The following is a 115,343-nucleotide window of genomic DNA, read 5'->3' as shown; positions in this document are numbered from 1 at the left end:
GCCCGGTGCTGGGTCGCCGCCGCGCCGGAGGAGAGCTGGTGGACCGGGTCGTCGGGGGCGACCGCCATCTCGGCCAGCTCGGTCAGCCTGGGCCAGTCGGCGGACGGCAGATCCATCAACGTCCCGAACATGACGACCGGTAGGCGGTGCACCGCGACCGCGATGTCGAACGGCTCACCGCCGAGAGCGGGCGCCAGCAGTCTCCGGGCCTCGGCCCGCACCCGTTCGCGGTGCCGGTCCGCCGTGCGGCCGACCAGCAGGCGCTGCAACGGCGCCCGCATCTCGGTGTGGCGCGGCGGGTCGGTGGCCGACAGCTGCTGCCGGCTGGCCGGGTCGGGCTGCCCGAGCAGCGTCAGCAACGTGCCGCCCTCAGAGGTGAAGGTGGCGTGATCGCGCAACACCGCAACGATGTCGTGGTACCGGGTCACGGACCAGAAACCGGATCCCTGCCCGATAGGTTGCCAGCGCACCGGGTCCCGGTGCCGCATCGCGTGCCACACCGCATGCGGGTCGCCGTTGCGGTACAGCGCCGGATCCCGCAGGTCCACCGCGTCGAGGTCGATGGCGTGCGGGTCGGTCGGGTGCGAGTGCCTCATCCTTGCGCTCCCGTCCCGGTTTCCAGCGCCGCGGCCAGCTCGGCGATGCTGGGCTGGAGGAACAGGGTCTGCGCGGAGACCTCGACGCCGGTCGCCGACGCGATGTCGACCAGTAGTTCGGCGGCGGCCAGCGAATGGCCGCCGAGTTCGAAGAAGTCGTCGTCCACGCCGACCGGCCGGACCTTCAGGCGTTCGGCCCACATGTCCGCCAGCCGCCGTTCCAGGTCGGTGCGGGGCGGGATGTACTCGGTCGACAAGTTCTTGTCGGCGCGCGCTACCGCCGGTTCCGTTGCGGGCGCGCCGGATTCGTGCTCCACGTGGGTCATGGCAGCGCCACCTCCCGATCACTCGTGCGAACCCGCACCGGCAGGTGCGTGATCCCGTTGATGAAGTTGGAGTACAGGTGGGTCACCTCGCCCGCCAGCTCGAACCGGTCGCACCGCGCGATCAGTTCTTCGAGCAGCACCGCGAGCGCCACCTGCGCCGCCGGTCCGCCGATGCAGCGGTGCGCGCCGACGCCGAAGGCGAGGTGCGGATTGGGTGTGCGCGCCGGGTCGAAGGCGTACGGGTCGGCGAAGACCTGTTCGTCCCGGTTGGCCGAACCGACCCAGGCGCAGACCAGTTCCCCTTCGTCCAGCCGGACATCGCCGATCTGCACCTCGGTGAGGGTGCGGCGCATCAGGTGGTTGGTCGGCGAGGCCCACCGCAGTGCCTCCTCCACCGCGCTCGGGATGAGGTCCGGATTCGCCCGGAGGGTGCGCCAGGCCTGCGGCTGATCGGCGAATGCGAGCACCATGTGCGAGGCGACCTGCGGTGTCGTCGTGATGGCACCCATCGCGAAGCTGTAGCAGTTGAGCAGCACCTCGTGCTCGTTCATCCGGCGGCCGCCGAAGTCGAGGTCCAGCAGCACCGAGATCAGGTCGTCCCGGCGCTGGCGGCGCCGTTGCCCGATCAGGTCGGAGAACAGGGCCATCAGTTCGTGGTGGGCGTGCCGGAGGGTGTCCTCCTCGGAGCCCGTCGCGTACTCCGGATCCGCCGGCGCGACACCGGCCATCGCCCACCTGACGATGGACGACCAGTGCCGGACGGGGATGCCGATGATCTCGCCGACCCCGGCCATCGGCAGTTGCAGCATCAGCTCGGCGAAATCGACCGGTTCGCCGTGATCGAGATGCCCGTCCAGGATCCGGCGGAGGTGACCGCGCACCCGTTCGCGGCGTTCCCGGACCAGCCGGGTCGCCATGGTGCGCATGGTGGGCAGCCGGACCGACGCGTGGTCGGGCTGATCCATCAGGTTGATCGTCTTACCGCCCGCGCTGTCCCCCCGTGCGACGGCGAGGATCGTGCCGTGCGCCGAGCTGAACCTCCGGTCGTCCATGAGGACCCGGGAAACATCGCGGTAGGTCGTCACCGACCAGAACCTGTCGCCCTCCGGGGTGTGCTGCGCCCACACCGGAGCCGTCGTCCGCAGGGCGTGCCACGACGCGTGCTGTTCGCCGTGCTGGTAACGGCCGGGGTCGTAGAGGTCGATCTTGTCCAGCGGTACCGGCGCGGTCGGCGGCGAGGCGGTCAGTTGCATCGACGTACCTCCGTGTCGATGTCGGGAATCAGGTCACTTGCGTTCTCCATCAGTCACCGCCGCGGTTTTCCGAGCACCGGCATGGACGACAGCCCGTTGACCCAGTTCGACGTCAGGTGCGTGACGGGGCCGGCCAACTCGATCTGTTCGAACTTCGAGACGAGCTCTTCGAACAAGGCCCGCAACGCGATCCGCGACAGCGGCGCGCCGATGCAGTAGTGCGGGCCGATGCCGAACCCGATGTGCTGGTTGGGCGGGCGCTGCGGATCCAGGCGGTAGGGGTCGTCGAACACCGCCTCGTCGCGATGCGCCGAGCCGACCCAGGCGCAGACCCAGTCGCCGGCGGAGATCCGGACGCCGCTGATCTCGGTGTCCCGCAACGCGCGGCGGACCAGGTGGTGCGGTGTGGCGGTCCACCGCACACCTTCCTCCACCACCGCCGTTGTCCGCTCCGGATCCTCGCGCAGCCACTCCCACCACGACGGGTGCTCGATCAGCGCGAGCAGCGTCTGGCCGGCGACGTGCGGCGTGGTGGAGTTGGCGCCGGCCATGAAGCTGTAGCAGTTGAGCAGCACGTCGCCGTCTTCCATCCGCCGCCCGTCGGGCCGCAGCTCCAGCAGCGCGCTGATCAGATCTGTGCCCGGGTGGCGGCGGCGGTGCGCGATCAGCTCGGAGAACCGCGCGAACAGCTCGTGGTGGGCGCGGCGCAGCGTGTGCGCCGTGGTGGGCCCGACGGCGAACGCGGGATCCTCCGGTGAGATCCCGGCCGCGGTCCAGAACGCGATCGGATCCCAGTGCTCCTCCGGGATGCCGATCAGTTCTCCGGTGATCGCCATCGGCAACCTGCGCATCAGGTGGGCGAAGTCCTGCTCGCCGTCGAGGCACGGTTGCACCAGGCGGCGCACCTGCTCCTGGATCCGGTCGGTCCGCCCGCGCAGGACCGAGTGGCTGAACGACCGCATCGACGCGGTGCGCAGCCCGGTGTGCTCGGGTGGATCCATCAGCGAGATGGTCCGCCCGCCCGCGGGGTCACCGGTTTCGATCGAGCCGAGCACCGTGCCCGATGCCGAGCTGAACGTGCGGTGCTCCTTGAGGACGCGTTCGCAGTCCGCGTACCTCGTCACCGACCAGAAACCCGGCTGGCCGGGCCGTTCGTGCCACCAGACCGGTGCCTGGCGGCGAAGGGTCTGCCAGGCCGCGTGCTGGCTGCCGTCGCGGTAACGCTCGGGGGCGTACAGGTCGATCTCGTCGAGCGGAACGGACTCGGCGGAATCGGGTGCGGTGATGCGCATGTGGTCCCCAAGGACTGGTTCGAAATGGCTTACGTGGCGGTGCGGAACCTCGGGCCCCGTCTCGCGGCGGGGCCGTCGGCATCAGGAAGTCGACGCGGCGGTGCTCGCCGCGTCGGACGGGGTGGCGTCGGCTTCGTACTGGGCCGCCAACTCGACCACCGTCGGATGGCTGAAGAACTGGGCGGCGGTGAACCCGACCCCGATCGCGCGGAGCCGTTCGAGCACGGCGACGCTGCGCAGCGAATCCCCGCCCAGGGCGAAGAAGTCGTCCCGCGCCCCGACCTCGTCGAGCTCCAGGGCCTCGGCCCAAGCGGTGGCGATGATCCGTTCGATCTCGCTGCCGGGCGCCACGTACGGCGGAAGTCCCTCCACGGCGGCCCGGCTGGCCCAAGCCGCGGGCAGCGATCGGCGATCCAGCTTCCCGTTGGCGTCCAGCGGCAGCGAATCCAGGACGATGAAGGTGGCCGGGACGGCGTGGCCCGGCAACCGGGCGGCGGTCCAGGCGCGCAGCTCGGAAACGGCGAGATCTGCGCCCGACGAGACGTACGCGGCAAGCCGCTTGTCGCCGTCCAGCCCCGGAACCGCCACCACCGCCGCGGCCGACACGTCCGGTGCGCTCAGCAAGACGTTCTCGATCTCGCCCAGCTCGATGCGGAATCCGCGCACCTTCACCTGCCGGTCGATGCGCCCGTGGAATTCCAGCTCGCCGTCGGGCAGTGCCCGACCGAGGTCGCCGGTGCGGTACATGCGCGCCCCGGGTACGTGGGCGAACGGATCGGGCAGGAAGCGTTCGGCGGTCAGCCCGGGCCTGTCGTGGTAGCCGCGGGAAAGCCCGCTGCCCCCGATGTACAGCTCGCCGATCTCGCCGTGCGGGACCTGTTCGAGCCGTTCGTCGAGGACGTACACCCCCACGCCGTCCAGGCCGCGTCCGAGCGGTACCCGGCTGCCCTGCAGGCCCGGCGACGGCGAGTGCAGCGTGGTGAAGACGGTGGTCTCGGTCGGCCCGTAGGCGGCGTACACCGACGTCGTGGCGGCGGCCGCCGCCACGTGGTCCGGGTTGAGCACGTCGCCGCCGGTCAGCAGGCGCCCGACCGGTTTCAGGGCGGTCAGGTCGAAGTCGGCCAGCAGGTGGAACAGCCCCGTGGTGAGGAACAACCAGTCCGGTTGCAGTTCACGCAGCTGGCGCCCGAGTTCCTCAATGGACACCTGTGCCCCGGGCAGGATCGCGACCTGCGCACCGCGGCACAGCGCGCCCCAGATCTCGAAGACCGATGCGTCGAAGGCCGTCGGCGCGAAGTGCGCCACCGTCTCGCCCTGGCCGACGGCCAGCCGGTCGTCGTTGCTCACCAGCGCGACCACGTTGCGGTGCTCGACCACCACGCCCTTCGGGGTGCCGGTCGAGCCGGAGGTGTAGATGACGTACGCGCACTGCTGCGCGGTCACCGGCACCGGAGCCGGGGCCGACGCCGGGGCCGGCTCGTCGCCGTCCAGGACGATCACCGGCACTCCTTCGGGGTGCGCGAGTTCGACCGAAGAAACGGTGACCAGCGCCTCGACGCCGGAGTCGGCGAGGATGAAGTCGAGGCGCTCCGCCGGGTATTCGGGGTCCAGCGGCACATAGCCGCAGCCCGCCTTCAACACGCCGAGGAATGCCACGATCGCCTCCGCCGAACGAGGAATCGCGACGCCGACCCGGCTCTCCAGCCCTACCCCGCTGCCCCGCAGCACGGTGGCCAACCGGTCGGCTCGTTCGTTGAGCTCGCGGTAGGTCATCGTGTCGTCGGCGTCCCGCACCGCGGGCGCGGACGGCGTAGCGGCCGCCCAGCCCTCCACCAGTTCGTGAATGGTCGGGCCGAGTTGCGGCGATCCGTCGGATGAGCTCATGGGATTACCTCCGGCGTCGTTTCGAGTGGGTTGTTCGGTACGGCATCGGCACGCGTCGACGGAGGCGGTCGCACGTCGGTCATGTCACGCGTCAGCAGGTCGACGAGGGGCGGCGGGCAGCGGGTGAACGCGAAGTGCTCGCCGTCGAGGACCTCGTAGCGGGTCTCGGCGACTTCCTCCCAGCCGCGGCACACCTCCGCAGGCGGGACGACGTCGTCGTCGGTCCAGCCGAGCACCGTCACCGGTGCCGGCAGGAAGCGCGTCGCGTCGTGCAGGTGGGGCCGGTGCAGCTCCAAGTCGACGCGCAGGACCTGGGCGGCCACCTCGACGAAGTCTTCGCGCACCGGCACTCCGAGCTTGTCGAACAACGCGCTGACCTCTGCGCCGAGGTCGGCGGTGGCCAGGTCGACGAAGTTGAGCCTGCCGTACAGCCGCTCGTGCGGTGGGCCCCAACCCGACGCGAAAATCCGTGCGGGCAGCGGCATTCCGCGATCCTGCAGCGCCAGCGTGGTGGACAGCGCCAGCGGTACGCCGCCGCAGTGGCCGAAGAAGGCGAACTCGCGGTCGGCGAAGCGGGCCAGGTACTCCACCAGCGACTCGGTGAACTCGGCGTGGGTGCGCACAGGTGGTTCCCGGAAGCGGTGCTCCCGGCCCGGCGGCTGGAGCGCGCCGAACCAGGCGTCCCCGATCTGATTCGGCCATTGCCGGTACAGGGAGGCGCCACCGCCGGCGTACGGGAAGCCGAACAGCAGGGTCTGCGCGTCCTCGGGCGGCGGCCTCAGCAGCCATGATCCGGGATCCGGCATGGTGATCTCCTCGATGTCTCCGTCTTCAGCGGCTTCCGGGGCGCGGATCAGGGCTGCCCGGGGTCGATGTCCCGGCAGATCTCGGTCAGGATCTGCCGGTGGTGGGCGTGGATGAAGAAGTGGTCACCGGGGTAGAGCCGCATGGTGAACGGGCCGTCGGCCTCCTCGCTCCACCGGGCGAGCTGCTCCGGCGTGGTCGTGGGGTCGGACCGCCCGCCGAAGGCCGAAATGCCGTAGGGCAACGGCGGTTCTTCGGTGTGCCGGTAGGTCTCGCAGACCGCGAAGTCCGCACGCAGCGCCGGGGCGATCAGGTCGATCAGCCCGGGCTCGGCCAGCACCGAATCCGGAATGCCGCCCAGCCGCCGGACTTCGGCGAGGAACTGCGCCTCCGGCAGCCGGTGGATGGCCGGCAGCTCGTCGGGGATGTTCGGTGCGCGACGACCGGAGACGAAGAGGTGGGCGGGCTGGGGCAATTCGTGCCGGCGCAGCGCCCGGGCGAGCTCGAAGCAGACGAGGGCGCCCATGCTGTGCCCGAGCAGGGCGTAGGGCAACGGCGCGCGCCCTTCCGGCGCCGGGCCGAACGCCTCGTCCCCGGCCAACTCCTCGACCAAGACGTCCACCACCGACCGGATGTCGGCCAGTGGCGGCTCGGCCAGCCGGCTTTCGCGAGCCGGCAGCCGGATCGCCCACACCTCCACCCACGGCGGCAGCGCCTGGGGAAAAGTCCGGTACGCGGCCGTTCCGGCACCCGCGTACGGCACGCACAGCAGCCGGAGCCGCGGCGACGTCCGCGCTCCGATGCGGACGAGGGCCGGTCGGGTCGTTGTCTGCGGTTCACTCATCGCGGCCTCCCACGTCCACTGGCTCTGCGGAACTCGGCGATCCGGCCGGCCGCAACACGAATGCACATCCGCCGCGCATCGCGGGGGCGGCGCGCGAACCGGTGCTCGACCATTCGCGGTGGCGGTCGTCGAACTGCGCGCGCAACGGGTGGCCCGACTGTCCGCCGGGTAGCTCGAATTCCGCGAAACCGCCCGCCCCGGGCGACAAAACGGCGCGACCGACCGCGGCGAATCCCGGAACGCACGTCCGAACGCTGTGCAGCGCCCCGGATTGCGGTCGCGCCGCGACCCCGAGCAGCGGGCCTGCCCACGGAGCAAGCCCCGCTAGCGGATGGTCCAGGCCCACCGAGTTGAGTTCGCCCCAAGTCGGCAGGCCCGCTGCTCCCCCGAGTTCGGCCACGGCTCGATCCACGCAGCGCGCGACGAAACCCGCCCAGCCGCCGGCTTCCTCCCCGGGCGGTAGCAGCGACGGGTCCTCGGCTTGGAGGATGGCGAGCAACGGCCCATCGGCCGCGCGGAACGGGTACCGGAAGTCCGGGTCGTGTTCCCGGCACACCGCCAGGTAAGCGCCGAGGACCTGCTGGGCGATGATCTCGCGCAGCCGCACGAGGACGCCGAACGCCTGGGAAGCGGCATCGGCCCGGCCGTCCCAGGACGCGAGCAGGTCTGCGACGCGGTCGCCGCGGCCGGCGAGCGCCGACACCGCGAGATCGCGGTACGGCAGGTACAACTCGGCGGCCGTGTCGTGCTGCATCGCGCGCATGGCGGCCGGATCGGGGTCCGCGGCCTCGGCCAGCAGTCGCCGCAACCGGCGGGCGCGGTGGCCGGGGTCGAGGTCGTAGCCGATCTGGAAGGTGCGCTCGGTCAGCGCCGCGTCGTTCGCCGAAACCAGGATCCCCGATGGCGGATCGACCAGGCGTGGCCGCTGCGCTCCGGTGAGGTACCCGTCCGCGGCGCCGCGGCGATCGGCCGGTCGCCGTGGAAGCAGCCCGGTCGCCAGGTGCGCCATGCGTCCCGAATCGTCCGCGACGAGCACGTTGAGCGCGATGCCCTGCGCCTGTTCGAGCAGCTCGATGCTCTCCGCGACGCTGGATGCCTGGGCCAGCCGCTGGAACTTCAGGTCGCAGCTGCGGAGATCATGACCGGTCCACCGGATGGCGATTTTCTCGCCCAGCAAGGGATTCCGGGACACGGGCATGGTGCCGACGCGGGTGACGTCGAGTTGCGCATCCGCACGGCCCCGGACTCGGATCCGTTCGGTTCCGGTGGTCGTGCCGGCCGAGCCGTCGGCGTCGGCGGCCGGGACCAGGTCGAGGACGTCGGCGCTGAGGTTCGTCACTCCCCACGCGACGTGCTCGTTGCGCCCGGTCAGCACCACCGGCAGACCGGGCGCCGCCAGGCCGCGCACTCGCTGCCCCGGCCAGCGCAGATCCACCTCGTACAGCAGGTTCGGCATGGTCAGCGGCAAGTGGAGGTCGCAGGCCAGGAGCGGGTGCCGCGCATCGGGGCCGCCCCGGACCCAGCAGTTGGATCCGGGCACCGCCCCGTCGAGCGCGACGACGTCGGGAACCGGCTCGGGCGCGCGCAGGCGCCCCAGGCCTTCCGGGATGGACGGCTCCCGCCCCGCACCCGGCAGGAAGAAATCGGCGACGTCGTCCGGGAACACCCGCCGGATCACGGCATCGGCGCGCTTCGGCTGCTCGTTCCAGGACAGCGAATGGAACAGGAACAACGCGATCAACACGCTGTCCGCTGCCGTCCACGGCTCCGGCCGGTACGAGAGGAACCGGGCCTCGAACGGCGAGCCGTGATGCCGCATCGACGCATTGACGCCCGCCGCGAAGGCCGTCAGGACGTCTCGCTCCGGTGCCTCCAGGGACGCGGTCGCCGCCTCGGCCGCCCGGGCCAGTCCCAGCGGCCGGTAGCGCTCGTCCACCGGCAACGCCGTGCGCCCCCAAACCTCCGAAAGACGCCCCTTCGCCGTTCGCCGCAGCAGGTCGAGGTGGAAGGCGCGATCCGAGCCCATCGCAAAACCCAGCGCCCGCACGGCATCCAGGAACGAGGCCCCCTCGATCCTCGTGACGCCGTTGGGCATCGCCTCCATCCGCACCTCGGCGCCGAGGCCCGGCACCTCGACGTCGCCGGGGCAACCACCACCCGAGCGGACCAGAGCGCGCACCAGCCGCAGCTCGATCGCGATGCGAGCGCGGTGCCGCCGAACTTCGGCGATGATCACGGCCGCTCCGACGGCGAGCACCACCAACGGCGCCCACAGCGGCGCGACGACGGCGCCGAGCGCAACCGCGGCCACCGTCACGAGCGCCGTCGTTCCGATCGTGCGGACCGAGGGGAGCCGCCACAGGCGCCGGTAGCGAAGGCGGTGGACCGGGCAAGGTGTCACGCGCGTTCCCCCATCGCCCGGGCGGTCGCCGTCAACGCGGTCGCGATGTCGTCGAGGAGTTCGACCGCGACCGCCCGGTCGGTGATCGCCGGTTTGTAGCGCAGGTTCAGCACCAGCGCACCGTCGTCCGGCGTCACGCCGAGGACGAATTCGCAGTTCGTCGCGGCGATCGAGGTGGTGAGGACGCCGCGGTCGGATCGGTAGGGCGAGAACTCGAGCCCGTCGTCCGGTGCGACGGCCGTGGTCTCCTCCTGGACGACGAGCATGGCCTCGTACATCGGGCCGGTCCGCTGCTCCGCGGGGTAGCGCTCCGCCAGTGCGGTCAGGACGTCCTCGAACGGAACCTCCTGGTTCTCGTACGCGCCGATGCACGCCCGCTGGACTTCGCGGCTGAGGTCGACGGGATCGGCGTCCGCGCCGACCTGCATCCGCAGCACGGCCGTGTTCGCGACCAGCCCGACGACGTCCTCCGTGCCGGGCTGGGCGCGGTTGGCCAGCATCGTGGCGACGCGGATGTCGTCCTGTCCGCTCCAGGACCGCAACGCCGTCGCGAAGGCGGTCAGCACCACCATGAATTCGGTCAGGCCGTGCCGACGGGCGGCGTCGCGCACCGGCTCGATCGCAGCGCGGTCCAGTCGGCGTTGGCAGGAAGCGGAACGGAGGCGTTCGACGAACGTGGCCTGATCCGCGGCGGCGAATCGGCTCGAAGGCCCGGCGGCGAGGGAGGTCCAGGGCGGAGTCAGTCGGTCGACCCAGTAGGTGAGTTGTCGCCTCGCCGCCGGCGATTCCGCCCACTCGGCCCGTGCCAGGGCCAGCCGCCCGCTGCCCGGTGCGGCCGGCCGATCCGCGGTTCCGGCGCCGGCCGCCAGCTCCCGGTAGGTCCGCGCGGCCTCTCCCAGCAGGAGTTCCAGCGACCAGCCGTCGCAGACCACGTGGTGGATGTTCAGGTAGATCACGTGCCGCAGGGCGCCGATGCGGTAGACGATGGCGCGCATCAGCGGCGCGCGATCCAGCGCGATGGGCTCCCGCACCGCGGCCGCCATCAGCTTCTCGCAGTCGGCGACCGGATCGGCGTGCCCGCTCAGGTCCACGACCTCGATGTCGAGGTCGGCCTGCGGCTCGACCACCTGCTCCGGGCCGTCGTCCGTGCTCACGATGCGCGTCCGGAGGGCTTCGTGGCGCCGCACCAGCGAGGCGAGCGTGCGCTTGAGCACGTCGAGGTCCAGCGGCCCCTCTGCCCGGAGCGCGCCAGGCATGCCGAACAGCGCCACTTCCGGCAACTTGCTCGCCAGCAACCACATCTGGTGCTGGGCGCGCGACAAGGGATAGCGGCGCGGCCCGTCGCCGACGGGGTCCGCGTCCGCCACAGGCGCCACGGCGTCGTCAGTGGAATTCGACGCCGCGCTGAGCGCCCGTGCGGTGCCGTTGACGGTGGGGTTCTCCATGAACGCACCCATCGACAGCTGACCGTGCTGCGCGCGGAGCATGCTCACCACCCGCATGGCCGTCAACGACGAGCCACCGACCTCGAAGAAGCTGGTGTCCGCGCCGAAGTCGGTCACGCCCAGCACTTCGGTCCACGCCTTGCGCGCGCTGCGGGCGAGACCCGGCTCGACCGGCGTGCTCTGGTCCACTGCCGACTCCGGCACCACGGCCCCGCCGTTCGCCGTTTCCCGCGCCGGCTCATCCGGTTCCGGCGTGCCCAGCTCGGACTCGAGCAACCGAGCCAGGTCGACGACTCCGGGCAGGGCCGTGCTCCGGCACGCCTTGTCCGGATCGGCGACGATCGCCGACAAGATCCGGCGGTGAGCCTCTGCGGCGAGTGCGACCGTGGAGCGCGCCACGGCCGAGGCGTCGTACTCGAGGATCATCCGGAGCTCGTGGGTCCGGACGTCGACCGTGTAGTTGGAGCCGAACGCGTAGTGGGTGGATTCGAGCTCGTAGCTGTCGAGGACCTCCAGGCTGCCGTCGCGCACGAGCCTTCGCGTCGTGTGGTAGTCGGTGAAGTTGAAGCTGGAGTCGAAGATGGGCCGCGAGCCGTGCTCCTGCTGGATCGAGGCGTGCGGGTACCAGCGATGCCGCATCATGTCCGACTCGCCGCGGTGCACCTGCCGGGCCAACTCGGCCCAGCTCTGGTCGGCCAGTTCGACGCGCACCGGGAGCTGGTTGAGGAACAGGCCCAGCATCCGGTCGGAATCCTGCTCCTCCGGGCGGCAGGCGAAGACGAGGCTGGTCACCACGTCGTCGTGGCCGGTCAACCAGGCGACGACGCGGATGTGCGCGGCGAGCAGCAGGGCCTTGAGCGGCACCCCCACCTGCGCGGCGACCGCCCGCAGTTCGTCGATCGTTCCGGGCAGGTCCTCGTGCAGCTGCCGCATGACGGGATCGCCGGACCTGCCGGGGGCGATCAGGTGGGCCTCCGGCGAAGTCCGTTCGCGCCAGAAGTCCGCATCGGCGGGGTCGGCCAGGGCTCGCTGCTCCAACGCGACGTAGTCCGCGAACCTGGTCCGCGGCCGCGGCAGCGGACGCCCCGAACCGCCGTGCAGCCGGTCGAGGTACTGGGCGTGCAGGTCCTCGAAGAAGACGTTCACCGACCAGCCGTCCAGGATGGCGTGGTTGTGGGCGAAGACCAGCTGGTAGTCGTCCGCGGACAGGGTGAGCACCACGAGCCGGAACAGCGGGACCCGCGCGAGGTCGAAGGAGCTCGCGGTCTCGGTCTCGACGACCTGCCGAATCCTGGCTTCCTGGTCCGCGGGGGCGAGATTCGCGAGGTCCTCGAACTCCACCGGGACGTCGACGGCGGTGTGCACGCGCTGCACCGGTCCGTGGGCGTGGCCGAGGTCGAAGCTGGTCCGCAGGATCGGATGCGCGTCCGTGACGGCCTGCGCCGCCGCGCGGAACGCCACCGGATCCATGGTTCCGCGCACCCGGTAGCTGAGCACGATGTGGTAGACACCCGCCCCGGGAGCGATCTCCTGGTGGTAGATCATGCCGGTCTGCATGGCCGTCATCGGGTAGGCGTCCTCGACATCGTCGGGGAACGAACCGGCGAACTCGGCGGGCAGCAGGGAGAACGGCTCGCGCTCCGCCGACGCCTCGGTGGCGTCCTGATCCCGCAGCACTGCGCGCGCCGCGAGTTCGGTGAGCACCGGGGCCTCGTAGACATCGCGGACGCTGAACGCGAGGCCCCGCTCGCGGGCGAGGCCCACGAGGTGGATCGCGTGCATGGAATCGCCGCCCTGCTCCAGGAAATCGGTGGCGGTCGAGGCGGAATCGTCGCCCAGCACCTCCCGGAACAGCTCCAGCAGGAGGGTTTCCGCGGGGCCCTGCGGTGGCGTGGAAACCCGCGGGCTCGACGTGATCGCGGCTGTCGCCGCAGAAACCACCGCGGCGCGGTCGAGCTTGCCGTTGTTGGTCAGCGGCAGCTCCGCGACGACCGCGACCGCGTGCGGGATCATGTAGCGGGGTAGGACGGCACGCGCGCCCCGGATGAGTTCGGCGGCGGAGAGGTCCGCGTCGTCCTCGGCGACGACGACCGCGACGATCCGGGTTCCGCCGTCGTCCGGTGTCGTGACGGCCGCGGCCGCGGCCACACCGGATTGACCGGCCAGCGCCTCCTCGATCTCGGACAGCTCGATGCGGAATCCGTTGACCTGCACCTGCGAATCCCGCCGGCCCAGGTACGACATGCCGGTCCCGCTCCGCCGGGCGAGGTCGCCGGAGCGGTACATCCGCGATCCCGGGATCGGGCCGAACGGGTCGGGCACGAACCGCAGGGCCGTCTCCCGGGGCCTGCCGAGGTAGCCCGCGCTCACCTGCGGGCCCCCGACGTAAATCTCCCCGACGCAGCGGTCGAACACCGACGTGCCGTTGTCGTGCAGGATGTGCAGCGAGGTGCCCGGCAGCGGGCCGCCGATGTCGGATTCCGCGGTGTGCGCGTCGTCCGGCCGGAGCCACCGCCACGACGCGTGCACGGTCGTCTCGGTGATGCCGTACATGTTGACCAGCTGGGTCCGGTCACCAAGAGCCTGGTACCACTGATCCACCAGCCTGCGATCCAGCGCTTCTCCGGCGAACAGGACGTAGCGGATGTGCTCGGCCGCGCTCGGGTTCCGCTCGATCGCCGGAAGCATCACCGACAGCGCCGAGGGCGTCTGGCTCAGCACGGTGACCCGTTCCCGTTGCAGCAGCTGGGCGAACGCCTCCGGCTCCCGCGTCGTCCACTGTGGAACCACCACCAGCCGTCCGCCGTGCAGCAGGCAGCCGAACATCTCGTACATCGAGACGTCGAAGGAACAGGCGTGGAACAGCGTCCACGTGTCGTCGGCGCCGAAGCCGTAGGCGTCGCCGGTGGCGCCCAGCAGGCTCAGGAGGTTGTGGTGGGTCACGTGCACGCCCTTGGGGCGACCGGTCGATCCCGATGTGTAGATCACGTAAGCGGTGGCCTGCGCCGGCACCGGCTCGCTCGGGGCGGCCGCCGCCCCGAGTTCGGCCAACTGCGCGACGGTGACGCGCCCACTGCCCGAATCCGGTTCCGGTGCGATGATCCGGCGCGCGTCCGCGTCGGCGAGGACGCGGTCGACGCGGGCCTGCGGCCAGGAGTCGTCGAGCACCAGGCACGCGGCGCCGCTGCCCATGACGCCGACGATGGCGGCGACGAGGTCGATGCCGCGCGGCAGCGAAATCGCCACGACGTCGCCCGCGCCGAAGCCTTCCCGGCGGAGTCCCCTGGCGATCCGGTCGACCAGACCGGCAAGCTCCCGGTAGGACAGCGTGGCGCCGTCGTGGCTGACGGCGACGGCGTCGCCGCGGGTCTGCGCCATCGCGGCGAGCCGGGCGACGAGCGACTCGTCCGCACCTGGCACCCGGTCGGCGTGCTCGCCCACCGCGCCCGCTCCGATCTCGCCGAACGGCGCCGCGGCCAGGTCCGCCGCACGGCGCTGCGGATTCGCCGCGCCCTGCGCGAGGATCCTGCGGACCATCGATGTCATGGCGGCCACGTCCTGCTCGCCGACCGCCCGCCGGTCGTACTCGACGTCGATCGCGAGGGTGTCGCCGTCGTCGCGCACCAGGAAGTTGAGGTCGTACTTGGCACCGACCTGCGCCACCTCCAGGTGGCTCGCCTCCAGACCGCGGAAGCTCGGCTCCGGCAGTTGGGTGCCCGCGTCGGTGACGATGACGTTGAACAGCGCCCGGCCCGCCGCATCGCCGCGCGCCGCGTGCTCGTCGAGCACGATCTCCGACGGCACCACGGCATTGCCCATCGCGCCGAGGACCGCGGTCCTGGTCCGCTTGACGAGGTCGGCGAAGCTCGGGCCGCCACCTAGTTCGAGCCGGACCGGGATCATGTCGAGCAGCAGGCCGACCAGCTTCTCCAGCCCGGCGCGGTCGCGGCGGGCCACCGGCATCCCGACCACCATGTCCTCGCGGCCGGTGTACCTGGACAGCATCGACGAGATGGCGGCCGAGACGACGAGGAAGGAGCTGGAGCGGCTCTCCGACACCAGCCGGCGCACGGCCGCGGTCGTGGCCGCATCGATGATCGCCGTGTACGCGCCGCCGCGGTGATCTTCCCGCAACTCCTCCCGCGGGGGCGGGAGGGGCAACGGCCCGAAAGCGGCGTCGCTGAGCCGTTCCTTCCAGTACCGCCGGGCGGTTCCGAGGTCGGCGTAGCGGAGGTGTTCCTGCTCCCACCGGGCGTAGTCGAGCATGTCGACGTCACCCGCGGACGGCTCGACGGGACTGCCGTCCAACCGGGCGTTGTAGCACTGGGCCAGGTCTTCCAGCAGCACGCCGACCGAGACGCCGTCGGCGATGACGTGGTGCAGCACCACGACGAAGACGTGATCGTCCTCGGCCAACCGGTAGCGGCACATGGACACCGGTGGCGCGGTGTCGAGCGGGAGCTTGCGATCCGCGAGTCGCGCGCATTCCCGCAGGCACTCGTCGAGCGCCGTTCCCGGCGGCTGGTGCGAGAAGTCCTGGAACACGACCGGCGTCGCGACCGCTGGCAGGACGTGCTGAACCGGCTCGCCCAGCGCAACGGGGAACACGGTGCGCAGCGACGGGTGCCTGCGGTGCACGTCTTCCAGCGCGGCCGCGAACGCGACGTCGTCGAGCTCGCCGCGCAGCCGCAGGGCCCCGCACACGTTGTAGGTGCCGTCCTCCAGGAAGTAGTTCGTCGCCCAGAGCGTCTGCTGCGCCTTGCTGAGCGGTCCCCGGCGTTCCTGGTCGTCGGCGTCGCCGCGAGCCGGCGGCCACCGCAGCTGCGCGCGCCGGTTCAGGATGTCGACGAGCTCGGCGCGGTGCTGCTTCATCTCGGCGACCAGCTCGGGCGCGAGCTGGGCACCCCGGCTGCGATACCGGATCCGGTCGTCGACGAGGGTCAGCCCGACACCGAGGTCGTCCAGCCGCCGCACGAGGTCGTGCGCGTTCACAGTTCCTCCTCGTAGATGCGGGACTCGTCGAGGTCGGGCCCGAGGGACCGGATGCGGTCCAGCTCGGCGGCGACCTCCGCCACGGTGCCCAGGTCGAAGAACACCTCCAGCTCCAAGGGAATCCCCGTCCGATCGGCGAGTTGGTAGACCACCTGTGCCGCCAACATGGAATGCCCGCCCAGCACGAAGAAGTCCTCGGTCACGTCGACCGCGTCGAGCTCCAGCAGCTCGCACCACACCTCGGCCACCAGCGCCTCGGTCGGCGTCTGCGGGCCGACCGGCGCCGGCTCCTCGGCGTCGGCGGCCCCAGTGCCCGCCTGGACTGGCTCGGCAACGGAGCCCGGCGTGTTCTCAGGCGTCCGGGTGCTCGGGACGTCCATCGCCATCACCTCCTGTCATCGATCGGTCTGGGCCCCGGGTGGGACGGCCACGTCCGGGTCCGCGGCGCCGGCCCGGAGGACCTCGCCGATCGCTTCGAGCCAGGCCGCGGCCGTCTCGCGGTCCAGTACCTCGCGCCGGTAGACCAGTTCGAGCCGGAGGCGGTCCGACTCGCCGGAAACGTCGAGCATCAGGTCGAGATCGGTCACCGGTTCCGAGATCTCGCTCGGCACCACCTCGATGGCGGGCAGCGCCACGCCCGTGCGCCACGCGCTTTGGTGCGTGACCTTCACCTGGAACAGGGGGAACCGGCCTGCCTGGCGTGGCGGGTTGACGGCGGCCACGATCTTGTGGAACGGCAGCCTGTCGTTCTCGTAGGCCCCGACGCACTGCCGCCGCGCCTGCTCCAACAGGGCACCGAAGGTCGGGGCGGCCTCCGGTGCCGCCAGTCGCACCGGGAGCTGATTCACGAACGTGCCGATGAGATCTTCGCTTCCCGGCCAGGACCGGTTGATCGAGTCGATCCCGACGACGAGATCGTCGGTGCCGGTGACATCGCGCAGCACGACGTGCAACGCCGCCATCACGGCCATGAACGGCGTGGCCCGCATTGCCCGCGCGGTCCGCAGCAGAGCGCTGGTCTCCGCCGCCGTGAGCTCGACGACGACGTGATCGGCGGTGAAGTCGGGCCGAGCCGGGCGAGGCCGGTCCAGTGGCAGGTCGATCGCCGGCGGTGCCCCGTCGAGCTGATCGGTCCAGTACCGCTCGCACTCCTCGGCCTCGGAGCTGCCCAGCCATCTGCGTTCCTCGCCGACGTAGCGCGCGAAGGTGCTGTCCGGCATCGGCACGTCCGGCTCTCCGTCGACCCACCGCTGGTAGTACGTGGCGATCTCCCGCCGCAGCACGGCCAGCGACCACCCGTCGGCCACCAGGTGGTGGATGAGGAGCGTGAGGAGGTGGTGGTCGGGCGCGATCCGCGCGAGACGGGCCCGCATCAGCGGCGGCTGCTCGGTGCGGACGGACAGCTCGGAACCGTCGACCAGATCGGAGACGAGGTCGACGTCCCCGGCGACGCGCTCCAAGGTCACCTCCGCCTTGGGCCACACGGTGCCGACCGGGATGCCGCGTTCCTGGGAGAAGACCGTGCGCAGCGGCTCGTGGCGGCTGACGATGGCGTTCAGCGCGTGCTGGAGCGCGTCGAGGTCGAGATCGCCCCGCAAGGTGAGCCCCAGGCGGATCAGTTGAGCGCCCTTGCGGGGATGCAGCTGTTCGAGGAACCACAGCCGTTCCTGGCCGGACGACAACGCTCCGGGCTCCAGTTCGGTGTGCTCCGGCCGGCTCGCCGACCGGGCATCCTTCAGCACCGAGAGCATCCGGCGCGGCGTCGGGTCGGCGAGGAACTCGCGCAATGACGCGTCGTCCGCGTGGAAGCGCTTGCGGGCCAGCGAGATGGCGTTCATCGCCGACAGCGAGTCGCCGCCCGCCGCGAAGAAGTCCTCGTCGGCGCCCACCGCGGGGACTCCCAGGACCTCGGCGATCATCGCCCGGACCGCCGCCAGCGACGTGTCCTCGTCGCTCGCCCCCGCCTCGGCCGCCCGGGCCTCCCGGTGTCCGTCGAGCGCCTGGTGGTCGACCTTCCCGGAGGTACCGGTCGGCATCCGGTCGAGGACGGTCAACTCGTGGGGCACGAGGTAGCTCGGCGCGGATGCCCGAACCAGTTCTAGGATCCGGTCCGCTGGATCGGGTTCCGCCGAGCCGGTCCGGAGCGTCACGAAGGCCCGCAGCCGCCCCGTCGAGAACACGCACGCGGCCGAGGCCACCTCGGGCACCCGGAGCAGCTCGGCTTCGACGTCGCCGAGCTCGACCCGGTGCCCGCGGACCTTGACCTGGCGATCGCGTCGCCCGTGGTAGTCGATCGTGCCGTCTGATGCGCGGCTGCCCCGGTCTCCGGTGCGGTACAGCCGGGCGCCGCGCGCCGCGGACAGGTGGTCGGGCACGAACGCCAACGCGGTGCGGACCGGATCGCCGATGTAGCCCCGCCCCACCCCGAGCCCGCCGACCAGCAGTTCGCCCTCGACTCCGGGAGGTGTCGCGTGCCCCTGCGGGTCGACGACGTGCACCGTGGTGTTGATGATCTCCCGCCCGATCGGCGGCCACGCCCGCGTCGCGCACTCCGCTTCGGTGACGACGTGGTGGGTGACGTCGTCGGAGCACTCGGTCGGGCCGTAGGCGTTCAGCAACGCGATGTCCGGGCAGCACTCGTACCAGCGTTGCGCGAGCCGGGCAGGCAACGCTTCTCCCGTGGCGATCAGGAAGCGCAACGTCCCCAACCCGGCGCGCAGCCGCTCGTCATCGGCAAGCTGGTCGAGGACGACGGCGAGGAAGGAAGGCACGATTTCCAGGACCGTGACGCCATGTCGGCGCACCCAGGCGACGAGCGCGGCGGGTTCCGCCAGGTTCACCGGCGACGCGACGGCCACCGCGCCGCCGGTCGTCAGCGCGGTCAGCGCCTGCCAGACGGAGATGTCGAACGACAACGGCGCCGTGAACCCGATGACGTCGGCTGGGCCGAGCGCGAGGTCGAGCGTCTTCGCCGCGATGTGGTTGGCCATTCCCCCGTCGGTCACCATCGCGCCCTTCGGGGTGCCGGTGGAGCCGGACGTGAAGATCACGTACGCCAAGCCGTCCGGCTCCCTGGCCGGGAACCCCGCAACGGCGTCGGTGCGCACGGCTGCCGGGGAGACCGCGACCAGTGCCCGCGCCGGCTCGGCTCCCTCGACCAGCTCGGCGGCGTATGCCTCGTGGCCCGGCTGGACGAGCAAGACGCGCGCGCTCGCGGTCGCGCACATCTGACGCGCCCGGTGTGGCGGCGTGCTGGGCTCGATGGGCACGAACGCGGCACCGGCCCGGAGGACACCGAGCACCATCGCGACGTACTGCGGTCCGCGCTCGGCGACGATCGCCACCACGACCTCGCGATCGGCGCCTCGCTCGCGCAACGCGTTGGCATAACCGGTGGATTCGGCGTCGAGCTGCGCGTAAGTCCGGCTCGACCGGTCGTCGGCGACGGCCGGCGCGTGCGGATCGGCCGCCAGCCGGGCGTCGAAGTCGGTCAGCACGCCCTGCGCTCGGGTCTTCGTCGGGCCTGGCACGGTCTCAGCTCCTCTCGGCGTGCGGCGCCGCGGTCAGCGAACGGAGTTCTTCCACCGTCCGGTCGGGGTCGGCCGCGATCGCGGCGATCGAGGCGTGCAGGCGCTCCGCCAGCTCCTCGACGTCGGCGGGGTCGTACCTGTCGGTGGCGTACCGGTAGGACACGCGGTAGCGCCCGTCTCGCTCCTCGATGTCGACCGTCAGGGGATACGGCACGGAGCCGGTGTCGACGTCGGTCAGTTCGGTGGTCAGGCCGTCGAACTCGGCCGGCGCATCCGCCGGCTGCATCACCAACATGACGTCGAACGGGGATCCGTCGCCGCCGGGTGTCGGGGCGAACAGCGGAACGAGCTCCTGGAACGGGATGTGGCTGGAGCGGTAGGCGCGCAGCGCGCCGTCCCGGGTCCGGCCGAGCGCAGCGGCGACCGAGTCGGTGAGCGCCAGGTCCACCGCGAGGACCGAGACGTTCAGCAGCGGGCCTACGACGCGCCGCCACTCGGGCCGGTCGCGTTGCGCGATCAGCGTGCCGAGCAGCACCGACTCGCGCTCGGCCGATCCACTGTGCACCAAAGTGGACAGTGCGGTCGCGAAGACCAGGTAGGGAGTCGTTCCGTTGCGCCCCGCCAGCTCTCGCACCGCGCCGGCGAGGTCCTCGTCGATCCAGCGGGAGTGCCGACCGGCGCCCGGGCTGTGCCCCGGCGCGTCCCGCGTCGGCAGGGGCGACAGCGACACCGGCCCGTCGGCGACGCCGCGCCACAGCGCCGCGACCGAGTCGCGGTCACGGTTCTCCCGCCACGCCTGCTCCTCGTGGCAGTAGTCGGCGAAGCCGTACTCGATCTCGGGTGCCGCCGACGACGTCCCGCGAACACGCCGGTTGTAGCCCTCCGCCAGATCCGACAGGAACACTGACAACGACCAGCCGTCGCAGGCGATGTGGTCGATCGTGACGCACAGGGCCCATTCCTTCTGCCTGAGCCGGGCCAGCAGCGCCCGGAATGGGATCTCGCGCCGCAGGTCCACGACCTCGTTCGCGTCGTCGGTCACCATTCGGTCGAACACCTCGTCGCCGAACTCCGCCACCGGCCCGCGCAGATCGCGCCTGGCCAGCATGAAATCGTCGGCCGAGCCGGGCGTCCACGTCAGGGGCCCGTCCTCCGCCGAGAACCGCGCGAGCAGCACCGGGTGCCGTGCCAGCACCTCGTGGAGGGCAGCGTCCAGCGCGTCCTCGTCCAGCACGCCGCGCATCCACAGCACGCCGGGCATGTTGTAGGTGGGCTGCCCGGGATCCATTTCGTGCAGGAACCAGAACCGCTGCTGGGCGGCGCTCGCAAGCGCCGGGAACCGAGCGCCGGCAGGTGCGACGCCGACTCGCCGGCCGCCCGGCGACGCCGGATCCGCGCGCCGAACGGCAGTCACGAAATCGCGCAGCCGCGGATGGGCGAACACCGCGTCGACCGCGAGCTCGACGTCGAGGGTCTGGGCGACCCGGTCGATCATGGTGAGGGCCAGCAGGGAATGCCCGCCGAGTTGGAAGAAGCTGTCCTGCCACGCCACCACGTCCCGCTCCAGCAGCGTGGCCCAGATCGACCGGACCGCCGCCGACAGCGGGTCGTCGATGTCGCCGAGCTCGTCGTCGTCGCCCCGGGGCGGGCCGCTGAATTGCAGCGCCGGGTAGTCGACCTTGCCGTTCTTGGACCGGGGCAGCCGCGGGACCTGCACGAAGATCGTGGGAATCATGTGCCGGGGCAGCATCTCCGCGAGCGCCTGCCGGAGGCGCTCGTCCTCGCCGGGCGCCAGCACTCGCGGCTCGCCGTCGCCTTCCGCGCCCGTGCCGACGTAGCCCACCAAGGAAGCACCGGTCGACCCGTGGTGGACCTTCACGGCGGCCTCGACCACGCCCTCGCAGTCGCGCAACGCCGCTTCCACCTCACCGGCCTCGATCCGCTGACCGCGGATCTTGATCTGGGTATCGGCACGACCGAGGAACTCGATGTCGCCGTCGGCCGTGGCCCGGGCGAGATCACCGGTGCGGTAGAGCCGCCCGCCCGGCACCGCCGAGAACGGGTCGGGGACGAACATCTCCGCCGTGCGCCGGGGATTTCCTCGGTACCCGCGCCCGACCGCGCCCCCGCCGACGTGCAGCACGCCGACCACGCCCGCGGGCACCGGGACCATGTTGTCGTCCAGGATGAGCACCGCCGTGTTCGCCAGCGGTCGGCCGACCGATACGGTCATCGGCGCGTCCGGCCCGGCCGCGCACAGGCCGGCCGTGACGTCGTCGGTGCACTCGGCGGGCCCGTATGCGTTGTGCATCGGGATTTCCGGCAGTTCCCGGACCCATCGCCGGAGGACGTCGCCGGTGAGCGCCTCTCCGGTGGACAGCATGACGCGCAGCGCGCCGGGCGAAGCGGCGAGACCCGCGTCGAGCAGTGCGACGATGTTGGACGGGACCAGTTCGAGCATGGTCACCCCGCCCTCCACCGTCGCGCGGAGGAGTCCGGCCGGCGATTGCGAAGCGGGCTCCGGAACGATCCGGACCCGCGCCCCGATCATCAGCGGCGTCAGCAGCTGCCAGACGGAGATGTCGAAGGACACGGGCGCCGTCTGCGCGACGCAGTCGTCGGGGCCGAGGCCGAAGTGCTCGACCATCTGCCACATGTGGTTGGTGACGCCGTAGTTGGTCGACACGGCCGCTTTCGGGATTCCCGTCGAGCCGGAGGTGTGGATGATCGTCGAAGCGCCGTGGTCCGGGCAGGCTCGCGGCGGTCGCTGCCCGCTCCTCCCGGCCGCCAGTTCCGCGAGATCGAGCGTGTCCGGCGCGTCGGTCCTGCCCGAAGCGTCGAGCGCACCCGCCAGCAGCGCACGGCCCGCCGTGCTGGCGATGGCGGCGGCCGGAGCGGTGGCGGCCACCATCGCGGCCGCCCGCCGAGGCGCCTCGCGAGGACTGATCGGCACGTAGCACCCGTCCGCCTTGTGGATCCCGACCAGCGCAACGAGGTAGTCGACCGATCGCTCTGCGCACACCACGACGTTGGCGTCGACACCGACGCCCTGCTCGCGCAGGCGTGCCGCCACGTGGTTCGCGCGCTCGTCCAGTTCGGCGTAGGTCAGCCGCACCGCCCCGTCGTCGGCGGCCAGGGCGTCTGGGCACCGGTCGGCCCACTGCTCGAACGAATCCAGGTAGTTGTCCGGACGCGCGACCTCCGGCCCGATGCTCGCCGCCAGGAGCGCGTCGACCTCGTCAGAGGTCAGCAGCGCGAGCTCGTCCACCGCGTCCCGGGGCCGTTCGCCGATCGCCGCGAGCAGCGTGCGGAACGTCGCCACGATCTGGTCCACCTGCCCACGCGTGACCCGCTCCGGGTCGTACTGGAGGTGGAAGCCGAGGGTGTCGTGCCGGACCGCGACGTTGAGGCCCACATCGGACTGCGTCGTGTAATCCGGGGCCGGGTGGCTGTGCAGGCCGCACTCGCCCATGGACAGGGTCGCGTCCGGATCGCCCATGACGACCGCGGCCGCGGATCCACCGCCCGGCAACGCGGTCGTGTAGTACGTGAACATCGCCTGGAAGATCGTCGCGGCCGCGTTCTCGCGATCCGGGTTCACCAGCCTCGTGATGTGCGACAACGGCAGGTCTCGGTGGTCCAGGGCGTCGAGGACCCGCCGCTGCGTCCGCCGGGCGAACTCGTCGAACCCGAGGGCCGGGGCGAACGACGAACGGACCGGCACGACGTTGACCAGGTAACCGACCCAGGACGCGAGCCGGCGGTCCCCCCGACCCGCCGTGGGCACCCCGACCAGGACGTCGGGCTGGCCGGTGAGGCGGTGCAGCAGGACCTGGAAGGCCGCGAGCAGGACGTTGTGCAGGGTCAGCCCCGACTCCCGGGCGAACCGCGCCAGCGACGAGGTCAGTTCCGCGTCCGCTTCGAAGGAAACGGACGCGCCCGTGCCGCGTTCGCCCGGTTCACCTGGCTCCGCGCGGGGAAGCGAGAGCTTCGGCAACTCGCCCGCGAGTTCCTCCCGCCAATGAACTTCGAGCTCGTCACCCCGCTCGTCGAGGACCGCGCGTTCCCGTGCTGCGGGTGACGCAACGCCCTCCACAATGGAGGGTGCGATGCCGTCCGCGTACGCCTGGGCGAGCTGCTCGACGATGATGGACAGGGACGACACATCGCACACGATGTGGTGCAGCGAAAGCACCAGGAGCCAGTCCCCGGACCGGCGCAGCACCGCGGCGCGCAGCAACGGGCCGTTTTCGAGTTCGAACGGCTTCGTGGCGAACTCTCGATACCATTCCGACGCCTCGTCGTCGCTCCAAGACCGGGCGTCGACGACGTCCGCTCGGATGTTCCGCCGCCGAACGATTCCCCGGGGTTCGCCGTCGACGGGCACCACCGCGAGTCGCAGGCTGGGATGGCACCGGACAACGGCGTCGAGCGCGTCGGAGAGCGCCGCCACGTCCAGCTCTCCGGTGATGCGGAAGGCTCGGGTGACGTTGTAGTCGCTGCTGTCGGGAAACGCCCTGTGCAGGAACCAAAGCGCACGCTGCGCCGCGTTCAGCTCGTACTCCGCGCCGTCGTCAGACGGCGGTGAAACCGTCGTCGCGGCCGGAACGCGGGAGCCGACGGCCGCCCTCGCCAGATCGGCGATCGACTCCGCTCGCAGCGTCAGGCTCGGGAGCAACACGACTCCGAGGGCTTCCTCGACCGCGTACTGCAACTGGACCGCCATCATCGAGTCCGCGCCCAGGGAAGCCAACGACTCGTCGCCCCGCGGCTCGGCAGGCAGGCGCAGGACCTCGTGCAGGTGCTCGCAGAGCGCTCGGGTCAGCATCTCGACCCTGGCGGGGACGTCGGCCTCGGCGAACGGGCGCTCGCCCGCCGCCAGCCGGACGGCCAGGTCCGTCTGGCTCTGCGCCGCCGGGGCGAGCGTGTCCGAGAACAGCGCGGGCAGCTCATCGGCGAGGAACCGCTGCTTCGCCGCGTGCCGCTGGACCTTCCCGCTCGAAGTCTTGGTGACGGTTCGCGGCGGGACCAGGACGACCGTGCGCGCCGCAACGCCGTGGATCCGCGTGAGGGTCGCGCGGATCTGCTCCACGATCTCGGGATAGCGTTCCGACGGCGTGTGCTCGCGGACCTCCTGACACACGACCACGGCTTCGTCCCCGTCGTGGCGCACGCCGAAGACCGCACCGCAGCCCGGTCGCACGTTCCGGTCGCACGACGATATGTCGGCTTCCAGGTCCTCGGGGTGCAGGTTGCGGCCGCGGTGCACGATGAGGTCCTTGCTCCGGCCCTCGATGTAGAGCTCGCCGCCGTGGACGAATCCGAGATCGCCGGTCCGCACGAACGGCCCAGCGTCCTCGCCCGCCACGACCGCGCCGAAGGTCGCGGCGGTGCCGTCCGGATCGCCCCAGTAACCGGCGCCGTTGCTGCCGCCCGCCACCAAGATCTCACCCATGTGGCCGTCGTCGACCGGCTGGAGCGTGGCAGGGTCGACCACGCTCACCACGGCGTGCGACGGCAACGGGTAGGAGACGAGTTCGCGAACGCCGGTTTCGGCCGCGCCGGCTTCCCTGGCGACGCCGGACTCCAGCGAATCGACGGAGAAGTGCCTGCTCCTGCTCGGTTCCGACGTCTCGGTGCTGGTCACGAGAAGGGTCGCTTCGGCCAGCCCGTAACACGGTTTGTGCGACTCCGGCCGGAATCCGGCGTCGCGGAACTTCTCGCTGAACGATCGCATCGTGCGGGGGAACACCTGGGCCGCCCCGTTGAACGCGACTCGCCAGCTCGACAGGTCCAAGCCGGCCATCTCCGCCGGGTCGACCTTGCGGGTGCACAGGTCGTAGGCGAAGTTGGGGCCACCGCTGATGTCCGCGTTCTCCGCGGAAATCGCTTCCAGCCAGCTCGCCGGTCGGCGCACGAACGACGACGGATCGAGGATGACACCGCGCGCGCCGGTGTACAGCGGCTGCAACAGGCCGCCGATCAGTCCCATGTCGTGGTGCAGCGGCAACCAGCTCACGATCGTGGAGTCCCGGGTGACTCCGAAGGATTCCCTGATCGCCGCCTCGTTGCACATCAGGCCACCGTGCGACACCACCACGCCGCGCGGCGACCTGGTCGAGCCCGACGTGTACTGCAGGAACGCGGTGTCCTCAGCGGAAATCGCCGGAAGACGACGGGATCGCCGCGCCCCGTCGGCGGCTTCACCGACGGCGTCGGCCAGGATCCAGTCGTAGGAGTCGCACAACTGCCGGATCTCCGGTGTACCGGCAGCCGCTAGATCGTGCACCAAGGACATCGAGACGATCGCGGAGACCTGGCAATCCTCCGCCACCTTCAGCACCCGCCGCTGCGCGGACTCGTCCACCGGAATCGGCACCGGAACCGCGATCACACCCGCTGCCAGGCAGCCCAGGAACGACACGGCGAACTCGGGCGCGGTCGGGAAGAGGAGCAGCGCGCGCTCCCCGGGCTGGAGCCGGCCGGCGAGCACCTCGGCCAGCTGCCGGGATCGCTCGACGAGCTCGCCGTAGGTCAGCTGAACGCGCCCGTCATCCAGGTACGCGGGGACGAACGTCAGCGCGACGCGAGACGGGTCTTCGTCGGCGTGTGCCCGCAGCCGGGCGTAGAGGTCACCGAACATGTCCTGTCCTGCCTTCCGACTCCGATTGAGGGCTCGCCGCGGGCGTCCGCGCGATGCCCCTGCCCTGCCACACCCACCGCCGCGCGCCGGAGTTCGCGCCGTGAACAGGCAGGTTTCCCGTTTCCGCCTCGATCACCCGGACGACACCGCACCGTCGGAACTGTTGGAACTGTTGGAATTCACCCCTGATCCGCCCAGACCACCTTCAGCGCGATCTCCTTCGCGCCGCAGATCAAGCGGGGATCCAGAATCTGGCTCTTCGCGTAGTCTATCGAGAACTCCTTGGTCGCACGAAGGAAATGTTCGAGCGCGATCTTGACTTCCAGGCGGGCCAGGGAGGCCCCCAGGCAGTAGTGGATTCCGTTGCCCAGCGCGAGATGCGGGTTCGGCGAGCGTTCGATGTCGAAGGTGTCGGGATCCGAGAACTGCCGCGGATCGCGGTTGGCGGCGGTGAGCCACACCGAAACCTTCTGCCCCGCAGGGATTTCGTGCCGCCCGACGGTGACCGGCTTGGTGGTCAGCCGGGCGATTCGCGTCGCCTGGCTGCGGTACCGCATGGTCTCCTCGATCGCGTTGTCGAGCAGGCTGGAGTCGGCGCGCAGCCGATCCGCGGCCGCCGGGTGCTGGTCCAAGCAGATGATCGCGTTGGCCAGCGTCTGGGTACCACCGCCTTCGCCGGTGGCGAGCAACAGCGCGGTGAGGCCGGCGATCTCGTCGTCCGTCGGAGCCGCACCGTCTATTTCGGACTCGACCAGCTTCGTGAGGAGGTCGTTGCGGGGATTCGGACGCCGGTCTTCGATCTGCTCGTGGAGGACCCGGTTCATCTCCCGGGTCAAGGTGGCGAAGATCGCCACCTTGTTCTCCTCCTCGGACGGTGCGGTGATGGACAGCAGCACCCGCAACCAGTGCCCGAACAGCTTGCGCTCACCGCTCGGAATCCCCACCATTTCAGCGATCACGGTCGACATCACGGGGAACACGTAGGCGTCCACGAACGGGACCGAGTTCTTCGCCCGGAGTTCTGCCAGGAACTTCGTCGCGACGGCGTTGATCGTCGGCGCCAACTCGTTGACGAACCGCGGCGTGAACACCTGGTTGACGAGCGCGCGCAGTTGCCGGTGTCGCGGCGGGTCCATCCACGAGAGGTTGCCGGTGCCGAAGAGCTTCAGCGCGGAGCTCTCCGGCACGTCCGTCACGGAATTCGAGAAATCGACGTGGTTGGACAGCACCTCCACCGCTTCGGCGTATCCGAACACGTGCCATTCACCGCTCTGCGGGGCGCGCTGGACGGGATCGCGCTCGCACATGTCGCGGAACCAGGTGAGGAGTTCATCCTGCTCAGCAGGAGGATTCGTCCATTCTGCCGTTCGGGTGGTCACTATCGCTGTCCCTTTCAGTTCGGCCACTGCCGCTGGGTGCCGCCCAACAGGTGCGCCATCGACCGCCGCACCAGGTCGGCGCGCATCTGCGGGGTGGTCAGGCTTTCTGCTCCGAATCCGATGTAGACGGTGTCCTCGGTGGTGATCCCGGCACCCGCGGTGATTCCGCGGTCGCGGCGTTCCCAGTTGTTCACCATCGGCGGGCTGCCCGCCGGCGGGCCGCCGATGGTCCAGCCACCGAGTCCGTCCTCGAACGACGTCTCCGCTGCGGTCGTCCCGTCGAGGGTGACCCGGACGTCATCGAGGAAGACGCCCGCCACCGGAATGCCGTCGTCGCCGATGCTGGACAGCGAGATCTCCACCTGCTTGCCCGCGTAGGCGCTCAGGTCGAGCTTCCACTCCTGCCAGCCGCCGGAGTCACCGGTCGCCGCGTGCCAGGCCCCCGACGAGCCGGTCGGCTCGCAGTTCGCTCCCTGGTAGTGCTGGACGAACGGGTGGATCGACCGCCAGCCGCCCGGGCAGCTTCCGCCGGTCGACTGGACGGTGTGCCCGCCCTTGTCCGGCAGCGTCGTCCAATCGTCCTGGCCGACCGTGCGCGCTTCGACGGCGAAGTAGTCGAAATCCGCCTCGGTTTTCATCGACACCCAGAACGACAGTTCCCCGGACGACTTGCCGGTCAGGTCGATGGTCCTGGTCAACCGCGTCCAGGCGCCGTCGGTGGGGCCGCTGTACACCTGCGACGTGCCGGAGTGCGGATCCGTCGGTCCCGGACCGTCCCATCCGAGCTGCGCGGAGCCGGCGAACTGCGGGAACTGCTCGGGCGGCAGGAACTGCGATGTGGCCAGGTAGGCGGCGGTGTGGCTGGGCCGAAGGGTGGCCGCGAAGCCGTCGAACCCGCCACCGCGCCCCGCGAGGGCGTAGGGCTTCGCCTTGCCCGGGTCGGTGCCGCCGTTGTCGAAGAAGAGGTAGGCGCCCAGGTAGTACTGCTGGAAGTCGTTGAACACCGGGATGCACTGCGGCTCGTCCGGTGCGACGCACTCACCGAGTTCAGGATGCGGTTGGTAGGTGAACGCACCGTCGTTGTTCTGGGCGTACGAGGGGTTCTTGCCGGTGTGCAGCAGCTTTCCGCCCTCGTTCAGGTAGTCCCGCACCGCCAGCTCGGTCCGCACACCGGCGCGCGAAATGGTCCCGGGTTGCTGCCCCTTGTCGCGCGGGACGACGTCGTCGCCGGTTTCCCAGATCACCGCCTTGTAATGGCTGAGCACGCCGAGCGGGTGCGGCGCGTTCCGGCCACGCGCGTCCATGTCGTAGACGTCGGCGGAGTATCCGGCCCGTTCCAGCGCCGCGACATAATCGCCGGCGTACTTGGCCTTGTCACCCTGCTGGTCCGGATCGGTGCCGGTGACGTCCTCCGCGGCCAGGACGAGCACGTCGCCGCCGATGTCATCGGCGACGGTGTAGGTGAACTCCTCGCTCCGCCCGCTCTGCGCGATGAACCACACCGTCACCTCGTCGCCGGGCTTCGCGCCGGTCACCTTTCCGCGCATCCGGTGGAAGTACGTGTCGTAGCCCTTGCCGTAGCGCTCTCCGCCCGCCCACTCCTCGGTGGGCACCGAGATGTCCGGACCCTTGTTGATCTCGTAGTGGAGTTGGACCGGGCCGAGTTCACGCTTGGCATCGACCTGGACTTCCTGGTCCGTTCCGTAGCTCACGTCGAAGCCGTCCACGACGAAGTCGGGTGCCTCGTTTCCCAGGTGGCTCACGGGGTTGGCCGGGTCCGGGGCCGACTTCGCGAGATCGAGCGCGAAGGGGAGGTTCTTCTCGAACTCCTCCTGCACCAGGCGGTCGTCGTCCGGGAACACGAAGCCACAACCGTCGCAGCCCTCTTCGAGCTCCGCGGTCCAGGCGATCGTGCCGTACGCGCCGTGGGCGTGGTCGACCGTCTCACCGTTGTTGGTGTCGGTGGAGGCATCGGGATCGAAGCCCGGCACCGCCGGGTTGGCGTAGTCCCCGGCGAGCGCCGAGTAGACCGGGTCATCGGCGGTCTTGGTGGCGATCTGCCAACGCGCCGGGCGGAGCAGCATCCCGGCGTAGGAGTGGTAGTTGATCTGGAACCTGAACTTGATCCTGCTCAGCAAGCCGTCCATCGCACGGGTCTCCGGCTCGCTGTTCGGCCCGGTGCCTCGGTACCGCTGGCTGCCGGGCGGCCGCGACGACCCCTCGTCGTCGTAGCCGAAGTTGGTGGCGAAGTTCCGGTTGAGGTCGACGCCGTCGGCGTTGGTGATCTTCCCGTCGCCGTCGTTGTCCCGCAGGTTCTTGCGCCACAACCGGTTTCCCTCGGTGAAAGTGAAGTCGTAGCCGTCGGGGTTCATCACCGGGACGAACCACAGCTCTGTGCTGTTCAGCAGCTCGGCGAACGCCTGCCGGTCCCCGACCACGCGCTTCAGCAGCCGCATGTCGACCTCGGTGGAAATCCACTCGCGGGCGTGCTGGGTGGCCGAGTACAGGACGGCCGGCCTGCTCCCGTCCGGCAGGGCGCGGGCCCCCGCCGTCACCTTCACCGCCAGGATGTCCCTTCCCTGCACGGATTTTCCGATGCTCACGAGTTTGACGAGATCCGGGTTGCGCTGAGCGATCTCGGTGAGCTGATCGGCGATGCCCCCCGGTTCCGAGTACGACCGCCAGACCTGGTAGCCGGACGCCGCCTGAGCTCCCGCCGCCACGGCCTGCGTCCGCCCCTGCGGATCCCGGACAGGTTCGGCTTCGAGGCCGAGGTTCGCCACCACGTCGAGGTCGGACCTCGTCGCCGTCAGCTCGACGCGCTCCGCATCACCCGCCGCTTCGGACCGGATGACGTCCAAGCCGAGTTCCCGGAGCTTTCCACCGGTGCCGCGCGGCGCATCGAGTCCGTACAGCTCGACCGCCTGACCCGCCGACGATTCCACTGATTGCGCCGGGATCGCGGGAACCGCGACCGCCAGCCCCAGAATCAGCGCGCTGATCAGGGATGCGCTTCGCGACAAGGTCTGCCCCTTTCGGAACCAGGGTCTGTTCAATCATTGGGCGTCAACCGCCTGCGGTACGGGATTCGGAACTGCGCCCACCTCGCCGAGATTCGCCGCACGGACGACCTCGACCTGGCGACTCGGCATTCATGATGCCGGGATTCCGCTGTCGAGAGTTTTCGCTGCCCGCATTTCTGCGGAAATCAATCTCGAAGCAGTTCTCAGGACTGGTCTTTGGAAATCGGTGGTGCGCACGAGGTCTGATTCCACCCCAGCACTGGTTCCACCCGGCGGGGGCGAGAATCCCTTTCCAGCAACACCGATCGCGAGAACGGTCGATCAGGAATGCGATCCGCTGCCGTCTCGCTCATCGGCCATCCACCGCGTCCCGGCGGGAGCCGAACGGCTCCGCTTCCGCATCACGGCGCGCACACGCGGAAACCGATGTCGTAGGAGCTGTAGTCGGGATGCGAGTAGACGCGGACCCAGGAGAGAACTCCGCGCGGGTCGCAGTTGTTGTAGAAGGAGCCACCTCGAACGACTTTCAGGTCGAACTTGCCGAGCTTGGTCGTGATGCGCTGATTCTTGTTCTCGTCGAAGGGATACCGGTGCCACCCGTTGGACATCCATTCCCAGACGTTGCCGGCGATGTCCTCCACGCCGTGCGGTCCGGCCGCGTCGGGAAACTTGCCGATGGGCGAGGTGTCCCCGACGTGCATGGTGTGGTTGCAGCTCGACGTCGTGGGCGGCTCGTCGCCCCACGGGTACAACCTGCCATCCGTCCCGCGAGCCGCCTTCTCCCATTCGGCCTCGTTGGGCAGGCGGGTGCCGGACCACTCGCAGTACGCGAGGCAATCGTGGTGGCTGACGTGCGTCACGGGATGATCGTCCTTGTCGGCGATGTCCGACTCAGGACCGTGCGGGTGCCGCCACGACGCGCCCTTGAGGTCGAACCACAGGTGGTCCTGATCCGGCGTCGTGATGTCCTCACCACCGAGCCACACCCAGCTGCTCCCTGAGCGCTCCGCAGTGGTCACGTAGGAAGTCTCCGCCACGAAACGCGCGAAGTCGGCCACCGACACCGGTTTACGCGCGATCCGGAAAGCATCCACCTCGACCGTGTGCGCCGGCGAGGCGGCCAGCGGCTTCCCGTCCGCCCTGCGTTCATCCGAGCCCATCAGGAAGGGTCCGGCCGGAATCGTCACCCACTCATGGGTTTCCAGGGTCGCGGCCGTCGCTTGCTCGCTCGTCAGCTCCGTCACAGGTCCTCCTTGGTCGTTGCGGATGACAGGGGTTTCCCCGGATCGGGATCGGGATCGACCTCGTCGATCGACCGCAGGCGTAGTACAGCTCCGGTGAGCAGCGCGGTCGCCCCGATGGTCGAGACGACTGCTCCGACGAAGATCGTGGCCGCCACGCCGACGAAGGTCGCGAGAGCGCCACCGAGCAGGTATCCGAAGGGCGTCGGCCCCTGGAACGTCATCCGCATCGTCGCGTGCACGCGGCCCTGGAGTTCGTCCGGCGTGCGCTTCTGCCGGTAGGTGAGCTGGTTGATGTCGTAGAAGGCGTTGGTGGCGCCGGTGATGATGTTGATCCCGACCAGGACCACGACGGCGAAGCCGAGCATCGCCAGCGGGGTCAGCAGCTCGATCCCCATCCCCAGCAGCACCGAGAAGGCCATGGTGCGCCCGAATCCGAGCCACCGCGTCACCCGCGGCAGCAGGATCGCCCCGACCGCGAACGAGACACCGGTGACCGCCAACACGAATCCCACCTGGCCGGGCGGCAGGTGCAGCGAGTTGTAGATGAAGACCAGGTAGACGGACTGGATGATGGCCTGGCCGAAGTCGCACATCGCATTGGTGAGCGCGACCCTGGCCAGCACGGGGCTCCGCCGCACGTACACGAGGCCTTCGCGGATCTCCGCGAACAGGACGCCGATGCGGAGGGTCGAGTTGTTCCGCCGCGGTTCCTTGACCCGCACGAGGACGACGGCGGCCGCGGAGACGAGGTAGGACACCGCATCGACCACGAGCGTCCGGGCGGGCCCGAGGAACTCGATGAGCAGACCGCCCACGCTGGGCCCGGCCGTCTGCGCGACCGAATTCGTCGCGCCGAGCCGCGAGTTCGCGGTCAGCAGGTGCTCTTTGGCGACGACGTGCGGAATGAACGACATGAACGTGATGTCGAAGAAAACGGTGAAGGTCCCGACCACGAACGCGACCGCGTAGATGATCCACATGTGGTGGAGTCCGGCCAGGTAGGTCCCCGCCAGGGTGGCGATCGCGGCGAATCTGGCGACATCGCACACGACGAGCACGGCTCGCCGGGGAAGCCGGTCCACCAACGGCCCCGCCAAGAGGGAGAACAGGGTGAACGGGACGACTTCGAGCGCTCCGACGACGCTCGCCTCGAAGGGCGTCGCGTGGTAGACCAGGATGGCCAGCGTCGGAATCGCCAGCAGTGAGATCTGGGAGCCGAGTTGGCTGGTTCCCGTGCCTATCCAGATCTTCAGGAAGTTGGTTCTGGAGCGGGCCATCAGCGCGTTCTCGCTGGTGCCGTTCGTCACGACGTGAACCTCGTATTCGACGAAACCGATGCGGATCGCGGGTCGTGCTGCCCGTCGAGGTAGTACTGCCACGCCGCGGACAGCGGGGCGCTACCGCAGTGCAGCAGGCGATCGTGGAAATTCCGGAGTTCCCACCTGCTCGTCCCCACTTCGATCCTCTTTCTCCATTCACGGATGCGCAGTTTGCCCAGGGTGTACATGGCCCCGGTGGCGTCTGCCGCCACGATCAGGACCTCTCGCGCCGCTCGCTCCGGCGACCAGTCGCACAGCGCGGCGGCCCGTTCCGCGGCTTCAGCCAGCGTCCACCGTCCTATGTGGACCGACAGGAAGACGAGCAGCCGCGTGGCCGCCTCCAGCGCGGACTTCAGCTGGGCGACCTCGACGAGTGGTCGGCCCTCGGCGAGCCCCCGCTCGATCGCGAGTTCCTCGACGTAGTGCGCCCAGCCCTCGGTGAATCCGGGGAACCACGGGATGCAGGTGCGGATCATGCTCGGTCCGCGGGAGGACGCTTCTACCTGCACGTAATGGCCCACGAAGGCTTCGTGGACCGCGATCACCTCGAGCATCGGGTCGTTCAGGTACTCCCGCCGCAGGCTCGCCCCGTGCGCGGCCGATTCGGGCGGTTCCGGGACGTAGAGGATGTGCGGTTGCCTGACCTCGTCCAGCGGGGCGGAAATGCTGAACTCGACCCGGGCGGCCCCGGCAAGCTGCGGTGCGCGTCGGACTTCGAGGGGATTCACCGTCTCCACGGAGACGATGTCCTGCCGCACCCAGAAGTCCTTCATCCGCTGCATTGTCGAGTTCAGGGATTCCAGCACCGACCCATCGGAAACCTGGTCGGCCATGAGCGCGTAGGCCTCCGGCCGCTGCCCGACGCCGAGTTTCGCGGCGGCCGAGTCCAGCGCCGAGGCGATCGCGTCGACTTCGGCGCTCGCCTCCGCCAGGAGATCGTCGACCGGATGCTCGATCCCCTCCGCAGCTTGCAGGAATTCGGCGAGTACCTCCGGCCCGAACAACGCCTTGGCCGGCGCCGTCTTCGCCACGGCCCCGGCGAAGTCCTCGCAGGCCGCGGCCGCGGCCGAAGCCGCGGCCGCGAGTCCCTCCCCCGCGAGCTCGGGGTGGTCCAGGGCCAGCCGGCCCGCGATGTCGCGAAGGTTGACGGCCTGCGCCCGCGCCTGCTCCACACCGCTCAGGCGTTCTCCCGCCGGCAGCCTGGTCGGCAGCGTTCTGGCCGCACGTTCCAGGAAATCGGGGAGCCGCACCAGGTGCCCCTCGACAGCGGCCAGCCGCTCGGCGAGCGGCGTGTGCGGATTCCTCAGGTAGACCGAGACGTTCGTCTCCGCGAGCACCTCCAGCGGACCGAGGTGGACGCGGCCGAGTCCGGCCACCCGGAAGCGCTCGTCCGCCAAGATTCCCAAGGCCGCGCCCAGGTCGGCGCGGACCTCGGGATCCGCTTGTTCCGGAAGCGAACCGAGCCGGCTCGTCGCGGCCGCTCGCAGGTGATCGAGATCGGTCGCCGAACGCCCGTCGAGAGCCGGGAGGCAACCGTCGAACTCATGCCGCCCGACCCGTCTGGCGATGTGCGGGTAGTGCTCGAAGACGTATTCCACAACATCGGACACCGACGCCGTCGCGGCACCGTCCGGTTGAGTTGACAGAGTTGACAAACAAGAGCCCCGCTTTCACACCGCCGAACAGGGACCGGACCTGGCCTAGGACTCTTCTCCGCCGGGTGTCGCGTCGGCCGAAGCGGAGTCCTCCTCCTCCCCATAGACCACGTCGTCGTCCAACTTGGCGAGCATCTCCCGCAATTCCTCGGGCGAGAGGGAGTTCAGTTCATCCGCATCTACGAGCTGCGACAGAATCATTCTTCCTCCGAGTGAGACCGGACGGCCAAACTAAAAACCATCTTTAAAAGTACTCTGCTGATGTATACGTGGGTCGGCATTTCACCCTTATCGGATGGGCAGGTGTCGTGTGTGCGATGCGCTGTTCACGAGTGCCCCTCCAACGTCAAGGGGGTTTCGCATTGCCGCCACGACAACCTCGCGCCGCCCTTGACCCGGAGCCGCTGCAGCTCCCGTGAGGGCACCTCGCGGACCAGGCCAGGGGCCCGCCCTCCGCGGGCACGACGCCGAATGGAGCGATCCACCCGCGCGAGCCGGATTCGCGAAAGAAGCAGGACGGCATGAAAAATTAGGAAAAGACCAGGTAGGACTACTGGACCGACTGCCGTTCCATCGCTTCGCGCACGCTTTTCGGACGCATGTCGGTCCAGACCTGTTCGATGTGGTTCAGGCACTCCTCCCGGGACCGCGCCGGTTCGATGGCTCGCCAGCCCGTCGGCAAGTCACGACGGGCAGGCCAGATCGAGTACTGCTCTTCGTCGTTGACCACGACGAAGTAGTCGATGGTTTCATCATCAAACATCGCAGTTACCTCCCCAGGTACCCGCCGGCAATCTAATCGGACAAACCGCCGCGGGGTCCACTATCGACTACTGCTTTTGACCAAAGTCGACTGTCGGTTGATCACGAAAACATAGCCGCGCCGTGATAGGACGTCAAGTGCTCGCCGACGCCTAGAAATGTGCTATACAGTCGCTTGGTCGGCCGCCGCCGCGCACCATACTGCAAAAGGCGCAGCAGATCTTTGAACGCGACACCAGTTCCACACCAACGGTTTCCAATGAAGCACTGCACGTTCGCCCGTGCTCACCAACAAATTCTACTAATAAGAGTTAACACTCTTAGACCATTCGTCCCACAGGAGACCTACCCATGCGGTGGAGCGATATTCACGTCAAGGCCGGTGCCGTTGCGTTGGGCCGCAGGGAGGACACCGCGACCGCCGTGGCGGACGGGCGGTACGACCCCGACTACTGCGCAGCGCACGCCTACGAGTCCGTGTGCGTGGCGAAGGACGACGAACTCGCCTTGGACCTGGCAGTCGACGCGGCACGGCGGGCGTTGTCGAGATCCGGCGTGGACTCCGCCGCCATCAAGCTGGTCGTCTACGTCAGCTCCACGCCCGGTGGGCCGGACGGCATCGTGCCCGCGTCCTACCTCCAGGGCAAGGCCGTCGGCGTGGGCACGGCCAGCGCGCTAGAAGTGCGGCAGACCTGCAACGGTGGGCTCGCCGCTCTGGAACTCGCCGCCGCGTACCTTTCCGCCGCACCCGCGGGGTGGTCGGCCTTGATCGCCACGAGCGACAAGCACCAGTTGCCGGGCGCCGAGCGCTACCGCTCCGATCCGGGGAACCTGGACGCCGACGGTGCCGCCGCCTTGGTCCTCTCGCGAGGCAGCGGCGTGGCCAGAATCCTTTCCACAGTGGTCCTCGGGGACGGGCGGTTCAGCGACGTGGTCCTCGACGGCCCGCAGAACTACGCGAACCGGCAGGAGTTCCTCGCGGAACAACGCCGACGGCTGCAACCGATGTTGGCCTCCGCGTCCGCGCTGCAGCGGGAGAGCGTCGCCACCGCGCTGGCGGAAGCGGGAGTGCTCAGCGCCGAGATCAACCGGTGGGTGTTCGCGAACGTGGGCCGCATGATGGTCGACCAGGAGTTCCGCAAGGAATTCGGCATCGAGGAGTCGAGAACGACCTGGGATTGGGGCCGGACGGTCGGGCACACCGGCACGGCCGATCAGTTCGCCGGCCTGACGCATCTGCTGGAGACCGGTGCGGTGCACGTCGGTGACCGGGTCGCCCTGTGCGGCAACGGTGTCGGTTTCAGCCACGGCTGTGCGGTCGTGGACATCGTCGACGAGCCGGAATGGTCAGCCGATGGGCAGGACTGACTCCGCCCCCGGCGCTGGAACGCGCCGCGGCGGACCCGCTGCGGTCCTGGCCGCACCGAGCGCGTTCGCCGAGCGCTCACCACCGCAGCACCGAGCCGGCGATCCACGCTGTCCTCGCGGTCAACTCCGCTGATGCAAAGCCGAACAGGAGGAGCATGACAACCACGGCCCCGTTCTCGCCCGTCGACGTCCGCCCGCAGCTGTCTCCCGCGGAGTTCTACGCCGAGTACGCGAACAAGAAACCCGTCCTGATGAAAGGGGCGATCGCCGACTTCCCCGCCGCGTCGCGCTGGTCGGTGGAACACCTCGCAGAACTGGCCCCGGACCTGGAGGTGCGGCTGAAGACCGGCTTGGTGTCCGAGGGCCGCACCGCCACGGCGCGCCTGGCGGACTACTGCCAGGCGGTGACCGAATGGGAGCAGAAGACGCCCGCCGAGCAGGACGCCGCTCAGCCGCCCGCGTACCTGCACGACATCCCCCTGCTGTCGCTGATTCCGGAGCTGCGACGCGACTTGCAGCCATTTCCGGCCGAGTTCTTACCCGAGTTCTTCCGGGACGAGTGGTGGGCGTTCACCCAGTTCTTCGTCGGCCCCTCGCGCGCGTTGACGCCCCTGCACTTCGACACGCTGCTCACCCACAACCTCTTCTTCCAGATCCACGGCAGCAAGCGGTGGGTCCTGATCGACGCCGCCGACCGCGACCTCTGCTACACCTACAACTGGCGGTGGTCGCCGGTCGATCCGGATGCGCCCGACTTCGAGCGGTTCCCACGATTCCGCGGTGCCCGGATCCGGACCTGCGTGGTGGAGGCGGGCGACCTGTTCTACATGCCCCCGGGCACCCTGCACAAGGTCACCTCGTTGACCGCGTCGGTGTCGTTCAACATCGACTGGCACGACCGCCTGAGCTCGCGCCGCGGCCTGACCGCGGTCCGCCACGGCATGCCGCTCCAGAACCTGCGCTACAACCTGCTGTTCGCGCTCGGCCTCTGGGCGCGGATTCCGCATCGGGTGCTGATGCCGGCCCTCAAGTCCTACTTCACCTACATCTCTTGAGCAGCGACGAAGACAGCGGACACGGGTCAAACGGATGACGACATGAGCATCTTCGAACAACTCGAATCCGAGGTGCGCAGCTACTGCCGCGGCTGGCCGGTGGTGTTCGACCGGGCGTCGGGCAGCCGGATCTACGCCGAGGACGGAAGGCCGTACCTGGACTTCTTCGCCGGCGCGGGCGCCCTGAACTACGGGCACAACAACCCCGTCCTCAAGCAGGCGCTGATCGACTACCTCGCGCGGGACGGGGTGACCCACGCGCTGGACATGTTCACCGCCGCCAAGCGGGATCTGCTGGTGACGCTGGAAGAGAAGATCTTCGCACCGCGCGAGTTGTCGTACCGGGTGGTCTTCCCCGGGCCGGGCGGGACGAACGCGGTGGAGGCGGCGCTGAAGCTGGCGCGCAAGGTGACCGGCAGGAAGCAGGTCGTCCACTTCACCAACGGATTCCACGGCATGACGCTCGGCGCGTTGTCGGCGACCGGCAACTCCCTGCACCGCAGGGGTGCCGGGGTTCCGCTGGTGCACGCCACTCCGATGCCCTTCGACCGCTACTTCGACGACTCGTTTCCCTACCTGGGCTACTTCGAGCGGCTGCTGGACGACCCTGGCAGCGGCCTCGACGAGCCGGCCGCCGTGATCGTGGAGACCGTGCAGGGCGAGGGCGGGATCAACGCCGCCAGCGCGGAATGGTTGCGCGGGCTCCAAGAGCTGTGCCGGTCGCACGGCATCCTGGTGATCGTCGACGACGTGCAGATGGGCTGCGGGCGCACCGGGCCGTTCTTCAGCTTCGAGGACGCCGGCATCGAACCGGACCTCGTCTGCCTGTCGAAATCCATTGGCGGCTACGGGCTTCCGATGGCGCTCACGTTGATCAAGCCGGAGCTGGACGTGTGGGAGCCGGGTGAGCACAACGGCACCTTCCGCGGTGTCAGCCCCGCGTTCGTGACCGCCGCCGAGGCGCTGCGCGTCTACTGGAGCGACGACGAGTTGGAGAAGTCCACCCGGGCCAAGGGCGAGCGCGTCGGAATCGGCCTGCAGAACGTCGTCGAGCGCTTCCCCGAGGCGGGTCTGGTGGCCAAGGGCCGCGGCCTGGCTCGCGGGCTGGAGTTCAGCGGCGGCGAACTCGCCGGCCAGGTCTGCGCCGCCGCGTTCGAAAGAGGCCTGCTGCTGGAGACCTCGGGCCCCGGCGGCGAAGTGGTGAAACTGCTGCCGCCGCTCACGCTCACCGACGCCGAAGTCGATGAAGGGCTGGAAATCATCGCGGAGTCGGTGAAGTCCGCGCTCGTCGGCGGCCGGTGAACCGTCCCGCCGCCTGACTCACGACCTGATGGAGATGCCTTGACCAATCCGCCCCAGACCACGACGCTCGTCGACCTCCTGTTGCGCTCGACGGAGCGCTACCCCGATCTGCCGGCCGCCAGCGACGACGAGCTGTCGATAACCTACGCGGAGCTGGATCGACGATCCCGGGCAGTCGCCGGGCTGCTGCGAAGCCGCGGTGTTCAGCTGGGAGACCGGGTCGGCCTCTACATCGACAGGTCGGTCGACGTCGTGGTGGCGATCCTGGGCATCCTCCGCGCCGGTGCCGCCTACGTCGCCGTCGACAGCCGCTACCCCGATGCGCGGCGTGACCTGATGCTGCGGGCCAGCGGCGCGAAGACCGTGATCACCCGGCCGGACTGGCGCGACCGGCTCGGCGAGGTCGACGCGGACATCGTCACGCTGGAGGAGGCGACCGACGACGCTTGCGCCCAGGACGGGCCTGCCGGGCCCAACGACGCGGCCAGCGTGTTGTTCACCTCGGGCTCTTCGGGCGAGCCCAAGGCCATCGTGCTGGAACACCGCAACATCGTGTCGTTCGCGACCAACCCGAGTCTGCCCGCCCTGCGTCCCGGCGACCGCACCGGGCAGATCTCCAGCTTGTCCTTCGACGCCTTCCACTTCGAGATGTGGACGACCCTGGCCAGCGGCGCGGAGATGGTGGTGCTGCCGCCGGTTCCCGACCTGCTCGCCGCGGACTTCCAGCGAGAGCTCAAGCGCAGGCGGATCACCGCGATGCTGGTGCCGACGATGGTGCTCAACCACGTGGTGTGGGAGGACCGGGATGCCTTCGCCGCGCTGCGCATCCTGCAGGCCGGCGGCGACGTCATCCTCCCGTCCGCCTGCCGGGATCTGCTGGGCGGCAAGTTCGACGGCGAGCTGTACAACCTGTACGGCCCGGCCGAGATCACCACCGCCTGCACCGCTCATCTCGTCGGCGAGGCCGACCTGGCCGGGGACTCCATCCCGATCGGGCGCGCCCTGCACGGGGTCAGCACCTACGTGCTCGACCCGGGCGGGCAGCCGGTGCCGGCCGGTGAGGTGGGCGAGCTCCACGTCGGTGGGCCGGGCGTGGCGCGCGGCTACCTGGACCGCCCCGACCTCACCGTCGAGCGATTCCTGCCCGACCCGTTCGGCGATTCCGGCACGCTCTACCGCACCGGAGACCTCGTGCGAGAACGGCCCGATGGCGTACTGGAGTTCGTCGGCCGAGCCGATGACCAGGTCAAGATCAGGGGCTACCGGGTCGAACCCGGCGACGTGGAGCGCAACCTGCGCCGCCATTCCGACGTCCACGACGCCGTCGTGCTGGCGACCGGCGAGGATTCCGATCGCAGCCTGGTCGCCTTCGTGGTGCTCAACGACGCCGTGACCATCAAGAAGCTGCGCCAGTACGCCGAAGCGGAACTGCCTGACTACCTGGTGCCGAGCGAGTTCGTCGTGCTTCCCGCCATCCCCGCCAACGAGAACGGCAAGCGCGATCTCGACGCCCTGCACGAGGAGTTGGATCAGCTCCGTTCCCGCCGCGAGAACTACGCCGCCCCGGCCACCGACACCGAGCGCTACCTGGCCGAGATGTGGGCCGGCTTGCTGGCCGTCGAGAACGTCGGCCGCGACGACGACTTCTTCCAGCTCGGAGGGCATTCGCTGATGGCCTTCCGGTTGAACACCAAGATCAAACGCGACCTGGGGATCACGTTGGACCACAAGGCCATCCTGCGCAATCCGGTGCTCGGCCACATCGCGTCGTTGATCGACGAGGCGAAAACCCTCGCGGACCGGTCATGAGCATGCGGTTGGAGATCGACCTGACCGACGTCGACATGTTCGTCCGCGGCGAGCACCTCGCCGCATTCGAGCACCTCCGGGCCCACGAACCCATCTACCGCAACGAATCCGCCGAAGGCGGCCGGTTCTGGGCGCTCACCCGCTACGACGACGTGCTGTGGGCCTACGGCAACCACGCGGTGTTCGGTTCCGAGCACGGCGCGATCCTCGGCGGTTCGTTCCGCAGCGAAGCGGACACGGCGGGCGGGAAGATGCTCGTCGCCACGGATGTGCCGCGGCACCGCCTGCTCAAGCAGCAGATCCACCCCGCGATGTCGGCGGCCGTGACGGCGCGCGTCGCCGATCAGGTGCGCGAGCTGGTGAACGCCGCGGTGGATCGGGCCATCGCCGACGGCGGCTGCGACTTCGCCACCGAACTGGCCACCGAACTGCCCGCGGGCGCCCTGATGGTGGTCATGGGCATCGGCCGGCAGGACGCCCACCACCTCATCGGACTGACGCGGCGGATGATCGGCTTCCGCGACGAGACGTTCGTCGACATCGGCGAGGACGCCCGGCTGCGGCTGGCCTGGCTCCAGGCGGAGATCTTCGAGTTCTTCGCCGACCTGGTCGACGAGCGCCGCTCGAAGCCGGGCGCGGACCTGGTGAGCATCCTGCTGGGTGCGGAGATCAACGGCCGGCGGCTGTCTGAGGAGGAGATCTTCTACAACTGCATGAACGTCGCGGTGGGCGGCAACGAGACCTCATCCTACACCGCGTGCACCGGAATGCTCGCCCTCGTCGAACACCCGGAGCAGTACGACCGGTTGTTGTCCGCGCCCGAGCTGACCAAGGACGCGATCGAGGAGATGCTGCGGTGGAGCTCGACCAACGCCTACGTGCAGCGGGTCGCCAAGGCCGATGTGCGGCGCGGCGACGTGCTCATCCGAGCGGGAGACTCGGTGACACTTTGGAACGTGTCGGCCAACCGGGACGAGGCGCAGTTCCCGGACGCGGACGTGTTCGACATCGGCCGGACGCCCAACCGCCATCTGTCCTACGGCGCCGGCATCCACCGGTGCATCGGGGCGCCGATCGCCGCGGCCGAGCTCTCCCTGCTGTTCGACCGGATCGTCGCCGATCGCGTGCGCTTCGAGCCGGCCGGCGAGCCGCAGCGGTTGCGCTCGAACTTCATCCTCGGCATGACCCGGCTGCCGTTGAAGGTCAGCGCTGCCTGACCCGCCCGCGCCGCGGATTTCGTTGGAACAGCACCGAAAGGGAGGACATGTGGAGCGGGTTGCGATCGTCTACGACGTCGGCGCGGCGACTCCGTTGGAGATCCTGACGAGCCTGGCCGACCTGGTCGAACCGGTGTTCGTGCTGCCCGAATCCGACCACAACCGGCAGGTCGCCGACCTGCTCGCAGACCTGGCGGTGGTCGCCTCGCCCGGCGACCTCGCGGATTTCGGGCCACGCGGCATCATGACGTTCAGCGACTTCCAGCTGGAGGCGACGGCCGAGCTCGCGGCCGGCCTCGGGCTGCCGTTCCACACCACGGCGGTGGCGCACGACCTCACCAGGAAGTACTCGCAGCGCACGATCCTCAACGAGCACGGCGTGGACCACATCGCGACCGCTCTCGTCGTGGATCGCGAGTCGGCCGAGCACGCCGCCGAGATCGTGCCGCTGCCGGGCGTCCTCAAACCGAACCGGGGTTTCGGCGGCACGCACACGTATCCCATCGATTCACCGGCAGAACTCTTCGATGTCGTGGCGAAGTCGATCGAACCGCAGGGGTGCGCCCCGGACGACGGATTCGTGTTGGAGACACGCCTGTTCGGCGACCGGGTGGAACCGCCATGGGGCAGCTACGTGTCGGTGGAGAGCGTTGTCCGCGGTGGGCAGATCCACCACCTCGGCATCACCGGGAAGTTGGCGTTGTCGCCGCCGTTCCGTGAGCAGGGCAGCTACCTGCCCGCCCGCCTGCCTGACTCCGCCCAGGACGCCGCGCTGGACCTGACCGGCCGCGCCCTCACCGCGCTGGAAGTGGGTGATTCGATCTGCCACACCGAGCTGATGTTGACCGCCGGAGGCCCGCGGATCATCGAGGTCAACGGCCGGCTCGGGCATCCGATCCACGACCTGTTCCACCGCGGCCACGGCATCGACCTGATCCAGCTCGCCGCGGAGATCGCGCTCGGCCGCGACCTGTCGACCAAGGTCGGCCCGTGCGACGGCGTCGTATACCACTACTTCGGACTCCCGCCGATGGAGGCGCGCCGGCTGGTCGAACTGCCAGGGCTGGCAACGGCCCGCGCACTGCCCGAAGTGGACCAGCTCGAACTGCTGATGCCCACGCAGTCGGCGGTCGATTGGCGGCGCGGCTTCCAGGAGCGGATCTACACCTGCCGCGGAACCGTGCGCACTCACGACGAGTTGGCGGCATTCGTGCAGAACATCGATCAGGTGCTGGCGCCACGGTACGAATAGCCACCCGCCCACGACCGGAGCACCGGGCGGCCGCTCCTCCCCCGCCCTACCAGAGATCAGCGGCTTCGTTCTCGCGGCACCAACCCGGGGCCGTCCTCGGCGAGCCGGAAGCTCGACGCGGGCTTCAGCAGAGCCCAGCTGCGGTCGTCGCCCCAGACCGAGTGCGGATTCACGTATGGGCGCAACAGCGCCGTGAGCTCTGGGGTGCCCCGGTTGTTGAGTTCGTCCGACGCGATCTTCCGCGCCACGCCCGCGAGGAAGTCGGCGACCTGAACCCGCGGGTCCGAGAGCGAATCGACGAGGGCCAGGTCGGCCAAGCTGCCGGTCGGCACGTAACCGAGCAGCGTCGGGTCCGGGTGACCGAAGATCTCCTTGATCTGCGCGATGCGCTCCCCGGACAGCGAATTCTGCTGATCATGCACCACGCGGACGGTGCTGCCGCCGCCGCTCCAGTGGTCGATGGCCTCAACGATGGCCGGCACCAGGGGATCGGCCACCGGGATCCGCCGCGGATCGTCAAGGAAGTGCGCACGGAGAGCATCCGCCTGCGGCCGGGCCTGGACGAGCCGCGCCAGAGTCTCCTCGACGCGCTCCGGCGCCCCGGCCAGGCGCAGTGCCCCGACCGAGTGGAAGAACGCGTCGACCAGGACTCGCACGTCACCACGACTCTTGACCCGCATCAGGTTGTTGGCCGACACCAGGAATTTGCCCCACTGCTCGCGGCTGAACGCGCGCCGGCCATCTCGATACAGGGTGACCGCCGTGGCCTTCGCTTGCCGGTCCTGGTGCAGCCCGATGCTCGCCGGGTGACCCACCCGCTCGACGAGCAGGTCCAGGACCTTGCCGACGACGAAGAACGCCTTGTCGATCAGCTGCACCTTCGCGGTGCCCCGCAGCGGGCCCGACGGCCCGAACAGCCATTCGAGGGCCGGGCGGCTTTTCTCCCGGAGTATGTGGTTCGCCTTGTATTCCGTCGCCGGCGAACCAATTCTGCCGCGCAGTTCCCGGATGCAGTCCTCGGCGGCTTCGCCGCTCAACTGCACGCTGGCGTGCGCGAACACATCGGTCGTCGTGCCGATGAGCTTGTCTCCCTCGTAACCGGATTCGTCGCAGGCGATCTCGAGGATTCGACCCGACGATGCGCATTCGGCCGACATGAGAGGTTCGCGATCACGCGTCATGGCCGCCCACCACCGGGAGATCCTCGTCCGCCATCTTGCCCCCTGCTCTGCTGCAGATCGGATGTACGTAACCGAGACCCTATCTCTCCGACGCTCCTTGTTCACCCGTGTTCCGATCCGAGGTGCCACAATTCGCGCATTTCCGGCGATCACGAACTCGAGTTCTCGCGGGTCGCGAGTGGACCGGCTCCATTCGGAGCAATCTCGGTTCCCACAGCCTATTCGCACGCCGAGAAGTCCGATACCCGAGGTGGTACCGGCGATGAGCGGAGGGAAATCGCGCGCCTCAACGAGTGGACGATCGACCCCGGGATACGGGATTATCAAGTGATGTGGTTCGGCCCGGACGGTCTACCGTTCAACAACCGCTACTGCAGCGGCACGCCGATCGAGGACGACGTGATCGCCCTGCGCCGCAAGGTCTTCGTGGAGCGCACGCCGCGGAAACCGCGGCAGGCCGGGGATCTGACGCTGGTTGACGACATCGCGCGAGCGCCCGACCGCGAGGTGCTGATGGCGATGGGTGAGCTGGTTCGGCTGGCGGATTGCTCGCCGATCGTCGCACCGTCATGATCACAAATCGAATTTCCGCCCCAGACCTGAGTGGAGCTCACAGCATGTCCGACTTAGCCAACGTCCCAGCCTTCACCGTGATCTCCGGCGCTCAGGTGCAGGATGCCTTGGAAGGGCGACAGAAGCAGGTCGTGGACATCGTCGAGGCGGCCTACCGGCTGCACGGCGCGGCCCGGACGGTCAACCCGCCGTCGTACTTCCTGCGCTTCCCCGACCGCCCGACGTCGCGCATCATCGCGCTGCCCGCCTCGCTCGGCGGTGACTCGGCGGTCGACGGGATCAAGTGGATCTCCAGCTTCCCGGAGAACGTGGCGGCCGGGATCCCCCGTGCCTCAGCGGTGCTGGTGCTCAACGACCACGACACCGGATACCCGTTCGCCTGCCTGGAAAGCTCGGTCATCAGTGCCACCCGCACCGCGGCGTCGGCGGCGCTGGCCGCCGACCACCTCAGCCGGGACCGGGGCCGCCCGCGGCGGGTCGGCTTCATCGGCGTCGGCCTGATCGCCCGCTACATCCACAGCTACCTGCGGGCGACGGACTGGACGTTCGACGAGATCGGCGTGCACGACCTGTCCGCCGAGCACGCCGCGGGCTTCAAGTCCTACCTGGAGCGCACCGAGGACGGCACGCGGATCACCGTGCACGACAGCGCCGAAGACCTGATCAGGTCCGCCGACCTCGTGGTCTTCGCGACCGTCGCGGGCACCCCGCACGTGCACGACCCGGCCTGGTTCGAGCACAACCCGCTGGTGCTGCACGTGTCCCTGCGCGACCTTTCGCCGGAGATCATCCTGTCCTCGGCGAACGTCGTCGACGACGTCGAGCACTGCCTGAAGGCCGACACCTCGCCGCACCTCGCCGAGCAGCGGACCGGCAACCGGGACTTCCTGGACGGCACGATCAACGACGTGCTCGCCGGCGAGCTCAAGGTGCCGACGGACCGGCCAGTGGTGTTCTCCCCGTTCGGGCTCGGCGTGCTCGACCTGGCGGTGGGCAAGTACATCTACGACGAGGTCACGACCCACGGGAAGCCGACGGTGATCCCGGACTTCTTCTCCGAACTCCGCCGCTACGGCTGACAGGCGGTGGCCGGTTCGCGCTGACCCGCAAGCAGGTTCGTTTCGGACAAGACGGAGACAGTCCCGGTGCCCATCATCTCGCAGCCGCACGAATTCAACGAGGACGACCTGTACGTCGACCTCCGGCCCACCATCGGGATTCCGCTGTACCTGAAGTGCGAGGGGTTCAACTTCGCCGGGTCCATCAAGCTGAAGGCGGCCGAGTCGATGGTGGCCGCGGCGGAGCGGTCCGGGGCGCTGCGCCCGGACTCGATCCTGGTGGAGTCGTCGTCGGGCAATCTCGGGGTGGCGTTGAGCGTGCTCGCCGCGAGCAAGGGCTACCAGTTCGTGTGCGTCACCGACTCGCGGTGCAACCTGGCCGCCAAGCAGCTGATGGAGACCCTCGGCTCCCAGGTGCACACCGTCACGGAACTGGAACCCGAGGGCGGGTACCTGGCCGCCCGCATCGCCCACGTGCGCGAGCTCTGCGAGGACGACGACCGGTACGTGTGGCTGAACCAGTACGCGAACCCGGACAACTGGTCGGCGCACTACCGGACCACCGCGCCGTCGATCGACCACGCCTTTCCCGAGCTGGACGTGCTGTTCGTCGGCGCGGGCACCACGGGCACGCTGATGGGCTGCGCCCGGTACTTCAAGCGGTTCCGGCCGGACGTGCGGATCGTGGCCGTCGACGCGGTCGGTTCGGTCACCTTCGGCGGGCCCCCGGCGCCCCGGATGATTCCCGGCCTCGGCACCGGAGTCCGGCCGGACCTGCTCGACGAGTCCTTCGTGGACGACGTGGTGCTGGTCGAGGAGACCGACACGGTGCGCGCCTGCCACCGGCTGGCCGCCCGGGGCTTCCTCTTCGGCGGCTCCACCGGCACCGTCATCAGCGGCGCCACCCAGTGGTTGGCGGCAAACGAGCTCGGGCCCGACGTCACGGCGGTGACCATCGCGCCCGACCTCGGTGAGCGCTACCTCGACTCGCTGTACCAGCCAAGCTGGGTGAAGCGGGTCTACCGGACCGACGCACTCGACCTCACCGACGAAATGGCAGCCCACGGCTAGAATTCCGGGCGGGTCCGTCAGCCACGCACCCGAGCCGGTGTGCTCGATCGCACCACCATGACCGGCATTATCGGCCAGCTTCCCGTTCCGGAGTGGGAACGTCCTCGACGCGCAGGGGATGCGCGAGCACGGAGTGCTGGAGGTATCCGAGTTCGTTGTACGCGGAAGCAGCCGGTTGCGTGTCGCCGTGGTCATCGATGGCCCGTACCCGAAGGGTGTGTTCGCCGGGCTGCGGAGTCCAGGCGAACTGCCAGCGCACCCACGCGCCGGGCACCTCGGGGCCCTCCAGCCGCGCGAGCTGCCAGGGACCGTCATCGAGGCGGTACTCAACCGTGGCGATCGCGTTCTCCCCGGCGAACGCACGCCCCCGGATCATCTGCGGTACCGCCCGCAACCGTGCCGGCCACGGCAGCTCCACCAGCACAGCGACCGGAACGGTCGTGATCACCGGTCCCCGCGCGGGCTCCTCACCGGAGAAGCCGGAGCCGATCAACACGTAGTCCTCGGTGTTCCACGGCGAGTAGAGGCGTTGTTCGGAGACTTCGATGCGGGAGAGCCATTTGACGCTGGCCGCCCCGAGCCACCCAGTCACCACCACACGGGCGGGAAAGCCGTGATCAGCCGGGAGAGGCTCGCCGTTCATCGCCAACGCGACCACAGTGTCGTCGGATGTCGCCTTGGCCAACGGCAACGGTCGCCGGAACCGGACGTCGTCCAACGACTCGGGCATGACCTCCCGCGCGCCCGACGTGACACCGGCCGACTCCAGCAGATCCCGAAGCCGGACACCAGTCCACTCCGCGGTGCCGATCGCACCGCGACCCCACGGAGTACCCTCGAACGTGCGGCCGTGCTCCTCACCGAGAAGCACCCGCCGGTTACCCGCACACTCGATCGTGCGGATCACGGAAACCAACGGAAACCGCTCGCACAACTCGGCATAATTGAAACTGACCGGTCGACGTACGCCACTGCCCTCGATACGAAGTGCCCAGCTCGCCGCGTCCACTCGAGGAGTCGGCGCGTGGCTGCGGATGTAGAACCGATCGTTGGGCACGAGAAAACCCGGTATCCGGTCCGGCCGGGTACCGAAGTCCACCCCCGTGCCGGTGTCCTCCATCAGTTCCGGCGGTGTCGGTTTGACGACCTTGCGGTCGGCCGGCGGAGCGGCTGGCACCGCGGCCCGCTCACCGGCCATGTACCGGCGTCCCATCACGTCACCTCCTGACTGCTGGGCGGTTCGTTGCAGCAGGAAGAGGGTGCTTCGGCCGCATCCAGCATGGAACCTGCCGAATCGTTTTGCAAACGATGGGCCCCCTACTGCCGATGTTCACGCCGCGCGCAAGACGCGACTCCGAGTTGGCCGGTGGCAGCCCCACGAGCCACACCAAACCATCCTGCAGGAAAAGCTCAACACTCCACAATGGACGACGTCGCTGGGCTTCCCATGCCGCCACCGGCCGGAACTTGGTCACGGTTGCAGTTAGCAGGAATTCGGCCAGTGCGGCCAGCCAGGCGGATGCATGGCCGCTGGCGGCGATGGCAGGGGAACACATGAGCGGAATCGTTGGTGCATCGCAGGAAACCGCGCCTGAAGCAAGGACGAAGCCAGTGGACGTCGTTACAGCCGAACCACGATCGGTAGCGAATGCGGTGCCCCGACTGACGGCAACAACAGTCCTGGCAGGCGCGTTCGCCGTCGGCAGGATCTCCGGCGGCGCGTTCACTCCAGCTGTGTCGCGCGGCGCCGCGGTCGGCGGCCTGTTCGGGTGGTCGACGCCGTGGGTCCACATCGTCGTGCAAGTCGTCGCCGGCGCCGCCGCAGGACTCACAGTCCTCGCGCTCAACCCGGATGACAAGCGATCCGGCCGTGGAACGCCACTTCGGCCCCATCAGCCACACAGCACTGCTCTACGTCCTATCGACCAGAGGAGACACATCAAGTCGCTGCAGCGAACCGTTCCGGTCGGCGTGCGTGCGGGAACAAGAGCTGGTCTGCTGGTGCCGGAAGCCGTCAGTGACCGTGCTCAGGAGAGATCCAGATGAGCCCCTATCGAGTCGCACAGGTCGCCGCAGCCGGCGGACCATTCGAGATCGTCGAGCGTGAGGCAGCACATCCAGGACCCGGCCACGTACACATTGCCATCGAGGCGTGCGGAGTCTGCCACAGCGACTCCTACTTCATCGACGCCGCATTTCCGGGTGTCCGGTTTCCGCTGGTCCCTGGCCATGAGATCGCCGGACGCATCGAGCAGCTCGGCGAAGGAGTGCACAGCTGGTGGCAGGTGGGCGATCGGGTGGCGGTGGGCTGGTTCGGAGGCAGCTGCCACCACTGCACACCCTGCAGGCAGGGCGACTTCATCGTGTGCGACAACCTGAAAGTCCCTGGATGGGCCTACGACGGCGGTTTCGCCGAGGCGGTCATCGCACCGGTCGACTCCCTTGCCCGCATCCCCGAACCGCTAGCAGCCACCGATGCGGCGCCCATGGCCTGCGCAGGAGTAACGACGTACAACGGGCTGCGACGCAGCTCTGCACGGCCGGGCGACTTGGTAGCCGTACTCGGCATCGGCGGTCTGGGCCACCTGGCAGTGAGGTACGCGGTCGCCATGGGCTTCGAAACCGTGGCGATCGCCCGGGGAGTCGGGAAGGCGGACCTCGCCAAGCAACTCGGCGCACACCACTACATCGACAGCACGGCCGACACCCCCGTCGCAGACGCGCTGCAGGCCCTCGGCGGCGCCAAGGTTGTGCTGGCCACCGCCGCCAACGCCGATGCCATCACAGCGACCGTGGACGGGCTGTCCCACCGCGGCGAGCTGGTCGTCATCGGCGCAGCGCCTGAACCACTGGGCATCAGCCCGAACCAGCTGCTCATGCGCGGCAAGATCGTCCGTGGCCACCCGGCCGGCACCGCACAGGACGTACAGGACACCCTGACCTTCAGCGCCCTGCACGGCATCCGGCCGATGATCGAGACCCTCCCGCTGGACCAGGCCAACGAGGCGTACCAAAAGATGCTCTCCGGTGCCGCGCGGTTCCGCATGGTCCTCACCACCGGCTGACATGGCGCGATCAATCAAACCCGCGAACGAACCATGATTACGAGGCGCAAGGACCTCCTGCTCATGACTCGAATATCCGCATGCCCGCACCTGGGCAGGACAGACCGACGAACCCCGCTGCTCGGACGTGCCGGACCGTGCGTGACGATCGTCCACTGTGGCCGATCAGCGCAGCGGGTCGAACGGTCGGAGTTCTGGAGGGGTCGTGCCGGTCACGATGCGTTCGGCGAGCAGCTTGCCGCTGATCGGCCCCAACGTCACTCCCCACATTCCGTGGCCTCCTGCGACGAAGATGCCAGGTGCTCCAGTCGCTCCGAGCAGCGGAAGCCCGTTCGGGGTCATCGGCCGCGGGCCGACCCACACGTCCTGCGCATCCGACCAGTCCACACCGGACAGCAGTGGCTTCACCGAGCGGACGATCGCATCGACGCGGCCGGGCTGCAGCGGATCGTCCGGGCCGCGGAACTCCATCGTGCCCGCGATGCGCAGCCGGCCTCGGTACGGGGTGCACGCGACCTTCGCGGCCGGAAAGTAGACCGGCGTCTCGGCCGGTTCGTCCGTCGGGACGCTGAACGAGTAGCCGCGACCGGCCTGCACCTGGGTGCGCACACCGAGCTTCCTGGCCAGTTCCGGGAGCCACGAGCCGGTCGCGACGACCACCGCGTCGCCGACTTCCGGGGCGCCGGTGAACGTTTCCACCGCGATACCGCCCGGACCGTGCCGCATCGCCCGTACTCGTGCGCCTGCGACGATGCGTCCGCCGCGGTCGCGGACCGATTCGGCGAGGGCCTGCACGAAGGGGCCAGGCTCCAGATAACGCTGACCGTGGAGTTCCAGGACCTCGACGATCCGTTCGGACAGCTGGGGAATCGTCGGGTTCGCCGGCTGCCAACGGACGTCCAAGCCGGCGCGGCTGACCTGTTCGAGCTCGTGGCGCAGCGCGGCGCTGTGGGCCGGATCCGCGAACCCGACCAGGATGGGGCCGCTGTGGGTGCTGGCCCGCACACCACCGGTGGTCAGCTCGTCGAAGGTCTGCAACGCCAGTCGGTTCACCGGCACCAATGCCGCCATCGAACGTTGCCAAGCCCGGGGCGTGCAGCGGGCGGCGAAACGAGCGAGGAACGCCAGCACCGCCGGGTCCGGACGCAGCGGAACGTGCAACGCGGCGTTCGGATCCCCCAGCGATCGCAGCGCCGACACCAGCACGCTGGGCTCGCCCAGCGGGGTGGCGAGGCTCGGGGTCAGCCAACCCGCGTTGCCCCACGAGGCGCCCGCGGCGACGCCGCTGCGGTCCAGCACCACGACCTCCACGCCGCGTTCCTGCAGGAACCATGCGGTGGAAAGGCCCACCACGCCGGCACCGACCACCACGACTCGACGAGGCGCGGGTACGCGCGAATACACCTGTCACCCTCCTTGAACGCGCAGTTGCAAGCCCACCGCGAGACGGGCATCCGGATTGCTCAGGTCCAGGCCGCTGACCTCGGTGATCCGCCGCAGCCGGTAGCGCAGGGTGTTGGGGTGCACGTGCATCGCCTGCGCGGTCCTCGCCACATCACCGAACGCATCGAGGTAGGCGGAGAGGGTCGCGACGAGCTGGCTGTGGTGGTCGGCGTCGTAGGCGGTCAGGGCCTGGACCGGTCCATCGCGCAGTTCCTCGTCGTCGACCGCCAGATCCCGCAGCCTCGCCAGGAACAGCCGCTCCCAGACCTCGTCGACCCGCGCGGTCCGCCGGTCACCGCTGCGCAGCACGTCCAGCACCGCATCCGCGTCCGCGCGAGAACGCGGCACCTCCCTCGGCGACCACGCGACGCGCCCCATCCCGACGACCGCTCCAGCGTCGCGGCGAGTCGCGAAACCTTGCAACAAGCCCAATGCGTTCCTGGACTCGGCATCCGGATCCGCCGTCGTCAGCGGCAAGATCGCGTAGGCGGTGCCCAGTGCCGACGCCGTCGCGACCTTGGATTGCCGCACCGCGAGGTGCAAGCTCAGCAGCTCGCACAAGCGCTCTGCCGCCAGCTCGCGCTCGGCGCCGTCCTCGTGCCGGTCGGACGGCTCGGCGGCCACGACGCACAGCGGGACCTCCGCCAGCTCCAGCCGCCGCGCCGCCAGCTCCGCGCCGCTACCGCCGGTCAGCACGCATCGGACCAGCTCCGATCGACGCCACTTCCCCGCGTTCTCGGCCGCGCGTTGTTGCAGCAAGTGCAATGCCGCCGTCTTCGCGGCAGCGACGAAGGCACGCTCCTCGTCCGCGGTGAACGGCCGACGCACCGCCGCCCACATCGCGCCCAGGATTTCCTCGCCGGCGCGCACCGCCACCGCCACGCGGGGAAGCACATCCGCATCGCCCAAGTCGACCCACACCGGCTCGCTGGTGCGGTAGAGCCGCTCGAAAACCCTGTTGTCGGCCAGCCTTCGCTGCCATTCCGGTGGCACCTGCCGGGCGAGCACGGTCGCCGCCCTCGGTGCGTCGGCGGCGGCCTGATCCGCTGAGAAGGCCACCACCCGCGCCGAGCGGTCCTCGATGGTCACCGGCGTGTCGAGCGCCGCTCCGACCGCGTTGGCCAGGGCGAACAGTTCGCCGATGTGGTTGCCGGTCAGCTTCGCCTGCCGCTCGTCGAGCTCACCGTCCAGCAGAACAGTGCGCACCAGCAACAAGATCTGGGTCCAGGACGCAGCGTTGCTCGCGCTCAGCAGCGCCACTCCGGAGGATCGGACGGCTTCGCGCAGCGGTTCGTCGACGTCCAGCGGTCCGCGGACCACCAGGGCCGCCGCGGCATGCCGCCCCAGCTGCAGCAGCAGATCTCCTGGATCTGCCACCCCGACGCCGAGCACCAGGGCACCGGCCGGTGGTTGCAGGTGCTCGTCGGGGTCGTGCACGGCGACGGTGGTGACCTCCGACGGCGGCGGATCCGGGCATACCGCGACGTCGAGCACGGTGCTGCCGAGATCTTCCAGAATGCGGGCCAAGCTGGCCCCCGGCCGAGCGTTCATCCGTAGATACTGCCTCACCAGCGGGCCCACCTCGACTCCGTCGACGAGCGGTTCCGCGGCTGGGCACATGACCACAGCCTCGCCGATCCGCCGCCGGGGCGCTTCGTGCGATCACCAGAGCGGGGGCCGCCCGGTTTCGTCCGACCCGACGAAGCCAACCCGGCCGGCTCGACACAACAATCAGCGAACGCCGACCTGCCGTGGAGGAAAGATGGATTCCACCGCGACCAACACGACCGAGCAACCGGCCGTGACCTCGTCCCACATTCGCCGCACCGCCACCGTCACCATCGCGCTGCTCATGGGCGTGTGGGTCATCGACTACGTCGACCGGGTCATGATGGCGGTCGCACTGCCGTTCATCGGGGCGGAGTTCGACCTCAGCAAGACCTCGCAGGGCTGGCTGATCACCGCCTTCTCCTTGGTGTACCTGGTCTGCCAGATCCCCGGCGGCGTCCTCGCCGACCGGTTCGGGGCGCGACGGCTGCTGGTCATCTCGCTGCTGCTGTGGTCGGTTTTCACCGCTCTCACCGGAGCCATGTGGGGCTTCGTCTCCCTGCTGGTGGTCCGTGCCCTCTTCGGGGTGGGCCAAGGGCTGTTCCCCGGCGCGTCGTTCAAGGCGATCGCCGAGCGCACGCCCCCAAGCCACCGGGCCACTGCGGCCGGCGCCATGCTGGCCTCCAACAACCTGGGCGCCGGGTTGGCCCCGCTGATCGCCGCGCCAGTTGTGTTCGCGCTCGGCTGGCGGCACACGTTCTGGGTCACCGCGCTGGTGGGCGTGGTGATCGGCATCCTGCTGTGGGCGATGCTGCCGAAGCCGCTGCCCACCCGGCTGACCGAGGTTCCGCTGCCGAACCGGACAACCGTGTCCCTGCGCCACGTCCTGCGGTCCGCGGCGGTGTGGAAGTTCGCCGCCTTGTTCTGCGCGACGAACATGCTCAGCTACGGGATGATCACCTGGGTTCCGAGCTACCTGCTGGAGGAACGCGGCATTTCGCTGCTGGACACCGGCGTGCTCGCCGCGATCCCGCTGCTGGTGATGTGCGTGTGCACGTTCCTCGGCGGCTGGCTGTTCGACCGGTTCTTCACCGAGCGGGCGCGCTGGTTCGTCATCCCGGTGCTGCTGGCCGCCGCCGCGACGCTGGCCTTGATGCTCAACGCCGACACCGCCGGTGAGTTCACGCTTTACCAGACGATCGCGATGGGCATCGCCGGACTCGCCTACATGAGCATTCTCGGCATGCCGGTGCGAGCGCTGCCGCCGGCCGTGGTCGGGTCTGGTATGGGTGTGGTCAACGCCGGCGGACAACTCGCCGGGGTGATCGCGCCGGTGGCGATGGGCTGGCTGGTAGACCACTTCTCCTACACCGCGGCGTTCGGTTTCCTGATCGGCAGCACGGTGCTCGGCGCCCTGCTCGCCCTGATCGTGCCGAAGCGCCAGGCCGATTTTCAGATCCGCGCTGGAAGGAGCAACGCATGACCGAGTACGACCTGGTGCTTCGCGGCGGGCGGGTGATCGACCCCGAAACCGGGCTGGACGCGGTCCGCGACGTCGGGATCTCCGGCGGCGCGGTCCGGGAGATCAGCTCCGACCCGTTGGCCGGGAAGTCCGTGGTGGACGTCGCCGGGCACGTCGTCAGCCCCGGTTTCATCGACCTGCACAGCCACAGCCCCGACATCGCCACGCAACGCCTGCAGGCCATGGACGGCGTGACAACCGCGCTCGAACTGGAAGCCGGGGTGTACCCGGTGGCACCGGCCTACCGCCAAGCAGCACTTGAGGGGCGCCCGATCAACTACGGGTTCTCCACGTCGTGGGCGGTGGCGCGGATGCACGTCGTGCTCGGCATCAAACCCACCGGCACGCTCGACGACTTCTTCGCCAACATCGGGCGAGAACCCTGGCAACGGCCCGCATCACCAGCCGATGTGCAGCGAGTTCTAGACGTGCTGGAGACCGATCTGGCCGACGGCGCGCTGGGCATCGGCATCCTCGTCGGCTACGCACCCTGGATCGACCCGTCCGAATACCTCGCCGTCGCCGGACTCGCCGCCAGAGCCGGGCTCCCGACGTACACGCACGCACGCGAGTTGGTCGAGATGGACCCGCAGACCCCGATCGACGGCGCGGAGGAGATCGTGCGGGCCGCGGCGGAAACCGGCGCGCACATGCACTACTGCCACGTCAACAGCACCTCGCTGCGACAGGTGGACCGCGTGCTGGGGCTGGTGGAGAAGGTGCGTTCGGAAGGCTCCCGGGTCACGACCGAGGCCTACCCGTACGGCGCAGGCATGACCGGCATCGGCGCGGCGTTCCTCGCGCCGGAGCTGCTGCACCGACGAGGACTGACACCCCACTCCATCGGCTATCTGGCCACCGGCGAGCGAATCCCGGACGAGGCGACGCTGCGGAAGGTGCGCGAGCAGGACCCGGGTGGCGCGGCGTTCGTGCACTTCTTCGACGAAAACGATCCGGCGGACCTCGCCTACCTGAAGCGGGCGCTCACCTTCACCGACGCGGCGGTCGCCAGCGACGCGGCACCGCTGCTCTGGCGGTCCTCGCCCCGCGATCCGCTGCAGTGGCCGCTGGCGCCCGACGTGGTCACACATCCCCGCACAGCCGGCACTTTCGCCCGCAGCTTGCGACTCCTGGTCCGCGAATCCGGCGAGTTGAGCCTTCCGGAGGCGGTGCGCCGCTGCAGCCTGGTGCCGGCCGACGTGCTCGGCTCCGCGGTGCCCGCGATGCGGCGCAAGGGCCGGATCCAACCGGGCAGCGACGCCGACATCGTCGTCTTCGACCCGGAAGCGGTGACCGACGAGTCGACCTACGCCGACACCACGCGGCCGTCCAGCGGGTTCCACCACGTGCTGGTCTCGGGAACATTCGTCGTGCGCGACGGCGAGCTGTGCACCGACGCCCTGCCAGGCAAACCGGTCCGACACTGATCGGGGCCATCGAGCCCGCATCATCCAGGTCGTGATCTGCCGATTTTGGCTGCGTACCAACCGATCTCGTTGAACAAGCTGGAGTCCCGACCTTCTCGTCGAGGTCCTCGTGCGGCCCAACGCTCGCTGGACATGCTCCAGCGCCACGATCTGGCTTCTGCAGCCGGCCAGGCAAACCCGAACGCCGTGATGCGGCGAGCCGATGAACCGGGCTCGTCGCATCACGGCGGATTTGCGCGACGGCGAACCGGACAAACCGCGCTCTGCCTGAACCAGCATTGTCGCCCGGTCTGCGCAGCCCGAGTGGTGGCGAGGAGTCACCGCTTGCGGCGCGGGGGTGGGGCGGTGGACTCGCGCACCACCAGGGAGTGCGCCGTGGTGCGGCGACGGGGGCGGGCCGACGGTTCCTTCAAGGCGAGGAGCAACGCCTGCTCCCCCATTTCCGCCATTGGCAACCGGACCGTCGTCAGCGCCGGCGACAGGTGCTCCGCGACGGCCACGTCGTCGAAGCCCGCCACCGAAATGTCCTTCGGCACAGCCATTCCGCGCGCTCGCAGCGCCGCGAGGACGCCGATCGCCATGTCATCGTTGAGCGCGATCACCGCGGTCACGTCGGGGTGCTCGCCGAGGACGCGCCGCATGGCCAGCGTGCCGCCGTCGCGCGTGAACGCTTCCTCGATGACAGGAATGTCCTCAATTGACAGTCCGGCCGCTTCCAGTGCCTGCGCGGCGCCCGCGAGGCGATCGGCCACTGTGGTCAGGGCCCGGGGGCCGGCGACGAAGGCGATCCGCCGGTGCCTCAGGGAAAGCACGTGTTCGGTGATCGACCGGCCACCCGCGGTGTTGTCCGGCAGCACCGCGTCGGTGCCGAGGTGGTGACGTCCGATCACCGCGACGCGGCCCCCTGCTTCCTGGAACGCCTGGAGGTCCTGCTTCAGCGACGCCTGCTTCCGCGCATCCACGAAACCCGAGCCGGCGATGATGATCGCCCGGACCCGGTTGGCGATCAGCGTGCGGACCTGGACGAGCTCGTTCTCCGGGTCGCGCCCCGTGTGGCAGATCTGCACGGTCAGGCCCTGCTGCGCGCCGACGCGCAGCACCCCGCTGGCGATCTCGGTGAAGTAGGGGTCGCCGATCTCGTGCACGAGCAGTCCGACGCTCGTGCTCGCGCCGCCGGCCAGCGTGCGGGCGTGCACGTTGGCGACGTAGCCCATCTGCGCGGCGACTTCGCGCACTCGCTCGGCGATGGCGTCGCTGACGCCCGCGGACCCGGACAGCGCCCGCGACGCCGCAGCGATCGACACCCCGGCCCGCTCGGCGACGTCAATGAGCCTGAGCCTCGCGCGTTGCTGTGGCATCCGTGACCCCTTCCGCTCCGGTCCGCCCTGCGGTCCGCGCCCACCATCATGATCCGTGACCTTGCCACTTCGTCCGATGGTTCCTATTCTGCCGTAAGCGCTTACGAAAGCGCTTGCGGATGCCCCCAACGACGGGTGGACCATGAAAATTTCACAACGTCTTCGACTAGGTGTACTCGTGACCAGCGCGAGCCTCGCGCTGACCGGCTGCCTCAGCTCGGGCGCCGGAGGCAACGACGACAGCATCCAGATCGGCATCTCCCTGCCCCTCACCGGCGACTTCTCCGAGCCCGGCAAGGGCGTCCGCCGCGGTTACGAAGCGTGGGCCGACTACGTCAACGCCCGCGGCGGGTTGCTGGGCCGCAAGGTCGAGCTGACCATCCTCGACGACCAGTCCAACGCCGACCGCGTCGCGGCCGACTACGAGAAGCTGATCAACCAGGACGGCGCCGACCTGGTCTTCGGGCCGTTCTCCACCCGTCTGGTGATCCCGGCCGCGCAGGTCGCCAAGGACTACGGCTTCCTGTTCGTCGAACCGGCCGGCGCCGCCGAGGAAGTGTTCGACCAGGGCTTCGACAACCTCTTCTACGCCGCGCCCGCGGTCGCCGAGGACCACTACAACCACTTGGCCGCGGCGATCCTGGCGATGCCCGCCGATCAACGCCCGAAAACCGCCGCGTACGCGGCCATGGACGACCCGTTCGCGCAGGGCACCGCCTACGGTTTGAAGGGCAAGCTCGAAGCGGCGGGAATCCGCACGGCGGTCGATGAGGTCTACCCGCCCAACACCACGGATTTCGGTTCCATCGCGGCCAAGATCGCCGATTCGCGGGCGGACCTCGTCGTCGGCGGAACGCAGTACCAGGACGCGGTCAACCTCATCCTGGCGTTGCGCCAACTCGGCTACCAGCCCTCGATGGCGGCCTTCTCCACCGCACCGACCAACCCGGAGTTCACCAAGGCCATCGGCGAGCAGACCGAGGGAATCCTCTCCCCCACCGGATACACGCCGGAAGCGAACTTCCCGTCCAACAAGGAGTTCGTCGAGCACTACACCCGGATGTTCAACTCCCCGCCCAACGAGGACGAGGCGAACGCGTGGACCACCGGGCAGGTCGTGGCCGCCGCCGTGCAAGCCGTCGGCTGCGCCGATCCGGACCCCGACTGCCAGCGCAGGCTCATCGACTGGCTGCACCAGAACGAGGTGGACACCGTGGTCGGCAAGCTCGGCTGGGACGCCACCGGAAAACCGCGCGGCGCGCACCTGATCCAGCAGTACGTCGGCGGCCGGATCCGCATCGTGCTGCCCGCGGAGACCAAGGAAGCCGACCTGGTCCACCCCAAGCCGGCGTGGTGATGCATAAGAGACTGGTCCCTGTCTTTGAAGCGGCGCAGCCGCTTAGCCCACCCTCCCAACCGGCACCGCCGCGGGTTCTCAGGGGCCTTCTCGCGAGGACAGCCCCGACGTGGTGAATTGGCATTCATGAGTCGGGGATTCCACAGCGAGAAGACCGCAGTAACTCCCGCAGGGGGGCCGCCACCCGCACCGTCACGCAAAACGAGTCTGGAAAGAGGCTCTAAATGACCGGATCGCTCCTGCTGCAGAGCCTGGTGCTCGGCGTGCTGCTCGGCGGGCTCTACGCCCTCCTCGCCGCGGGCCTGACGCTGTACTTCGGCGTGATGCGCGTGGTGATGCTGGCGCACTCGGCCTTCCTGATCCTGGCGGCATACCTGGCCTGGTTCTTCAACCTCCAGACCGGTTTGGACCCGCTGCTGTCGCTGCTGGTGACCGTCCCGCTGTTCTTCGCGGTCGGCGTGCTCATGCAGCGGCTGCTGATCTCGCGGCTCCGCCCGGCGACGCTGACCATGATGTCGGTGCTGCTGACGTTCGCCGTCGCGCTGGTGATCGAGGGCGCGCTCGGGCTCGTCTTCAGCGGGACCCACCGGCGCATCCAGCTGCCCTACTCCGGCGGGGACATCCAGTTCTTCGGCGCCAGCATCCCGGTGGTGAAGCTGATCGCGTTCGGCCTCGCCGCGGTGTCGCTGGCCGGGCTCTACCTGCTGCTGAAGAAGACCCGGTTCGGCCAGGCGCTGCGCGCCACGATCCAGCACCGGGAGGCCGCGCAGCTGGTCGGCATCAACACCGGCCGGATCGCCGGCTACGGGTTCGGGTTGGGCCTGGCCACCGCGGCGATCGGCGGGACTGCGCTGGCCCTGGACTCCACGATCTACCCCTCGCTGCACTGGCATTGGATCGGCCCGCTGATGGCGATCATCGTGGTGGGCGGGCTGGGCAGCATCCCGGGTGCGGCGATCGCCGCAATGGTGCTGGGGCTCGGCCAGAGCCTGCTCCAGCTGCCGCTCGGAACTACTTGGGCGCAAACGGTTTTCTACGTCGCGCTGTTCGCCACCTTGCTGTTGCACCCCCAGGGATTCTTCGGAGGCCGCCTTGCGCAGCGTTTCTGATCCCGCCCGCGCCGCGAAGCTCGTCGGACTGCTCGCGCTGGCCGCGCTGGTGGTCGCTTTCCCCGCGCTGGCACCGGATCCGTTCATCCTGTCGGTCGGCGTGGTGATCATGAGCTATGCCGTGCTGGCCACGTCGTGGAACTTCGTGGGCGGGTTCACCGGCTACGTCTCGCTGGGCCACGCGGCGTACTCCGGGCTCGGCGGCTACGCCACCGCGCTGCTGGTCGTGCGCGCGGACCTGAACCCGTGGCTCGCGCTGGTCCTCGGCGGCGTGGTCGTCGCGGTGCTCGCGGTGCCGATCGGCATCGCCAGCCTGCGGGTGCGCGGTGCTTCGTTCGTCATCGTCTCGATCGCGCTGGTGCTGATCACGCTGCTGGTCTTCCAGAGCTTGGGAGACTTCACCGGCGGCTCGAACGGTTTGCGCGTGCCGCGCCCGTTCGGTCCGGACGTGCTCCGCCCCGAGCAGCACGAGCGGTTCTTCTACCTGCACGCCGCGCTGCTGGCCGTCGCCCTGCTGTGCTGGTGGGCGATCGACCGCTCCCGGTTCGGCTCCGGGCTGAAGGCGATCCGGGAAGACGAGGACAAGGCCGAAGCGCTCGGGGTGCCGACCTTCACCTACAAGCTCGTCGCGTTCGTCGTCTCGGCGTTCTTCACCGCGCTGGGCGGCGGGCTCTACGCGCTGTGGTTCGGGTTCCTGGACCCGATCTTCCAATTCTCCGTGCTGACCGGTTCCTACCTGGTGCTGATGAGCCTGCTCGGCGGCGTCCGCAGCCTGTTCGGGCCGGTGCTCGGCGCGGTGATCGTCGGCTACGCCGTGGAGTACTTCAAGGCCCAGTACGGCGACACCCAGCTGCACCTGGTCGCGCTGGGCGTGCTGCTCGCCGCAGTCGTGCTGTTCATGCCGGACGGGATCATCCCGGCGCTGCGCGACCTGCTGCACCGGTTCCGCCCGCGGACGGCGTCGATCCGGGAAGTCAGCCAGGCCGAGCTCGCCGAGCAGCGCCGGGCCGGGACCGTCGAGGAGGCGCGCCTGTGAGCACGGGATTGGAAACCACCGGCCTGACCAAGTCCTTCGGCGGGGTGCGCGCCGTCGACGGGGCCACCGTCGCCTTCCGGCACGGCAAGGTCAACGCGCTGATCGGCCCCAACGGATCGGGCAAGACCACGTTCTTCAACTGCGTCACCGGGATGATCAAGCCCGATTCCGGCACCGCGAGCTACCACGGCCGGGACATCACCGGCCGTCCGCCGCACCGGATCGCCCGCGCGGGCATCGGCCGCAGCTTCCAGCTGTGCCGGATCTTCCCGCGGATGACGGCGCTGGAGAACCTGCTGGTCCCGGTCCGCTCCCGGACCCTGCTCGGCCGGCTGGTCTCCGCGCGCCAGCGCGCCGACCTGGACCGGGCGCGCGAACTGCTCACCCGCGTCGGCATCGAGCACCTGGCCGACGTGCAGGCCCGCGACCTGTCCTACGGCCAGCAGAAGCTGCTCGAACTCGCCGGGGTGCTGATGGCCGATCCCGAGACGGTCCTGCTCGACGAGCCCGCGGGCGGGGTGAACCCGGCGCTGATCGAGCGGATCCGGGAGCTGGTGCGCGCGCTCAACGCCGAGGGCCGGACCTTCCTGATCGTGGAGCACAACATGGACCTGGTGATGAGCCTGTCCGACCACGTGGTCGTCTTCGACCGCGGGCGGCCGATCGCCGCGGGCACGCCCGACGAGGTCCGCAACGACCCGCGAGTCCTGGAGGCCTACCTTGGGATCTGAGCAGCGGGGTTCGGGCGAGCACCTGCTCGAACTCGTCGACGTCGAGGCCGGGTACGGGCGCGCGGCGCTGGTGCTGCGCGGGCTGACGGTGCGGGTGCCGCCGGCCAGCGTGGTCTGCCTCGTGGGGCCGAACGGCGCCGGGAAGTCCACGGTGCTCAAGGTCGCCAGCGGCATGCTCACGCCGCGATCCGGCCGGATTCTGGTGTGCGGGAAGGACGTCACGAGCCGCCGCCCGCAGCAGATGCTCGAAGCCGGTCTGTCCCACGTGCTCCAGGGCCACAGCGTGTTCAAGGAGATGACGGTCGCGGAGAACGTGCTGCTCGGCGCGTACACGCTGCGGGACAGGTCCGAGATCGCCGACCGCGTGGCCTACGTCAAGGAGCTGTTCCCGGTCGTGGCCGAGCGGTGGGACGCGCTGGCCGGGGCGCTTTCCGGCGGACAGCAGAAGCAGGTCGAGTTCGCCCGGTCGCTGATGGTCAGCCCGAAGGTCGTGCTGCTCGACGAGCCGTCGATGGGCCTGGACCCCAAGGCGACCGAGACCGTGTTCGCCCAGGTGGCGCGGATGCGCGATGCGGGGACGGCGGTGCTGCTGGTGGAGCAGAACGCCCGCCGCGCATTGGAGGTCGCCGACCTGGGCTGCGTCCTCGACCTCGGCCGGGTGCACATCTCCGGCCCGGCATCCGACCTGCTCGCCGACCCGCAGCTCGGCGAGCTCTACCTCGGCAACCGACGCTCCAGCACCGCATCGTCGAAGACGTTGAAGACAGGGAGCCAGTGACGATGACCGACCGCACCTACCGCATCCTGATGAACGGCGTCACCGGCCGGATGGGCTACCGCCAGCACCTGCTGCGTTCGGTGCTGGCGATCCGCGACGACGGCGGCGTGCCGCTCGCCGACGGCAGCCGCATCCAGGTCGAGCCGGTCCTGGTCGGCCGCAACGCCGAGAAGCTGGCCCGCATCGCCGCCCAGCACGACATCGCCGAGTGGAGCACCGATCTCGACGCGTTGCTGGCCGAGGACGCCGCGGAGATCTACTTCGACACCCAGGTCACCAGCGAGCGCCGCAAGGCCGTGCTGAAGGCCGTGGCCGCCGGTAAGCACGTCTACGCCGAGAAGCCGGTGGCCGAGACCGTCGCCGAAGGCGAGGAACTGGTGACGGCGGCCGAAGACGCCGGGGTCGTCAACGGCGTCGTGCACGACAAGATCTTCCTGCCGGGCTTGCAGAAGCTCAAGCGGCTGGTGGACGCGGGCTTCTTCGGCCGGATCCTCTCGGTGCGCGGGGAGTTCGGCTACTGGGTCTTCGAGGGCGACCTGCTGCCAGCGCAGCGGCCGAGCTGGAACTACCGGGCCGAGGACGGCGGCGGCGTGGTGCTGGACATGTTCTGCCACTGGAACTACGTGCTGGAGAACATCTTCGGCCGGGTCCGCGCGGTCACCGCGAAGGCCATAACGCACATCCCGCAGCGCTGGGACGAGAACGGGCAGCGCTACGACGCCACCGCCGACGACGCGGCGTACGCGATCTTCGAGCTCGACGGCGGGATCATCGCGCAGATCAACTCGTCGTGGGCGGTGCGGGTGGAACGCAAGGAGCTGCTGGAGTTCCAGGTCGACGGCACGCACGGCTCGGCGGTCGCGGGCCTGTTCGGCTGCCGGATCCAGCCCCGGGTGCGCACCCCGCGGCCGTCGTGGAACCCGGACCTGCCCACCACCGAGGACTTCCGCGGCCAGTGGGACGAAATTCCCGACAACGCGGAGTTCCACAACGGTTTCCGCGCGCAGTGGGAACGCTTCCTGCTGGACGTGCACCACGGCAGGCCGCACCCCTACGACCTGGCGGCCGGGGTGCGCGGCCTCCGGCTCGCCGCCGCCGGTCTCACCTCGTCGGCAGAGGGCCGCCGCATCGAGCTGCCCACCGGATGCCCAGCATGAGCGCGATCGAACTGCCCACCGGCCAGGGCACCTGGGCGCAAGTCGTGCTGCGCGAACCCAGGCGGTGGAAGGAACATCCGCAGCCGTACGGCTCGCGGGTCGCGTTCGCCGCCGCGCACGTTGTCGCCGACCCGCTCGGCGACAACACCCCGGGGGCGCCGGCGGCAGTGGACTGGGAGTCCACATTGGCCTTCCGCCGGGAGCTGTTCCGCTACGGGCTCGGGGTGGCGGAAGCGATGGACACCGCGCAGCGCAACATGGGCCTGGACTGGCCCGCGGTGCGGGAACTCGTCCGCCGCAGCGCCGATCAGGCCCGCTCCTCCGGTGCCCGGATCGCCTCCGGGGCGGGCACCGACCACCGGGCCGAGGCCACCACCCTCGACGAGGTCGTCGCGGCCTACGAGGAACAAGTCGGCTTCGTGGAGTCGACCGGTTCGCAGGTGATCGTGATGGCCTCCCGCCAGCTGGCCGCCATCGCCCGCGCCGCCGACGACTACCGGCGGGTGTACGACGCGGTGCTGCGGCAGGTCGCCGAGCCGGTGATCCTGCACTGGCTCGGCGAGGCCTTCGACCCGCACCTGGCCGGTTACTGGGGCTCGACCGACCTGCCCACCGCCACCGAGTCCTTCCTCGACCTCGTCCGCGACCACGCCGCGAAGGTCAACGGCGTGAAGGTGTCCCTGCTGTCGGCCGAGCACGAGCGCGGTCTGCGCGCCGCGCTGCCGGCCGGCGTGCGCCTCTACACCGGTGACGACTTCAACTACCCGGAGCTGATCCGCGGCGACTCGCAACACCACTCGGACGCGCTGCTCGGCGCGTTCGCCGCGATCGCCCCGGCCGCATCGGCGGCGCTGGCCGCGCTCGACGACGGCGACCTCGCGACCTACGACGCGGAAATGGATGCGACGCTCCCGCTGTCGCGGCACGTGTTCAGCGCACCGACCTTCTACTACAAGACCGGGATCACCTTCCTGAGCTGGCTCAACGGCCACCAGCCGGGCTTCACGATGCTCGGCGGGTTGCAGTCCGCGCGCAGCATCGTGCACCTGGCGCGGATCTTCGCGCTGGCCAACGATGCGCAGCTGCTGGTCGATCCGGAGTTCGCCGCGCACCGGATGCGGTTGTGGCTCGAAGCTGCGGGGGCCGCTGCATGAGTGCGCGCGACGTGCCGATGAACGCACCGGCCCGGGTGCCGACTCCGCAGCCCGGTGACCCGCGGCTGGCCCGGCTTTCGCTGAACCAGCGCACCACCGCCAACTGGTCGCTGCGCGAGGCGGTGGAAGGCTGCGCGGCCGCCGGGCTCGGCACCATCGGGGTCTGGCGCGAACCGGTCGCGGAGGCCGGGCTGGCGGTCGCCGCGCGGATGGTCCGCGATGCCGGGCTGCGGGTTTCCTCGCTGTGCCGCGGCGGTTTCTTCACCTCCGGCGATCCGATCGGCGACAACGTCACCGCCCTCGACGAGGCCGCAGCTCTCGGCTGCGACGCACTGGTGCTCGTGCCCGGCGGGCTGCCCTCGGGCGACCGCGATCTCGCCGGCGCCCGGCAGCGCGTGGCCGATGCCGTCGCCGCATTGGTCCCGCACGCCCGCGATCGCGGGGTGCGACTCGGCATCGAACCGATGCACCCGATCTTCGCCGCCGACCGCGGGGTGATCTCGACCCTCGCCCAGGCCCTGGACATCGCCGAGCAGCACCCGCCGGACGTGGTCGGCGTCGTGGTCGACACGTTCCACGTGTGGTGGGAGCCGGGCGTGCTGGAGCAGATCGCGCGCGCCGGGCAGCGGATCGTCAGCTACCAGATCTGCGACTGGATCACCCCGCTACCCGCGGACACGCTGCTCAGCCGCGGGATGGTGGGCGACGGCCACATCGACTTCGCAGCGCTGACGCGCGCGGTTTCCGCCGCCGGATACCGCGGGGACGTCGAGGTCGAGATCTTCAACGCCGACGTCTGGGCCGCCCCCGGCTCCGATGTCGTCGCCACCATGACCCGCCGATACGTCGAATTCGTGGAGCCGCACCTCTAGCCGCCAGGAGGAAGTCCACATGAGAAGACGAACACTGCTCACCGGGTTGGTCGTCGGCCTTTGCGCGACGGCCATCCCGGCCGCGTCCGCCGCCCCGGGGCTCGTGGTGGTCCGACCGGCCGCCACGGACCGGCATTGGGCCCCGCTGACTCCGGAGAAGTGGGAGTTCACCGCCGGTCAGGTGGTCATGACCGATCGCGGGGTGCCGCCGGAAGGCCCGCGCCGTCCGTTCGAGTACGCCATCGTCCGGAAAGGACCGGAGTTCGGCTCGCTGAGCCTGACCGGCGAGGTCCGCATCGACGAACCGGTGACCCGCAACGACCGCGATGTCGTGCTGATCTTCAACTACCGGTCCCCAACCCGCTTCTACTACGCGCACTTGTCGCAGGACAACACGATCTACCCGCACAACGGGATCTTCGTCGTCGACAACGCCGACCGGGTCCGCATCGACGACCAGTGGGACGGCACCACAGGCGCACCGCCCGCCATCGACGACACCGACTGGCACGACGTCCGACTCGACTACCGCGCCGCGACGGGTGAGATCGCGGTGCACGTCGACGGCGCCGACGAGCCGCTGATGACCGCGACCGACACCACCTTCTCCGGTGGCCGGGTCGGTTTCGGCTCGTTCGACAACTACGGGCGCGTCCGCGACGTCACCATCATCGGCACCCCCGCTTCCTGACAGCGGTTTCCGGCTTTTCTCCCGCAGTCCGCCGGTTTCCGCCGGCCGCCTGCGATGCATGACCGACCCACAACGGCGAGGGATGGAGTCCGACCATGCGCGTGCGCAGATCTTGGTGCGCCGCGATCACCGCAGTGGTGGCCGCAGCGACCCTGTTAGCACCACCGGCGGCCGGTGCCGCCGACGAACCGATCATCGATCCGATCCCCGAAGAGCCGCAGCAGTCCCGGCTCGGCCTGGTGCTCCAGGAGGTCGCGCAGCTGCCCGCGTCCGAGGCGACGCCACCGGCGACCGACCCGCGGCTGATCCGGCACAACCGGATCAACTACATCGGCGAGGTGCCCGACGGCTCCGGCCGGATGTTCGTGCCCGACCTCAACGGCCCGCTGTACCTGCTGGACGGCGGTCAGCAGCACGTGTACCTGGACTTCAAGGCCCGCTTCGAGCACTTCTTCTCCGGGCGCGGGATGGGCAGCGGCTTCGGATTCGTCGCCTTCCACCCCGACTTCGCGCGCAACGGCAAGTTCTACACGGTGCACAGCGAGGACAAGGCGGCCATCGACTCCGAGGAGCCGACCTATCCGAACCAGCCGAACGCGTCCGTGCAGAGCGTGGTGACCGAGTGGACCGCCGACGATCCGGCCGCCGACGTGTTCTCGGGTTCCCAGCGGGAGATCTTCCGCTTCGGGTTCACCACCCAGATCCACGCGATCCAGCAGATCGACTTCAACCCCACCGCCAAGCCGGGCGACCCCGACTACGGCCTGCTGTACCTGGGAGTCGGTGACGGCGGCATCGGTCTGGACTCCGATGTGCCGCAGGACATGAGCACCCCGGCGGGCAAGATCCTGCGGATCGACCCGGCGGGCAACGATGGCCCGAACGGCCAGTACGGCATTCCGGCGTCGAACCCGTTCGTCGGCACACCCGGCGCGCTGGGCGAGATCTACGCAATCGGCATGCGCGACCCGCACCGGTTCAGCTGGGATCCCGAGGGGCGGCACGCGATGTACCTCGGCCACATCGGCCAGCACGCGATCGAGGCGGTGTACGAGGTCCGCGCCGGGGACAACTACGGGTGGAGCGAGCGCGAGGGCGACTTCACCTTCCGCCCGGAGAACCAGTGCTACCTGTACCCGCTGCCGGCGGACGACGAGAAGTACGGCTACGTCTACCCGGTCGCCGCCTACGACCACGATCCGCCGCAGGGCTGGCCGTGCAACTCCGACAGCGGCCACGCGATCTCCGGCGGTCAGGTGTACCGGGGAGCGGAATTTCCGCTGCTGCGGGGCAAGTACGTCTTCGGCGACCTGGTGGACGGCCGCGTGTTCTACACCGACGTCAACCGGATGAAGCGCGGCGCGGAACGCGCGCCCCTGCACGAGTTGCAGCTGTTCGACACCGCGGGCAAGCAGATGCGGATGACGGACTTCGTCGGGGACGGCCGGGTGGACCTGCGCTTCGGCACGGACTCGCAGCGCAACCTGTACCTGCTCGCCAAGGCCAACGGCAAGATCTGGAAGGTGGCCGGAACGCGCGCGGCCCCCGGCTCGGAGGTCACCGAGCAGGTGCAGCGGAACCTGGTCGCCTACTACGACTTCGAGCGCCCCTTCGCCGCCGACGATTCCCGCGAGCTCGACCGCGGCGCGTCCCGCACCCTGCTGAGCCTGCTGGGCGGCGGCGAGGACATGCGGGTGGCCGACGGCGCGTTCCCCGGCAGCAACAACGCCCTCCAAACGCGGCAGGTCAACCCCGAAGTGGCCGGCAACGACGACTGGAAAGCCGGTGTCTGGGACGGCAACGGGGTCTCGTCGCTCAGCGCGTTCAACGGCACCGAGGGCGCGACCGTGATGGGCTGGTTCAAGATGACCGGCGAGAACCCCAGCCCCAACTCGAACACCCCGGACCCGGGCGACCGGTACAACGCCGTCGGTCTCGCCGGGATCCTCAGCGGCAACTCCGACGGCCACGACGTCCGGGCGCTGCTGGAGCTGATCCAGGTCGACGGTGAACTGCGGCTGGTGGGGCTGGGTCGCCGCATCGACGGCGGCAGCTCCCAGACGTTCGCCGCCCAGCAGGACTGGCGCGAGCTGCTCCCGCCCGGCGAATGGGTGCACCTGGCGGCGACGTTCGACTACACGAAGGGCGAAATCGCCCTCTACCGCAACGGCGAACCGCTCCCCGGCTTCTACGCGGTCCCGGGCGATCCGTGGCAGCTCGACGGGTCGGGAACGACGAGGACGAACCCGCGAGGGATCAAGATCGGCGGCAGCTTCCCGCAGAACACGGCGGAGCGAAACCCCTGCAACTGCCGGATGGACTCGCTGATGTTCCTGAACACGGCGGTAGAAGCGGATGCGATAGCCAATCAGTACCGCCGCTTCTTCCAACGCTGAAGCCCCGACGCGGGGTGCGGCCCACCCGCGCCCCGCGTCACCTGGATCGGGGGCGGGTGCAACGCCAAGCCGCGCGGCGCACCAGCCGACAAGCGCTGCCCTTGCCGATAACCTCGTCCGCACAGGTGAGACGGGGTGCTGGTGCGCCCGGACACGGTGCTGCGCACCACCGCGACTTGGTCGCACGCCGCCTAACGACTGCTTCCAAACGGTCACCGGTCGTTGGGCGGTGAGGCCCGCCGGTTTCCCGACGGGCCTCGATCTCCGCAGCCCGCGGCCGCGGTCAGCGAGCCGGCTTCACCGCCTTGGCGTAGCGGTTGATCGGCGGGAGCCAGCAGAACACGAGCGTCAGCAGGCAGCAGGGCCAAGCGGCCATGAGCGTCCCGCCGACCATGTCCGATCCCATGGCCGAGGTGCCGATGGCGGCGAAGTGGACGATGAAGGCGAGCACTGAGAACACGGTGAGCAGCACCCGGGCCCAGATCGTACGGGCGAAGATCGTCCACACCAGCACCAGGATTCCAAAGCCGATCTCGACACCCGCCCAGGTGGCCATGGCGCCCTGGAATCCGGTGACGAAGCCGTCCCACTGACCAGTGCTGCGCATCAGCTCGACGAACGCGTCCTCGCTGAGGCCCGCCTCGTCCAGCAGGCCGGGCTCGATGCGGTCGATGTTGTTGACCAGCTCGTCCTCGGCCAGCTGGCGGCCGCCGGCGAAGTTCAGGATCCCGGCGACGACCGGCAGCAGTCCGGACAGTCCGGCGAAGATCTGCAGGATGAGCAGCGTCACCGGTCGCTTCGGCACGTGCACGTGCGCAGGCGCGGCGGTGGGGGCGTGAGTCATGGTCGGTGTTTCTCCTCTTGGGGTGCAGTGCCGCGTGCCGCCCGACGCGCCGGAGGAGTCGGTTCCAGCTGTCGGTGCGACAGTTGTTCAGATGCGGCCCACCCGGTGGCGGTTCAGAATTCCCGCCAACCGTAATCCCCTCGATACCAACCGCGGTCCCGGAACCCGGTTCCCGCAAGAAGAAATCCGCAGATCAGTTGCGCTGTCATCGAGATCAGCACAGACCGTCCACAGTGGTGTCTGGTCAGGCGCTGCACCGGACGGCCAGGCTTGGAGCGCGGGACCGTTATTGATGGTGACCAGAACGTTGTTTGTACGCAGTGCCGGCCGGAGTTCATCCAGCAGTACCGGCAGGTCCTCGTGGCAGGAAACCGCGCGGACGGAGCCCCAGAAGGAGCGGCGCCCTCGTCCGCGCCTGGCCTGCACTCGCCCTCTTACCGAGTAGGCGGTGCTCAGCCCGTGCCGTGGAATACGTCGATGCCCTTGCTCCAGGCCGCGTCGAGATCGGCGTCGGATGGGAAGCGTTGGTTCAACTCGAGGATGACCATGCCGTGCGCGAAGGCCCAGATGGCCCGTGCACGTTCACGGTCACCGCCGGTGGCGTCGAGGAGCGGCATTGCGGCCGCCTCCTCGACGCCGGAGGCGAGCAGGTCGCGGCGCAGGGGCCGCTCGGTCATCAGCCGATAGAGGTTCGGCTGGCGGCGCGCGAAGTCGCGGTACGCGGCAGCGAGGGCGGCGATCGGGGCGTCGGATCGATGGACGGCCTGCGCGAACAGTTCGGCTTGCTCCTCGAAGCCGACCGAGATCAGCGCCGCCTCCAGTGCCTGCTTGTCGCGGAGGTGCTCGTAGATCGAGGAGGCGCGGATCCCGAGTTGGGCGGCGAGGCGGCGCATCGATAGCGCGTCGGGGCCCTCCCGCTCGAGGAGTTGCCGCGCGGTCTGCACGATCTCCCGGGCTCGTGGGGTGAGCCGACTCAGTGCGTGGGAAGCCATCCGTCCCGCCTCCCCAGAATGACCCTAACGGTGTTAGATTAGCGCCCTAACACCGTTAGGGTGAAAGGTGGCGTCGATGCCCGCTCATGCCCCATCCCGTCACGTCGAGACCGGCACCGGATCCGCGCGGATCCGTGACCGCGTCGCGCGGGCCCTGCTCGTCCTCGCCGCCGCTGGCGCCGTCGCCGCAGTGGCCGGCGCAGTGGGCACCGTCGCAACCGCCGGACCTGCCACACGGATGGTCGAGACCTGGCGCATGCTCGGCTTCGGTGTCTTCGCGGGCGTGTTCCTGCTGCTGGCCTACCGCCCCCGGCTCTACGCCGGGATCTGGGAGCTCGCCATCCTCAACAAGCTCGGCCTGACCCTGGCCGCCTTGTCCTTCGGCAGCGGGACCGACGGCGCCGGCGTGGCGCTGATCGCCGACGGAGCGGTCACGGTCATCCTGCTGGCCGCGTATGTGCTCAGCCGGAGCTGGGCGGCCTGGTCGACCGCAAGGGCCGTGGCGTGATGCAGTGATCCGCGACCGCCGCCGCACGCGGCTCCGGACACGCTGATCGCGTCCGCACCACGCTTCCTGGGAGCATCGCCAGGGTCGTCGTGCCATGGGCGCTCGCGTCATACTCGATCTGACTCGCCGTGCTGGTCGGGCCTGCCCACCGTCTTCGGCCCGCCAGTCAGCCCGCAGCGCTCCAGAATTCCATCACCTCCCCTGATGGATCGAACACCCCAGGACCAGCCACGGCCGCCCCTTGAACATCGTCAACCTCACCTGCACCACGCTCCTGCGCGCCATGGGCGAGCGGTGGCCGAAGTGATGTCGCCGTCGACCGCCGCGAGGATGGCGGTTTACTCGGGATGGCGTCCGCCATCGACCGACACGACCGAAAATTACGCGCCCCCGCGCTGGGTGGGCCAGCACCATCAACGGGAGCCGCAGGGAACCGGCGTTGGTCCGGCAAACTGGACACCTTGGCGGTGTTCCTGGCTCCGTTGTTACCGAAAGCCCTGCTCGGTGAACCAGGCCGCGATCTGGGTGCGGGAGGTGAAGCCCAGTTTGGTGAGGATGTGTTCGACATGTGACTCGGCGGTGCGCCGGGCGACCATGAGGGTGACGGCGATGTCCTTGTTGGACATGCCCTGGGCAACCAGCTTGGCGACCTCGCGCTCGCGCCGGGTCAGCGGTAGCTCGGACGCGGCGACAGGGGCGACGGGCTCCGTGTGTGGTTGTTCGCCTAGCACGTAAGCCACGGTCTCCTCGAGCGTGAAGCGCTTGCCCTGCTGGAGGGCGGCCTCGTAGACGCGGCTACCGAGAATGTCGCGAGCCTTGGTCTGGCACTGACTGCTCCACTCGCGCGCAGTCGCCCAACCCGTCAGCCATTCGCCGATCTGCTCCCACAATGTATCGGCCATACCGAAAAGAACGGCGGCCCGCTGGGCGTCCTCCTCGGCCGCGGCCACCCAACCCAGCATCTCCACACACCACGAGATGCCCAAGTGGTCGTGGAGAGCATGCTTGAGCCGGAGGGCCTCCGTCGCATACGCGGTCACCTGCGGCAGATCGCGCTGAAGCCAGTGAGCGAGGGCCAGGTGCCACAACCCCCACGACCGCCCCCATCGTTCACCATTGGCCTGGCAGTCGGTGACGCACTCCTGGCACAGCGCGACCCCGCGCTCGGAATCACCCAACATGCCCACGACCGTGCCCAGACAGCACAACACCACGGCCGGCAACGAGCCCTGGGCGCCCGCGTTTCGATAGTGAGCCACTGCCTGCTCATACGCTGCGGCCGCCGCCGGTAACTCGTCAGCGAACCACCTGGCCAACCCGAGAAACTGCTGCGCGTGCCCCAGTGTGATCTCGTCGTCGAATACTCGGGCCAGGTCAACGCATTCGGACAGGACCACGAGAGCGTACGCGGTATCGCCTTGAATGACGGCGAGATAGCCGACACCCCACAGTGCGTTGGCCCGCTCGGGGCTGGGCTCGGTGTCACAGGCCAGCGCCTGCTCCAGCCACCACCGGCCGTCCCGGACGGCACGCACGATCCAGTACCAGTACAGCGCGCCGGCCATCCGCAACCCGGTGCGGGCCTGACCGGGTCGGGTGAGGCAGAACTCCAACGCCACCCGCACGTTGGGCTGCTCGGCATGGAATCGCTCCAGCCACTGCGCCTGGTCGGGGCCGAACCAGTCCGCTTCCGCCCGTTCGGCCAGGCGCAGGTAGTAATCCCGATGCCGCCGGCGGACAGTTTCTTCCTTCTCCTTGGAAAGCTGCTCTCTGCCGTACTGGCGGATTGTTTCCAACATCCGGTATCGAGCGCCCTGGGTTTCCCCGCGCTTGATCAACAGGGATTTGTCGACCAGCCCAGCCACCCCGGTGAACACTTCCTCGACCAGCACTCCCTCGCCGACACACACATCCTCGGCTGCGGTCATGTCGAACTCGCCCGGGAACACGGACAACCTGGCCCACACCGTGCGCTCGAGCTCCGTGCACAGCTCGAAGCTCCACTCGATCGCCGCTCGTAGCGTCTGATGCCGAGCCGGCGCGGCCCGGTCGCCATGCGCGAGCAACTGGAAACGGTCTTGCAGCCGCTCCAGGATCTGCTCGACGCTCAGCGTCCGCAGCTGGACTGCGGCCAGCTCGATCGCCAGCGGCAACCCATCCAGCCGCCGGCACAATCGGGCCACCGCCGCCGTGTTGTCGTCGGTCAGGGCGAACCCGGACACGACATCGGCTGCCCGCTGCTCGAACAACTCCAACGCCTCGTACCGGCGGCCGCAGTCCGCAGACGGTGGCGAACCCTCCGGTGGCAGCGACAGCGGGGGAACTTGCCACACGTACTCACCTGTAATGTCCAGCGGGGCCCGGCTCGTGGCCAGGACCCGCAGTCCCGGCGCAGCCCGCAACAGGCGGGCCACTAGATGCGCGCTGTCATCCAGCAGGTGCTCGCAGTTGTCCAGTACCAGCAACAACCGCTTCTCCGCCACATAGTTGACCAACACCGTTTCCGGATCCCGATTCGACCGGTCGGTCAAACCCAACGCCGACGCGACCGTATCCCTCAACAGCGCCGGATCCCGCAGCGCAGCCAAACCCACCAGCCACACGCCATCAGCAAACGCCCGCCGCAACTCCCACGCGACATGCAGCGCCAACCGCGACTTACCGGTCCCACCCACACCGGTCAACGTCACCAACCGAGACGATCCCAGAGCACGCTTCACATCGACCGTGGCTTCCACACGGCCAACGAACCCCGTCAACTCAGCCGGAAGCCGACCCACGCCCCGACTCGACACCGCTGCTCACCCGACACCACCTCTACCAAGGCATGGTAGCTCTGCGGGCCCAGTGATCTGTCCCCGAAAGCGAGGGTTGACGTGCGGGAACGCCACCGCGCAGACGGAACGGGAGCACCTAGCCGCCGACGGCAGAGCAGCCTCTGCGCCGAGCGATACTGCATCGGGTAGGTGGTCGCCTCCCGTGTCGGTGGTGGTCATCCAGTCATCGACGGCGGCCTCCGGTCGGTCACGCCGACGTCCGCCGACCTGGCACAGGTCGGTCTCGGCGGCACGGATCGACGGACACCAGCACGTTCCATCGTGGCCCCGGAACGGTCCCGCGGGACCTCCTCGCGCCAGCTCTCGCCGGGTGGCGTCCTGTATGTGGATCCAGTCAGCTCCACCTATGCTCACCGTGTTCGGCAAGTCTCGGCGCACCTCGACGAACCATTGACGCACACCGCGTCCACTTGGGACACCGTCCGCTCGGCTTCCAGCGCGTCGGGGGGTACCAGCCAGCGGAGTGGCCGAGCCCAGTGAAGCAGACACACCTCGCCGTGCAGAGATCGCCAGGTAACGGCCATCCTCGGACCTAGCCTGCAGACCGGGCTTGCTGTCCACACTCATACCGCAGCACCGCTGGGCGCGTCGTCATGGGACACAGGTGGCGATGCCGGGGATGAGGCCATGTGGTCATAGACCAGGCGGCAGGCGAAGTCGAATTCGGGCGCGTTGTAGTCGTCAGTGTCTGACCGCGTGATCCAGCTGACGACTCGGCGGGATCCCGGTCGCCCTCTGTTTCCCGAACGTTCAGCCGGCGTCCCTGCCCGCGCTAGTTGCCGTGCCTAAGTTTCTTAGCGTTTCTTGAGGAAGGGAACCATGGACACACCCCTGGCAGTGCGGGCTCGTGGGATTACCAAGTGTTTCGGGGATGTCGTCGCGCTCGACGGCATCGATCTGGATGTGGCGCAGGGGCAGATCCACGGGTTGGTCGGGCCGAACGGTGCCGGCAAGACGACTTTGCTCGGCCTGCTGCTGGGTCTGGCCGTCGCTGACAGCGGCACTCTCGAAATCCTCGGTACGCCGGTCGGCCGGGCGTTGACCGGTCCTGACGCCGTCGCGGGTTTCGTCGACGGTCCCGGGCTCTACCCCTCGCTGACCGCCAAGCAGAATCTCGCCGCGTTGGCCGTACTTCGGGGCGGTGATGCGAAGACGGCGAGGATCGACGATGTGCTCGACGAGGTCGGGCTCACCGATGTCGGCGACGACCGGGTCCGTGGTTTCTCACTCGGCATGCGTCAGCGCCTCGGGCTCGCCGCGGCGCTGCTGACCAAGCCGCGTCTGCTGGTGCTCGACGAGCCGTCCAACGGCCTCGACCCGGCCGGCAAGCAGCACGTGCACCGCGTCCTTACCCGGCTCGCGGACGACGGAACCTCCGTCGTGCTCTCGAGCCACCGGATGGACGACCTCGAAGCACTGTGCTCCGAGGTCACCATCGTCGCCACCGGACGGGTCGTGTTCTCCGGGCCGCTGAGCAAGCTCGCCACCGAGAACCAGGAACTCGACTACCGGATTCGCACCTCCGACTCGGAGGCCGCCCGCAGGCTGGCCGCCGATGTCGCAGGGATCCGCGTCGTCGATGGGCAGGACACCGAGGTGCTCGTGGTGAGCGCGCCGGTGCCCGCCCTTGACGAATTGGTGGCGCGGCTCGTGCAGGCCGGCGTCGCGGTGCGTGAGCTTGCGCCCGTGGTGTCACCGCTGGAGGCCGCGTTCCTCGCACTGACCGAGCAGCAGGAGTCCAACCAATGACCGCGACCCTTACCGACGCCCCCGCTTCCGCTCCCGCCGCCCGTCCGGTCTCGACGGCGCGCGGTTACCGCTTCGAGCTGGTCAAGCTGCTTTCGCAGTGGCGGGTACGCCTTCTGGTCCTTGCCTGCTGGATCGCGCCCGCGCTGTTCATCATCGCGGTGAGCCAGCAGACGACGCTGCCCGTCGACACCCTCTTCGGCCGCTGGATGAACGACACCGGGTGGGCCGGATCGCTGGTACTGCTGGGTTTTTCGGGCCTGTACGCCCTTCCGCTGCTGGCCTCGCTGGTCGCCGGTGACGTGTTCGCCTCCGAGGACCGGCTCGGTACCTGGCGCCACCTGCTGGTGGCGGTCCGGTCGCCGCGGCGGATCTTCGCCGCGAAGGCACTGGCCAGCCTCACGGTCCTGCTGGTTCTCGTGGTAGGGCTGACCGTTTCCAGCGTCGTTGGTGGGCTCGTGGCGGTTGGCGGCCGGGAGCTGATCGGGCTCGACGGGCATCTGCTCGCGCCGGGCGACGCCGCAGGGAAGGTACTGCTCGCCTGGGCCTGCGTGCTCGCGCCGACCCTCGCACTCGCGGCGATCGGGCTGCTCGGGTCCGTCGCATTCGGACGGTCGCCGATGGGGCTGCTGATGCCTATCGTCGTCGCCTTCATCATGCAGTTCGTGCAGCTGATGCCGGTGCCCGTCGCGGTGCGGCTCGCGCTGCCCACCTACGCCTTCATCTCCTGGAACGGTCTGTTCACCACGCCCATGCAGTTGGGGCCGCTCGTGATCGGCATCGTGGTCAGCCTGGTGTGGGCCGTGGCCGCGACGGCGCTGGCCTACGTGCTTTTCCTGCGGCGGGACTTCACGAACCTCACCTACGACGGCGCCGGGCGCCGCGCGATCACGCTGGGGCTGCTGCCGCTGGTCGGGGTTTTCGCCGTCACCGCCGCGGTCGTGATCCCGGTGACGGGCGCTACCGGTTCCGGGATCGAGCAGGACAAGGTGCAGCGGTCGCTCGCCACGGCGTTCGCCCACCTCTACCGCCTGCAGACCGAGCAGCTCAACCGGCCCGATGTCACCGAGGCGCAGCTGGCGGCCACGGCGGCGTGCAACAAGGGCGGCGGCATGATCGCTCCCGAGGGGCCGGGCAACGACTGGCGCTGCGTCGTCTCGTGGCATCTCCCTGGCGTCGAGGCCGTGGGGACGGCGATCTACCAGCTCGACGTCACCGCAGACGGGCGGTTCGTCGCTGACGGCGACGGGCCGAAGGAAGTGAACGGTTACTTCCTGGTGCGCACCCCGGCAGGGGATGTGCCGAACCCGCTATGGCAGTTCGACGGCAACGTCGAGCTGCTTTCCACCATCCCGAAGGGATAACTCAACAATGCAGGTAAAGCGTCATCGTCGGCGCTCCGAGAATGCCGGTTTCCGGGTTCTCGGGCGACGAGGTGGCCGTCCGATACGCCTGGTCACCGCGGGCGCGTCGGCGGTAGCCCTCGCCGTCACCGGCACCGGTATCGGATTCGCCCAGACTGAATTGTTCGGGACCGACCAGGTGGGCCAGACCACCGACAACGGCCTGGTCATCTCCTCCGACCAGTACCTCGCCCCCTACGGCGAGCGGATGGTCATCAACAACGGCAAGATCATGTCGTCGGCGATCAGCCCGGACGGCACGCACATGGCGGCGTCGATCACCGATGGCGGCATGGCGCTGTCCATTGTGGACCTTAAGAGCTACAAGGTTCAGCAGCTGATCGGCAACAACGCCGCGGCGAACCTGCGTATCCCGGGGAACGACATCGGGCAGGAAGGCCCGACGTACTCGCCCGACGGCACGTCGCTGTGGCTGGGCCAGGCCGACGGGTACCGCAAGTTCACCGTGAACGCCGACGGAACGCTTGCGAACCCGACGTTCGTGCCCATCGCCGCGGTCGGCGGCAAGCGCGCGCTGGTCGGCGAGGCGGTGTTCTCGGCCGACGGCTCTACGGTGTACTCGGCGGTCAACGGCCAGAACCGCGTCGTGGCGATCGACGTCGCGACCGGTGCGGTCAAGCAGAGCTGGAACGTGGGCAACGCCCCGCGTGACCTGAATCTGGTCGGTGGCAAGCTGTACGTCAGCAACGAGGGTGGCCGTCCGGCCCTGCCGGGCGAGACGACGATGAACTCCTACGGCACCCAGGTGCCGGCAAACGGGGACACCGGTGCCTCCACCACCGGTACCGTGAGCGTCATCGACGTCGCCGACCCGGCCGCCACCCCGGGCAGCATCGACGTGGGTCTGCACCCGACCGCGCTGTATGCGAAGAACGGCGCACTGTTCGTCACCAACACGGCGTCGGACACCGTGTCGGTCATCGACATGGCCAGCGACAAGGTGATCCAGACCATCGCGACGCAGCCGTGGCCGGAGGCCTCGGTGGGTTACGAGCCGACCGCGGTGACCGTGACCGACGATGGTCACCTCCTGGTGACGCTGGGCCGCGCGAACGCGATCGCGGTGTACAAGTACGCCAACCCGCTGGAGCCGGTCAGCTTCATCGGTCTGCTGCCGACGGACTACTTCCCGTCGGAGATCGCCGAGGTCGGCAACGACATCGTCGTGACGAACACCCGCGGTATCGACGCCCGCCGCTCGACCACCAACCAGCACCGCACACACGACACCACCTCGAGCCTGACGCACTTCACGCTGCCCAGCGATGACGTGATCAAGGGCGAGACCGGCAAGGTCTTCACCCAGAACGGCTGGCGCGGCAACTCGCTGGCCATGGCGGACAACAACGGCAAAGCGCAGCCGGTCCCGGTTCCGGTCAAGCTCGGTGACCCCTCGACGATCAAGTACGTGTACTGGGTCGTCAAGGAGAACCGCACCTACGACCAGATGTTCGGGGACATGCCGCAGGGCAACGGTGATCCGTCGCTGGCCTCCTACGGCGAGAAGGTCACGCCGAACAACCACGCGCTGGCCCGCCAGTTCGGTCTGTACGACAACATCTACGACACCGGCACCAACTCCGCCGAGGGGCACAGCTGGGTGACGCAGGCGGACAACCCGGAGTACACCGAGTCGACCGCGGGTGAGTACATCCGTAGCTACGACACGGAGGACGACGTGCTGGGGCACCAGCGGTCCGGCTTCATCTGGACCGGTGCGAAGGTCGCCGGCAAGTCCGTCAAGAACTTCGGTGAGTTCCAGAACTTCGAGCAGAAGCCGGCTGGTGCGACCTGGCAGAAGTACTGGTGCGACGCGAAGAACATGGCCGCGACCGGGCAGCCCAGCGCTTACCCGATCAAGGTCGGTTCGGCGATCCCATCGCTGAACGAGGTTTCGGTGCCGGGCTTCCCGAAGTACGACCTGAATGTTCCGGACGTCTACAAGTACGAGGTCTGGAAGCAGGACTTCGAGAAGAACGGCCCTGCCAACCTGAACATGATGTGGCTGTCCAACGACCACACCGGTGGGCCGGCCAGCGGCCCGGCTCAGGTCGCGGACAACGACCTCGCGCTCGGCAAGCTCGTGGACACGATCTCGCACAGCAAGTACTGGCCCGAGACCGCCATCTTCGTGGTCGAGGACGACTCGCAGGCCGCTGCCGACCACGTCGACGGCCACCGCGCGCCGATCCAGATCATCAGCCCGTGGGCCAACCACGGCGTGGTGGACAGCCACTACGGCAGCCAGATCACCATGCTCCGCACCGTGGAGCAGATCCTCGGCATCCAGCCGATGAACCAGAAGGACACCGCGGCGTCGCCGATGCGTCGGGCGTTCAGCCCGCACGCCGACTTCACGCCGTACAACGCGGTGCCCAACCAGGTGCCGCTGACCGACGGCCTGAAGACGATGCCCGAGTGTGGCGCGGACGTCCCGGCCCAGCCGGCTCTGACGACCACCTCGGTGCCCGCGGACAAGCAGCAGCTCGCGCTGCGGTGGGCCGACTGGAAGGCCCAGCAGCACGCGAACGGGACGGCCGACAAGGTCGACGCGTTCAACCCCGCGCAGCTGAACCACCTCGGCTGGTACGAGGCGACGGGCTGGGAGAAGCCGTTCCCGGGTGAGGACACGTTCTACGCCCCGGCCGACGTGCCGGGTGCTGCGATCCCGTCCCGGGACTCCGACGGCTGACGTAGGCTGATCGCATCGAGAGGGCTCCTGGCCGGCTTCACCACTGGTCAGGGGCCCTTCGCTTTCCTGTGCGGCAAGTACGGGATATGGGCCATCAAGCGAATCACCCGCACACCCGCCGGTCGACCCGTCGACTTGGCCGGCGCGAACATGCCGGTCCCCGATGGCGCGATCCTCATGGCCCCACATCCGGCTGAGCGTGCGTCGGCTCAGCTGCTCGCCAGCGCGACGATCACGGGCACCGACATGGCGAGCGCGTTGTTGACGCCGTGGACGACGATGCCGGGCCACACCGAACCGGTACGGCGCAGCAGCAGTGCGTTGACGACGCCGATCACGAACGCGACGGGCAGCACTGGGTTGAGGCCGTGTACGAGCGCGAAGACCGTGGCGCTGGCGAGCACGCTGATCCAGGTCCCGTAGCGCCCCAGGGCGTTGGCCAGCACCCCGCGGAAGATGAGTTCCTCGCCGATCGGGGTGGCGACGAACCCGGATACCGCGGTCGCGAGGTACCAGACGACGCCGCCCGCAGCGGCCGCTTGGTAGTCGACCTGGACGTTCTGGTGATCGTCCGTGACGGCCTGGTAGAGCAGCGAGGCGATCGCGGCTAGCACCCAGGCGAGGACACCGAACCCGACGGCGGCGAGCAATGACCGCCCGCTCGTGCGCCGCACGCCGAACGGCGCAAGCCGGCGGATCCGCAGCAAGGCGGCGACCGCGAAGGCACCAAGCCCCATCACCGCAGAGAGCACGAACCCGACGAAACCCGCCATAGCGGCCGACAGGACGGCATTCTGCAGATACACGATCACGACCACCTCGAAGACCGCATAGGCAGCCAGTCCAGCGACGATCTCGGGCCAGCCGGGACGCGACGGCCTCTCGACCGGCACCTCGGCCAGGACCGGGCGGGGAATTTCGTTCATTCGATGCTCCCGATTGGACGCTACAGCGTTGGTACAGCGTACTAGTACGCTGTACCGACGCTAGCACGGCGTACCGGTACGCCGTGCTAGGGTTGGTTTCGTGAACAAGAGCAGGAGGGAAGAGATCCTCGCCGCGGCCCTCCGGCTGACGTACGAGCAAGGCGTCGGAGCGTTGAGCGTCCGGTCCGTCGCAGCCGCAGCCGGCGTTGGGGCGAGCACGTTGCGGCACTACTTCCCGTCCCAAGCCGACCTCTATCAGGCGGTCGCGAGCCAGCTCGTCACCCACGTTCTCGACGACCTCGACATCGCCGATGACAGCCGCGATCCGGCCACCCGCCTGTACGACTGCCTCAAGCAGTTCGTGCCGCAGTCCGACGAACAGATGCAGGCCCTGACCAGCTGGGCCGAGCTGAACCGGCTAGCCCTCGGCGGCGACGCGGGAGTCGTGGAGATCCTCAAGAGCGGGCACCGGGCCTCGGAGGAGACGCTGCTCCGCTGGTTCGGCACGCTCGCCGGCCAGGGGCATGTCGCGCCGGCCGACGTCGACGCTCACGTCACACGCGTTCTCGCCCTGATCGACGGACTCAACCTCGACCTGTTCCTCTTCCCCGACCGCGTCGATCTGGCGGCAGCGAGAACGGCCCTCCGCTGGTTCGCCGAGCGCATCATTTCCTGACCTACACGTCGCGGGGAAGCTGCTGTGCACCGCGCGAGGTTCTTCCTCGACACGGGATCGGGCACGGCGTCGTGGACCACCGGCCCCGTTGAGCGCTCCCGCGGGCGGATCGACGGCCCCGGGCGGTGGGGCGGCGTCCCGCCGGACGCGGCGGTCGGGGAGCTTCCGGTGTCGCGGCGCTCCCGTGCGACTGGGCGGCTTTCGCGCCCTGCGGTCGGTGGTCGGCTGACCTAGCGTTGGCACCCATGACCGCACGGAACCGGGAGCATCGCCGCAACACCCGGCGCAGCCGGGATTCCCGCCGCGAGCACCTGTCGATCAACCCGGTGTTCGTCGCCGAACCGGCGCAGGTGCCGCGCAACCGGTTGCCCGCGCGGGAGCTCGATCCCGACGTGGCTTACCAGATCGTGCACGACGAGCTGATGCTGGACGGCAACGCGCGGCTCAACCTCGCCACGTTCGTCACCAGCTGGATGGAACCGCAGGCCGACCGGTTGATGGCGGAGTGCTTCGAGAAGAACATGATCGACAAGGACGAGTACCCGCGCACGGCCGCGCTGGAGCAGCGCTGCGTGCGGATGCTCGCTGAGCTGTGGCACGCCCCCGACCCCGAGTCCACCATCGGCTGCTCCACCACCGGTTCCAGCGAGGCGTGCATGCTGGCGGGGTTGGCGCTCAAACGCCGTTGGCAGCACGCCCGGCGCGCGGCCGGCCGGTCGGCCGACCGGCCGAACGTCGTGATGGGCGCCAACGTCCAGGTCTGTTGGGAGAAGTTCGCGAACTATTGGGACGTCGAGGCGCGACTGGTGCCGATGGAGGGGGAGCGCTTCCACCTCGACGCCGCCGAAGCCGTCGCCCGCTGCGACGAGAACACCATCGCGGTGGTGGCGGTGCTGGGCTCCACCTACGACGGCAGCTACGAGCCGGTGGCCGAGATCTGCGCCGCGCTGGACCGGTTGTCCGCCGAGCGCGGCTGGGACATCCCGGTGCACGTCGACGGCGCCTCCGGAGCGATGATCGCCCCGTTCTGCGACCCCGACCTGCGCTGGGACTTCCGGCTGCCCCGAGTCGCCTCGATCAACACCTCCGGGCACAAGTACGGCCTGGTCTACCCGGGCGTGGGCTGGGTGGTGTGGCGGGATTCGGTCGCGCTGCCGCAGGATCTCGTCTTCGACGTCAACTACCTCGGCGGCAGCATGCCAACGTTCGCGCTGAACTTCTCCCGGCCAGGCGGGCAGGTGGTCGCGCAGTACTACGCGTTCCTGCGCTTGGGCTTCGATGGCTTCCGCAGGGTTCAGCAAACCTGCCGGGACGTGGCGACCTCGCTGGCCGACCGGATCGCCGGGCTCGGGCCGTTCCGGTTGCTCACCCGAGGGAACCAGCTGCCGGTGTTCGCCTTCACGCTGCGCGAGGAGGTCACCGACTACTCGGTCTTCGACGTGTCGGCGCACCTGCGGGAACGCGGTTGGCTGGTCCCGGCCTACGTGTTCCCGGCAGACCGCACCGACCTGGCGGTGCTGCGGATCGTGGTTCGCAACGGCTTCACCCACGACCTCGCGGATCTCCTGGTCGAGGATCTCGAACGATCCATCGCGGAACTGCGGCGGCAGCCCGAACCGGTGCGCGGCGTGGAGCACAGCTCGTTCGCGCACGGCAGCGGCATCCCGCAGCGGGGCTGAACCGGCGGGGCCGCCGCACGGCACGCGATCCCGGCGCGGCCGCTAGACGCTTTCCGCCGTGCGGCGAGACCCACCGAGCCGCGAAGCACCTACTCGTTGTCTGTCCATTGAGGACAATGAGGCACACCTCAAAGCCAAGATCACCACGCTCTGCGCCGTCGTCACCGAGCTCACCCACGACACCACGGCCAACAACGTCCTCGCGATGCCTGAACCGATCACACCATCGGCAGGGACGCCGCGGCTCGGTCCTTCGCCACGAAACCCGGTGTCGCAGTCAAAGGTAGTCGCGCCAGAACGACACGGTGGCCTGCGGCGACCAGCCGTCCGGGTGCTCGGGCCGGGGTTCCTTGAACTCTTGGTCGACGTAGTCGATCAAGTCAGTCCCGTAGCAGATGATGTCCGTTCCCCACACAGACAGAATCGGGTGCCCGAAACTGCCGCGTCCTGCAGGCAGAAACCGATGCGCATAGACCGGGACCATCTTGGGCGCGTCCGCCAGCAACCGTCGAGCCACCGCCACCGCTTCCTCACGTGCGTCTGGCCGCGCACCCCAGGCCGGATTCCAGTGCCCGTTGCTCTCAATCGCCCGCAATACGCCCTCGACCGGCCAGTTGAGCTGCTCACGAAGCTCGTCAGGGTCGCCGTCACGCCACTCGGGCCACGGTTTCTCCCAGGCGTAGCAGACCCCCGGTTCCGGCTCGAAAGGGCTGTTCACCGGCAATCCCGCCGCGAGGAACGCTCGATGATCGTCGGCGAACTCGAAACCGTATTCGCCCTCGATGCGGGCGAACTCCGCATCGGTCAACCCCGGCGCGATCACGCAGCAACCCAACTCAGCCAGACGACTCGCGGCCACCACGCCCGGACTGACGTCCTCACCTCTCATCACAGAGGAACCCTAACGCGTCGGGACCTCACCAACACCAACCTGCGCTCTGGTCGGTCACCACGCCCGACACCACTGTCGGACAGTGAACGGGTGTGCGAGCCGTTCATCACGAACAAGACCGAGCAAGGCTGGGTACAGGACGACTACTCGGCGCGCGTTGAGATGTACGCCGGGGTCGAACGGTCAAGGTTCTGGTGCGGCTGCGCGAAGATCTGTTGCCGGCGGGATATCCCCCCACCTGGCCCAGGTCGGACGCGAACAGGGCAGTGCCGACACCGTGCGCCACGATGTCCGCACTGCCCCGCCTGCCGTCAGGACCAGAAGAAGCCGGGCCCTTCGACGGTGGTGACGGTCACCCCTTCGCGCGGGTCGTACGTGCCGCCTCCCATGCTCTCGTCGTTGCTCGCGATGCGGATCTCGTACCGCTCCGTGCCGCTGATGCCGAGCGTGATGCATTGCCCGTCGGGGACGATCACAGTGGACGAGTTCGAATCCGGGAAGGCGGCGTAGGAGTCGTAGCCTCCCTTGGAGCACAAGGTGAACTGGCCCGGGGTGGCGGCTGCGGCGGTGCCGACCGTCGCCGTGACCAGTGCCGCACCCAGGGTTGCGACCAGCACGAGACCGCGGCCGGCCCGGCGCTTGGTTGACTGCTTCATTGGCGAATCCCTTCATCGGATGTCGATTGCAGCACCGATTCAACCGAAAACTTCCACCGAAAAAGGGAAACCGCAGCCATCTCGCGCCGTTCGGACATGTGAGACTGCCCGATCGTCTCCCTTCGCCCGCGACTTCAGCCAATGCGCCCACGCCGCCGCTAACGCTGCCCGGACTTCCGATGAAACGTCGTCGCCGTCCTTCCACCGCTCGACCGCGCCGAGCGCCAACTGGACGCGGATTTCTGTTGGTCATGGCCGTGGCCGGACTCGAGGTGGATGTAGTTCCTCGCAGCTTGCGCTCGGCGATCCGCCATTCGCCGACCCAGCGGCAGCACTGCGAGAAGGTTGCCTCCGTGCCTGGCTTGGGGTTGATGCCCAGGTTGGTTGCCAGCGCGGTCAGGTCTGCCGCGGAGTACAGCCGTTGGTCTGCGGTTGGCGTGGCGTGCCCGACCTGCTGGAAGAGTTGCGTGATCTGGCGAATTGCCCTGCTGGCGGCGGAACTGCGCGTCCCGATCGGGATTCTGCTTTCCCTCCACAGTCTTGACGTTGCCCTGCAGGCCGAAATCCTCCTCCCGCAGCAAGTCCGCGACCGTGTCCGCGGAGATCCGATGCCCCTGGGCGGTGAGCTCGGCGGCCGGACGCCACACCGTGGCCGATCAGGCGGCGGAGTGTTCGCAGGTCGCCCGCGCCTCGCCACGCTGCGAACTAGTGCGCAGAACCTGTTCCACGGGGGGCGCATCGACGTGATCGGACTCAGCGCGTTGTCAGTGCTGTCAGGTGCGGTTTCTGCGATGCGCGTATGGACAAGTATCTAGAACGTGTTCTAACCTTACCGACGCTTGAACTGCCACTCGTCCGAACAAGGTCTGCTTGCAGTGAAAGGCGTCGGGATGTCTGAGGCTGATTACGTCGTTGTGGGCGCGGGCAGCGCCGGATGTGCCGTGGCGCGACGACTCGCCGAGCGGGGATCCAGCGTCATCCTGGTCGAAGCCGGTGCCCGGGACGACCGAGGGCCGTTGAAGAGCCTGCTGAGCATCCCGGGTGCCATCGCGGTGGTGCACTCCACGCCGCAGCTGAAGAAGTTCTTCGACTGGGGCTACAAGTCGGTCCCCCAGGAACATGCGGCCAACCGCAAGATTCCCCAGACCCGAGGCAAGGTGCTGGGCGGATCCAGCTCGGTCAACGGCATGCTCTTCGTCCGGGGCAACCGCGAGAACTACGACGATTGGGCGGACGACGGCTGCAAGGGCTGGTCGTACGACGACGTCCTGCCGGCGTTCAAGCGCCTGGAGCACTGGGAGGGCGGTGCGAACGACTTCCGGGGGGCGGGCGGTCCGATCCGCGTCCGGAAGCAGGATGGCCTGACCGAGGCCGCGAAGGGCTTCATGGACGCGGCGACGAGCCGCCTCGACGTGCCGATGCTCGACGACTACAACGCGGAAGGCCAGGAGGGCATCGCGGCCGTCCAGCTCAGCGCCGATCCTGGTGTGCGGTACTCCGCGTCGAAGGGATACCTCCACAACGATTCGGTGGACGATCTCACCATCGTCACCAATGCGACCGTTTCCAAGGTGGTGCTGAACGGCTCACGCGCTACCGGGGTGGAGGTCGTCGGCAAGAACGGCAGCCGACGCGTCATCAGGGCGGGTCGCGAGGTCATCCTGTCCGCTGGAGCGTTCGGTTCCCCTCAGCTCCTCATGCTGTCCGGCATCGGCCCGGCGGACCACCTGCGCGAGCACGGCATCGAGGTGCGGGCGGACCTGCCGGTCGGGGACAACCTCCACGATCACCTCTTCGTGCCGGTGTCGTTCCGGATGGACTCGGCCCTGCGCAGGCCGACCCCGTCGTACTTCGCGCGCGGCCTCGCCCGGGAGTGGTTCCGCCCCGGCTCGGGCTGGGCCGGCGGCTCGCAGTTCGAAGCGACCGGCTTCGTGCGCACGTCGCACGCCGGTTCGGTCCCGAACCTCCAGCTGCTGAGCCTGTACTGGGTTTACCCGATTCCGAACCAGGACTCCGACAAGGCGGTGCGACCGCCTTCGACGAAGCCCGGGCAGAGCGTCTTCCCGACGTTGATCTACCCCGAAAGCCGCGGCACGGTTCGCCTGTCCAGCGCGGACCCGCTGGCCGCGCCGCTGATCGACCCCGCGTATCTGAAGGTCGGCAAGGACAGCGACGTGCTTCTCGAAGGCATCAAGATGGTGCGAGAAGTGATGGACGGGGTCGGCGACAACCAGGGCGAGATCGGACCGGGCCAGCAGTACTCGGACGAGAAGGAGCTGCGCCGGGTCCTCCCGGACTACGTGCACAGCGTCTACCACCCGGTGGGAACCTGCCGAATGGGCGCGGACGAACGAGCAGTGGTCGGGCCGGACCTCAAGGTCCTCGGCATCGACGGCCTCCGAGTCGCGGACGCCTCGGTGATGCCGTCCATCATCGGCGGCAACACCAACGCCCCCTCAATCATGATCGGCGAACGCTGCGCAGACCTGATCCAGGGCTGAAAGCCCTTAGCTCACCGAAGATTCCAGGATGTTTCATCACCCTCCCGCAGGTGGAACCATCCCGGTCGTTCAGGAACTGCATGCAATCCGAACTATCTCGAGGCCCAGGGGTGCCGTTCGTCGGGTAATCCCCTGGCGTGCCGAACCGCACCAACGACCCACCGCGACCACTCCCCCGATGTCGCAGCCAGCGACGACCATGCCCGGCCGTTCCAGACAGTTCTGTTCCCGCTACCTCGGTCACTGCGCACCCAGCATCCAACACCACCCGATGAAGCGGTGCTGGAACGCCCGCACGCAGCGCCTGTGACGCAGCGCTATGTCGGCCCGGCCCCCGGCGACATCTGCCAGTCGGTCTCGGAGGCCAGCGAGTAGGCGGTCTTCTGCAATCAAGGCGGCCGATCCCTTGATCTTGTGGCTGACGCCCCCAGAATCGGAACACATGGACTCCCCGAACAACGACCCCAACGTCGGTAACCGCAGGCGGCGGCGGAACATCCGGCTGCCCCTGAAGCCACGACAGCTCACCGCCGACGCGAAACGCGGCGTGGGCGCGACGTTGTTCGTCGTGGTGATGCTGGTGGCGGCAGCCCTGATCGATCCGGCCGCGTTGTTCCGCGACGGCCAGCCCCTCTACAAAGCCGCTGCGATCGGGGGTGCGATCGTATTCGTCGCGCTGGGATCGGTCGCCGTGCAGAGCCTCGCGAGGGAAGCAGGCCGCCGCGCCAGGGTCCGGCTCAGCGCAAGCCATGCCGGTGCGATCCGATTGGTCCTCTCCCTGGCCGGTTATGCCCTCGTCGCGGTCCTGATGCTGGGCGAGCTTGGCCTGCGCGTGGACCAACTCCTCCTCGGCGGCGCCGTCACCGGAGTGATCATCGGCATCGCGGCACAGCAGTCGCTCGGCAACGTCTTCGCCGGCCTGATGCTCGCCACCGCACGCCCTTTCAACCTCGGCGACCACCTGATCATTCACTCGGGAACTCTCGGTGGCCCCTTGGAAGGCCGCGTAACCGAAGTGGGCCTCGTCTACCTGACACTGGAAAGCGACGACGGCATGATCAAGCTGCCCAACACCGCCGTCCTCAACTCCGCCATCGCGCCCAACAACGGCACCCACACGCCGGAAACCGATCAGCCGAACGCCTCCACCGACACCCAACGAGGCGCAAGCAGATCGCAACCGAGTCAATGCCGGCAGCCGTCGTGATCGGCGAGGTCGAGGGCCGGAGTGCGACGTGGCCATCAACCACAATCGACGGGACCACGCTGCCGAGCAGGGACATCCCGGGACGCGAAAAGCTTGGTGGATGACCAGCACGTACGGCGTGTTCCTTGGCCTGGACGTGAGCAAGGGCGAGCTCAGCTGTTCCTTCCGCGCGCGGATGCCACCCCGGACGGTGCCGGATCGGGGCCGTCGGTCCCGAGGAGGTCCTCGGCCACCCTGGTGAACTCCTCGCCGTAGCCGGCCTGGTCGGTGCGGGCGAGTCCGCCGACCTCGACCGCGGTACGCGCGGAACCGCCCTCGGCGGTCTCCGGGTGCTCGGTCACGCGCACCCAGATCCGGCGGCGTTTGATGCTCAGCGAGGCGCCGATCCCGAAGATCACCGCGATGGCCGCGCCGAGCACGAAGGGCTGGAACGGGTCGTGCGAGATCTGCAGGTTGGCCCAGCGCTCGACGCCGTCGAAGTGGATCGTCGTGCCGTCGTCGAGCCGGATCTGCTCACCGACGTGCAGGTTCTGCCGCGCGACCCGCTGCAACCGGCCGGACTCGACCATCTTCTGGTCCACGCCGAAGATCGACTGGCCGCGGCCGGAGTCCAGTCCGAGGTCGCCGCGCAGCACGTCCACCGCGACCGCCGGGTCGAGGAGGTCGGGGAACTGCGAGCTGAGCACGGTCCCGTCGTAGGCGGCGGTCGGCGCGAACAGGCCGGTCACCGCCAGCTGGGTGCGGCGCCGCTGCACCTCGTCGGTGACGCCGGGCTGGTCGAACTTGGTGGCGCCCTGGGACAACTTCGTCGTGGGGTCCATCGGCTGCCACTGCACGGTGCTGGTGCGGTGCTGCCCGTCCGGCCAGGTGACGGTGAACGTTGGCGCGTATCCCTCGTCGGTCAGGTAGATGCGGTCGGCCGCGGTGCGCAGCGGGTGGTTGACCTGGAGCTCGTAGGGCCGCCACTGGTTGTCCTGCAGGTCCTGCCCGGACTGGTACTCCATCCCGACGCGGTAGCTCTCCGCCTGGCCGGTGGGCTGGTAGGTGGCCTTGAGGTCGTTGACCCGCACGCAGAACGGGCTGAGATTGGTGCCGTCCACGCGCAGCCCGGCGCGGAACGCGTCGTAGTTGTACGTGCCGGAGTTGCAGAACTCCGAACCGTCGGCCAGCACGATCACTTGGCCCTCGTAGCCGTAGAGCTTCCCGCCGGCCACACCGACCAGCAGGCCCACCAGCGCGAAGTGGAAGATCAGGTTGCCGAGCTCGCGCAGGTAGCCGTGCTCGGCGCTGATCGAGCGGCGGCCCTCGTCGTCGGTGCGCTCCTCCTTAGCGCCAGCCGCGCAGCCTGCGGCGCGCCGCGGCCAGCACCTCGTCCGGCGTTCCGTCCACAGTGGCCTCGGCGTGGTGCGGCATCCGCCGGAGGTTCTTCGGCGTGCGCGCCGGCCGGCCGCGCAGCTGCCGGAAGTACTCCAGGCAGCGCGGCAGCAGGCAGCCGATCAGGGAGATGAACAGCAGCACGTAGATCGAGGCGAACCACACCGAGCTGAACACCTCGAACACGCCGATCTTGTCCAGGACCGGCGCGATCTCGGGGTAGTCCTGGAAGTACTTGTCCACCTGCGGCGGGTTCAGCGAGCGCTGCGGGATCAGCGCTTCCGGCAGCGCGGCCATCGCCAGCAGGAACAACAGCACCAGCGCGGTGCGCATCGAGGTCAGACCGCGCCAAGTGTTGCGCAGGAAGGCCAGGGCGAAGCGGACTCGGCTCATCAGATCGACTTCTCGTATCCGTCGACGGGTTCACACAGCACCTTGTGCAGCCGCACGTCGCGTTGCAGCGCAGGCGCCATGTCGAGGAACACCAGGCCCATCGCGACGGTCACCACGCCGCCGATGCGCTGCGACAGCACCGCCCCGGCCGCCCGCCAGCGGCCCGGCACGCCTGCTCGGCCTCGGCCGCGTCCACCGGCAGCGTCTCTGCACCGCGATGACGGCCGCGAACGGGCAGCGGGCCGGACGCGGCGAGCTTGGTCCGATTCACGGCTCCGAGGGTAGGGCGGACGCTAGCGTGGCTACACGCCACCCCGCGTAACCACGCCACAACCGCTTGCGCTCGAATGCCCAGCGCCAGAGGTCGTGCGTGCGGTGGGCTCAATAGGTGCCGACGAGGCTCGCCCCGGAGCGTGGCCACGAAAGCGGCAGGCTGGTGGCGTCACCCGACGGCAATACTTGAAGGGCGAAGCATGACGGACCTTGAATCCGGGAGATCAGCCAGCACATCGCCCTGCCAAGAAGCACAGGAATGGGTCGAGGACGCGGCTCAGGCGAGTGGGTTCGTTTTCCTCACCGGGGCGGCCGGTTTAGGAAAGACCCACCTGTTGCGGTCCCTGGATTCTCGGTCCGATGAGATGCTCCTGGTCGATGCGGCAGGGCTCTCGGCGGAGCAGGTCTTCCTCGAGATCGTCGAGCTGCTGGACGTCCCGCACGACCTGCATGAGCGAAACCCCGTCCAGTACGCCAACGAGCTGCGACGTGCCGGGATCAGGCAGGTCGTAGCAGTGAGCAATGTGCATCTGGCGGGCACCGTGCGGACCTCGTCCGAACCTGGCCGCGTCATGCGGTCCGTCGTCTGGTCACTCGGCGCCGGCGCCGCCCGCACCGGCGTCCGGCTGATCGCGGAGGTGGATTCCGCTGTCACACCGGTGCCGAAGAACGCCCCGGCCATTTCCCTCGACGGTGCCGGGGCGTCGAAAGAGGAGAACCCGCCGCTCCCCGATCCGGAAACCGTGGAAGGCGCTGCCCTCCGGACACTGGCGCAGGCGGAACTTCGCACCCTGCGTCTTGAGGAATGGTGTGCGCTGGGCGAAATCATCGGCGTTCACCTCAGCGTCGAGCAAGTGCGGGGCATCGCCGCGGAACTCGGTTCGCTGTCGCTCGACGGTGATACGGCCCGCTTCCTCCATGAGGGATACGCGCACCGCATCCGTCGCGCCATGGCGGACGAAGGACGGGAACTGAACGACCGAATCGTGGCAGCGCTGCACCAACTGCCGCCAGGACCGCTCGCCACGTATGCGGAACGCACGCTGCCCGCTCATTCGGCCCGAGCGGGGAATTTCGAGCAGGTGATCGCCGACCCGCGCGTATTGGCCGCCTGTGATCGCACCGCCCTGCTGGAGCCACTTCCGCTTGCCTTTCCCGACGGAATACCCGCGGGATCGCTCGCCGCGGATATCCACTATCTCGACAAGCTGGGCGTCGCACCGGATTCGCACGAGGAGTGGATCGCGTTCCTACACCGCAACGCCATGTGCCGCAACGACCTTGAGGCAGCAGAAGCCCTCGACCGAGCCGTCGACCTTCCCTGGCGGACGGAATGGGCTCACTGGCGGCGAGGAGGCCAGTTCACCCTTTCACCCGATCACGTCGGAGAGGTCGAGTGCCTGGCGGTCGCGCCTGGTGCGGTCCTGGTGGAGAGCACGGGGAGCACCGGCACCCGGCGCCTGTGGAACGCCCTGACCGGGGCCCCGGCCGATTCGCCAGGCGTTTCGCAGGCTGTGACGCCGGCACCCGCACCCGTCTGGGAAGCGGACATCGGTTGGAACAAGGTGGATCTACGCAGCTCCCGGGCTTCGGCCACGGACGAGCGCCGACTCACGCTGCGCATCCCCGGGGTGAACGCCGCAGCCGCGGTTCGGGATGTCGTGGTGCTGGGCGGCACTCAGGGCATCTACGCCGTGACCGTACCCGAGAGCGGCGCGCGTACGGCGCCTTCCCCGGCAGCGGCCTTTGCGCTGCCGATGCTTGCTCCACACGGTTGCATCGCCACCCGCCCCTACCGTGAAGACGACTGCCGGCCCACCCACGAGCGCCTGTGTGCGGTCTTCGGCGCCGACCGTACCCACCGGCTGACCGGCTCCCGCATCCCGGACGGCCTCACCCATCAGCCCTCACGCGACTTTCTGCAGGAAGTCGGCTTCCCGGAGATCGAGTTCTTCTTCGGCCTCAACACCCTGCCGCTGTCGGCGACAGGACTGCGGGAAGTCGACTGGGAGCAGCCTCAGGGCGCCGAACTCCCCGGTGGCGCGGGCCCGTTCTATCTCCTGGGCGAATGGATCGAAGGCGTGCTCTGCCTGGACGGCGCCTCGGGCATGGTCCGCCGGGCGCCGAAGGCCACCGCGCTCGACGCCGGGGCGGGCACGGAAACCCTGGTCAGTACGAGCCTGGCCCAGTTCACCGCGATGGTGAGCCTGCACTGGCAGCGGATGGTGGTCTACGACCAGTCGGGAAATCTGGACTCGGAGGAGCTGCTGGCCGAACTGGCCGACTGGCTGAAGGGGATCGACCCCGCGGCCGGGAAGACCGAACTCTGGCAGCACGTCCTCGATCCGGACAACTTCGACACGTTGTGACACGACCGGACGGCCCGCCACGGTGGTTTGTGGCGGGCCGTCGTCGTCATGCCGCGCTGAGGCCGTATCTCATTCGGGCGTGTTGTTAGTCCAGCTGAATACCTGCCGCCGGGCCTCGACCTCACTACTCCACCCGGCTTGTCCATTGTGGAGTACTTCGCGTTTGAGCGTCGCGAAAAATGCTTCCGCCAAAGCTTGTCGTAGCTGGCACCGACTCGGCCCACCGTCAAGGACGACCGAGCCGACAGCCGACGGACGACAGACCTGTGGCCGAACCGAGGCTGCGTGTTTTGGGGGCGACCGCGGATGTCCCTCGCTGCATGAAGAGTCGAGCCGCTGCGTCGCGGATCTCTCGTCTTATCAACTCTTGCCGGGTCACCACAGGCGGAGGGTTACCAGCCGTTCATCAGTGGGGCCTCGCTCATGCGAGACCCCACGACGGGATCAGACGGTGAGGACGAGCTTGCCCTGGAGGTGACCGCCGTCGAGCAGCCGATGCGCGTCGGCGACGCGCTCGAACGGGAACGTCTCCTGCACGTGGACCCGGAGCCTGCCCTGTTCGACGAGTTCGACGAGACCTCGCAGGGCGACCGGATCGGGGTCGACCGCGATGCCGCTGAAGCGCATGCCGGCCGCCTCGTACTTGGCGGCGAGCTCCGAATCCTCCTCGGCGACCGCCGTCACCAGGTGACCGCCTGGGCGGAGCACTTCGAGCGACCGCTCGACGGTGTCGCCGCCGATCGTGTCGAGCACGACGTCGATGTCGCGGACCGCCTCGGTGAAGTCGACCGCCGTGTAGTCGATCACCTCGTCGGCGCCGAACCCCTCGACGAACTTCCGCTTGCTCCCGCTGGCGGTCGCGATCACGTGCGCGCCGAGCGCTTTCGCGATCTGGATCGCGACGTGGCCGACCCCGCCACCGCCGCCGTGGACCAGGACGCGGTCGCCCTCGGTCACGCCGCCGAGGTCGACGAGGCCCTGCCACGCCGTCAGCCCGACGATCGGCAGCGCCGACGCCTCGACGTGCGAGAGCGACGCCGGCTTGCGTGCCAGGTGCAACGCCGGCGCCGACACGACCTCGGCGTACGCGCTCGCCGCCCGCGGGAACAGCGGCATCCCGAACACCTCGTCGCCGGGCCGCAACCGCCACGTCTGCGGCGCCTCCTCGACCACGCCGCTGATGTCCCAGCCGAGGATGAACGGCGGCTGGCCGATCAGCGGGAACTCGCCGGCGCGCAGGCGCGCCTCCAGCGGGTTCAGCCCGATCGCCTTGACGCGGACGAGAACCTCGGTCGGAAGGGCTCGGGGCTCGGGCGCGTCCACGATGGTGAGCACCTCGGGACCGCCGAGCGTCTGCTGGGTGATGACTCGCATGACTCTCCTGGCTTTGTAGGGGGAGAGAACCCAGGCTATGTTTCCGATAGGAACCAGCAGGTACCTTTGGCGCCGTGAGCGGTTTCGGTCCCGGTGATCCCTTTCTCGCCGACTGTCCGGCGCGTCTGGCGGTCGAGCTCATCGCCGACAAGTGGACGGTGGTCGTGCTCTACGGCCTCAGCAAGGGCCCGGTGCGCCATGGCGAGCTGATCGAGCTGATCGGCGGCATCTCCCGCAAGATGCTCACCCAGACGCTCCGACGGCTCGAGGCGCACGGACTCGTCCGCCGCCACGCCTACGCCGAGGTGCCGCCCCGCGTCGAGTACGAGCTCACCCCGCTCGGGGCGACGCTGATCGATCCGATCCACATGCTGACCGAGTGGGCGAGGGCGAACGGCGACGCAGTGCTCGATGCGCTCGACGCCGATCCCGAGCCGGTCGCCCATAGCGACTGAGACCCCCGCTAGGGCGCTGAGCATCCTCTCGGCCGCTACTCGGTATCGGCCCAGCCGCGCTCGGTCTGCAGCTCGACCGCTGCAACGCCGCCACGTTCGCACGATCTGCGCCGCAAGCAGTCGTTGTCGATCAAGAGCTGGGCATGCTCGTGAAGCACAACGGAGTCGTGCTCGTCTTGGAGTGATGCCCAGGTGCACGCACCTATCAGCGCTACACCTGGGCACTTCCACAACCCCCGCCGTCGCAAGAACCCAAGGGTGGAAACCACTCAGAACGGCACCTCTACACTCGGGTTCTCTTCGGAAGACCCGTCAGATTTCGTGAACTCACGGCGGAAGGTCACGAAGCGCAGGGACGGCCCGGTCTCGTCGACCTCGAACTCGACGACGGAAACGGCCCCGCGGTCGTGCATGGGCGACTGCGCAGCTACCGCGTTATGGCTTGGATGATAGTTGCTACAGCTGCTTTTTCTGGACCTTGCCCAGTGCGTTGCGGGGCAGTTCGTCGACGAACACGACTTCACGGGGGCGCTTGTGGTGCGACAGCGTGTCGGTCACGAAGGAGATCAGTGTTTCGGCCAGCGTCGACCGGTTCTGCTGTTCGGTGACGACATAGGCCACCACGCGCTGCCCGAGGTCCGGGTCGGCCTGTCCGACGACTGCGACCTCCTGCACCGAGGGATGGGCGAGCAGCGCGGTTTCGACCTCGCCGGCGCCGATGCGGTAGCCGCCGGACTTGATCAGGTCGACCGACTCGCGTCCGACGATGCGGTGAAATCCGGTGGCGTCGCGGGTGGCGACGTCGCCGGTGATGAACCAGCCGTTATCAGTCCACGCGGCCGCGGTTTCCTCGGGCCGGTTGAGGTAGCCGTCGAACAGCATCGGGCCGCGGACCTGCAGCCGTCCGATGCTCACCCCGTCGTCGGGCACGGGCTGTCCGTTCTCGGTGACCAAGCGGGTCTCCACCCCGCGCACGGGTTGTCCCACCGAGCCTGGTCGGCGTTGCCCATCGGCACGGGTGCTGAGGGTGATCATGGTTTCGCTCATGCCGTAGCGTTCGATCGGGGCGCTGCCGGTGAGTTCTGCGATGCGATCGAATACCGGCGTGGGTAGCGGTGCGCTACCGGAAACGAGCAGACGGGCCCGGCGCAACGCTCGTGCGGAGCTCTCGTCGGCGGCGATGCGTGACCACACGGTGGGCACGGCGAAGTACATCGTGCCCATCGCCGTGGCGTAGCGTTCCGGGCGCGGTTTTTCGGTATGCACCACGCGTGAACCGATCCGCAGTGACCCGAGCACGCCGAGCACCAGCCCGTGCAGGTGAAACAGCGGCAGGCCGTGAACCACAGTGTCGTCGGGAGTCCATTGCCACGCGTCGGCGAGGGCGTCGATGCCGGCCGCCAAGGCGCGGTGACTGAGTTTGACGCCCTTGGGCGCGCCGGTGGTTCCCGAGGTGTACATGATCATGGCGAGGTCGTCGTCGGCCGGTGCGATCAATGCCGTTGCTTCACCGCGACCGTGGCGGCCGACGGGAATAGCGGGCAGGTCGGAGCTGGGGTGTGGTGGCCCCACCCAGCAGGTGACCTTGGCGTCGGTGAGGATGTGGTGCAGTTCGGCGCTGCCGGAGTCGGGCGGGACCGGTACCACCGTCACCCCGGCCAGCAGGCATGCGGTGACGGCGATGATCGTCTCCAGGGTCGGTGTCGCGTGGACCGCGGCCGGGCCGGAGTCGGGGAGGGAACCGGCAAGCGCACGCGCTGCCTGGTAAACCTGCGCCCGCGACATGCTGTCCGGGCCGACGGTGATCGCCGCGGCTGCGTCGGTTGCGCCCGGATGAGTGGGATCAAGCGATGTCAGAAGCATTGGGCACCTTTCGTGGGTCATTGGTTGCTGCACCGAAAACCGGCTGGGCCCTGGCAGCGAAGGCGGCCAGCCCGACGCCGAGGTCCGGATTCGGCGCCGATTGCCAGCGGCGATGCAGCTCGTCGGTCACGCGGCCGTTCACCGTCGCCTCGTCGGTCATCTGCTTCGCGGCGGCGATGGTGGTCGGGGCCCGAGTCGCGATGGTGGCTGCGATCCGGTGAGCGGCGGCGTCGAGTTCCTCCTCGTCGACGACGTCGGTGACCAAGCCGTAGTGCAACGCCGTGGACGCCGTGATGGCGTCGGCAGTGAAGATCAGGCGTTTCGTCGCGGCCGGGCCGATGATTCGCACCAGCCGATCGAGGGAGCTGGTGGGATAGATCAGGCCCAGTTTGGCGGGTGTGATGGCGAACTTGGCCTGCTCGGAAGTGATCCGCAGATCACACGCGACGGCCAGCTGGGCGCCGCCGCCGACGCAGTGGCCGCGGATGGCCGCGATCGTCGGCTTCGGACACCCGGCGAGGATCTCCTCGACGCGGACGAACTCTTCTTCGATACCCGCCACGGGGCGCTCGGCGATCTCCGAAATATCCAGTCCGGCACAGAAATTGGGACCCGCACCGCTGAGGATGATCACCGATACGTCGGCACGCCGTGCTGCCGTGTCGAGATGACCGGCCAGCCCATCCAGCATCGACCGGTTCAAGGCGTTGGCCCGTGCGGCGTTGTCGATGATGATCCGTGCGATAGCGCCGTCGACATCCAGAGAGACGGTCGCGGGCGGTGTCGATGCCATGTTGGCGCCGCCCTTCACAGCACCATTCCCGGCACGACCAGGGTGCCGACCAACAGAACTGGTCCGACCGCCACCATCGCCAGACCCCAGCGCGTCAGCAGGCGGGTCATGCGCGGCCGCTGCCCCTCGTCGACGGTGGTCGCCACCAGGGTCGCGCCGACGGTGGAGAAGGGTGAGACGTCGACGATGGAGGCGCAGACGCCGATCGCGCAGATCAACGCCCAGCCCGGGATCGAGCCTGACGCCACCAGGGGCAGGGCCAGCGGCACGAGTGCCGCGAGCATGCCGGTGGTGGAGGCGAATGCCGAGACCAGACCCGCGACGAGGCAGATGAACAGCGCGGCCAGCAACGGCACGCCGATATGACTGGCGTATTCACCGAACATGTCGATCGCGCCGATGTGGTCGAGCACGCCGACGAAGGTGATGATGCCGCCGACCAACAGGACCGTGGGCCAGTCGATCCGGGGAATCGCCTTCTTCGCCGACTCCGGGTCGAACAGGGTCAGCACCGCGCCGAACGCGAATGCCAGCACACCGATGTCGGGTTTGCGGTCGGTCAGCGACAGCGCGATGACGGTGCCGACGAGCCCGACCATGGCGATCACGGTAGCGATCTGGTTGCCGGTGAACGGCTTTCGTTCGCTGCCGGTCGGCAGATCCGGGCTGCTGGCGCTGTGCGAGCGTGACTCGTGGGCGGGAGCGGCGGCGCCAGGACCACCGGAGTCGACAGTGACCAGCTGCTCGCTGGGAACGGGTGTCGCCGGGGTGGCGGGAACGCCGTTGCGGCGCAGCAACTGCGATCCGCCGAACAGAACGTAGGCGGCCGCCAGCAGCAACAGGTTGATCACCACCGCGACCGCGAACAGCACCAATGGGCTCAAGTCGACACCGGCGCGCTGCGCGGTGCCATAGGTGACGATGCCGAACAGACTGGTCGGCGCGAACGCCCCCGCACTGAGACCCGTGCCGATCGACAGCGCCATCAGCATCGGATCGATGCCGCGCTTGTTGGCCACCATCATGCCGATCGGCGCCATCACCAACCCGCCCAGCGGGGACCCCATGGCGGAGATGCCCGCGGTCAGCAAGAAGAACACGATCGGCAGGAGAACCCGCCGATGCCCGACTCTGGCGAGGGCGGCCTCGATGATGCGGTCGATCGTGCCGTTGGCATGCGCGATTCCGAAGAAGTAGGTGACGCCGACCAGCAACACCAGGATGTCGACCGGAAAGCCGGCGACGATGTCGTCGATGGGCATGTGGGCCAGCCCGAGCCCGACGCCAGACGCTGCAGCGAACATCAACACTCCGAGGTGAGCATTGCGCAACGCTGCTAACGCAAAGACGCCCACAAAGATCACCAACGCCGTGAGCTCGATTGTCATTTGCTAACACTTCCCATCTGGTCCACTGTGTGGCACAGTGGTCTACAGCATGGACCGGAAGCGTGTAACGTAGCCAACAGGCTTCTGAGCGTCAAGGGTGTGATCACAGGAGGTCGTATGTCCGCCACCAACAGCGTGGTGTCCGCATTCCGGGTGCTCGAGAGCGTTGCCCAGATGCAACCGGTAGGTCTTTCCGAGCTCAGCCGCACGGTCGGGTTGCCGAAGTCCAGCGTGCAGCGGGCCCTGCTCACGCTGCACGAAATTGGCTGGCTACGACCGACCAGCACCCAGCCGACGCGCTGGAGCCTCACCTACCGCGCGTTCTCCGTCGGTACCCAGGCCCGCGATCATCAGCTCCTCCGCGAAACCGCACTGCCGTTCCTGAACGACCTGCAGCTGATGACGACCGAGACCATCCATCTCGCGGCTCCGGACGGCCGGGAGCTGGTGCTCATCGAACGATTGGATACCCCGCATCCACTGCGGGCGTTCCTGCCGCTCGGATCGCGAATCCCCTTGCACGCCTCGGCAACCGGCCTCGCTTTCCTCGCCGCGAGCAGTCAGGAGTTCATCGCGGACTACTTGGCCGGGCAACTCGCGCCGCAGACCGACCAGACCATCACCGATCCGGACACCTTGCGTGAAACCATCGAAGAGGTTCGGCTGCGAGGGTATTCGGTGAACCAGGAAGGGCTCAGCAAGGGCATCACCGCCGTCGGTGCGGCGATCGTCAACGCGCAAGGCGAACCGATCGGTTCCGTGTCGGTGTCCGGTCCGAGCATCCGGATGGTGCCGGAGACATTCGAAACGTTCGGCAACGCGGTACATGAAACCGTGCAACGAATCCACGCCGTGCTTTGAGCGAGCACGGCGTGGTCGTCGACTAACGGCAACCACGCCACACGCCATGGCCGCCAGTCCAGCAGCTTCCCCGGCTTCAGCCGACGAATCGGCGCGTTGCGCTCAGCGAAGGTCGCGATCGGTTTCGGTGTGCCGCAGGGGTGGCTGGTGGCGGGGTTCGCTGTCGCGGATAGGCCGTCGGTGAGGCGATCAGCTCAGCTTCCGCAGTGCTGCGCGCACTGCGGCGAGGCTGGCGTTGGGTTCGTCCCAGAAGACCATGTGCCCGGCTCCCGGGATTTCGACGAGTTCGGCGGAGGGATTGGCCTTGGCGGCTTCCTGCGCGCCAGCGGCGGTGACGACCGGGCTGTCGGCTCCGTAGACGAGAACCGCGGGGGCGGGCACGTTGGGCCAATGGGCGAAGAAGTCCTCGGATTCGAACCCGGCGTGAGTTGCCGCGATCGCGGTCCGTGAGCAGGAGGACAGCCAGCGGGCGCGCAGCTCCTGTTCCCTGCGGGGCCAGCGGGGCCAGGACTGCGCCACCTCGTCGGCGTTGGTGCCGTCGCGGGCTTGGTCGAGTTGGCGGAGGAAGGCTTCGAGGGTTGTGGGGTAAGGATCCCTGCCCGGGCCGCTCATCGGGGGGTCGACCAGAACGGCCCCTCGCAGTTCGTGATGGCCGGTGGCCGCGGCCAGCGCCGCGATCCGCGCACCCATGGAGTGTCCGAGCAGGATGGGGTTTTCCAGCTGTAGCCCGGACACGACCGCATCAACGTCCGCGGCGTAGCTGGCGAGGTCGTAGCCATGCAGTGCAACTGCACCGTTCGCCGCAATGGGCTCGGGCGGGTTGTCGGAGAGTCCGCGGCCCCGGATGTCGAGCACGAGCGGGCGCACGAGATCGGTCAGTTCTCGCGCCACGAAGTCCATCGTGATGGCGGGGCTGGTGATGCCGGGAAGGATCAGCACCGGCACGCCGTCGGCCGGGCCGTAGTCGAGCACGTGCAGCCGGAGCGGTCCCGAACGCACCCATCGGCTCACCGCGGGGACGGCGCCGAGATCGGCCAGCGCCGGTTGGCTCATGGTGCGGGCAGTCGGTGGTTCGGTGGGGATCGACGGGAGGGGCGTGGTCACGAGTGGCCTTTCTGTGTCGGCGAGTCGGCTCAGCGGTCGGCGCGCTACCCAGCCGCCGATGCGAGGGGCGCGGCGGTGTTGTCGAGGTAGGCCAGGGCGTCGTAGAGGCCGATGACATCGGCGTATTTGGCTTGCAGGTCGAACAAGGCGGCATCGTGCGGGCCTTGCGCTCGGTCACCGCAGGCTTCTCGCACGACGAGGGTGTTGAAGCCGCACTGCACGGCATCGACCGCGGTGGCGCGGACGCAGCCGGAGGTGGTGGCGCCGCAGACGAGCAACGTGTCGGTGCCCAGGCTGGTCAGCAGGGTGGCCAGGCCGGTTCCGTGGAATGCGGAGGCGCCCTTCTTCAGGACGAGGTGGTCGCAGGCGTGCTGCTCGAGCCGGGGATCGAGAGCGACCTCTTCGCTTCCTTCCCGCAGGGCTCGCATGCCCGGTGCTTTGCGGAGCCAGGCGATGGAGTCGCCGTCGGCCTCGGCGGGCGTGTAGCTGATCGCGGTGTAGATCACCGGCACGTCGTGCTGCCGGGCCGTGGTCGCGAGGACGGCCGCCGTGGTCACCTCCCGGGTGAGGTCGGATCCGGAGGCGAAGCCGGGTTCGGTGAATCCGCGGGTCAGGTCGACCACGACCAGTGCCGGGCGGCTGCCGCGGGGAACAGCGGCGCCGAACCCGGCCCGGTCGTAGGTGGCATCGGTCTCGGCCCCGTGCAGGCCGGCGGATCGGTGGTCATCGACGGGCACGCTGCAACTCCTTGATCAGTTTGTCCTGGGTGCGGACCCGGCCGAGCAGCCAGCCCTGGAAGAACCCGAGCGCTGCGGCGGCCGCCAGCGCGGCGTATCGCCGGGTCTCGGGCGGAAGCAGCATCGCCAGCCCGTCGAGGCTGTCGTTCGCAGCGGGGCTCGCGGCCGGAGCGGGCGCGACGGCGTTGCCGGCCGTGGTTCCGAGGGCCGGTACCGGAGCTGCGGTGCTCGGCCCCTGCTGCAGTTGAACGGCGAGGTTGCGGGCGAACTGGTCGAGCAGCCGGTTGGACACGGTGCTGATGGCGCCTTTGCCGAACTGGGCGAGCTTTCCGCGCACGGACAGGTCGGTGTGCAGGTTGAGCGTCGCTCCCCCGGGAGCTTCGAGCACGGTCAGGGTGACATCGGCTTCGGCGTCGCCGTTGCCGTGGCTGTCCGCACCCCGCGCGAGCAGTCGCAGTCGGCGATCGGCGGCAGCGACCTCGCTGAACCGCACCGTGCCGGCGTACGCGGCGCTGATCGGGCCGACCTTGAACTTGACGCGGCCGCGGTAGGTGTCGCCGTCATGCCCGTCGAGGGTCGCGCCGGGCAGGCAGCCCGCCACCCGCTCGACGTCGTTGATCAGGGCGAACACGGCGTCCGGGGCCGCCGGTACTTCGAGTTGGTTTTCCAGGATCACGCTGTCGCTTCTTTCTCGGCGGAGGTGCTGGCCGGGCAAGCACGTTCGGTGTCCGAAGTGGACCGTCGGCACTCAGCGGTCGCGGCGATCGCGTCGACGATCGTCTGGTAGCCCGTGCAGCGGCACAGGTTGGCCGAGACCGCCTCGCGGATCTCCTCGCGGTCGGCGTCCGGCTGCTGGGCGAGGAAACCCTCGGCGAGCATGAGGAATCCGGGAGTGCAGAACCCGCACTGCAGTCCGTGGTGGTCGCGGAAGGACCGCTGCAGATCGGAGAGCTCGCCGTCCTCGCCGAGCGACTCGACCGTGCGGATGTCGCTGTTCTCGGCTTGCACGGCGAACATCAGGCAGGCCCGCACCGGTTCGCCGTCGACGAGGACGGTGCAGGCCCCGCACACCCCGTGCTCGCATCCGACGTGGGTGCCGGTGAGACCGAGGTCGTGGCGCAGGGCGTCGAGCAGGGTCTTCCGCGGTTCGACGAGGGCCTCGTGCGTTGCACCGTTGACGTTCAGCCCGATCAGGTGTCGCTCGCTCATGACGGGATGGTCGCCTCCTCTCGGCTGGACAACTTCGGGGAAATGGCCGCGTCCAGTGCGGCCAGCACGGTCTGCGGGTGCACGGGCGTGGTGTCGATTTCGATTCCGGTGTGGCGCAGTGCGTCGTTGATCGCGTTCAGCACGGCGGCCGGCGCACCGATGGTGCCGCCCTCGCCGGCACCCTTGGCGCCGCTTTCGGTGAAGGCGCAAGGTGTTTCGAGGTGGGTGACGGTGATGTCCGGGATCTCCGTCGCGGTCGGCACGAGGTAGTCGATGAAGCTGGCGGCCGAGGGCTCGCCGTTGTCGGCGTAGGTGACTTCCTCGAACAGCGCTCCGGCGATGCCCTGGGCGATCCCGCCGCGGCACTGGCCATCGACGACCTGCGGGTGGATCACCACGCCGCAGTCCTCCACGCAGGCGTAGCGCAGGATCTTGATCTGGCCGGTGCCCGGATCGGCCTCGACGACCACCGCGTGGGTGGCGTTGGAGAACGTGCCGTCACCGGCGACGTCGAAGCTCGCGGTCGCCGTCAACGTCGGTTCGACGCCCTTGGGCAACAGGTGGCTGCGCAGATAGGCCACGTCCGCGATGTCCTCGAAGGACACTCGCTGCGCGGAGTCGTCGATCTGGACGACTCCCCCATCGCCGTCTAATCGGACGTTGTCCGGGCGTGTCTTGAGCAGGTGCGCGGCGATGGTGCACAGCAGCTCGGCGAGCCGTCTGGCCGCGACGGACACGGCCGACCCGCCGATCGTCACCGACCGCGAGGCGAAGGTTCCCCATCCGTAGGCGATGCGCTCGGTGTCGCCCTGCCGCAGCTTGACCTTGTCCAGGTCCAGTCCCAGCCGGTCGGCCGCGATCTGGGCGAGGGTCGTCTCATGCGACTGCCCGTGGTTCATCGTGCCGCTGGTGACCACCACCGACCCCGTGGTGTCCATCCGGATCTCGGAGACGTCGAAACCGGGAACCACCTGCATCTTGCGCTTGGCGAAAGCGTCGGAACCGTAGCCGGTCCGCTCCGAGAAGCAGCAGTAGCCGATGCCGATGTGCCGCCCCTCGGCGGCGGCCCGCTCCCGAAACTCGTACCAGCCCTCATCACGGAGGGTGGCCTCGGCGAGGTCGAGCGATTCCCGGTAGGTGCCGGGATCGTAGGTGACGTCGTTGACGCCGGTGTAGGGGAATTCGGTGATCACGTTGCGCCGGCGGATCTCGACCGGGTCGATGCCGAGTTCGCGCGCGGCGCGCTCCATGACGCGTTCCATCGCCATGACGTACTGCGGGCGGCTGACCCCGCGATAGGGCGCGGTCGGCGCCTTGTTGCTGGTGATGGCGCGGCCGCGGACCCGGTAGGCGGGCACCTGGTAGACGCTCGGCATCTCGGCGGAGGCCATCAGCGGTTCGATGCCGGCCGTGAACGGGTAGCAGGAGTAGGCGCCCATGTCGCAGACGACGTCGACGTCCAGGGCGGTGATCCTGCCGTCGGCATCGAACGCCGCGCGGGTGCGGTAGCGCTGCTCTCGGGCCAGGAATGCGGCGGTCAGCGCCTCCCGGCGGTCCTCGATCCACTTCACCGGGCGGTCCAGCTTCCGGGCCGCCGCTGCGACCGCGATCTCCTCGCGGCCGACCACGCACTTCTGGCCGAATCCGCCGCCCATGTCGGGGACGGTGACCCGCACGGTGCGCTCCGGAACGCGCAGCGAGCGGGCCAGCACCGTGCGCACCTGGTGCGGGACCTGCGTGCAGGTCTGCACCAGCAGCTGGTCGTCGCGGTCGTCCCACGAGGCGACCACACCGCGCGTTTCCAGCGGCAGCGCGTTCTGCCGCCCGCTTCGCGTGACGACCTCGACCACGCACCCCGGTCCGGATTCGGCGGCCTCGAACGCGGTGTCGACACCGGGTGTGTCGAACATCGACACGTCGAGGAGGACGTTCCCGGGCGCTTCCTCGTGCACGAGCGGTGCGTCCGCGGCGAACGCGGTCTCCTCCGAGACGACCGCGTCGAAGGGTTCATAGGTGGCCACCGCGGCTTCGATGCCGTCTTCCACGCTGTACGGGTCGGCAGCGATGACCACGGCCACCGGTTCGCCGACGAAGCGCACCTTCTCCTTTGCGAGGATGGGCATCGCGGTGGGCGCGAACTCCTCCGGCGGGCGATCGAGCAGCGCCACGATGTCGCCGAGGTCGAGATCCTCAGCGGTGTAGGCGGCGACGACGCCCTCGACCTCGCGGACCGCGGAGAGGTCGATGTCGAGGATCCGGCCGTGCGCGACGGTGGAGCGGACGAAACCCGCGTGCAGCATCCCGCTCAGCTGGACGTCGTCGATGAACCGCCCCCGACCGCGCAGCAGGCGGGGGTCTTCGCGCCGGGGGACGGCTGCCCCGACCCAGCGCTTCCCGTCGGACTGCGGGGATCCGCGTCGGACATCTGACATCGCGTCACTCCTTTCTGCTTCCTATTCCTTGAGCATTGCTGCTCGGATCGGATAATTCGCTCTCCGCGCTGGTGCGCTGGAGTCCTGGACCGGCAGTCTGGTCCGGAGGCGGTCACGTTCCTGGATGAGCTCTTTCACCCGGTCAAACGGGGTCCAGATGGTGATGGCGGGATCACCGTCTCGTTCCAGGATGTTGATCGCAGCCGCGTGGTCTGCTTGCCACAGCTCCCCACACCGGGTGCAGTGAAGCCTGTCCCCGCAACGCCGACCAATGATCTGGCAGCAGGGGACGACTTGTGAGCTGTAAGCCGCGTTGACCAGCGTCAGCGCAGAACCTCTGCGCTCCGCCACGCTACTCAGCGCCTCTGCCGTAACGCCTTTGGTCCAGGCGGCGAGGCGACGGTTAGTGTTCTTTCCCAGCTTGCGCCGGGAGACGAAAGACCGGGTCAGATCCTCGGTTACTACATGGGAGGCTTTGTCGACCACCGCATGAACAGCAGTGAACGTCACCGACCGCACACATGACTCGAACCGGGACCTGCGCCGGTTTCTCTTGGCATGGCCAAGGTTGTTCCGCACGATGCGGTCAGCCTTCGCCAGATTACCGGATTTCCGGGCCTTCTCGGCCACCGAGCGGATCTTCGCCCGGCGAGCATTCTTGACCTTGATGAAGTCAGACTCGGCGCGAAGAAGCGCACCTAGCTCCTGCCCGTGATGGACACCACCGGAATCGGTGAGCACTTCGGTGTAGCCCTTATCCACACCCAGTTTTCCCGCGCCGCATGGCCTGGTCTCGATCAGGTCAGGGGCGTCGATGGCGTAGTGCACCTCGACATAGCCGGCACGCAGGATCAGCCGAAGCGTCCCAGACGGGGCGACGGACGTATTCAGCGGAATCGCGATCTTCTGCCTGCGTTCCAGGCCAGGGATGTCGATCCACACGTCACCACCGGACATGGTCCAGGTGTTGTACTGGTCGGACCGGACCACGATCTGATTCGCTGCGCGGCTCACGCCGTGCTTGACGTGCTGCCGCATCTGGCGGGCCAGAAAAGAATCGTCTTGCCACCGGCCGCGTTTCAGCGCCATGTACGCCTTCTTGCGCTGGGACTCCTCTCGGTAACGGCGGTGTACTGCTTTACGGACCTTGACCTTTCCCGCTTCGCGATACGCGGCGATGTCGGCTACCGCGTCCCGCACGGTCTCTTTCCACGCGTTGGCGAGCACACCGAAGCTATCCGCGGTGCCGTCAGCCATCCACGCATCGCGGATCTTGCGGTCTTTGACACCGTCCCTCAACGGTGACCCGTACCGGGCCCACACCATGGCCCGTACGCGCCCCAGACGCCTCGCTTGCTCTTCGAGTTGCGCGTACTTCCCTGCGTTGAGGTTCTTGGAGTAGGCGATGCGGGTGACCTTCACCGGCCACCACCGGTCAGCTCGTCCATCGCGCTCACTCGCGAGGCGAGGACGTCTTTCTGACCGGGCGAGGACACGCGGCAGTACACGACCGTAACCCGGTCGCCGCGAGCGGCGATTCCGAGTGCAGCGCGTACATCGCCTTCGGCGAAGTACCACTGCCCAGTCACGGTCCGCTTCGGGGCGATACGTCCTTCGTTCCCCCAGCGACGGACCGTCGATGATGACCGACCGACACGCCGAGCGAACTCGGAAATCCGGCAAACACTCCCCATACAGACAAGAGTAGTCCACTCTAGACAGAAACCCAGTCACTAGTCGACTCCTCCCACGCCTCGTGCAGGGCCTGGGCGACGAGCGTCCGGGTGAGCCGACGGCGATAGGCGCCGGTACCCGCTGCGTCGTCGGGTGGATCGATGGCCGCGGCGGCAGCCTCCCCGCACGCGGTGAACAGATCCGGCCCGGGGACGCCACCGGCCAGCACGGCCTCGGCCTCGGGTACCCGGATGGGCGCCGGGGCCACGCCGCCGAGCACCACCCGACCTCCGGTCAGCGGACCCGCTTCGGCGACGGGGTCCGCGTCGAGCGCGACCGCTGCGTCGACGGTCGCGAAATCCCCGTGGCGGCGGGCGAACTCGGTGAGCGCGGCTCGCGGCGCCGGGCGCGTGAAGCGCACTTCCACGACGACCTCGTCGGGTTCGACGGCCGTGGCGTAGAACCCGTAGAACATCTCCGCGGCCGGGATCTCCCGTTGCCCGTTCGGGCCTTCGGCGACGATCACGGCGTCGAGCAGCAGCGCGAGCAGGCACCACTCGGCGGTGGCGTCTCCGTGCACGATGCTGCCCGCGACGGTGCCGCGCGAGCGGATCGGCAGGTGGCCCACCCACCGCATGGCCCGGGAGATCACGTCGAACTCCGGCCCCAAGGTGTGGCCGGCGGTCTCGACCGCACGATGGGTGGTCAACGCCCCGATCCGGAGTTCCGAGCCGTCGCGCCGGATCGAGCTCATCGCGGGATCGCGGCGCAGCAGTCCCATGTCGACCAGGACCGTCGGCCGGGCGAGCCGGAAGTTCATCATCGGTATCAGGCTCTGGCCACCGGCGATGAGCTTCGGCTCCTCGCCCGCTGCGGCGAGTTCGCCGAGCAAGCCGACGGCATCGGCGACGTCATGCGCCCGGTGGTAGCTGAACGCAGCGGGCTTCACGCGGTCAACCTCCTCGTTGTTCGATACGTGGAACGGATTTCGCCGTCAGCGCGCCGGAGTCTCCGTTGTGGCAGCGGCTTTCACAACCGTCGTCTCAGCACCGAGATCGGTGATGTGGTCGAGTTCGCGGCCTCGGGTCTCCGGCGCGACGACCATCATGAACACGACCGCGGCCACCACGAGCACACCGAGCACCGTGAAGGTCAACGGCAGGCCCAGCACCGGCCACAGCACGCTGCCGAACAGCAGCGGGGCGAAGCCGGTGACGGCGCGGCTCGACGACGACGCCCAGCCGAAGCCCGAGGCGCGCAGCTCCGTCGGGTAGAGCTCGGAGACGTAGGCGTACATGACCGGGATGACCACCAGGGCGAACAGACCGAAGGCGCCGATCGCCACGACCGCCAACGTAGGCGTTCCCAGCAGCAACGAGAACACCACCAGCATCACCGACATGATCGGCCCTGCGGCCGCGATGACCCGCTTGCGGCCCACCCTGTCGACGACGAGCACCGCCAGTGCGACGCCGACGATGCCCACCGCGTTCATCAGCGCGGTCGAAGCGAAGGCCGCGATCTCGCCGAAGCCCTCCGCCTTCAGGATCGACGGCATCCAGCTCAGCGCGGCGTAGTACACCAGCATCACGCTGGTGAACAACGTCCACGACACCGCAGTGATCCGCGGGTTGAAGGCCCACACCCGGCGGAGCTGGTCGAACGCTGCCGCCAGTGCCCCACCGCGGGTGTCCTCCACGACCGCCGCCGGAATCACGTAGGGCTCCGGCTTCGCTCCGGTGCGCCGGACGAGATCGTCGATGACCGCGCGAGCTTCTTCCTCACGACCCTTGCGGACCAGGTACAGCGGAGACTCCGGAACACCGCGTCGCACCCAGATCAGCAGAATCGCCGGCAGGATCATCAGCACCAGCATCCAGCGCCAGTTCCCGTGCACCGGGACCAGCAACGTCGCCGAGACGCCTGCCAGTGTGGTCCCCACCGGCCACCAGCCGTCCATCGCCGAGAGCACCCGTCCCCGTTGTCGGCGGGGTGAGAACTCGCTGACGATCGCGTAGTCGACCGGGATGCACCCACCGAGACCGACGCCCGCGAGGAAGCGCAGGAGCAGGAAGATCTCCAGGTTCGGCGACAGCGCCCCGACCGCGGAGAACAGCGCGAAGAGCAGCAGCGTGATGCTGAACGCCCGCTTGCGGCCGATGCGGTCGGCCACCGTTCCCCAGGCGACCGCACCGACCGCCATGCCGATCAGGTTAGCGGTGGCCACCAACCCCTTCTGGCCCGGCGACAGCCCGAACTCGGTCCCCACCAGCGGGGTGAGGAAGCCGTTCAGCGCGACGTCCCAGGCATCGAACATGTAGCCCAGTCCGCCGATCAGGAAGATCTTGCCTTGCACACTCCATCGCCAGGGCAGGTCCTGGACGACTTGGTCTCCGGTACGCATGAGTCACTCCGTTGTGCTGTAGCGGCGGCGTCACACGTCAGCGTGCGAACTGGTAATTGATGGATTCGGTGTCCGGGTCAGTGAGCGGGCTGCCGTTCCACAGCCAGTCGTAGGACACGTCGGACTCACCATCGAAGCGACGCAGCTTCTCGTCGCGTTCACGCTGCTCCGGGCCATCGGGCAGGTGGTAGAAGCTCATGTTCTGCAGGGACGCATCCTGGACCATGCCCGCGTGCTTCGCCCGTCGATCGACGTAGCGGACCAGGGCCGCCTCGATCCCGTCGCGGGTCACCCAGCCGAGCTCCTCCGCGAGCACAGCGGCGTCCTCCATCGCCTGGGAAGCGCCCTGCGCCTGGTAGGGCAGCATCGCGTGGCAGGCATCGCCGAGCAGGGCGACCCGCCCGTCGACCCAGACCGGGTCGCGGCGCCGGCGGTACATCGCCCACACCGACACGTCCTCGTCCTTCGCCTTGGCCAGCACGGCCGGAACGCGGCTGTCCCAGTCCTCGTACTCCGCGGCGAGCTGCGCCGCGGTCGCCGGGCCGCTCCAGTCCCGGGCGATCTCCTCGGTGCACGGGACGATCGCGACGACGTTGAGGTACTGACCGCCGCGGATCATGTAGTGCACCAGGTGCTTGTCCGGGCCGTACCAGATCGTGGAGTGGAAGCGGTCCACGAGGAATCGGGTCGCCGGGTCGGCGGCCACCAGGTCGCCGGGGATCAGCGCACGGTAGGCCATCTCCCCGGAGAACTCCAGTGTGTCGTCGAATCCCGCCAGATCCCGAACCGCGGACCGGATGCCGTCCGCCCCGATCACGAGGTCCCCGGCGAACCGGCGTCCATCAGCGGTCAGCACCGCCGGGCGCGCCGGATCGGCGCGATCGAGATCGACCACCTGCGCCGAGGTGGCGATCTCGACCACCGGGCCGGGCCCCGTCGGGTCCAAGCACGCCTCGAGCAGGACGCCGTGCAGGTCGGCGCGATGGTAGTGCCAGTAGGGCGCCCCGTACTGGTCGATCACCCGCTGCCCGAGCGGCAGCTGGCCGATGATGCTCCCGTCGGCCCAGCGACGGCGGACCTGGTCCTGGGGTTCGGTGCGCACGCGCTCGAGCTCGGCGCGAAGCCCCAGCCCGATCAGGATCCGGCTGGCGTTGGGCGCGGTCTGGATTCCCGCGCCGATCTCCCCCAACTGTGCCGCCGCCTCGACCACGGTGACCCGCAGGCCGCGCTGCCGCAGCGACAGCGCGGCGCACAGGCCTCCCAAGCCGGCACCGACAACAACGACTTCGAACGACTGGCTCGCAGCCACGCTGGCCTCCTCGTCCTCGCCGGAACCCGCGTCGGATTCAGGTGATCCGAACACGTACTATCCGGATATGCAAGGTCTTGTTTGAAAAGGTTTTGTTCGCGGATGATTACCGCTTGATGCGCTTCTGATCAGCGCGAAGAGGGCGCAGGCGATCAGGATGCGGAGAGCGAGCACGAGCTCGCATCGGGTGAATACGGGACGCGCAGCCCGAGGAGCCGGGACGCCCCGCCAGAGGGCAGTCCCGGCCACGAACGTCGCGCGCCGGAGGGTCAGGCCGCGTGCGTCGGCACGCCCGGGGTGGCGATCGCTCCGCTGAGCAGCTTGCCCGCACCGGGCACTCGGGGTTCGAGTCCGAGTTCGGACAGGATCCGGAAGGTGGTGGCGGTCGCGGCCGAGAGCACCGGGATCCCCACCTCGTCCTCGACCGGCTGGATCGAGGGCAGGGACGGCATCTGCACGCAGGCCGACAGGACCAGCGCGTCAGCGTTGGACAGGTCGAGCTTGCGGTAGTGCTCGCGCAGATCGGCCGGATCCAGCCGCGCCACAGCGAGGTTGTCCGGCACCTCCAGCGAGAGCGCGTCCACCACCTCGACCCCGGCGTCCTCGATGTAGTCCGCCACCGCCTTGGTCAGCGGCTTCATGTACGGCGTCAGGATCGCGACCTTGCGCGCGCCCAACGCACCGATGCCGGACAGCAGTGCACCAGCGCTGGAAACGACCGGGGCATCGGACCCCTCGGCGCGCAGCGCGCGGGTGATGTCGTCCTCCGCGGTGCAGTGGTAACCCGGCCCCTGCGCCATGATCGCCACCAGGCACGCGGTGGCCACGACCGCCGGGCGAGCGTCGGCCAGTTCCGCCGCCGCTCGTTCGGCCTGCGCGTTCATCGCCCGCAGTTGTTCCGGGGTCACGTGCTGCATCCGCGCCCGCGCGGAGTGGAAGATGAACCGGTCCCCCGGATCGATCTCCTCCCGAGCTCGCAGCATCCGCGGCAGCTCGGTCTCCATGGTGAGGTTCGAGCTGGGCACGATCATTCCGATGTGGTGCTCGCGCACCACCGCGTCCGCGCTCATCGGCGACCCACCGGACGCATCTCGGCAACGGTCAGCTCGCCCGCGTCGACGATCAGCTCGTCGTCGAGGTACAGCGAGTTGCCGCGCATCGGGATGTCGAAGTGGCAGGCGGTGTCGTTCGGGCCGCCCAGCTCGTTGTTCGGCCCGATGGAGAACATCACGTTGCCGTAGAAGCTGCGCAGCTCCATGCCCATCCCGCCGGGGAACTGGGTCAGGCCGTGCCAGTGGGCACGCTCGTCGAGCCCCCAGCCGACGTGGCTCATCCCGTAGCCGCGCGGGTCGTCGAAGCTCTCGATGTACGAGCGCAGCAGGTCCGCGTCCAGCCCGGACGACCCGGCGCCGCCGCGGATGTCCCGGATGAAACCCTTCTCGATGGTGATCTCCACCGGGGTCTGCACGTAGGTGTTGAACGGCAGGAGTACGTCTCCCGGTGAGAGCACGATCTTCCCGTCGACACCGTCGTCGGCTCCGCCGGTGAACACGAACGCTGCCGGCCAGTGGTCCCATCGACCCGGGGTGTCGGTGTAGCCGTACTCCGACAACGTCGGGTACACGCCGAGCTGGTAGGTGACGTCGGTACCGCCCGGGCTGGTGATCCGCATCGTGCTCGCCTTGGCCAGCAGCTCGGCGCCGATCTCCACCCGCTCGCGCAGTTCCTTGGTCGGCATCAACCGGGCGAGCAGCTCCGGCGGCTCGACGGCGGTCAGGATCCGGACTCCGGCGTCCTGGATGGCGAACTGCTCCTTGCTGAACAGCAAGAAGGTGCAGTCCACGACCATGTCGACGCCCTTGAGGGCATCCACGGCCTTGGGGATGTCCCCGAGGCCGGAGTCGCCCACGGCCCACGCCCCCGAGGCGCTCGCCGGCGAGGGCAACCGCATGTGGAACGTCGCAGCTCCCAACTGCTGAGCGGCCCACAGGAACGCGTCCGCGTACTCCGCGCGCTCCCCGCCGCGGGTGAGCACGACGACCGTCTCACCCTCGTGCACGCCGGACAGGCGCAGTTGTTGCAAGCAGATGTCGTTGAACAGGTTCTGGTCCACCGTTGACCACCTCCTGATGTAATCCGAGCACGGATTATCCGAGCACGCAAGAGTTGTTTTCGGGGAACCTGTGTGCACCGAACCTGCGAGCAAGATCCACATGCCGGCAACGGTGCTCGCACACGTCACGCGCGAGAACAACCCCTGCTACCCGCGGAGGCCCGGCCAACCAGATGACATGGCGGGCAGGATGATTCCCTTATACAGCCCCGAGTTGCGCCGTCCAGGCGAGCCCGCACCCGGACGAGCGCGACCTGGCCCGGATCGCACCGGAGCGACCTGGACCCACCCCGGCCAAGCCAGTCCCGTACCAGTACAACCATCCGGGTACGTATTATTAATGGGCACCTAACCCGGGTGCCGAGCTGCATGGGAGGAACACAATGGGGGAGCCAGCGCGCACGGACCGACGTGTTGCAGATACGTCTGCCGTCGCTCCGGCACCACCCGCCGACCTGCTCGCCGCCCCCGGCTACGGCGCCCGCCGGCTGTACCAGGCCTACCTCGCTGCTTGGAACCGGCACGTCGACTCGGTGCTGACCGGTCCGCAGTTCGCGGTGCTCTCCGCCATCCGCGCCTATCCGGGCAACGACCAGAGCTCACTGGCCGGTGCCGCCGCGCTGGACACCTCGACGATGGCCGACTTGTGTCGCAGGCTCGAGCGACGAGGCCTCATCCAGCGCATCGAATCCCCGCGCGACGCCCGGCGCAAACTGCTGTCCCTCACCGAGGAAGGCGAGGCGGTGCTCACCCAGGTGCACCACCGAGCCCGGCAACTGGACGAGGCACTGCTCACCGGCAGCGACATCGCCCGCGACGCCAACATCGCAACACTGCTCAACGCACTCGGCGCCCGCTGGGAAGCCGTCGCAGCATTCGAAAAACTGGACTGAGCCGGGCACAGCACCCGCCGACCAGCACACCGGCAGCAGGTTGGACAAGGCCGGATGGCCGGTCAAGCAGCATTTCAACCAGCCGACGGCATTCGGCCCCGTCCGATAAGCGGGCAGACCGCTGAGGATCCGGGCTCGCAGCCGCCGTCGTGACCGCTTCGAGCGCGCCTGGGATCGGTTTCGACGCTTCTCGCAGCCGCTTCGCCACGTCCGCGAGCAATTCCGCTTGCAGCGCGCCGTGATCCGACACCTACGGCATCGCACGGGCTATCACTCCACAGTGGACGCCGGGCCGAAGCCGCACGCCTGCACGGCAGACCGCTGATCTGGCCACCGGTGAAACCCGCATCCCGCCTGGCCATTCCCCGCTTCTGCCTTCACGTCGTGGTTTTGCTCCTAAGCTTCGGAAACTCAATAAAAACAGGGCAAAACGTTGCAGCTCACTGCCGTTCAGCGCAGTACAACGCCGTCCGAGCCAAGCCGTCGGACGGCGACTCGACCAGGCTCCGAGCCACTTGCCCCACCGCAGACGACGGCCAGAACAACCAGCCGCGCGGTGCTTACCCCGCAGTACACGTGCACACCCCGGTCATGCGGCCACGCTCCTGGGCAATGTTCAGCGGAGATGCTCAACGAGGGCCTCCACTGCGAGTGGGGCGGTCCTGTTGCTGGCCAGGAGGAGGACGTCGCGGCGCATCTCGGCCGCCAGTGGACGGCAGATCACCCCGGGCACCTCCCGGATCTCGGCCGATGCGGGGAGGCAGGCGATGGCCAATCCTGCCCGTACGAGCGCGAGTTGCGTGCTGTGGTCGGCTACGTGGTGAGTCACGTCGGGTTCGACGTCGTGATCCCGGGCCATCTGAACCAGAGCGGTGTGCGAGTCTGAACCGTGCGCGCAGGTGGCCCACTGCTCGCCGGCCAGATCCCGGACGTCGATCTGCCCCCTGTCGGCCAGCGGGTGACCGACCGGAAGTGCCAGGCAGACGGTTTCGCTTTCGATCTGCCGTGCGCGGATGCCCCGGGGAATTTCCAGCGGTGCGGTGTTCCAGGATTCGGCGAGCACGAGTTCGAGTCGTCCGTCGGAGAGCATCGCGAGGTGATCGATCGTCTCCCCGTCCTCGATGCTGACCCGCACACGCGGATGCGCCCGTTGGAAGGCGGGCAGCTTCGCCGCGAGCAGGGTTCGGATGGTCGAGGCGATCGCGGCGATGCGGAGGTGACCGGCGAGCGGCTCATCTCGGTGGAGGTCGTTCTCGGCCTGCTGCATCAACTCCGCGACCCGATTCGCGTAGTCGGCGAGGACTCTCCCGCGCGGAGTGAGACGCACCCCGCGTCCATCCGCCACGACCACTTTCGCCCCGGCCTCGGCCTCGATCCGGCGCAACTGCTGCGAGACGGCCGGGCCGGTCATGTGCAGCATCGCCGCCGCCCGGGTCACGGACCCCGACCTCGCCACCGCGTCGAGGATGCGAAGCCGTCCCCACTCCAGACTCATACGCCTTGCTTATCACTACTAGGTAGAAACGAGAAGTAGTGCTTAACAGTCTGCCGTGCCTATCGTCGGCGCATGACCCCGGATCGCTTCCCCGACTCGCGCGATGCGCCGAATCGCACATCCGCGTCCGCGGCGGTGCTGGCCGGTGCGCTGTGCCTGTCGATCTCGGCGATCCTGGTCAAGCTCGCGAATGTCGATGCCGGGACCACGGCCGTGCTGCGCTGCGCGATCGCCGTGCTCGTCCTCGTCCCTCTAGCTCTGCACGAGCGTGCGCGCCGCGGTCCGCTGTCCAGCGCAGGGATCGGCTGGGCAGTGGCAGCCGGGGTCG

General features: G+C 68.9%; 82 protein-coding genes and 3 pseudogenes (2 of these 85 cut by a window edge). 35 read left to right on the top strand and 50 right to left on the bottom strand.

Annotated elements, in window-relative coordinates; genetic code table 11:
• The 19 genes from BLW84_RS13555 to BLW84_RS13470 all read right to left on the bottom strand — a co-directional run.
• Nucleotides 1–596, bottom strand: partial view of a cytochrome P450 gene (locus BLW84_RS13555; protein WP_093265448.1) — the 5' end (the start) only. It extends 667 nt beyond the left edge of the window; only the first 596 of its 1,263 coding nucleotides appear in the window; the start codon lies at nt 594–596; its stop codon lies beyond the left edge, outside the window.
• Nucleotides 593–922, bottom strand: a complete 330-nt coding sequence (locus BLW84_RS13550; RefSeq protein WP_093265446.1) for a phosphopantetheine-binding protein — start codon at nt 920–922, stop codon at nt 593–595. The genes BLW84_RS13555 and BLW84_RS13550 overlap by 4 nt, the downstream gene beginning before the upstream one ends.
• Nucleotides 919–2,175: a cytochrome P450 gene (locus BLW84_RS13545; protein ID WP_093265444.1), complete on the bottom strand. Its 1,257-nt coding sequence runs from the start codon at nt 2,173–2,175 to the stop codon at nt 919–921. The genes BLW84_RS13550 and BLW84_RS13545 overlap by 4 nt, the downstream gene beginning before the upstream one ends.
• A 53-nt stretch (nt 2,176–2,228) precedes the next feature.
• The gene (locus BLW84_RS13540; RefSeq protein ID WP_093265442.1) at nt 2,229–3,467 is read right to left on the bottom strand and encodes a cytochrome P450; all 1,239 of its coding nucleotides are present in this window, start codon (nt 3,465–3,467) and stop codon (nt 2,229–2,231) included.
• Between the two features lie 81 nt (nt 3,468–3,548).
• On the bottom strand, nt 3,549–5,351 hold the full coding sequence (locus BLW84_RS13535) for a non-ribosomal peptide synthetase (protein ID WP_093265441.1): 1,803 nt from the start codon (nt 5,349–5,351) through the stop codon (nt 3,549–3,551).
• Nucleotides 5,348–6,157 carry a thioesterase II family protein gene (locus BLW84_RS13530; protein WP_093265439.1) on the bottom strand — a complete coding sequence of 270 codons (810 nt, stop codon included), beginning with the start codon at nt 6,155–6,157 and terminating at the stop codon, nt 5,348–5,350. Before BLW84_RS13530 ends, BLW84_RS13535 begins: the two co-directional genes overlap by 4 nt.
• A gap of 47 nt (nt 6,158–6,204) precedes the next feature.
• On the bottom strand, nt 6,205–6,999 hold the full coding sequence (locus tag BLW84_RS13525; RefSeq protein WP_093265438.1) for a thioesterase II family protein: 795 nt from the start codon (nt 6,997–6,999) through the stop codon (nt 6,205–6,207).
• The gene (locus BLW84_RS13520; RefSeq protein WP_093265436.1) at nt 6,992–9,400 is read right to left on the bottom strand and encodes a penicillin acylase family protein; all 2,409 of its coding nucleotides are present in this window, start codon (nt 9,398–9,400) and stop codon (nt 6,992–6,994) included. The genes BLW84_RS13525 and BLW84_RS13520 overlap by 8 nt, the downstream gene beginning before the upstream one ends.
• Entirely contained in the window at nt 9,397–15,837 is a 6,441-nt protein-coding gene (locus BLW84_RS13515; RefSeq protein ID WP_093265435.1) for a non-ribosomal peptide synthetase, read from the bottom strand. Before BLW84_RS13515 ends, BLW84_RS13520 begins: the two co-directional genes overlap by 4 nt.
• Complete coding sequence (locus BLW84_RS13510) at nt 15,834–16,217, bottom strand: phosphopantetheine-binding protein (RefSeq protein ID WP_177226445.1); 384 nt, start codon at nt 16,215–16,217, stop codon at nt 15,834–15,836. Before BLW84_RS13510 ends, BLW84_RS13515 begins: the two co-directional genes overlap by 4 nt.
• A gap of 15 nt (nt 16,218–16,232) precedes the next feature.
• Entirely contained in the window at nt 16,233–19,367 is a 3,135-nt protein-coding gene (locus BLW84_RS13505; protein WP_093265432.1) for a non-ribosomal peptide synthetase, read from the bottom strand.
• A 4-nt stretch (nt 19,368–19,371) separates the two neighbouring features.
• Nucleotides 19,372–26,010 carry a non-ribosomal peptide synthetase gene (locus tag BLW84_RS13500; protein WP_093265430.1) on the bottom strand — a complete coding sequence of 2,213 codons (6,639 nt, stop codon included), beginning with the start codon at nt 26,008–26,010 and terminating at the stop codon, nt 19,372–19,374.
• A gap of 179 nt (nt 26,011–26,189) precedes the next feature.
• Nucleotides 26,190–27,389, bottom strand: a complete 1,200-nt coding sequence (locus BLW84_RS13495) for a cytochrome P450 (RefSeq protein WP_143060939.1) — start codon at nt 27,387–27,389, stop codon at nt 26,190–26,192.
• A 14-nt stretch (nt 27,390–27,403) separates the two neighbouring features.
• Entirely contained in the window at nt 27,404–30,412 is a 3,009-nt protein-coding gene (locus BLW84_RS13490; protein ID WP_218157312.1) for a M14 family metallopeptidase, read from the bottom strand.
• 401 nt (nt 30,413–30,813) lie between these two features.
• A complete protein-coding gene (locus tag BLW84_RS13485; RefSeq protein WP_093265427.1) occupies nt 30,814–31,656 on the bottom strand; it encodes a formylglycine-generating enzyme family protein in 843 nt (280 codons plus the stop codon).
• A complete protein-coding gene (locus BLW84_RS13480; RefSeq protein WP_093265426.1) occupies nt 31,653–32,963 on the bottom strand; it encodes an MFS transporter in 1,311 nt (436 codons plus the stop codon). The genes BLW84_RS13485 and BLW84_RS13480 overlap by 4 nt, the downstream gene beginning before the upstream one ends.
• Nucleotides 32,960–34,585: a DUF885 family protein gene (locus BLW84_RS13475; protein WP_177226444.1), complete on the bottom strand. Its 1,626-nt coding sequence runs from the start codon at nt 34,583–34,585 to the stop codon at nt 32,960–32,962. Before BLW84_RS13475 ends, BLW84_RS13480 begins: the two co-directional genes overlap by 4 nt.
• A gap of 90 nt (nt 34,586–34,675) precedes the next feature.
• Nucleotides 34,676–34,831, bottom strand: coding sequence for a hypothetical protein (locus tag BLW84_RS47425; protein ID WP_177226443.1), 156 nt, complete (start codon nt 34,829–34,831; stop codon nt 34,676–34,678).
• Between the two features lie 349 nt (nt 34,832–35,180).
• Entirely contained in the window at nt 35,181–35,393 is a 213-nt protein-coding gene (locus BLW84_RS13470) for an MbtH family protein (protein ID WP_093265423.1), read from the bottom strand.
• A gap of 350 nt (nt 35,394–35,743) precedes the next feature.
• Here BLW84_RS13470 and BLW84_RS13465 point away from each other — a divergent pair, with 350 nt between their 5' ends.
• The 6 genes from BLW84_RS13465 to BLW84_RS13440 all read left to right on the top strand — a co-directional run bounded on the left by BLW84_RS13465 (nt 35,744) and on the right by BLW84_RS13440 (nt 43,395).
• Nucleotides 35,744–36,760 (top strand): ketoacyl-ACP synthase III family protein, encoded by a 1,017-nt coding sequence (locus tag BLW84_RS13465; protein WP_093265421.1) that lies wholly within the window; start codon nt 35,744–35,746, stop codon nt 36,758–36,760.
• A 155-nt stretch (nt 36,761–36,915) separates the two neighbouring features.
• Nucleotides 36,916–37,815: a cupin-like domain-containing protein gene (locus BLW84_RS13460; protein ID WP_177226442.1), complete on the top strand. Its 900-nt coding sequence runs from the start codon at nt 36,916–36,918 to the stop codon at nt 37,813–37,815.
• A 42-nt stretch (nt 37,816–37,857) separates the two neighbouring features.
• A complete protein-coding gene (gene ectB, locus BLW84_RS13455) occupies nt 37,858–39,117 on the top strand; it encodes a diaminobutyrate--2-oxoglutarate transaminase (protein ID WP_093265418.1) in 1,260 nt (419 codons plus the stop codon).
• 39 nt (nt 39,118–39,156) lie between these two features.
• Nucleotides 39,157–40,926 (top strand): non-ribosomal peptide synthetase, encoded by a 1,770-nt coding sequence (locus BLW84_RS13450; RefSeq protein ID WP_093265417.1) that lies wholly within the window; start codon nt 39,157–39,159, stop codon nt 40,924–40,926.
• Nucleotides 40,923–42,143 (top strand): cytochrome P450, encoded by a 1,221-nt coding sequence (locus BLW84_RS13445; RefSeq protein WP_093265415.1) that lies wholly within the window; start codon nt 40,923–40,925, stop codon nt 42,141–42,143. The genes BLW84_RS13450 and BLW84_RS13445 overlap by 4 nt, the downstream gene beginning before the upstream one ends.
• Nucleotides 42,144–42,192: 49 nt before the next feature.
• Complete coding sequence (locus BLW84_RS13440) at nt 42,193–43,395, top strand: ATP-grasp domain-containing protein (RefSeq protein WP_093265414.1); 1,203 nt, start codon at nt 42,193–42,195, stop codon at nt 43,393–43,395.
• Nucleotides 43,396–43,451: 56 nt separating this feature from the next.
• On the opposite strand, the gene BLW84_RS13435 is transcribed toward BLW84_RS13440, so the two are convergent.
• Complete coding sequence (locus tag BLW84_RS13435) at nt 43,452–44,729, bottom strand: hypothetical protein (protein WP_218157311.1); 1,278 nt, start codon at nt 44,727–44,729, stop codon at nt 43,452–43,454.
• A gap of 177 nt (nt 44,730–44,906) precedes the next feature.
• On the opposite strand from BLW84_RS13435, the gene BLW84_RS13430 reads away from it, so the two are divergent.
• The 3 genes from BLW84_RS13430 (at nt 44,907) to sbnA (ending at nt 47,278) form a co-directional block, all read left to right on the top strand.
• Nucleotides 44,907–45,149 carry a hypothetical protein gene (locus BLW84_RS13430; RefSeq protein WP_093265411.1) on the top strand — a complete coding sequence of 81 codons (243 nt, stop codon included), beginning with the start codon at nt 44,907–44,909 and terminating at the stop codon, nt 45,147–45,149.
• Nucleotides 45,150–45,193: 44 nt separating this feature from the next.
• Nucleotides 45,194–46,228 carry a 2,3-diaminopropionate biosynthesis protein SbnB gene (gene sbnB / locus BLW84_RS13425; protein WP_093265409.1) on the top strand — a complete coding sequence of 345 codons (1,035 nt, stop codon included), beginning with the start codon at nt 45,194–45,196 and terminating at the stop codon, nt 46,226–46,228.
• Nucleotides 46,229–46,294: 66 nt separating this feature from the next.
• Nucleotides 46,295–47,278, top strand: coding sequence for a 2,3-diaminopropionate biosynthesis protein SbnA (sbnA, locus tag BLW84_RS13420; RefSeq protein WP_093265408.1), 984 nt, complete (start codon nt 46,295–46,297; stop codon nt 47,276–47,278).
• A gap of 67 nt (nt 47,279–47,345) precedes the next feature.
• Here sbnA and BLW84_RS13415 read toward each other — a convergent pair whose 3' ends face one another.
• The gene (locus BLW84_RS13415; protein WP_093265406.1) at nt 47,346–48,491 is read right to left on the bottom strand and encodes a sulfite oxidase; all 1,146 of its coding nucleotides are present in this window, start codon (nt 48,489–48,491) and stop codon (nt 47,346–47,348) included.
• Nucleotides 48,492–49,320: 829 nt separating this feature from the next.
• On the opposite strand from BLW84_RS13415, the gene BLW84_RS13405 reads away from it, so the two are divergent.
• Nucleotides 49,321–50,343, top strand: a complete 1,023-nt coding sequence (locus BLW84_RS13405; protein WP_093265405.1) for an alcohol dehydrogenase — start codon at nt 49,321–49,323, stop codon at nt 50,341–50,343.
• A gap of 165 nt (nt 50,344–50,508) precedes the next feature.
• Here BLW84_RS13405 and BLW84_RS13400 read toward each other — a convergent pair whose 3' ends face one another.
• Nucleotides 50,509–51,747 (bottom strand): NAD(P)/FAD-dependent oxidoreductase, encoded by a 1,239-nt coding sequence (locus BLW84_RS13400; RefSeq protein ID WP_093265403.1) that lies wholly within the window; start codon nt 51,745–51,747, stop codon nt 50,509–50,511.
• A 3-nt stretch (nt 51,748–51,750) separates the two neighbouring features.
• Nucleotides 51,751–53,337, bottom strand: a complete 1,587-nt coding sequence (locus BLW84_RS13395) for a PucR family transcriptional regulator (RefSeq protein ID WP_143060937.1) — start codon at nt 53,335–53,337, stop codon at nt 51,751–51,753.
• A 211-nt stretch (nt 53,338–53,548) separates the two neighbouring features.
• Here BLW84_RS13395 and BLW84_RS13390 point away from each other — a divergent pair, with 211 nt between their 5' ends.
• Nucleotides 53,549–54,817, top strand: a complete 1,269-nt coding sequence (locus tag BLW84_RS13390) for an MFS transporter (protein ID WP_093265400.1) — start codon at nt 53,549–53,551, stop codon at nt 54,815–54,817.
• Nucleotides 54,814–56,283: an amidohydrolase family protein gene (locus BLW84_RS13385; RefSeq protein ID WP_093265398.1), complete on the top strand. Its 1,470-nt coding sequence runs from the start codon at nt 54,814–54,816 to the stop codon at nt 56,281–56,283. The genes BLW84_RS13390 and BLW84_RS13385 overlap by 4 nt, the downstream gene beginning before the upstream one ends.
• A 317-nt stretch (nt 56,284–56,600) precedes the next feature.
• Here the strand turns inward: BLW84_RS13385 and BLW84_RS13380 are convergent, their stop codons facing one another.
• Nucleotides 56,601–57,641 carry a LacI family DNA-binding transcriptional regulator gene (locus BLW84_RS13380; RefSeq protein WP_093265397.1) on the bottom strand — a complete coding sequence of 347 codons (1,041 nt, stop codon included), beginning with the start codon at nt 57,639–57,641 and terminating at the stop codon, nt 56,601–56,603.
• A gap of 178 nt (nt 57,642–57,819) precedes the next feature.
• On the opposite strand from BLW84_RS13380, the gene BLW84_RS13375 reads away from it, so the two are divergent.
• The 10 genes from BLW84_RS13375 to BLW84_RS13330 all read left to right on the top strand — a co-directional run bounded on the left by BLW84_RS13375 (nt 57,820) and on the right by BLW84_RS13330 (nt 68,922).
• Complete coding sequence (locus tag BLW84_RS13375) at nt 57,820–58,998, top strand: amino acid ABC transporter substrate-binding protein (protein WP_093265395.1); 1,179 nt, start codon at nt 57,820–57,822, stop codon at nt 58,996–58,998.
• Nucleotides 58,999–59,222: 224 nt separating this feature from the next.
• Entirely contained in the window at nt 59,223–60,107 is an 885-nt protein-coding gene (locus tag BLW84_RS13370) for a branched-chain amino acid ABC transporter permease (protein WP_093265393.1), read from the top strand.
• On the top strand, nt 60,091–61,143 hold the full coding sequence (locus BLW84_RS13365; protein ID WP_093265392.1) for a branched-chain amino acid ABC transporter permease: 1,053 nt from the start codon (nt 60,091–60,093) through the stop codon (nt 61,141–61,143). The genes BLW84_RS13370 and BLW84_RS13365 overlap by 17 nt, the downstream gene beginning before the upstream one ends.
• Complete coding sequence (locus tag BLW84_RS13360) at nt 61,140–61,874, top strand: ABC transporter ATP-binding protein (protein WP_093265390.1); 735 nt, start codon at nt 61,140–61,142, stop codon at nt 61,872–61,874. Before BLW84_RS13365 ends, BLW84_RS13360 begins: the two co-directional genes overlap by 4 nt.
• The gene (locus tag BLW84_RS13355; protein WP_093265389.1) at nt 61,864–62,652 is read left to right on the top strand and encodes an ABC transporter ATP-binding protein; all 789 of its coding nucleotides are present in this window, start codon (nt 61,864–61,866) and stop codon (nt 62,650–62,652) included. The genes BLW84_RS13360 and BLW84_RS13355 overlap by 11 nt, the downstream gene beginning before the upstream one ends.
• 2 nt (nt 62,653–62,654) lie before the next feature.
• The gene (locus tag BLW84_RS13350; protein ID WP_177226440.1) at nt 62,655–63,809 is read left to right on the top strand and encodes a Gfo/Idh/MocA family protein; all 1,155 of its coding nucleotides are present in this window, start codon (nt 62,655–62,657) and stop codon (nt 63,807–63,809) included.
• On the top strand, nt 63,806–64,963 hold the full coding sequence (locus BLW84_RS13345) for a dihydrodipicolinate synthase family protein (protein WP_177226439.1): 1,158 nt from the start codon (nt 63,806–63,808) through the stop codon (nt 64,961–64,963). Before BLW84_RS13350 ends, BLW84_RS13345 begins: the two co-directional genes overlap by 4 nt.
• Nucleotides 64,960–65,835: a sugar phosphate isomerase/epimerase family protein gene (locus tag BLW84_RS13340; RefSeq protein WP_093265386.1), complete on the top strand. Its 876-nt coding sequence runs from the start codon at nt 64,960–64,962 to the stop codon at nt 65,833–65,835. The genes BLW84_RS13345 and BLW84_RS13340 overlap by 4 nt, the downstream gene beginning before the upstream one ends.
• Before the next feature lie 19 nt (nt 65,836–65,854).
• A complete protein-coding gene (locus BLW84_RS13335) occupies nt 65,855–66,526 on the top strand; it encodes a hypothetical protein (protein ID WP_093265384.1) in 672 nt (223 codons plus the stop codon).
• A 95-nt stretch (nt 66,527–66,621) separates the two neighbouring features.
• Nucleotides 66,622–68,922 carry a PQQ-dependent sugar dehydrogenase gene (locus BLW84_RS13330; RefSeq protein WP_093265383.1) on the top strand — a complete coding sequence of 767 codons (2,301 nt, stop codon included), beginning with the start codon at nt 66,622–66,624 and terminating at the stop codon, nt 68,920–68,922.
• A gap of 283 nt (nt 68,923–69,205) precedes the next feature.
• Here the strand turns inward: BLW84_RS13330 and BLW84_RS13325 are convergent, their stop codons facing one another.
• Together BLW84_RS13325 and BLW84_RS13320 are read right to left on the bottom strand one after the other, a co-directional pair.
• Entirely contained in the window at nt 69,206–69,766 is a 561-nt protein-coding gene (locus BLW84_RS13325; RefSeq protein WP_093265381.1) for a hypothetical protein, read from the bottom strand.
• Between the two features lie 452 nt (nt 69,767–70,218).
• Complete coding sequence (locus tag BLW84_RS13320; RefSeq protein WP_093265380.1) at nt 70,219–70,758, bottom strand: TetR/AcrR family transcriptional regulator; 540 nt, start codon at nt 70,756–70,758, stop codon at nt 70,219–70,221.
• Between the two features lie 76 nt (nt 70,759–70,834).
• Between BLW84_RS13320 and BLW84_RS13315 the strand changes: the two genes are divergently transcribed.
• The gene (locus BLW84_RS13315) at nt 70,835–71,266 is read left to right on the top strand and encodes a hypothetical protein (protein ID WP_093265378.1); all 432 of its coding nucleotides are present in this window, start codon (nt 70,835–70,837) and stop codon (nt 71,264–71,266) included.
• 485 nt (nt 71,267–71,751) lie between these two features.
• On the opposite strand, the gene BLW84_RS13310 is transcribed toward BLW84_RS13315, so the two are convergent.
• Nucleotides 71,752–74,004, bottom strand: a complete 2,253-nt coding sequence (locus tag BLW84_RS13310) for a LuxR C-terminal-related transcriptional regulator (RefSeq protein ID WP_245761121.1) — start codon at nt 74,002–74,004, stop codon at nt 71,752–71,754.
• Nucleotides 74,005–74,922: 918 nt separating this feature from the next.
• Between BLW84_RS13310 and BLW84_RS13305 the strand changes: the two genes are divergently transcribed.
• The 3 genes from BLW84_RS13305 to BLW84_RS13295 all read left to right on the top strand — a co-directional run bounded on the left by BLW84_RS13305 (nt 74,923) and on the right by BLW84_RS13295 (nt 79,965).
• A complete protein-coding gene (locus BLW84_RS13305; RefSeq protein WP_093265375.1) occupies nt 74,923–75,852 on the top strand; it encodes an ABC transporter ATP-binding protein in 930 nt (309 codons plus the stop codon).
• Nucleotides 75,849–77,213, top strand: coding sequence for an ABC transporter permease (locus BLW84_RS13300; RefSeq protein ID WP_093265374.1), 1,365 nt, complete (start codon nt 75,849–75,851; stop codon nt 77,211–77,213). Before BLW84_RS13305 ends, BLW84_RS13300 begins: the two co-directional genes overlap by 4 nt.
• 178 nt (nt 77,214–77,391) lie before the next feature.
• Nucleotides 77,392–79,965 (top strand): bifunctional YncE family protein/alkaline phosphatase family protein, encoded by a 2,574-nt coding sequence (locus BLW84_RS13295; RefSeq protein ID WP_425441710.1) that lies wholly within the window; start codon nt 77,392–77,394, stop codon nt 79,963–79,965.
• A gap of 209 nt (nt 79,966–80,174) precedes the next feature.
• Here BLW84_RS13295 and BLW84_RS13290 read toward each other — a convergent pair whose 3' ends face one another.
• Entirely contained in the window at nt 80,175–80,891 is a 717-nt protein-coding gene (locus BLW84_RS13290) for a CPBP family intramembrane glutamic endopeptidase (protein WP_093265371.1), read from the bottom strand.
• Nucleotides 80,892–80,991: 100 nt separating this feature from the next.
• On the opposite strand from BLW84_RS13290, the gene BLW84_RS13285 reads away from it, so the two are divergent.
• Both BLW84_RS13285 and gad read left to right on the top strand, forming a co-directional pair.
• The gene (locus BLW84_RS13285) at nt 80,992–81,567 is read left to right on the top strand and encodes a TetR family transcriptional regulator (protein ID WP_093265369.1); all 576 of its coding nucleotides are present in this window, start codon (nt 80,992–80,994) and stop codon (nt 81,565–81,567) included.
• Between the two features lie 245 nt (nt 81,568–81,812).
• The gene (gene gad / locus BLW84_RS13280; protein ID WP_093265367.1) at nt 81,813–83,246 is read left to right on the top strand and encodes a glutamate decarboxylase; all 1,434 of its coding nucleotides are present in this window, start codon (nt 81,813–81,815) and stop codon (nt 83,244–83,246) included.
• 277 nt (nt 83,247–83,523) lie between these two features.
• Here the strand turns inward: gad and BLW84_RS13275 are convergent, their stop codons facing one another.
• The 3 genes and pseudogenes from BLW84_RS13275 to BLW84_RS13265 all read right to left on the bottom strand — a co-directional run.
• Nucleotides 83,524–84,135, bottom strand: coding sequence for an SMI1/KNR4 family protein (locus BLW84_RS13275; protein ID WP_093265366.1), 612 nt, complete (start codon nt 84,133–84,135; stop codon nt 83,524–83,526).
• Between the two features lie 314 nt (nt 84,136–84,449).
• Nucleotides 84,450–84,794: a hypothetical protein gene (locus tag BLW84_RS13270; RefSeq protein WP_093265364.1), complete on the bottom strand. Its 345-nt coding sequence runs from the start codon at nt 84,792–84,794 to the stop codon at nt 84,450–84,452.
• A 467-nt stretch (nt 84,795–85,261) separates the two neighbouring features.
• Nucleotides 85,262–85,429: pseudogene (locus tag BLW84_RS13265) on the bottom strand (ISAzo13-like element transposase-related protein); the annotation flags it as partial.
• A 255-nt stretch (nt 85,430–85,684) separates the two neighbouring features.
• Between BLW84_RS13265 and BLW84_RS13260 the strand changes: the two are divergent.
• Nucleotides 85,685–87,295: a GMC family oxidoreductase gene (locus BLW84_RS13260; RefSeq protein ID WP_093265363.1), complete on the top strand. Its 1,611-nt coding sequence runs from the start codon at nt 85,685–85,687 to the stop codon at nt 87,293–87,295.
• 442 nt (nt 87,296–87,737) lie between these two features.
• Nucleotides 87,738–88,502, top strand: a complete 765-nt coding sequence (locus BLW84_RS13255; RefSeq protein ID WP_093265361.1) for a mechanosensitive ion channel family protein — start codon at nt 87,738–87,740, stop codon at nt 88,500–88,502.
• Between the two features lie 152 nt (nt 88,503–88,654).
• On the opposite strand, the pseudogene resB reads toward BLW84_RS13255, so the two are convergent.
• Nucleotides 88,655–90,269: pseudogene (gene resB, locus BLW84_RS13250) on the bottom strand (cytochrome c biogenesis protein ResB).
• A 38-nt stretch (nt 90,270–90,307) separates the two neighbouring features.
• Nucleotides 90,308–90,406: pseudogene (locus tag BLW84_RS46140) on the bottom strand (cytochrome c biogenesis protein CcdA); the annotation flags it as partial.
• A 336-nt stretch (nt 90,407–90,742) separates the two neighbouring features.
• On the opposite strand from BLW84_RS46140, the gene BLW84_RS13245 reads away from it, so the two are divergent.
• The gene (locus tag BLW84_RS13245) at nt 90,743–92,911 is read left to right on the top strand and encodes an SUKH-4 family immunity protein (protein ID WP_143060936.1); all 2,169 of its coding nucleotides are present in this window, start codon (nt 90,743–90,745) and stop codon (nt 92,909–92,911) included.
• 444 nt (nt 92,912–93,355) lie between these two features.
• On the opposite strand, the gene BLW84_RS13240 is transcribed toward BLW84_RS13245, so the two are convergent.
• A complete protein-coding gene (locus BLW84_RS13240) occupies nt 93,356–94,285 on the bottom strand; it encodes an NADP-dependent oxidoreductase (protein WP_093265358.1) in 930 nt (309 codons plus the stop codon).
• A gap of 74 nt (nt 94,286–94,359) precedes the next feature.
• Here BLW84_RS13240 and BLW84_RS13235 point away from each other — a divergent pair, with 74 nt between their 5' ends.
• Complete coding sequence (locus BLW84_RS13235; protein WP_093265357.1) at nt 94,360–94,740, top strand: winged helix-turn-helix transcriptional regulator; 381 nt, start codon at nt 94,360–94,362, stop codon at nt 94,738–94,740.
• A gap of 456 nt (nt 94,741–95,196) precedes the next feature.
• Here the strand turns inward: BLW84_RS13235 and BLW84_RS13230 are convergent, their stop codons facing one another.
• From BLW84_RS13230 to BLW84_RS13220, 3 genes are read right to left on the bottom strand one after another with little or no spacing between them, the layout of a single operon-like run.
• On the bottom strand, nt 95,197–96,603 hold the full coding sequence (locus BLW84_RS13230; protein ID WP_093265355.1) for an acyl-CoA synthetase: 1,407 nt from the start codon (nt 96,601–96,603) through the stop codon (nt 95,197–95,199).
• Nucleotides 96,584–97,414: an enoyl-CoA hydratase/isomerase family protein gene (locus BLW84_RS13225; protein WP_218157309.1), complete on the bottom strand. Its 831-nt coding sequence runs from the start codon at nt 97,412–97,414 to the stop codon at nt 96,584–96,586. The genes BLW84_RS13230 and BLW84_RS13225 overlap by 20 nt, the downstream gene beginning before the upstream one ends.
• Nucleotides 97,411–98,784 carry an SLC13 family permease gene (locus BLW84_RS13220; RefSeq protein WP_093265354.1) on the bottom strand — a complete coding sequence of 458 codons (1,374 nt, stop codon included), beginning with the start codon at nt 98,782–98,784 and terminating at the stop codon, nt 97,411–97,413. Before BLW84_RS13220 ends, BLW84_RS13225 begins: the two co-directional genes overlap by 4 nt.
• 117 nt (nt 98,785–98,901) lie before the next feature.
• Between BLW84_RS13220 and BLW84_RS13215 the strand changes: the two genes are divergently transcribed.
• Nucleotides 98,902–99,645 (top strand): IclR family transcriptional regulator, encoded by a 744-nt coding sequence (locus tag BLW84_RS13215; RefSeq protein WP_093265352.1) that lies wholly within the window; start codon nt 98,902–98,904, stop codon nt 99,643–99,645.
• Between the two features lie 189 nt (nt 99,646–99,834).
• Here BLW84_RS13215 and BLW84_RS13210 read toward each other — a convergent pair whose 3' ends face one another.
• The 12 genes from BLW84_RS13210 to BLW84_RS13155 all read right to left on the bottom strand — a co-directional run bounded on the left by BLW84_RS13210 (nt 99,835) and on the right by BLW84_RS13155 (nt 112,627).
• The gene (locus BLW84_RS13210) at nt 99,835–100,749 is read right to left on the bottom strand and encodes an alpha/beta fold hydrolase (protein WP_245761119.1); all 915 of its coding nucleotides are present in this window, start codon (nt 100,747–100,749) and stop codon (nt 99,835–99,837) included.
• Between the two features lie 44 nt (nt 100,750–100,793).
• Entirely contained in the window at nt 100,794–101,486 is a 693-nt protein-coding gene (locus BLW84_RS13205; protein WP_093265349.1) for an isochorismatase family protein, read from the bottom strand.
• Complete coding sequence (locus tag BLW84_RS13200) at nt 101,473–102,162, bottom strand: SRPBCC family protein (protein WP_093265348.1); 690 nt, start codon at nt 102,160–102,162, stop codon at nt 101,473–101,475. The genes BLW84_RS13205 and BLW84_RS13200 overlap by 14 nt, the downstream gene beginning before the upstream one ends.
• Nucleotides 102,159–102,695 carry a (2Fe-2S)-binding protein gene (locus tag BLW84_RS13195; protein WP_093265346.1) on the bottom strand — a complete coding sequence of 179 codons (537 nt, stop codon included), beginning with the start codon at nt 102,693–102,695 and terminating at the stop codon, nt 102,159–102,161. Before BLW84_RS13195 ends, BLW84_RS13200 begins: the two co-directional genes overlap by 4 nt.
• The gene (locus BLW84_RS13190) at nt 102,692–105,127 is read right to left on the bottom strand and encodes a xanthine dehydrogenase family protein molybdopterin-binding subunit (protein ID WP_093265345.1); all 2,436 of its coding nucleotides are present in this window, start codon (nt 105,125–105,127) and stop codon (nt 102,692–102,694) included. The genes BLW84_RS13195 and BLW84_RS13190 overlap by 4 nt, the downstream gene beginning before the upstream one ends.
• Before the next feature lie 21 nt (nt 105,128–105,148).
• Nucleotides 105,149–106,549, bottom strand: a complete 1,401-nt coding sequence (locus BLW84_RS13185; RefSeq protein WP_093265343.1) for a zinc ribbon domain-containing protein — start codon at nt 106,547–106,549, stop codon at nt 105,149–105,151.
• Nucleotides 106,546–106,821, bottom strand: a complete 276-nt coding sequence (locus BLW84_RS50300; protein ID WP_218157308.1) for a MerR family transcriptional regulator — start codon at nt 106,819–106,821, stop codon at nt 106,546–106,548. Before BLW84_RS50300 ends, BLW84_RS13185 begins: the two co-directional genes overlap by 4 nt.
• A gap of 20 nt (nt 106,822–106,841) precedes the next feature.
• A complete protein-coding gene (locus BLW84_RS13175; RefSeq protein WP_093265342.1) occupies nt 106,842–107,750 on the bottom strand; it encodes an FAD binding domain-containing protein in 909 nt (302 codons plus the stop codon).
• Nucleotides 107,751–107,795: 45 nt separating this feature from the next.
• Nucleotides 107,796–109,205, bottom strand: coding sequence for an MFS transporter (locus tag BLW84_RS13170; protein ID WP_093265340.1), 1,410 nt, complete (start codon nt 109,203–109,205; stop codon nt 107,796–107,798).
• A gap of 37 nt (nt 109,206–109,242) precedes the next feature.
• Complete coding sequence (locus tag BLW84_RS13165) at nt 109,243–110,514, bottom strand: FAD-dependent monooxygenase (RefSeq protein WP_093265492.1); 1,272 nt, start codon at nt 110,512–110,514, stop codon at nt 109,243–109,245.
• Between the two features lie 269 nt (nt 110,515–110,783).
• Complete coding sequence (locus BLW84_RS13160; RefSeq protein ID WP_093265490.1) at nt 110,784–111,566, bottom strand: maleate cis-trans isomerase family protein; 783 nt, start codon at nt 111,564–111,566, stop codon at nt 110,784–110,786.
• 14 nt (nt 111,567–111,580) lie between these two features.
• Nucleotides 111,581–112,627 carry a 2,5-dihydroxypyridine 5,6-dioxygenase NicX family protein gene (locus BLW84_RS13155; protein WP_093265339.1) on the bottom strand — a complete coding sequence of 349 codons (1,047 nt, stop codon included), beginning with the start codon at nt 112,625–112,627 and terminating at the stop codon, nt 111,581–111,583.
• Nucleotides 112,628–113,010: 383 nt separating this feature from the next.
• Here BLW84_RS13155 and BLW84_RS13150 point away from each other — a divergent pair, with 383 nt between their 5' ends.
• Nucleotides 113,011–113,520 (top strand): MarR family winged helix-turn-helix transcriptional regulator, encoded by a 510-nt coding sequence (locus tag BLW84_RS13150; RefSeq protein ID WP_093265337.1) that lies wholly within the window; start codon nt 113,011–113,013, stop codon nt 113,518–113,520.
• A 616-nt stretch (nt 113,521–114,136) separates the two neighbouring features.
• Here BLW84_RS13150 and BLW84_RS13145 read toward each other — a convergent pair.
• Nucleotides 114,137–115,015 (bottom strand): LysR family transcriptional regulator, encoded by an 879-nt coding sequence (locus BLW84_RS13145; RefSeq protein WP_093265336.1) that lies wholly within the window; start codon nt 115,013–115,015, stop codon nt 114,137–114,139.
• 72 nt (nt 115,016–115,087) lie between these two features.
• Between BLW84_RS13145 and BLW84_RS13140 the strand changes: the two genes are divergently transcribed.
• Nucleotides 115,088–115,343: the start of a DMT family transporter gene (locus tag BLW84_RS13140; RefSeq protein WP_093265334.1), read on the top strand. 683 nt of this gene lie beyond the right edge of the window; only the first 256 of its 939 coding nucleotides appear in the window; the start codon lies at nt 115,088–115,090; the stop codon falls past the right edge of the window.

The organism is Saccharopolyspora shandongensis (assembly GCF_900106995.1).
Taxonomy (GTDB): Bacteria; Actinomycetota; Actinomycetes; order Mycobacteriales; family Pseudonocardiaceae; genus Saccharopolyspora; species Saccharopolyspora shandongensis.
The sequence above is the reverse complement of the archived record's forward strand: the minus strand, read 5'-3'. Positions and strand labels throughout refer to the sequence as shown.

What these genes read in the sequence shown, in the direction of transcription:
- BLW84_RS13145 (WP_093265336.1), bottom strand. Translation starts at nt 115,015, where the DNA reads ATGAGTCTGGAGTGGGGACGGCTTCGCATCCTCGACGCGGTGGCGAGG.
- BLW84_RS13315 (WP_093265378.1), top strand. Translation starts at nt 70,835, where the DNA reads ATGCCCGCTCATGCCCCATCCCGTCACGTCGAGACCGGCACCGGATCC.
- BLW84_RS50300 (WP_218157308.1), bottom strand. Translation starts at nt 106,821, where the DNA reads ATGGGGAGTGTTTGCCGGATTTCCGAGTTCGCTCGGCGTGTCGGTCGG.
- BLW84_RS13535 (WP_093265441.1), bottom strand. Translation starts at nt 5,351, where the DNA reads ATGAGCTCATCCGACGGATCGCCGCAACTCGGCCCGACCATTCACGAA.
- BLW84_RS13540 (WP_093265442.1), bottom strand. Translation starts at nt 3,467, where the DNA reads ATGCGCATCACCGCACCCGATTCCGCCGAGTCCGTTCCGCTCGACGAG.
- BLW84_RS13445 (WP_093265415.1), top strand. Translation starts at nt 40,923, where the DNA reads ATGAGCATGCGGTTGGAGATCGACCTGACCGACGTCGACATGTTCGTC.
- BLW84_RS13330 (WP_093265383.1), top strand. Translation starts at nt 66,622, where the DNA reads ATGCGCGTGCGCAGATCTTGGTGCGCCGCGATCACCGCAGTGGTGGCC.
- BLW84_RS13500 (WP_093265430.1), bottom strand. Translation starts at nt 26,010, where the DNA reads ATGTTCGGTGACCTCTACGCCCGGCTGCGGGCACACGCCGACGAAGAC.
- BLW84_RS13190 (WP_093265345.1), bottom strand. Translation starts at nt 105,127, where the DNA reads ATGTCAGATGTCCGACGCGGATCCCCGCAGTCCGACGGGAAGCGCTGG.
- BLW84_RS13270 (WP_093265364.1), bottom strand. Translation starts at nt 84,794, where the DNA reads ATGAAGCAGTCAACCAAGCGCCGGGCCGGCCGCGGTCTCGTGCTGGTC.
- BLW84_RS13465 (WP_093265421.1), top strand. Translation starts at nt 35,744, where the DNA reads ATGCGGTGGAGCGATATTCACGTCAAGGCCGGTGCCGTTGCGTTGGGC.
- BLW84_RS13305 (WP_093265375.1), top strand. Translation starts at nt 74,923, where the DNA reads ATGGACACACCCCTGGCAGTGCGGGCTCGTGGGATTACCAAGTGTTTC.
- BLW84_RS47425 (WP_177226443.1), bottom strand. Translation starts at nt 34,831, where the DNA reads ATGATTCTGTCGCAGCTCGTAGATGCGGATGAACTGAACTCCCTCTCG.
- BLW84_RS13215 (WP_093265352.1), top strand. Translation starts at nt 98,902, where the DNA reads ATGTCCGCCACCAACAGCGTGGTGTCCGCATTCCGGGTGCTCGAGAGC.
- BLW84_RS13335 (WP_093265384.1), top strand. Translation starts at nt 65,855, where the DNA reads ATGAGAAGACGAACACTGCTCACCGGGTTGGTCGTCGGCCTTTGCGCG.
- BLW84_RS13395 (WP_143060937.1), bottom strand. Translation starts at nt 53,337, where the DNA reads ATGAACGCTCGGCCGGGGGCCAGCTTGGCCCGCATTCTGGAAGATCTC.
- BLW84_RS13550 (WP_093265446.1), bottom strand. Translation starts at nt 922, where the DNA reads ATGACCCACGTGGAGCACGAATCCGGCGCGCCCGCAACGGAACCGGCG.
- BLW84_RS13380 (WP_093265397.1), bottom strand. Translation starts at nt 57,641, where the DNA reads ATGCCACAGCAACGCGCGAGGCTCAGGCTCATTGACGTCGCCGAGCGG.
- BLW84_RS13370 (WP_093265393.1), top strand. Translation starts at nt 59,223, where the DNA reads ATGACCGGATCGCTCCTGCTGCAGAGCCTGGTGCTCGGCGTGCTGCTC.
- BLW84_RS13460 (WP_177226442.1), top strand. Translation starts at nt 36,916, where the DNA reads ATGACAACCACGGCCCCGTTCTCGCCCGTCGACGTCCGCCCGCAGCTG.
- BLW84_RS13195 (WP_093265346.1), bottom strand. Translation starts at nt 102,695, where the DNA reads ATGAGCGAGCGACACCTGATCGGGCTGAACGTCAACGGTGCAACGCAC.
- BLW84_RS13385 (WP_093265398.1), top strand. Translation starts at nt 54,814, where the DNA reads ATGACCGAGTACGACCTGGTGCTTCGCGGCGGGCGGGTGATCGACCCC.
- ectB (WP_093265418.1), top strand. Translation starts at nt 37,858, where the DNA reads ATGAGCATCTTCGAACAACTCGAATCCGAGGTGCGCAGCTACTGCCGC.
- BLW84_RS13320 (WP_093265380.1), bottom strand. Translation starts at nt 70,758, where the DNA reads ATGGCTTCCCACGCACTGAGTCGGCTCACCCCACGAGCCCGGGAGATC.
- BLW84_RS13510 (WP_177226445.1), bottom strand. Translation starts at nt 16,217, where the DNA reads ATGGACGTCCCGAGCACCCGGACGCCTGAGAACACGCCGGGCTCCGTT.
- BLW84_RS13255 (WP_093265361.1), top strand. Translation starts at nt 87,738, where the DNA reads ATGGACTCCCCGAACAACGACCCCAACGTCGGTAACCGCAGGCGGCGG.
- BLW84_RS13415 (WP_093265406.1), bottom strand. Translation starts at nt 48,491, where the DNA reads ATGGGACGCCGGTACATGGCCGGTGAGCGGGCCGCGGTGCCAGCCGCT.
- BLW84_RS13220 (WP_093265354.1), bottom strand. Translation starts at nt 98,784, where the DNA reads ATGACAATCGAGCTCACGGCGTTGGTGATCTTTGTGGGCGTCTTTGCG.
- BLW84_RS13340 (WP_093265386.1), top strand. Translation starts at nt 64,960, where the DNA reads ATGAGTGCGCGCGACGTGCCGATGAACGCACCGGCCCGGGTGCCGACT.
- BLW84_RS13390 (WP_093265400.1), top strand. Translation starts at nt 53,549, where the DNA reads ATGGATTCCACCGCGACCAACACGACCGAGCAACCGGCCGTGACCTCG.
- BLW84_RS13240 (WP_093265358.1), bottom strand. Translation starts at nt 94,285, where the DNA reads ATGCGAGTCATCACCCAGCAGACGCTCGGCGGTCCCGAGGTGCTCACC.
- gad (WP_093265367.1), top strand. Translation starts at nt 81,813, where the DNA reads ATGACCGCACGGAACCGGGAGCATCGCCGCAACACCCGGCGCAGCCGG.
- BLW84_RS13230 (WP_093265355.1), bottom strand. Translation starts at nt 96,603, where the DNA reads ATGCTTCTGACATCGCTTGATCCCACTCATCCGGGCGCAACCGACGCA.
- BLW84_RS13245 (WP_143060936.1), top strand. Translation starts at nt 90,743, where the DNA reads ATGACGGACCTTGAATCCGGGAGATCAGCCAGCACATCGCCCTGCCAA.
- BLW84_RS13170 (WP_093265340.1), bottom strand. Translation starts at nt 109,205, where the DNA reads ATGCGTACCGGAGACCAAGTCGTCCAGGACCTGCCCTGGCGATGGAGT.
- BLW84_RS13300 (WP_093265374.1), top strand. Translation starts at nt 75,849, where the DNA reads ATGACCGCGACCCTTACCGACGCCCCCGCTTCCGCTCCCGCCGCCCGT.
- BLW84_RS13545 (WP_093265444.1), bottom strand. Translation starts at nt 2,175, where the DNA reads ATGCAACTGACCGCCTCGCCGCCGACCGCGCCGGTACCGCTGGACAAG.
- BLW84_RS13275 (WP_093265366.1), bottom strand. Translation starts at nt 84,135, where the DNA reads ATGAGAGGTGAGGACGTCAGTCCGGGCGTGGTGGCCGCGAGTCGTCTG.
- BLW84_RS13470 (WP_093265423.1), bottom strand. Translation starts at nt 35,393, where the DNA reads ATGTTTGATGATGAAACCATCGACTACTTCGTCGTGGTCAACGACGAA.
- BLW84_RS13350 (WP_177226440.1), top strand. Translation starts at nt 62,655, where the DNA reads ATGACCGACCGCACCTACCGCATCCTGATGAACGGCGTCACCGGCCGG.
- BLW84_RS13345 (WP_177226439.1), top strand. Translation starts at nt 63,806, where the DNA reads ATGAGCGCGATCGAACTGCCCACCGGCCAGGGCACCTGGGCGCAAGTC.
- BLW84_RS13405 (WP_093265405.1), top strand. Translation starts at nt 49,321, where the DNA reads ATGAGCCCCTATCGAGTCGCACAGGTCGCCGCAGCCGGCGGACCATTC.
- BLW84_RS13260 (WP_093265363.1), top strand. Translation starts at nt 85,685, where the DNA reads ATGTCTGAGGCTGATTACGTCGTTGTGGGCGCGGGCAGCGCCGGATGT.
- BLW84_RS13525 (WP_093265438.1), bottom strand. Translation starts at nt 6,999, where the DNA reads ATGAGTGAACCGCAGACAACGACCCGACCGGCCCTCGTCCGCATCGGA.
- sbnB (WP_093265409.1), top strand. Translation starts at nt 45,194, where the DNA reads ATGTCCGACTTAGCCAACGTCCCAGCCTTCACCGTGATCTCCGGCGCT.
- BLW84_RS13530 (WP_093265439.1), bottom strand. Translation starts at nt 6,157, where the DNA reads ATGCCGGATCCCGGATCATGGCTGCTGAGGCCGCCGCCCGAGGACGCG.
- BLW84_RS13325 (WP_093265381.1), bottom strand. Translation starts at nt 69,766, where the DNA reads ATGACTCACGCCCCCACCGCCGCGCCTGCGCACGTGCACGTGCCGAAG.
- BLW84_RS13290 (WP_093265371.1), bottom strand. Translation starts at nt 80,891, where the DNA reads ATGAACGAAATTCCCCGCCCGGTCCTGGCCGAGGTGCCGGTCGAGAGG.
- BLW84_RS13430 (WP_093265411.1), top strand. Translation starts at nt 44,907, where the DNA reads ATGTGGTTCGGCCCGGACGGTCTACCGTTCAACAACCGCTACTGCAGC.
- BLW84_RS13150 (WP_093265337.1), top strand. Translation starts at nt 113,011, where the DNA reads ATGGGGGAGCCAGCGCGCACGGACCGACGTGTTGCAGATACGTCTGCC.